We start from the raw sequence: 99,032 nt of genomic DNA on the forward strand, positions 1-99,032 counted from the left end.
GGTGGCAGCAGGTATGGGCTTCGGTGCGCATCCGCACCATAATATGGAGATTATTTCCATCCCCTTGCAGGGCGATCTAGAGCATAAAGACAGCATGGGCAACGTGGAGGTGATTCGCCATGGCGATGTGCAGGTGATGAGCGCCGGATCGGGGATTACCCATAGTGAATACAATAAAAACAAAGATCAAGAGGTTCGTTTTTTGCAAATTTGGATCATACCGAACGCAACAAATGTGGAACCTCGATATGATCAGCTGACCTTGGATGCCAAGGACAGGCATAATACCATACAGCAGGTCATCTCGCCTTCGCCTGATGACGAAGGTCTTTGGTTGCATCAGGAAGCGTGGTTCAGCTTGGCACATTTCGATGTGGGGCAGGAGCAGGTTTACAGCTTCAAAGGAAAAGGCACTGGTTTATACGTGTTTACCTTAAGTGGAACGATAGAAGTGGATGGACGGATATTGGCAGACAGAGATGGACTCGGCATTACGGATGCGCAACAGATAAGCATCAGGGCCACGGCCGATGCGGAGTTCCTGTTGATGGAAGTGCCCTTGATCTAACGCTATCCTATCCCAAAGAAAAAGCGTAGCAGATGGTCTTAACTGCTACGCTTTTTTTAACCGGTTTTTTCTTCACCTAAGCCAATACGAACTGCACATCGGCATGGAAGCGTACTTCTTCACTGACCATCACGCCTCCAGTTTCCAGCGCCGCATTCCAAGTCAATCCAAAATCTTGGCGATTTATTTTTCCAGAGACGGTGTATCCGGCTTTCTTATTGCCCCATGGATCTTTCGCCAGACCACCAAACTCAGCAGTGAACACCGCAGGTTTAGTAACGCCTTTAATTGTCAAATCACCCTGCAGAGTAAATTCATCATCGTCAACCTTTGTGATCTCTGTGGAAGTGAAGGTGATATCGGGGTATGTCGAGGAATTGAAAAACTCGTCACTTTTCAAATGTTGGTCACGCGGCTCATTTTTAGTTGTAATTGAATTGGTCTTTATTTCAACCGTAACTTGTGCGCCGGTCAGGTCGGCCGACTGCGTGTCAACCGTGACATTGAAGTCTTGAAACTGTCCTTTGACATTGGATATCATCATGTGTTTGACTTTGAATTCAAGCTCACTGTGCGCTTTATCTAAATTCCATGTTGCCATAATCTTATTGTGTTTTCTGTTTTTAATGATGAATCAAATTTCATGCATAAAATTTACGAGTGCATTGATGTAGGATAAGAAAATTGCATACCGTACTAGTTCTTCACCTGCATTTGTTTGACTAAGATACTGTTATGTAGATTAACTAAGTGATAGAGATAACGACTTTTTTACAAAAGGAGTGACATGCACTAAGATGATTAATTCCTGTTCGTTATGTCCAGTGTTTGATTCATCCATCGGAAGGCTGTCAATGCTTGATCCAACTGTTGCCGCGTATGGGTGGCCATCATCGACATCCGGATACGGGCGTCTTTTTTTGCTACGGCGGGATACATAATACAATTGGCATATATTCCGTGCTGAAATAGTATGTTGGTGGCTTTTGCCGTTAATGCAGGATCACCAATTTTCACAGGGATAACGGCAGACTCCGTTTTGCCGATATCAAAACCCATCGCAAGTAGCCCATTTTTGTAGTAGGCAATGTTATGCCAGAGTTTTTCCATCCAAATCGGCTCTTCATCCAAGAGTTCGATCGCGCGGAGGGCAGAATACGCGAGCGATGGTGGCATCGTTACGGAAAAAAGGTGTTGCCGCGACTGGAATTTAAGCAAACGTATGATCTCAGGCGTTGCCACAACGTAACCGCCTAGACTGGCAAAAGCTTTACTAAATACGCCAGTAATAATGATGTCGTCTTCTGCCAGCAGGCCTTCTTTCTCCAATACCCCACGTCCGGTTTTGCCGTGCACCCCGACGCCATGGGCGTCGTCAATAAGGAGGTATGCCCCATAACGCCTAACGAGTGTCAAGATATCTTTAATACGTGCCAAGTCGCCATCCTGCGAATAAACCCCGTCGATAATCACAAATTTATTTCGATAGATGTTTTGATAACGCTTCAAAATGTCTTCCAGATGTTCGATATTGTTGTGTTGAAAAGTCTTTATGTTGGTGTTTAGGCAACCCTCGTAAATGCTTGCGTGTACGCCCATATCCAAAATGGCAATGTCCTCCTTTTTTAATAAAGCCTGTATTGTAGCGCTGTTTGCGGTGTAACCCGTTGTGTAGAGCATTGCTGTTTTGCGTCCGAAAAAGCCTGCGATTTTTTCTTCTAGTTCTTGATGATAGCTATAGTGTCCTCCGATAGCGGGTGATGCACCTGCCCCCGTCCCGAACTTTAGAATGCCAGCTATAGCGGCTTCTCTGATTTTGGCGTGCTGTGTGAAACCTAAATAATCGTTTGATACAAAGTTGACATAACCGCCCTCTTTAACCATGGCGTTACCTTTTAGATACAATGCGTTTGCACATCCTGTTTTGTTTTCCAGCCGGTAGTTAAGCCTGCCGTTCGCGTCGAGGTAATTTAGGAAGTCGTCAAAAGCTTCTGCCCGTTGCGTTATCGACGCACCAGCAATATTTTCGAAGTCCTTGAAGGTTAATTTTGGATAGTCGGTTTTTTTGATCATGATTCGTGAGTTCTCAATGTTGCCTGGGAAATCTTACAACAAATTACAGCTTTTTATTGAAATTATAGGGCTGGAATCATAAATTGAGAACAGTTTTTTTATTAGCAGCCAATTGACAATCGCTATTTAACCTTAGCAAACGTATGCGAGGGAGCGCTCGGCATTTCAATCCATTTTTTTAAAAAAATACTAGCGAAAATTTATCAAAAATTTTGACGATATTACGTTTAATGCATATACTTGTCTAAGCTTTATTACAAATTATGAAACCTATTTTTTTGTTGACCATCACGTTCGTTCTATTTATCACGACATGGAACGTAAACACGGACAGTATGCCCGAGCTAGCAGCATTGACTGCTGTTTTTTTTCTGTTTTTTATTTACGTTATGCGCTTGCTGCGACGCATGCAGGCTGCTGAAAAAGGACGATGATCATGCGATCAAATCGATATCAGTAGATATAGTAGCACCGCAAGTAACGATCCTATAATTGGGCCTACCACCGGTACCCAAGCATAGGCTATGTCAAAATTCGATTTGTTCTTAATTGGCAGTAAGGTATGTACAATTCGTGGCCCTAGATCGCGTGCTGGATTGATTGCATAACCCGTTGTGCCTCCCAAAGAAAGACCGATGACCCAAACGAGAAACGCGACGGGAATAGCGCCAATGGAGCCTAAGCCTATTGGCGTCTTGTCGCTCATCATCGGTTCCGTAAAATGGAGGATAGTAAAAATGAGCACGAACGTGCCGATAATCTCGCTGATCAGGTTGATCGGAAGATTTCGGATGGCTGGCGCCGTGCAGAAAACCGCCTGCTTTGTAGCTGCGTCTTCCGTGCGCCCAAAATGATCCTTATATACCAGCCAAACGAGCGCCGCGCCGAGCATGGCTCCGATAAATTGGGCGGCAATATACATCATCGATGTTTGGACGTCGAGTTTACCCAGCACGAGGTTGGCCAGGGTTACCGCACAATTAAGATGCGCACCACTGTACGGGCCTGCAATGGTGACACCAACAAAAACGGCCATTGCCCAAGCGGTACTGATTACCATCCAACCTGCGTTGTGGCCCTTGGTATCTTTGAGCACCACATTGGCCACCACGCCGCCGCCTAACAAAATCATGGCACCGGTACCGATAAGCTCTGCAAAAAATGGGGTCATAATGTATAATTTATCGTGTGTATACTAAGCGTTATAATTCGCCCAAAATTTAACGGTCTCTGTGGCTCGTTTCCACTCGTGAAGCTGGGATTCATGATTTTTCTTGGGATCGAAACGGAACGTTTTGTCTTCTTTCCAAAGACGCTTCAGCTGTCCGATATCTTCCCAAAAGCCAACCGCCAATCCGGCTAAATAAGCCGCACCAAGAGCGGTAGTTTCTGTAATAGCTGGCCGCACAACATTGGTTTTTAGAATATCTGCTTGGAATTGCATCAAGAAGTCGTTTTGAGTCGCTCCTCCATCGACACGTAGTTCTTTTATAGTAGATGGAGCGTCTTTCTCCATGGCTTGGAGGATATCATAGGTTTGATACGCTATGCTTTCCAACGCCGCGCGCGCGATATGACTGTCATTGGAACCACGGGATAGGCCCACCACGATACCCCGAGCCTCTGCGTTCCAATGTGGCGCTCCTAATCCCGAAAATGCAGGGATCAGATATACGCCTTCTGTATCGGAAACTTTCGATGCTAAGTCCTCGATGTCCCTCGCATGACGGATAATGCCGAGCTCATCTCTTAGCCATTGTACCACCGCACCGCCAATAAAAATACTTCCTTCTAGTGCATATTGCACCTGCTCGCCGATTTTCCAAGCTACAGTTGTCACCAGCTTATGGGTTGAGATTACGGGCTTGTCTCCGATATTCATCAATATGAAGCAGCCCGTGCCGTAAGTATTCTTTACCATGCCCTCTTGCGTGCACAATTGTCCAAAAAGTGCGGCCTGTTGATCGCCTGCGATCCCGGCAATCGGAATAGAGCGGCTGCCCAGTTCGGTGCTCGTTTCGCCGTATACCTCGGAGCTACTTCGAACTTCGGGAAGCATAGATACCGGAATGTCAAATATATCGAGCAGTTCTTTGTCCCATTCTAAGCTGTGGATGTTGAAGAGTAGTGTACGCGACGCATTGGTGACGTCGGTGATATGTTTTTTTCCATCGGTAAGATTATAAACAAGCCAAGTATCGATCGTGCCAAAGGCAAGATCTCCTCGCTCCGCCAGACTTCGCGCGCCTTCCACATGGTTCAGTATCCAATTTATTTTTGAAGCAGAAAAATACGAGTCGATCAGCAAACCTGTCTTTTCCTGTATAAGCTTGTCTAAACCTTTTGCAGCGATAGATTGGCAGTATTCGGCCGTACGGCGATCTTGCCACACAATGGCATTGTAAATTGGTTCGCCGGTCTTTTTGTTCCATACAACCGTCGTTTCCCGTTGATTGGTGATGCCGATCGCTTTTATTTCATCCAGCTTTATTTTAGATTGCGCGATGACCTCGGTTAATACGGCCAGCTGCGTGGACCAGATTTCTTTCGCATTATGCTCCACCCAACCCGATCTGGGAAAGATCTGTGTAAATTCCTTTTGTGCAATATTTTCAATCTGTCCCTCTTTATCAAATAGGATAGCTCGTGAACTGGTGGTGCCTTGGTCCAATGCTAAAATAAACTCTTTTTTCATGCTTTGCGGGTTATAGAATACTTATTATCTCATTTAAATGCTGTATTTGTCGACGAGCTCTCTGTAGGTGCTGAGTTCCTTTTCGATCCAAGCTTGGTCATGACCTAGCTGCGCAGCCATCGTGCTGGCAACTACTGGCGCGGCCTCCCACGAAGCTTCTGCATCCAACAGCAATAACCGGATGCGCCTGGCTAAAAAATCTTCGACTTTACAAGCCATCTCGTTCTGCACGGCCCAGACCACTTCTGCCAAACGGAAATCGTATTTTGGATGGATTTTCTGCGCAAGATCCTCGTTGCTGCTCATCAGCTCCTTTATTGCAGCAAAATCTGATCCATATACCTGCCAATGTCCTGGCAGCTTTTCCAAACTATAGCCGTGCAGGTGCAGTTTATGTGTTTTGCAGGCCTCAGGTGGCAAATGGTGCTTTTTGGCAACAAGATCAACCGTTTCTTCACCCATCTTGCGATAGGTAGTCCATTTCCCGCCCGTGATAGTGATAAGCCCAGATGAGCTTTCTATCAACTTGTGATCTCGCGAAATTTCCTTTGTACTGTTGCCCTCACCACTTTTAGGTGCCGCTAAAGGTCTGAGACCGGCGAATATGCTTTTGATATCCGCTCTGGTCGGGGGGGATACGAGGTAATCTTTCGCCGTGTCCAATATAAAGTCCAGCTCTTCTTCTAAGGGGCGAGGCTCAATTTGGTGGGCATTCAGCGGTGTATCTGTGGTTCCTAGTAACACTTTATCATGCCAAGGTACACCAAAAAGCACACGGCCGTCGCTCGTTTCAGGAATCATCAATGCGTCATGATCGCCTAAAAAGCTTTTGTCGATAACGATATGGGAGCCTTGACTGGGACGTACCAAATTCTGGTGGTGTATGCTGTCCATCTTTAAGATATCGTCGACAAATACGCCCGTAGCATTCACGACTGCTTTTGTATGTACCTGATAGGTTTTTCCACCGATATTGTCGACAAACTGTAGGCCACTGACATAGCCCTGTGCATTCTTAATTATGCTCGTTACTTGGCTGTAATTTAATACGGTTGCACCTTGCTCTTGAGCTGTCTGCGCCAAATTGATAGCCAGTCGCGCATCGTCAAATTGTCCGTCATAATAACGTATGCCTCCCTGTAAACCTGCTGTCTTAATTTTCGGCAAACTATCGACCACTTGTGTCTTATTCAGTAAGGTAGATTTTCCAATACGCAGTTTGCCAGCCATCCAATCGTATATCTTTAAGCCGATCAGATATTTCATTTTGCTGAAAAATGAATAGGAAGGGATGACGAAGCTTTGCACGACAGATACGTGTGGTGCGTTTTTAAAAATTAGTCCACGCTCCTTTAATGCAGAAAAAACTAGCTTTAAATCCCCATTAGCCAAATACCGAACACCGCCATGAACAAGCTTGGTGCTTTTACTGGAGGTTCCCTTTGCGAAATCATACTGCTCGAGCAATAGGGTTTTGTAACCTCTCGACGCAGCATCAACAGCTATCCCCAAACCTGTTGCCCCACCCCCGATGACAACAATATCCCATAATTTGTCCGCTGAAAGGCTTTTTATGGCTTCGTTTCTCGTCATATTCATGCTGATATATTTCGTTAATTTTTCTTTATGTGTAAATTTAACAAAAAACGTAAACAAACGAAGCTTTTTGAAATATTTAATCAGCGATTGACGTCTTATGCTGGAAATACGTATCTTGTCGCTATGAACAATGTAGAACGGCACCAATATATCATCCGCCGGATTGCCGAAGAAGGCCATGTTGCGGTAGTAGATTTGTGTAAAGCGTTGAAGGTCTCGTCTGTCACCATCCGTAAAGACCTGCAGTTTTTGGAGGATGAGATGTTGCTATCCCGCACACATGGAGGAGCTACCGGCGTAAATCCTTATCAAAAAGATCGAACCATTAATGAGAAGGTGCAGTTGCATGCCGACGCAAAAAAGCGTATAGGGATGGAGGCGGCAAAGCTGGTTGAGCCTAACGACTCTATTATTATTGCGTCCGGAACGACAATGCAGTTTTTTGCGAGAGAGATTGTGCCGCAAGGTGGGCTTACCGTTATTACTTCGGCAATCAATGTAACGATGGAACTGATTAAGCATGAGGAGGTCGAGGTCATTCAATTGGGTGGGGCAGTGCGCAAGACTTCATCCTCTGTCATGGGAAGTTATGCGGAGGAATTATTGGCCGATTTTTTTTGTTCAAAATTATTTTTGGGTGTCGATGGTATCGATGCTGATTTTGGAATTACAACAACCAATGCGCAAGAAGCACTATTAAACCGTAAGATGATGGAGGCGGCCCATCAAGTCATCGTGCTGGCCGACTCTTCCAAATTTGATCGAAAAAGCCTTGGAAAAATCGCTGCTTTAGCTAAAATAGACATGTTGATCAGCGACGCTATCCCGGTAAAATATCAACAATTTTGTGACAATTTTGGTATTGATTATAGATTTTGTTAACTTTAAAGTATAATCTTATACTAGCTACTAGAAAATGAAAGAAAACAACACTTCAAGACGTGATTTCTTAAAAAAGACGTTGATTGGAGCTGCGGCGTTCAGCATTGTGCCTAGGCACGTTTTGGGCGGTAACGGTTTTTTGGCTCCCAGCGACCATTTAACTAAAGGTGTAATCGGTGTAGGCTCGATGGGTCGTGGGCACTTTGCGTATGCCGGAACCAAGACGGTGGCCATATGTGACGTGGATACTCGTCATTTAGCCATAGCCCAAAAGGACCTAGGCGGTGGAATTAAGGAGCATCATGACTACCGCGAGCTTATTCAAAACCCAGCCGTGGATATTGTGCACATTGCCACGCCTCCCCACTGGCACGGCATCATGGCTGTGGAAGCTGCACGATCAGGTAAAGATATATGGTGCGAAAAGCCGATGACGCGCACAATAGGGGAAGGAAAGAAAGTAAAGGAGGCCATTGCCCAACACGGCAATATCTTCCGCTTGAATACTTGGTTTCGTTTTGATGCCAACTTCTATGGCATGAACGTGCCGGTAAAAAAAATTAAGAAATTGGTGGATACCGGCATGATGGGCTGGCCACTAAAAGTGACAATCAGCAAGCATACAGGTTTTGACTGGAAGTTTTACTGGGTAGGAAAAGAGAACCTTCCTGTGGAACAGGCTCCAAAGGAATTGGACTACGATATGTGGCTGGGACCAGCGCCTTATAAACCCTACAGTACACATCGCGTCCACACGACATTCAGGGGATATTGGGATTATGATGGCGGTGGTCTTGGCGATATGGGTCAGCATTACTTGGATCCCGTGCAGTATTTTTTGGGTAAGGATCAGGAAAGTCCGGTGAAGATTGAGGTCGATGCTCCCCAGCAGCATTTTGATGCGGTGGGTACTTGGCGCAAGATTACCTACACCTATGCTGATGGTTGCCAGATAATCTTGGATGGTGCCGGCACCGAAGAAGGTCAGGCCTATATCGATGGCCCGAAAGGAAAGCTGTACAAAGGTTTCGTTTCGGATATACCTGATTTGGAGCGCAAGCTTTCGCAATACCCTGAACCTGCTGCGCAGGTCACCGACTTTGTGGAAGCTTGTCGGACGCGGCAGAAGTTTGCCTTGAATGAACAGAACGGCTATTACTCGGCCACGTTGGTCAACTTAGGTCTCGCTGCTTTACGTTTGAACCGTACGTTACACTTTGATTCCGACAAACAAGAATTCGTGAACGACGAAGGAGCCAATAGACTGATCAATCAACCGATGCGTGGACCGTGGACTATCTAACCAACAGAGAAAATGAAAAAAGTATTTAATACGTTGTCCGTTTTGCTTATCCTGCAAGGAGCAGCTTACGCACAGCAGCCATCCAATAGAACATCAGTCACTAAGATTGCCGATGTGTTGGCACAACAACCTGCCGAAGAACAGGTGAAGTTTATTGCAGCAATGGATGAGTTGGAGGCGTTTACTTCCGATGATATCACGAACTTGTTGATGGGCCTGAAGGGCAATAGTGCAGAAAATATTCCGATTACCTATGCTGCGAATTCCTATGGCTTCTATGTGATGCAGCCGCGTAAAGAAACGGCTCGTCTCCAGTTTTCGCAGGGTCTGATTCAGGCGCTTGATCGCTTGCAGGACAAGCAGCACAAGGCTTTTGTATTGCAATTGCTGAAGCAGGCTGCAAAAAACGAAGCGATCGCCGCCATCGTGCCCTACCTTAGCGACAGCGACCTGGTAGACAAGGCAGCACTCGCCTTAAATGGCATTCGTACAGCAGAATCTGCGAAAGCGCTGTCTGATGCCCTGCAAAAAGCCGATTCGGAAAAGACAACGACCGCATTGATAGCCGCCTTGGGTGATTTGCGCTCGAAAAGTGACGAGGATGCGATCATTGCCAGCTTAGGCCGCTATGATAGCGAAAATTTTCAGCGCACAGTATACACCGCGCTGAGCAAGATCGGTGGTGCTAAATCCGCGCCTGTGCTGTTGAGCAAGTTAAAGGCGGTGAACTACAGCTTTGACAAAACAAATATTGGCGGACTGACGCTTGACTATGCGCAGCAGCTGTTGCGCGAAGGTAACGATCGCTTGGCGCTATCGGTGGCCAACGCCGTTATGAAGGGAGCCACTGGCGCACAAGCGACGACGCTGCAGGTGGGTGCCCTCAGTCTGTTGATGGATGCGAATCCGCAAAAAGCAAAGAAACAGCTGATGAAAGCGGCGACCTCGGACAATGCGTTGTATCGCAACAGTGCTTTGTCATTATTGAGGGAGCAAGCGACACCTGCAGACAACAAGAAGCTCATTGCGATGCTAAAAACGGCTTCGCCAGAGGTGCAGGAAAGCATATTCAACTATTTGGCAAAAACAGGGGATGCAACAGATTTGGCAGCCCTACAGGCAAGCTTGCCTCAAATGAAGGATACGCAAGCCAAAATTGCGGGCTTAACGGCTTTATCGTCGCTCGGTAAGGAATCTAATGCAGCCTTTCTTATCCAATCCGTAAAAGGAGCGGATGAGCCTACTGCACAGGCGATTTCGGGCCTGTTACTCTCCAGTCGGGATCCGCAAACGGTGGCTCTGATCGATGCTGCATTGTCATCCGCCGATGCGAAAACGCAATTGCTGTTGTTGGATATCCTGTCGAAACGGACGGATGCAGCCTCTTCCAAAGTGGTTTTGCCTTTGGTTGCTTCGACAGATCCGCAGGTAAAGCAAGCGGCTTTGAAGGCTTTACCGACAGTGGTACAAGCGGATGACTTTGACACCGTGGTGCAACTGCTTGCGGCAGCGCCGGCAACGGATGCGCCGGCATTGCAAAAGGCCTTGACTTCGGTATTGCAGTCCAGCACAGATCGGGATGCCAAGGTACAGCGATTGGCGGCAAATATTTCCCGTTCGGCAGCACCTTCGGCCGCCAATTACTTTCCGGTTTTTGCGGGCATAGGCGGTGCAGATGCACTGCAGGCAGTGAAGAATTACCTGCCCAATGCGAGCTTGAGAAGGCAAGCGCAGGAGGCTTTGGCCACTTGGTCCAATCCGGAAGTATTGCCTACGTTGATTACCCTCTCTCGGGAAGAAAAAGGAGATGCTTTTGATGCAATTTTCGCCGGTTTGGTTAAACAGGTGAATGCAAGTACCCATACCGCTGAGCAGAAGACCCTATATTTGAAAGATGCTTTTGCATTAGCCCGCAATGTAGCGCAGAAAAAACTGGTGCTGGCTAGCCTACAACAGACGGAAACTTACCAAGCTATGATTTTCGCCGCCCAGTTTCTTGATGATGCTGAACTGAAGGGTGTCGCCACGAACACCGCGATGAGTATCGCGATGGACAATGCGGATTTTACAGGGGCCACTGTACGCTCTATATTGGAAAAAGCGATGGCTAACCTGTCGGGAAGCGAAAGCTCGTACCTGCGGGAAGCTATCGTGCGGCACTTGGCCGAAATGCCGAAATCGGAGGGCTACGTTGCTTTGTTCAACGGGAAGGATCTTTCGGGATGGAAAGGACTAGTGGAAAACCCTATCAAACGGTCTGCAATGTCGGCCAGCGAATTGGCGGCAAAACAGCAAATTGCCGATGAACAGATGCGCCAAAGTTGGAAAGCGGAGAACGGTAGCCTAGTATTCAGTGGACACGGCGACAATATCGCAACAGTCAAGCAATACGGTGATTTTGATCTTTTGGTGGATTGGAAATTGGATCCGAACGGAAAGGAACCTGATGCGGGTATTTACCTACGTGGCACGCCGCAGGTGCAAATATGGGATATATCGCGCACAAATGTAGGGGCTCAGGTAGGATCGGGGGGCTTGTACAACAATCAGAAAAACCCGAAAGATCCGTTGAAAGTGGCCGACAACGCGCTGGGCGAATGGAATACCTTCAAGGTGCGCATGCGCGGCGAAAAGGTATGGGTATGGCTCAATGGCGAACTCGTGGTGGATAGTGTGACCTTGGAGAATTATTGGGACCGTAACCAGACGATCTTCCCAACGGAACAGTTGGAGCTGCAGGCGCACGGATCGCAGGTTTGGTACCGTGATATCTACTTGAAGGAACTTCCTAGAAAAGAGGTCTACAGCTTGTCGGAAGCCGAAAAGAAGGAGGGATTCGACCTGTTGTTTGATGGCACAAACTTGGATAAATGGACAGAGACTTCTGCTTACGAGATTACACCCGAGGGTTTTGTACGCGCAAATCCGGATGCAAAGTTTGGTAAAAACCTATATACCAAAGAGCAGTATGGCGACTTTGTGTATCGCTTTGATTTCAAATTGACGCCGGGAGCAAACAATGGTGTCGGTATCCGCACACCATTAGACGGTGATGCTGCTTATGTGGGCACGGAGATCCAAATTTTGGATAACGATGCGGATATCTATAAAAATCTGAAGGAATATCAATATCATGGCTCGGCCTATGGCATTATCCCGGCGAAGCGTACGGGCATGAAGCCCATAGGGGAATGGAACAGTCAGGAAATACGCCTGAAAGGCGACAAAATTCGGGTAACACTCAATGGCGTCGTGATATTGGATGGTGACTTGGCGCAGGCATCAAAAAATGGTACATTGGACGGTAAAGACCATCCAGGATTGAAAAATGCCCAAGGCCATATCGGATTTCTTGGTCATGGCTCGGAAGTCTTTTTACGTAATATCCGAATAAAAAGATTATAAGGGGCATTAAAATCCTACCAGGAAAAACGTCTCCATGCATGAGCTTGCGCCCATGCATGGAGGCGTTTTCTTTTTGATGGTAAGAATCGTTGCTTAGTAATTTACCGCTAAGCCTACGCCAAAGCCCATGTCGCTATCATAGTGCGTGCGGATACCCATATTTTTGTGGAAGATATAACGCAGGCCGACCATGTACTCGCGGTCGGTATTCCACATAAAACCAGCACGCAATCTTCTAGAAATCGGAATGTCTTCCCGCATAAGCGCTAAGCGTACGATACCATCATGGTAAACCTCGGCCTGCACGTTGATCAGGAACGGTAGGGTATACATGGCCCCGACGCTGACCGCTTGCCGACTGTCTTTCTTATTGGTCTGCCCGAAGATATTGGTCTCGTGCTGGTCCATGCCCAGCTTGCGGTACCGCCAATCGAAGCCGACAAAAGGCATCAACCATTGCATCTTGCCGATATAGCGCCCTACATGGGTCTCGACTTCGTAACCGTGCATGTTGTTGTAGCCCAGTCGCCATTCTGTTCCTATACTCCAACGCGCATTCTGCAGCATGGCCGATCCATCATTGCCGTTACTGGCAAAGTCGTTGTCGGCCATGAAGTGCCACATGTTGCTTTCCTTTTGCAAAGTGGTGTATGCCTTTGCTCTGTTGGCCAGCAACGGGTTTTGGTAGTCGCCCACAGCAAATACGCGGTTCATGCCGGCCATCATATGGTAAAGGATGTGGCAATGGAAAAACCAATCGCCGTCTCGGTTAGCAGTGAATTCAATGGTGTCTGTTTCCATCGGCATAATGTCCAAGACATTTTTCAGTGGTGCGTAGTCGCCATTTTTATTCAGCACCCGGAAGTCAAAACCATGCAGGTGCATGGGGTGCCGCATCATGGAGTTGTTGTACAGTACAATGCGTAGAACTTCACCTTTTTTGATCGGTATCTTGTCTGTTTCGGAGAGCACGCGGTTGTCCATGCTCCATACATAGCGGTTCATATTGCCGGTAAGCTCGAAGCGTAGATTTTTTACGGTTGCGCTGCTATCTAGCGCAGTGGGGCTCGTGGCGCGTAGCATCCCGTAGTTTAGCGTCACCTTGTCTTTTCGTTGGGGCGCGTGTTGTGCATGGGCCTCATGCTTTTCATGGGGGCTTGATGCTGCGGCATGATGCGCATCACTTGCGGATGTGGAGGGCTTGTCTTTTAATTCGGGATACATCACGGCATTCATGTCCATCTGCTGCAGGCTCATTTGCATGCCCATATCGTGCATGTCGCCGTTCATCTTCATCATATCGTTCATCATCTTCATGCCCTCGAAATACTGCAGCCGGGGCAGGCGTGCCGTCAGTTGCCGCCTACCAGATCCGAAAAAAAAGGAGGCCGAGCCGGTACGGTCTTCGGCCGTGGCCAACAGCTCGTAGGCTGTGTTTTGCGCCGGAATATCGAGCACGATATCGTATGTTTCGGAAACGCCAATCAGTAGGCGGTCTACCTCCACTGGCTCCACATCATTGCCATCGTTGGCCACAACGCTGATCTTCCCGCCGGCATAGGTAAGCCAAAAGTAGCTGGATGCGCCGGCATTGGCTATGCGTAGGCGGACTTTATCGCCCGCTTTGAACGAGGCTAGCTGCTGCTCGGCAAGGCCATTGATCAAAAACTTTTCGTAATATACGTCGCTGACGTCCATGGCTTCCATACGCTTCCACTCGTTACGGATTTTGGTTTTGAAGTGTTTGGCTTGGATGGCCTCGGCATAGCTTTGTACCGTATTTTTTTTGATGCTGAACCAATCGTTGCCGGTATGCAGCATGCGATCTACGGTATGCGGACGAAGGTTGGTCCATTCACTTAGCAGCAAGGATAAGCTGGGGATATCATCGATGCCCTTTCTGAAGCTGGGGTCGTCCTCGCGCTTATGAAAAACCATGGAGCCATACATACCAATTTGCTCCTGTAATCCCGAATGGCTATGGTACCAGTAGCTGCCATTTTGGATGATGGGGAAGCGGTAGGTATGCGTTTCGCCGGCAGCAATGGGCTGCTGCGTGAGATGGGGTACACCGTCTTCCTTGTTGGGCAGCCACACGCCATGCCAATGCAGGGAGGTGCTTTCCCGCAGCTGGTTGTGCACAACGATTTCTGCGGTATCGCCTTCCGTGAACGTTAAGGTGGGCATGGGCAATTGTCCGTTGACTGCTATGGCACGCTTTTCTTTTCCCGCAAAGTGAACCAAGGTATCGCGGACGTAAAGTTCATACCGAACCGTCTGCTGCCCCCGCACAGAAAATCCGAGCGCGAGCAGCAACAGCGCAAGAAAACTTGCGCGATAAATACGTAATAACATGGAGATACGTTTAGAGGGTTTCTACCGTTTTTCCACAGCTCAGCATCTGCGCTCCATAGTAGGGGTTTTTGATCCCTGTATCACGGCTTATCCAATAGGCGCCTTTGCCGTCCTGATACATCGGGCAATGCTGATAGTATAGCTTTTCAGATGGACCGGAAGCTTTGAGTACGGTGTAAAGTGAACGGGACAGCTTGTCGAATGCCTGACGCTGTGCGTCAATGGATTTTCCTGCTGTGATGCCTGCAGTTGCTTGCTGCAGTTTCTTTTGTTCACTAGTCCATACCGCTTTTTCTTCCTTGCTGAAGTTCGCTGCCTGCAGTGCGGTCAGGGCTTGGTCGAATTTCTTTGTGGCTTCATTGGCGGCCTTGCTATCGCCTGCAATCAGGGCATCTTTTAGGCGTAAATAGGGAGTTAGAAAGCTGCTCATCGAACTGCTCGCTGTCGCTTCGTGGGCGGTATGCTGCTCACCGCTATCTGCTTGGCTTTGGTTCTCGGCTGGCTTGCTGCCTGTTTCTTCGGCCTGTAGTGTGCGATCATATTGGCAGCAGCTGTGTAGGGCGGCGTAGGTTTCCTCAGGTGCCAAGTAGCGTTCATTGTCGTATCCGGCAAGTGCAATGCGTTTTAAGATGGCCTCTTCAGATGTTTTGTCGCTATCGTAGGTGAGGGTCGCCTCGCCGGTTTTACTATTCCATACGACTAAGGATTCATTGGCTACATCGCCTGCTTTCTCGATAGTAGATTTGCACATGCCGCAGTTTCCGCTGATTTGCACGGTAACCAATTTGCTGTTTTTAATTTGCGCCATAGCGCCGTTAACGGATATTGAAAGGGCTAATAGACCTAATAATGTATATGATTTCATGGTTTTTTGCTTAAAATAATATTGGATAAAATAACATGTCGATCTCTGGTGTTCGCTAATTTAGCACACAACAGAACGCACCTATGGCTAGGCGATATTAATTTTAAGCTATTTTAGGCGGCAACCAAATATGGGTAAATCCCGATTGTGGAATATGTACAGGACGAGAGGCATCGTGATTTAATGAAGGAACTTCCACGTCAAGATCTCGCACGGAAAAAGCAACGATATGCATCGGCATCTTCATGACGGGGCAATGGCAGGATGCATCTTGTTCGCAATCGTTGGGATGGCTATTCTTTTTTGTTTTTGCGCAGCAATCTTTCTCGTTATCTGCATCGGTATGTTGCCCTGCGCAGCAGGCCATGGATGCTTCGTGCGCTGCTTCTTGGCAAGCGGCAGCGTCTAAGGGATAAAAGGATATCCCTAGCAGCACAATCCATATGTAAACCAAGCGTTGTAGCATCTTTGTTAAACAAAGGTAGTTATTTTTAGTAATATGCTGTATAGTGAGCTAGTGCGACTGGGAAAATCTGACATCGGCGTTAAATTTGATAGCGCAGACTATTGTGTTTTCAGTCCTTTCTTTTGAATCCACTTTCCTAGGGTAATGAGCAAGGCTAGCATCACGATAGTACCAAAGGAAATCAAGGCAACATTGATTAAGGTTGTGCCGAAACCGATTTCTTCGATATTCAGAAAAGGATAAGGGTAGAAACCGGAGAAATAACCACGGGTAAGCGCAAATAGTAGGTATAGAATAGGGTAGCATAGCCAGCGGTACACGCGGCTGGGCTCTATTTTACCACTGCGGATAATAAGTAGCCAATACCCCAACATAAAAAGAGGGATAATGCCGTGCAACAGCTGATCGACTATAAAATGTATGCCCTGTGGTTGCCAAAGGTTTTTGAGGACGGTTTGGTAGACGATGCCCACGGTAAGGATGAACGTGCAGATTGCTGTCGCAGCGCTGTCGTTTGAAACAAAATTGAGGGCTCGCATTGGTTTGGCCCAACCGATTGCCGTGAAATGTAGCGCGACCAAGATGTTGGTAAGGATCGTGAAATAGGAGAAAAAGCGAACCAGCGACTCCACCAACAAAACCTCCCGATGAAGCAGCATAATAACAAACTGAGCAAGGAGCGCAAACCATGTTATGCACGCTCCTAAGCGAGCAATTTTTTTTGAGAAAGCCATTTAACGACAAATAGAATAATAGCTAAATGTACGGTTAATTCCAATAAGTTGTATATATACTGGCTGTCGGAAACGTTGTCGACAGCCAGCATATGTTGCTAGTTTTTACACCTTTTTGAGCAGTTTCATGCCGAAGCCCGGGCCACTTGCTGGAATCAATTTTCCTTTTTGCAAACTGTAGCCCGATAAGTCAACGTCGTCAGAGGTGCTGCTCACGCCCTCAATGGTGACCGTATTTCCCAGTCCACCAGCCAAATGAGCGGTATAATAGGTTTTGAGTAGGGATCCCCAAGCATGGGGTGATGCCTGTACGCCAAGCTGTTTCAATTCAGGCATCAGCTTGCGCCAATTGGTAAAGCCCAGTCCCTCGATGTCCGTCAAGTGTACATCCAAGAGCTTTTTCTCGAAGAGCTGCAGCAGCTGCTCCTGGTTCGGGTCGGCCTCCCCGTCGGCCAACAGCGTTGTTATCCCTTCGCTTCCTAGCCATTGGCGCAGTTTGCGGTAGTCGGCTTCCGTTTCGTGAAACGGCTCCTCGATCCAAAAAAGCTTGACACCGGAAATTCCTTTTAAATATTGGATAAAGCGATCCACAGTAAAACCATTATTACCATCCACGAGTATCTCGCAATCGGGAAAGGCTTTGGCTACCGCCTTCGTCACATCGATGTCGCGCTGCAAGCCGGCGTCGGCGGGCATCCATTTATGTCCACGTCCTATCTTCAGCTTAAATTGACGATAGCCCATGGCGTAATCCTCACGACATTCTTCCAGCACCTTGTCTATGCCCGCCGGCTTATCGCGCGGTTCGAGGTCGTCAAAATAGAGCATACCACTGTAGCAGTCGTTGATGATGGGTTGCGCCTGCCCCAGCAAGGCATACACGGGCTTCTGCAGGATAACGCCTGCGAGGTCGTGCAAAGCGATATCGAACGGTATATACCGGGCATCTGTAATACCGATTTGCCGTTGGAATAGTTCGCCGATTTTTTTACCGATCATGGTCTTGGCAATAGGTTCGGCCTCTCTGCGAGATCCGCGCAGCGATGCCCAGCCCATAGCACCCCGATCGGTGTACAGTACACAGATGTCTACCTGTGGCCCATGTCCATGCAAGTCCAACCGCGCATTTTTGCCGACGAGTCTCGGATAATTTAACTGTACCGTAGAAAAACGAATATCTTTTATTCGATGGTAGTCGAGCTCTTTATCAGGAGCTGCGGATAAGTCCAAATCAAAGGGCATGCCCATCAGTTTGGTGTGCGCTAAAGCGGTCGATGCAATGCCTAGATTTAAGGCCTGTAGGAATGTTCTTCTCCTCATAATGGGTTTATATTTGTGATCCGGTTGACGATAGATCACAAGATTAGCACTAAAACGTTTAACTGTCCCTGCTAATATAACATTTTTGGATGAAAAACCGGTTCTGCAGCAATATTTAAACAAAAAATATACCTCAGCTGTTCGTACCAGTCAATGATTGGTTTTGGGCTGCGTGATGGTCATTTCTGTAGGTTTTCGGACTGACGTGGAAATTCCGAATAAAATTTCGTACGAAATGGGACGAAGTACTGAAACCGACCATAGTGGATATCTCATATATTTTAAACTGTGTTTGTCGCAAAAGTTCGGCAGCCTTGTTCAGTCTGGTCATGTTGATGAGCTCATTGGGTGACAGGTTGGACAGCAGTCTGATTTTACGATACAGCGTTGGTCTGCTCATATTCATATAGGCGGCCAATTCGTCAACGCATAATGAGCGAACGGCGATATTTTCTAAGATAAAGAGATTCAATTTAATCAAGAATCCCTTCTCATTTCTGTTGGTTTGTGCAGTTGCGGACGAACGCTGCGGTGATCGGTTATAATGTACGCGGATATTTTGACGATTACGCAGTAGGCTGTTGATCTGCGCAACAAGAAGGTCGGGCAGAAAGGGCTTTTCGAGATATACATCCGCACCATGCTCCAGTCCTTGAATTTTCGATCCCAACGTGTTTTTAGCCGTTAGCATGATAAAGGGTATATGCTGCAATAGCACGTTGCCTTTCACATGCCGGCACAGTTCGAAGCCATCGACAAGTGGCATCATTACATCGCTAACAATAAGGTCAATAGCCGTGCGCTCGATAAGATCAATAGCTGCAGCTCCATCCAAGGCCGTGACGATGTTGTGCCTCTCAGAAAGTACATCTTCCAAGAACTCAACCATGTCTGGATTGTCGTCGACAACCAGTAGCGTGTATTTTACAGGTTTACTTGTTTGCATAGGTTCAGATGAAAGGCGCTTCGACATGTACAGTATAAAGTTGGAGCACAGGTGAACGCCATTAACGCGATCTTGCCAGGTGGCATCCCCGAGCTACTATCTTTTTTTGATAGCTCGAGGATACACCATCTGTTTCGACAGTAGGCAACGCGGCGTGCCTGCATCGGCTCCTTTTCAAGGAGCCTGATAGCGGAACGTTCCCGCCTCGGCAAGTCCGGGTTGCGGCTGATTGTCATGTCCACTTTTGGGGATGAGCCTGAAGTAGCGGAATGCTATTTGGCTAGGAAGCGGGAGGTACTGTGTTTTCCCTTCGATATTTTGCAGCTCAAACTCACCTAAACTTAGCCAAGACTGATCATCGCTGCTAACCTCAATATCCAACTTTTTGATTTTGCGATCACCATTTTTTTGCGCAATGGCAAAGCCATCCACATGCAGTGTTTTGTGCATATCAATCGTAATCCAGTGATCCGGATAGTTTGTTGGATTGGTAGAGTAGCGTGTTATCCAATAAGAGGATAGGTCGTTGTCAATCAAACGGTCGGCAAGTCTAGTATTAACCAGCTCTTCCGAGCTATAGCCAGACACCGACCAATTATCCTTTTTGTAGATTTCACGTAGGCGCTCGCCAGCCGGACGTTTACGTGCTTGGCCAATTTTTGCAGGGACACCAAAATCTGGCGTGCCATCTGCAAACCAATTGAAAGCTTGTATACGTGCATTGCGACCATTATTGCTCCCCCCGTTTGGAAGGCTGCGTGCGTGGTAAATGATCCAATCTTCGGATCCATCGGGTGATTGGAAAAAGCCGTTATGCCCTGGACCATAGGCCCCACTTTCAGCCAACATCGAGAAGACCGGTTCCGATTTTTTTGTCCAATCGCCAGGGTTCATGGGGTCGCCACCTGTTGTTAAACGCAGAAGCCCCAAGCAATAATTGTCTACCCAATATCCGCTGCCGGAGTAGACCACCAAAACTTCTCCCGACGGGTTATGCAGTATCTGCGGCCCCTCATTGATAGGGTTACCGAATTTTTCCCAAGGATATGTAGGAGTTGCGATGCTTACCTTATCGCCCACGATGGTCCAAGGGTTACTCATCTTGGCAATATAGATGTTCTGCGGTGGAGCACCGGCATTGCCGCCAGACCACAGCATGTACATTTGACCGTTATGGTGTAAAATAGTTCCGTCAATAGCCCATTGATTGCTACTGTCGCCCACCTTTCCTTTAAAAACCCATTCTCCTTCCATCGGATTTGCCGAATCGTTTTCCACCACATACATTCTATGGTTAGCGTTACTGCCGTTGTCAGCCGAAAAGTAGATATACCATTTTCCATTGATCTCGTGCAGCTCGGGTGCCCACAGGTTTTTTGAGTATGCCGTTCCTGTCGGAGGAATCCAAGCATCATGACTTTTTGCTAAAGCTAGTTCAGCGATGCGGTCGGTTTCGTAGAGTACCAATTTGCTTCCTTGCGTATAAGTAAAATAATATGTGCCGTTTTTTTGCGTGACCCAAGGATCGGCGCCCCGGGTAAGGATTGGATTGACAAAACTGTCCTCAAGCGTCACCTGCGCCTGCGGATTCAGCCCGTTAAAGTCGCCGATCTTCTCGCAGGAGACGGCGGATAGGAGGGCAAGTACCCCAGCTAGTTTAATCATGGTCTTCTTCATCTATTAAAAAATCTACGGCAATAAAACATGCGTAAGCATTTTTTTAATTGCCAATGGTGTATGTTCCAATTTCTGCCAGGCCAGGCTGCCTTTGGCTGTCATGACCGCTGAGCGGTACAACTTTGAAATACCGAAGAGATTTTCTGGCAGGCAGATCAATATACTGGTAGGTACGATCAATGGCAGCGAGCCCATACCGACCAACACTTTCGAAAGTTTCGTTGTCTTGACTAATGAATATTTCCAGTTCGCGAACTTTTCTATCGCCGTTTTTTTGTGCAAAGAAGAATCCATCCACTTGCAGCTCTTCCTTCATGTCAATGGTAATCCAATGGTTAGGGTAGTCCGTGGGTTGTGTTGAATAACGCGTAATCCAGAAAGTAGCCACATCATCATCGATAACCCTATTCGCCAGCCGGTTATTGGCAGGTTCTTCCGAACTAAAGCCGGCGATGGCCCAGTTGGTGCGCGGATGAAGGCTGCGTTCGGTAGGCAAATAGCTTACAGGATCGATGTTTTGCGTCGGCGCATAAAACATATCAATAGCCAAGGAGGTAGGCTTAAACAGCGTACGATAGTTGATGCGGGTATCGGGTTTGTAATTAGGCAGACGGGTTTGATGTATCGCTGCTTCGCTAAACACGGTAGCGGAGTCGCCTGTTAAAGTGAGGTAGGAGATTTCGATTCCGCGTAGCGTGCTATCACCCGATTCGGGGATCCAATTGACGATAAGATCTTGGTTTTCCTTTCTGATTTGTTCGATAATCCGATTGTTTAAGTTGGCGGAGTAGTTGGGGCCGTATACGCGTCCGAAAACCTCTGCGCGCATCGATTGATTTCCTTCGCTATCGTAGGTGCGGATATCGAAAGTGTAAATGCCTTCTTCGATAGTTGGTATCAGAATATCCTTGTATGTGGCAATATCTTCGGCAAGAATGGGGGTTTCAAATATGCCGTTCGCCCCCCAAGATATGCGCATCTTTACGACGCGAGCGTCCGTGCTGATAAGCGATTGTATGGCTGCTCGATTGTATCCCGGCTTGAACGATATCGAATCTACCCGACCTGGGTACACCCGTTCTGCATTTTCCAGATAATCGCTATAGTAATAGTCTATCGGCGTACATCTGCAAAGCAGAATAATACCAAAAATGAAGTAGCTGAAGTGGCTGTTTAATACGTTCTTTATCATGATTTCAGTAAAAAATGCTGTTTTGCTTGTTATGTTATTTGTTTTTACTCTGCTCTGCCGTAAAAAGTCAACTCTCCTAGGGCAACATCGGAGTTCCCTCCCCAAGTGTCTAAAGTTCGGAAGCGCCAATAACGATAGGGCTGCTGTTGCAGCTCCACATCAAACTCTTCGCCGGCACGGGCATAGGCAATGTCGTCGGCTGTTTGCTCGCCCAGTGGTAGGCCCGATGGTTTGATGGAGGTGAACGTTCCTACCTGCGTCCACGATTCCCAGCTTCCATCCGGATTTGGCGCGTTAGAGCCCCATAGTTCGAAAACTTTTGGATGATTGAAACGGTATTCATTGCTTAAACGGGAATACATTACGAATCGGCTAAGCATGGCGCTGACACCCATATCAAAAGAGAAGTGTTGCGGAATACCGGTTCCAGGTTTGGTATGAAGAATTGTCGTCGCCACCCGATCAGCACCGTCCCATAAGACATCGGTCGAACGAAAGCCTGTATGCGCTGCGTACGTATCGCTAGGCAAGTTATACGTTTTGAAGAGCGACTTGTCCATCATAACCTCAAATATGGGAACGAAGGTTCGTACTAAAGTGTCTGAGTGATTATTCCAACGGTCGGTAATATATATCCCGAATTCGCGCTCTTCGGCCGCATATCCGCGAACATTAAACATCCCGGCGTTTCGTTTTGTGTAGTGATCGGTAGCGCGTTCCCATTGTCCGTTTTGATTTTTTGTCAACACATGGATCACCAGCGGAGCCTCTACCGTATTTTCATAGTTTAGTCGAATGCCACCAAAAGTCGGAAGAAGATTTCCGTCCTTGGCAATGGTCTCTAAAGTTTGAAGATAGGGCGGGGTCAGGGTGGTGACCGTGATGGAAGTTGGTTCCGATTCAACTTCGCCCACTGCGACAGCAATAAGGTTAACCTGATAATCACCAGCTTGTGCGAAGCCATCGACCACTATACTGTTTTTGTAAATGGATGCTTTGTTTTCCCGTACACTGCCATCGCCAAGCGTATATACCGCTTTGACATAACGCAGATCTTTATTGCTGGGCAGGGCATAGTTGATGATGGCACCGCCAGCGATGCTTTTTATGTCGTAAGAGCGAATGGCATCTGGCTTTTCACCGGTTCGCGATGGTCCGGGTTCCTGCTTGTCTTCGCAGGAGATCATTATGAAGGCCATCCATGCACCAAATGTGCTTACTATAATCTTTTTGAAGCTGTTCATGATAGTGATCTTAATTCGTTGAAGGAATATTAATTTACTGCCAAAGGGGCGTTTGCAAGAGTTTTGGATTGCGCCGAATCTCGGCTATACTAATCGGCCAGAAATAGTCTCGTTGTGTAAAGGTACGGTTGTACATGACTACTCGACGATAATAGGTTTGTGGCGTTATCTGCCGGATATCCCAGCCGTAGATCGGTGTATTGAGTTCGTCCTGCGCGGTTTTCCACCGTCTAAGATCCCAAAAACGTTGGGATTCAAAAGCTAACTCAATGGTGCGCTCACGATGGATGATCTCCCGTAATCCCTCCTGTGTGTTGGGTTTGCTTGGATTGATAGAGAAGTCTGCCCAAGATTCGACAACCCCCCGCAGTCCACTACGTTCGCGAATGGCATCAAGATAAGTAAAGGCTTCTTCGGAAGGCCCATCGATTTCGTTTATGGCCTCGGCGTAAAGCAGATATAGGTTGCCTAACCGCATCATCGTAAACGGGTAGCCATAGGTAGTAAAGTTGTTATTTTCGCCGATGGTATTCATATAGCTGACCAATTTTTTTGGCGTATAACCGGTTCCCGAGTATTGCGTAGGAGAGTTTGTTGCGGCTATATTCCCGCCTGGACGGGCATTTGTAGCATAAGCTAGTGAATCGTTGTTGTTATTGTTCATAAAATAACGTCCCCCATCAAACGACAGTGATCCGTAAAATCGATTCTCCCGATCAAAATGTAATCCTACAGTAGTATAGCCGGAAATCAGATCATAGGAGTAGGGCGACTCGCCTACAGGAACATTGCGCAGATCAAAACGTTTGGCATAGTCCCAAGTGAAATCTTCCTCAATAGGCACGCCGTTTTTACTATAAAACTTCAAGGCCATATTTAAGGTTGGTGCCAAATACCCACCCATTGACTGATTGGTGATACGTGCTGGGTCTATACTGCGGGGCATGAACGCTTTCGCTTGGTGGTCGGCGTTTGCCGTACTGCGGTTATTTATCCAAATGGCTTCTGCATTATTCTGTCTTTCGGTCACCGCTTGGCGTAAATTCATTTGGTAGATGGTGCTTTGTTGAGGAGCTTTTGCCATGGTCGGTGCGGGAATCCACTTTTGCAGCGATCTCCCTGCCGCATGGGCTGCATCAATAGCTTCTTTGCAGGCGACGGCCGCTATACGCCATTTTTCTGGCCGATAGTCTCCGTTAAACAAGGGCTGCCCTTGGGCGTTGTTATAGGCTGGGTAGTCGGTATTGCCATTGAACAAGGGGCTGGCTGCTGTCACCAATATTTCGGCCTTCATCGCTTTGGCCACAAGTTGTGTCACCCGGCCATTTTCTTGAGCCGGAAGTAACAGATCGGGCATCAAGGCAGGCATAACGCTATCAATTTTAGCTACGATATACGCAAACACGTCATCTGTTGGCTGCCGTTCGAAACTGATATTGGCAGGATCCTCAAAAGTGGGTGTATTGATGTCGACAATTGGGATTGGTCCATACATCCTTAGCAAGTAATAGTGGTAATATGCTTTCAAGAACTGCACCTCCGCAGCCCAACGATCTTTCTCCGTCGGATCCATATCGGGTACGCCTTGTATGTTTTCCAAAAAGATATTGCAATCCCGAATACCGCGCCAAAGCGATATTTGTTCGTCACCTGAACTACCTTGGTTATTGCCATCCCAAAAATTCAGTAAGGGACTATTGGTGTTTTGCCCACCCATAGCAACATACCAGGCCGGCCAGTTGCCTTGAGAAAAATTACTGGTGGAGTTTAACCAAAACTCATCGCCCGAGAGTAGCGCAGCATTTGAACTGAGGTAGTATCCACGTGGGATCCAGCTGTAACAGGTAAAAAGATAGCGCTCAGCCATTGTCCGCATGCTAAACGCCTGCTCGAGCTGGGCCACATTGTCGGGTACGATATCCATAAATTTATTGCAGCTGCCTAGCAGCAACAGCCCGAAAAGAAGGCATTTTTTTAGGCTATTTTTCATCATATTCGCTATGTTGTTTTTATCCGTCATCATTATAAAGTCATTAATACGCCTAAGTTAAATACACGCTGTATCGGATACCTGAGACCTGCACCGCCCATTTCGGGATCCCAAAGATCAAAAGCGCTGAGGCTAAAAAGATTTGTGCCGCTGGCATATATCCGAAAGCGGTCGATTTTATAGCGTCGCGTAAAGTCCGAGTTAAGCGTATACGATAGTTCAACTTGTTTCAGGCGTAGGAATGCGCCGTTGCGCATCCAGTGCGTACTTGTTTGTGTGTTGTTTTCCAATGGGTTTTGGCTAAGTCGAGGCCACAAAGCATAGATGTCCCGATTGTCTTCCGACCAGTGACTGTCTGCCCAAGCCTGTAATACCGCGTTAGGTGCTGTAAGGCTGCCAAACGGTGCCGAGCCGCTGTTGTTCACGTTGTTTGGATCCCAAGAAAGCGGATTGATGAACAGCGATGTCCGCGACATACCACTAAAGAAAAACGAAAAATCCATATTTTTGTAACCAGTCGTTAGGCCAAACCCGAAGTTTACCTGCGGCGTTGTCGGGAAACCAATAGGCACCACATCGTTAGAGTTCACGACACCATCACCATTGATGTCTAAGTACTTGATATCGCCTCCCATGACCATCTGCCCAAACAATTGTTGCGGACTATTGCGCACTTCCTCGTCATCAATAAACAACCGCTCGGCGATGTAGCCGCGGCGTTGATTGGCGTCGGTCCCGATACGGCTTAGGTATGGATATTCAAAATTTGGCTCCTCATAATATAGGTACTCGCCTTTGGCAAACGTGAAGGTACCGCGTCCTTGAAACCATAAGTTTTGATTGACGCTTTGCATATAGGTGAGCTCTGCGTCAAACCCTTGACTTTTGTACTTGCCTAAGTTTGCCAAGACACTGGCCGCCAGTCCCATAGTGGAAGGTAGTGCAGCGCGGTCTTGAACGATGTCGCGACGGATTTGTCTAAACAGATCACCGGTGAACGTAAATTTGCCGTTGAACAACCCAAGATCAATCCCTAAGTTGGTTTGCTGTGATACTTCCCATTTGACAAAAGGATTCGCATAGCGCTGGATGCTTACCCCATTTCGAGCATAGTTCTCGTCTCCCGTGCTCACGCCAAAGTTGTGCCGACGGGTACTATTGTTCAGGTCGATCTGCGAGAGGTAGAAGAATCGGGTGTTATGTATATTATCGTTTCCGACCAACCCATGCGTCATCCGTAAACGTGCCGTACTCACTATATCGCTTATCGGTTCCATAAATTTCTCGTTATGGATGGTCCAGGCTATACCAGCTGAGGGAAAAAAGCCCCATCGGTGGTTCTCTGCGAAAACCTCTGACCCGTTGTAGCCGAAAGTAAATTGTGCATGGTATCGATTGTCGAATACATAGGTGAAGTTTCCGGAGAAGCTGGCATTGCGGTAAGGCAACGTATTGATGACGTTGCCAGCTACATCGCGCGGTAGCGTTATACGGTTGCGGATCGTAGAAATGAGCATACCCGTTACGCTGTGTTTGTCTTGAAATGTTCTGGCGTAATTGATAGCGTTCTCCATATAGAAAAGGGATTCCTGACCTCGGCCATTGTCGCTATAATCCAAATATTCCGTTCCATTCAACGGATTTAAGTTCAAGTAGCTGTATTGCCCTGTATTTGGGTCTATGGATGTGGGTGTGTAATAGAAAGGATTGTACTGTCTTCTGTATTCCATGTAGGCTCCGCGAGATGCATTGGCCAATCCACGGTAGCTTAAACCTTCGACCCATTGTGAAAGGTCTTGCTTCAACTCAATCTGCACCTGCATGTTGCTCTCCGACCATTCTGAATAGCCACGAACAATATTGGCGTAAGGGTTAAGGTACATGTTGCCACTACCGTCCTCGAAGTTTCCAAAGAGGGGATGACGAATATAAGATTGTTGAGGCCCTACTTGGTATACCGGATGAAATAGGGCCGGATTGGCGCGCAGGGCATTGCGAAATGAGGAGCTGCCTCCTTCCGGCGGACCGCTGTAATTGCGGTAGTTGGCTATAGCACGAACCATCAGCTGCGTAGATTTGGTAACGTTGATGTTGATGTTGCTGCGCAGGTTGTATACTTTGAAGTCTACGTTATTGTTAAAGTTGTTGATCGGATTGACCCGGATCAATCCGTCATCTTGCGTGAGGTTGCCGCTAACAAGGTAGCTAGCAACTTGACCACCACCGGAGATACTCAGATTGTAATTTTGCGTGCGGGTGTTTGGTTTAGTGACCTCGCTGAGCCAATCCACCGCAGGATAGCGGATAGGATCCGCACCGGCAGCCGTCATCGCTATTTTTTCATCCGAATAGAGGGTCAATGCTAGCGGATCTCGGGTAAGCACGGCTTCATTATGCATTCTCATAAACGTGACAGGATCTGCAATCTTTGGCATATCGGTGGGCGTTGATAACCGTTGTTCTGCACGTAACGTTATTTTTGGCTTTCCCTCTTTACCGAGCTTGGTGGTAACGAGTATGACACCATTGGCACCGCGCGATCCATAAACGGCCGAAGCCGTCGCATCCCGCAAGATGGAAAAACTGGCGATATCGTCGACCGGGATACGCGCCAAATCATCGGTAGACACTTCCATGTTGTCGATCAGGATCAACGGACGCTGGTTAACCCCGAAAGTACCTACACCGCGGATAAAAAAATCAGCATTATCCAGACCCGGCTCTCCACTGCGTTGGAAAGATATTACCCCGGCCACTCGGCCTTGCAGCGCTCCTGTGAGGTTGCTGCTCGGGATACGCAGCTCTTCAGGGTTTATCGAAGATACTGAACCGATCAGATCATTTTTACGTTGGCGCTGTCCAAATGCGGTGACCACGGTTTCTTCGATCATATTTTCCGCTTCCGTTAGTATCACATCGATAACCTCACGGTTTGCGCTGCTTATTTCTTGGCTAGTATAGCCGATGAGCGTAAATACAAGCACGGCATCCGTCGGTACTTTCAATACGTAGCGGCCGTTAAGATCAGTGGTTGTTCCCACACTGGGTTTGTTTTTCACTGTGACGGAAACGCCGGGTAGGAGGTTGCCTTTGTCGTCCTTTATCAAACCTCTTATATCTTTATCCTGTTTCGATGTCGAAAAGACGGCGACTGCTCGATCGGATGTTGCGTGCACGGGATTGTCGTTTGCGTAGGCTACGCCTTCCACAACATACAAAGCATTCAACAGGCAAATAATTTTAGCCAATCTGTTGACCTTTATAAGGCTGTGGTTTCTAAATTTACATTTCAAATCGGTTTTAAACATGGGTTGTACTGTTAGATTTATAATCGTCGAAGGATGCTTGCATCGAGCACAAAACTTTCGTTAGCCAAGGGCCGTGTGCCGTATCCAGATTTTGCTTAGGTGTTGTTTTGATTAAATGGTTATCCTCTTTTTTGTATTGATCATGGTTGGTTATCGTTTGTTTTTTGGCATAGGTAGTCCATGTCGGCCGTTTTTTGCAAACGCCGAAAATAAAGGCACGTACTGATCCGGTTAGGTTACAGCGGTATTATTTTATGACTGTTAATCGTGACATTATACACATAGGTTTATACGTTTCGCCATGCTATTCTTCGGCTTTTGATTCGTCAGTTGTTTATAATTTTGGTAGCTTGTTTACTAATACCAAATATCTAAAATCCGTTGCAGAATAAATTTCCCCAGCGTATCAATTGTTGGTTAATTTGTCTCAAAATCACGTATTTCCACTGTGAAATAATTCATACAAAATCAATCACGTGTAAAAGGCGCATTACGGGGTTGCCGCAATGCGCCTAGGAGGGCTCAAGGTACTTGCGTAAACGACTTTCTTATTCGCTTATATTTTCGTCCGCAACGGCCTCCTCCCATGTCTCCCATTTCGGTGTTGCGGGGTTGTAGCCATTGTAACCGAAGTTTTGGCTGAGCTGACCGCGTTTATTGCCGGTGATGGCAGCTTCTGGAATAGGCCAATACATATTCTTTTTATCCATGGTGTAATTCGGATTACTGTTGCCGGTGGAATTTATTTCTATGGGCCCCTTGTTATACAGGCTATAGTGCACAATCCGCTGGTACCAGTAACTTCCACCTTGGTCGTCGGTACCTGTTTGTTTGTCGAATGTCTCCATCTCATACGTGTTTCCCCATTCGTCTGGCCGGCCGCTACGGGCAAGACACAAGGAGACACGTTTTAACTCAACGTTGCGCCATTCTTCCCAGTACAATTCTCTTGCCCGCTCATTCATAATGTCGCCAATGGTGACAGCACCCTGATAGAGCTGTGTACATTTTGCCCGTTCACGGATAATATTTAGGTCATCTTTTATCGTAGCATCGCCCGGATTGAGGTAATATTTCGCTTCAGCACGCAGCAGATAGGCTTCCGGCAACCGATAAAGATACCAATCGGCAACAGACCCGTTTGTAGCTCCTCGATGCCCATCAGACCCCACGATATTGGCCTCACTAACGGGGTCGTCCAAATAGAAAATATAATGGGGAACATCAAACCAACGACGGATTGTATCGCTGCACAGAAGACGTCCGTTATCAGGATTGAAGAGCGTTAAGGGTTTTCCAAATTCGCTGGACTCCCGGTTGTTTACTTTGTAATCTTCCATACGCACCCAGTTTCCGCTTGTTGAACTGTGGCGGAGATCGGTCTCATCCATCAAGCCATTCACGCGCCAAAGCGTTTTGGTTTGAAAGGCGGTAGGACGGAACGTAGCAATTCCACGTCCCATAGCACGCATATAATCATAATTGACATCGTAATTTGCCGTATTGCGTCGGATGTTTAGCAATGCCTGTTTTCCATCCTTGGTCTGTACCCTATTATCAAATAAAAAGGGGTAGAGGATGCGCATAGTGAGCATTTTAACAAACGATTCCGCTTCGGCTCCACGGTTGGGCATCCCCATAATGACCTCTCGGTTACTCGCAATAAGTTTGTTTTCAGGTCGGTGTAAGTCCCATATTACATTTCGGGTAATTGGCCAGGTCTGTGGTTCGCCGCCTTCATTAAATGTACCAAAGTTATCTTCCATGAGGGCATAGCCAGATTCATTGATCAAGATGTCTGTTTGTTCCTTTGCTTTCGCATATTCGCCTATCGCTAGGTAGCACTTCGTCAACAGCATGCGGCAGGCACCTTTGTTAACCATGCCAATTAAGCCTGTTTCATTTTGATTCGGCACCCATTCTACGGCGAGCTCCATATCTCGGGTTATCATCTGTAAGATCGCGTCGCGTTTTGTACTTCGGTAGTTTTGTTTTGGTGTTTCCAGCAGTTTGCTTACAAGGGGGATGTCGCCAAATTGGAAAACAAGAGCCATATATCGAAATGCCCGATGGAAATAGGCACGTCCTTTATACGTATTTTTTGTGGCCTCGTCGAGTTCTTGCACGCCATCGACATAGTGGATAATCGTATTGGCATACATAATACCCTTGTATGTCTCTTCCCATAGGTACCAAATACTGTTTGTACGGTCGATGTTTTGGTAGGACGTTTCGCTGGTAGGGGTTAGCATATTGGCTACATCACAAAGCATATTGCGTTTGTCAGTAGCGGCAGCCACCATCAGTTCTGAGAAGATGTATTCGGTGCCCAAGGTAAGCATCTCATTATGGTCAGTAGTCCAATATAGTTTGAGGTGTCGATCAGAAATGGCCATGGCCGACATCAATCCCGCTTCGGTGGTAAATGTAGCATTGGGTTCATAAAAGGATAGCGGTTTTGGCGTTAAAAAGTCTTTGCTACATCCGCTAGCGATCAGCATGCCGCCTATTAGAAGTGCCAAAGATAGGCGGTTTATTTTTTTTAGTTTCATCATCTAATCATTTAAATACATGGTATCCCAAGAAGGATTAAAAAACAAGGTTAAGACCCAGATTGTACAGGCGTGTCGACAGGCCTCCACCTTCATCAAATGCCGGATTAGCTTCCGGATCGCCATATTCCCAATCTTTGGCCCAGGTAGCAACATTCCTGATGGTGCCAAATAGCTTAACACGGTTCAATTGCCAGCGGTTTGTCCATGCCTGTGGTAATGTATAGCCAACCGATATGTTCTCCAAACGGATAAAAGACCGGTCGTACAATTTTCCAGCCGAGGCTGCACCGACGGGGCCTGCGGCTTCTATTCGTCCATATTCATTGGTGGGGTTTTCTGGTGTCCAGTATTCTTTCGCAGGCAAATTGGCCATCCCATACTGCATGCGCCCCCCGTTATCATCGTTATTGAGGTAGTCTCCGAACAAGCTTTTGTGCCCCATGTAGGAATAGATATTGAAAGAGAGATTGAGGTTTTTCCATAGGACAAATTCGTTGCGCAATGACCAATGGTAGGGCGCGATGCTTTGTCCCAGAAACTCCTTGTCGAAATTATTGTAGACGTGGGTCACCGAGCCGTTGGCATTCATCACATCGTCTTCCGTGTAATTGTTGGCCACTTTCGGATCGCCCGGTTTTTGGTTGTAACGTGCCGCTTCCTCCACTTCGTCGGCCTGCCATATTCCGGTCACGCGATAGTTCCAGATTACACCGATGGGTTGCCCGATAAACCAGTTGTTTTGGATATCGTCGGCTTCTTTTTGGCCAATGATGTTACCTTGCTCATCTAACACATCCTGGTAATCGTAGTAGAGATTCTTGATAGTGTTTTTATTGTAGGAAAAGCCAAGCGTTGTGGACCATTGGAAGTTATCTTTGCGAATATTAACCGTATTCAGCGCCAACTCGATTCCGCTGTTATCTACCCGTCCAAGATTGGTGGCAATGCCTTGAAATCCTGTAAAACTTGGAAGACGTTCATTCATGATCATGTCTTCCGTAATGGTTTTGTAGTACTCCAAGGTACCGGAGATACGATCGTTGAATAAACCAAAATCCAATCCGACATTCCAAGAATCGGTTTTCTCCCAACGCAGATTTGGATTAGCCAAGCGATCCATCATCAGGTAACGGTAGAGCGCCAAATCGCCCGAACTGTTGATATATCCGTGCATCTTACCACCGCCAGCGGATAGATTGGCGAGTGCAAAGTAAGGATTTCCGAGCGCCCGGTTACCGTTTTCGCCATAGGAGAGCCGCAGTTTACCCGAATTGACAATATCCGTCCATTTGAAAAAATGCTCATTGGTAAATACCCAAGCGCCGGATATGGATCGAAATGTGGCGTAGGGGTTCGATGTGCCGAAAGCTGATGAACCATCTCGCCGTATTGATGCCGTTATCAAATAGCGATCGTCATAGGAATAGAACAAGCGAGCAAGCAAGGCATCTGCGGTTTCCTGCGTGTCTTCATTGAAAAAGTTGCTGTCCTGTTTGGAGCCATATCCGACATTATGAAAGCCCAATGCATCAGATGGTAATATGTTGCGTGCTTCAATGCGATCGCGCCAAAGCCGCAGCTCCTCGGCCTCCTGCACCAGCGTCACGGTAAAGCGATGTTTATCGGCAAACGTACGATCCCAGCTAATCGTGTTGTTTAGCGACCAATCAAAGCGTTTGGCTTGTTCGCGATTTGCACCACGGCTCGCAGGGTTAGATCCTGGAAGCTCTGAGGACATGAAATATCGGTCATAAAAGAACTGATAACGTGGCGATGCGTTGAAAGAATAATTGATGTCGAAAGGTAGTTTTATTTTCGCATATAGAATGCTGTTCAACACGGTATATCCTTTGTCTAGCTCCAGATACTGTCGCTGGAAATCATAGTTGTAGCCACGCTGGCTGTATTCCGGGCTTAGCGGAAACTGCGTAGGATTACCCATTTCATCGGCATAATCTGCAAAGGGACTGTTACGCATGGACTGGTCTAGATCAATTTCTACGTTGCCATCCGAACGGTCTTGGAAATTGATGTTCGCGCCCACGTTGAACCAACTTGTGACTTTGGTATCCACTTTCATATTGGCGCGAATGGCACGGAAAGCATCACTCACTTCTGCCCCTTGGTTTTTTAAGTAGCCCATCGATAAGTAGTAATTGCTGCGTTCACTGGCACCGCTAACACTGATATTGTAATCTTGGTCAAAGCCATTACGGTAGGTTTTATCACGCCAATCGACAGTCTTTCCGTCGAGGAAATTCTGTAGGACGTTGCCGGTGAAACCTAGTCGTCTGCCCCAGATACTCAGGTCGGATTGGTCGCCTACATTTTGATCATATGATCGCCAATCTGCCAGCGCAATGGAGGAAGGCAATTGATCTGGGCGCATAAAATATCCCGGTTTGTCTGCATAGCTGCCAGACTGATAGGCTTCATATGCGCCTGTTTCGGGATTTACGCCATAGGTATTTTTGGTCAACCAGTCTTCCCGATGCTGTAGATAGCCCGCGGTAGTGAAACGTTCTCGAATGTTGGCTACCGTTGTCGTACCAATATTGCTGGTCATGTTGATGACGGGTTTTCCCTGTTTGCCCTTTTTCGTGCTGATGATGATGACACCACTGGCTGATTTAGACCCATAGATAGCTGCAGCCGAAGCATCTTTCAGTACATCGATTTGTTCGATGTCATCGGGATTGATCTCCGAAAGTTCACCGTAGAAAGGCATGCCATCCAGGATCAGTAGCGGGCTGTTTCGGTTGCCCGCATCGAATACAGAGCGTTGGCCCCGGACATTGATGCCGCCCCCGCCTTTAGCCGATGCGTTGTAACCAACCCGAATGCCCGGTGTGCCACGAAGGATGTCCTGCACGGTTTTGGGGTTCTCATTCGCTATTTTGTCGGGACGCACTTGAATAATGGATCCGGTAAGATCTTTTTTCTGCATGGATCCATAACCAATTACCACCACCTCGTCCAAGGATTCATTGGCCGGAGCAAGTGAAATTTGAATCGATGCCCTGTTTTCTGATGGGATGGTCTGTGAGGTATAGCCTACCGAGGAAATGATCAATATCGCATTTCTCGGTGCCTGAATACTAAATTTTCCGTTTAGATCGGTGCTCGTTGCCAATGCAGTTTGTTGCACTTTGACAACAGCACCTGCGACCGAATGGCCGGTTGTTGCATCGGTCACGGTGCCGGAAATGGTCATCTCTTGTGCGTTTGCACGGCACGGTATAAAAAAGCAGCATAGCAATAAAATTAGGATTTTAAACCACACTTGATTATTGATGTGCCAAAGCATGTACTTGTTTATCATAGGTTTATGTTTTGATGTTTTAGTTAGGATCGTTGATGGCCGTTTTTGTGACTACAGCCGTACAATTTGCTGTTTACATAAATTCCCTCCGGTTGATTTTTGAATGATGCACTTACAGGCTTTTTGACTTCGTGTAGGCAGTTCGTACACGATTGCTTCAGGTAATCTTTTGAAAAGCAGCATGCTACCTGATCAATGCGAAAAGCTGTTTCGGCATTGTTTATAAATTCGTTAACTGTATTTCAAAGTAAAGCAATGAAAATTGTAAAAACGGATCATCTTTTTGTCGTTCCGTCTCAAATTCATCAAGCAGCGATCTCCAATACTTGGGCGCAGGGCTATTAAACGATTTAGTGGAGGGAGATCATGCTTCGTGTCGCTTGGTTTTACAGGGTGAAAGCGCTTAACTCTCCTACGAATTTTTACCGCTATTTGCATATATTTGACCATTATAAACTATGCGAATCCTATTTTTGATCATTTCAACTGCTTTATGCTTGCTTTTTGCAACATCGCTTTGTTGCGGGCAGCAACCCTACTACTTCAAGCATTACCAGACGGAGGACGGTCTAGCCCATAATTCGGTGAGCGCGGTCATGCAAGATCGAAAAGGTATGATGTGGGTGGCCACACGGGGAGGCTTGAATCGATTCGATGGATATACGTTTAAAAGTTTCCATAATAACAGCAATCGATTTGGTTATCTGGGAAATAATGTCATTACCGCGCTAGCGGAAGATCGGGATGGTGTTTTGTGGGTGGCTACGGGCAGAGGAATTTACAGATACGATCCGTTCCAAGAAGTTTTTACCGTTCTAGATGCCGCACCACGCACCTACATCAGCCATTTACAGATTGATAAGGAGAATAATTTATGGTTTTCACTAAATGCTGAACTTCATAAATATGATATTGGTATGGACCGGCTCGAAAACTTGAAAATACCAGCTTCCTGTATAACGATAGCCGAAGAGGAGGGGAAATTGTGGGTCGGTAACCATTCCGGTTATATTACAGTGTATGATATTGCAACAGGAAGCCACGTGCGCCTTTCTGTATTAGACTCCAACATCCCGCCTAATTTACGATCGATCAGTAAAATAGTATTCGCGAATGATAAACAGGTATTGATAGGCTGTTTTAAACAAGGATTGAAGTGTTACGATCGGTCGACAGGAATAATCGAATCGTTGCAGCTGCGCGAGCAGGACAACAGTGCGATTTACGTACGCGACATCGGCTTGTCCACAAAGGACGAGTGCTGGGTGGCAACAGAATCTGGAATTTATATCTATAATCTAAAAACGGGTGAGCATTTAAATTTGCGGAAACATACCGATGACCCTTATGCATTGGCGGATAATGCAGTATACAGCGTGTATAGAGATCGGCAAGGCGGTATGTGGGCGGGAACTTTTTTCGGAGGTTTGCATTATTACTCGCCCGATAATGCTCGTTTTAAAAAATATTATCCCGTTGCAGGTGTCAATTCCCTTTCTGGAAGCGCCGTTCGGGAACTCAGTCCCGACAAGGAGGGCAATTTATGGATCGGGACAGAGGATGGTGGCTTAAATAAGTTGAATCTTACGCGATGCGAATTTACCAATTACCTATCTTCCAGCAACCCTTCCGTTATTCCGTATCCCAATATCCATGGTTTGTTGGCGTATGGCGGCCAGTTGCTATTTGGTCCTTACTACAATGGTTTGGAAATCATGGATATTCGGCGCGGGGTGGTAACAGACCGGTTTAAGTTGGTCGGTGAGAAAGGAGGGCCCACCAGTGATTTTGTGCTTTCCATCTACAGAACTCGTGACAACCAGATTTTGGTAGGTACGGGATATGGTGGATCAGGATTATTTGTGTTTGATCCGAAAAACAAGACCATGAAGCGTGTTCCGCAGATACCGACGGATAGCTATGTTTTCGATATTTGCGAAGACACAGATGGCAATATTTGGACTGGCAGTGTCAATAGGGGAGCCTACTTTTATCATCCCAAAACAGGTAAAAGTGGTAATATACGCTTTGCTGACCAGATCGATGGTTCGTATACAAATGAGTTTGCCGTGCACGGGATTTATGAAGATAGCGACCGCTTTCTGTGGTTTACCACTGGCGGCGGAGGCTTAATGAAAGTTGATCGAAGCGGAAAGATCGTCCGGAGGTTTACCGTGGAGAACGGGCTGCCTACCAACCTCCTATTTCGCACCTTGGAAGATGATAAAGGACGGCTATGGGTAAGTTCATTGAAAGGTCTGATCTGTTTGGACCGAAAGACCGAGAAAATAAAGGTATATACCAAAGCCAACGGCTTGATTACTGACCAGTTCAATTTCAGTTCGGCGTATAGGGATCAGGAAGGAAGGATGTATTTTGGTTCTGTAAAAGGAATGATTGTGTTCAATCCGAAAGATTTCGAAAAAACGGGTGAAGGTCCGGCGACTTACATAACGGGTTTTCAGATCAACAATAAAGAAGTGGTACCAGGCGTGGACAAGAGCCCCTTGCAGCGCTCCGTTCTTTATACCGACACCATTGAACTGAATTACTTGCAAAACAATTTTAGCATTGAGTTTGCCGCATTGAATTATGCTTCTCCAGAAGTGACCCGTTACGAATACTTTATGGAAGGCGTGGATCGCAAGGGGACGTATCTGAGCCGTAACAGGAAAGCCTATTTTACCGATCTTTCTCCAGGGGAATACACCTTTAGTGTGCAGGCAAAGTGCAACGTCGGAAGCTGGATCGGTAAGGAGCGACGATTGCATATCAAGATTCTGCCACCTTATTGGCAAACGACCTATGCTTATGCCACGTATATGCTTGTGGCGATTCTCACATTGTTTTTTATCGTTCGCTATTACCACCTTTACCTGCAAAGAAAACACAGACAGAAGATCAGGCTTTTTGAGCATGAGCGAGAGAAGGATATCTATCGGGCGAAAATCGAGTTTTTTACGAATATAGCACATGAGATCCAAACGCCCATTACCTTGATTCTTGGGCCTATAGAACTTATGGTCCATCGTGTAAAGGATGAGGCAATGAAGAAAAGCCTAACGATGGTACAGCGCAATGCGAAGCGTTTGGTCGAGCTAACAGGGCAGCTTTTGGATTTTCGGAAGACTGAAATCCACCAATTTGGTTTGAACTTCGTGCATACCAATGTCAGTGCATTGTTGCAAGAGCAAGTCGCAAATTTCAGGGCGGAAGCGGATCAAAAAGGCATTGATCTAGCTACCCATATGCCGCAAGATCCTCTCGAAGCCTTTGCCGATAAAGAGGCGTTGGTGAAAATCTTCAGTAACTTACTTTCCAATGCGGTAAAATATGCATCTGCTAAAGTGGATGTCGAAATCTTCGTGTCCAAAGAAACAGAAGAGACATTTACAATATTGGTGAGCAATGATGGTAAAGGAATTCCAATTGGGATGCGCGAACGGGTGTTTGAACCGTTTTTCAGATTACGTGGTAACAACCAGCCAGGAACAGGCATAGGTCTATCCTTGGCAAAGTCCTTAACCGAACTACATAACGGAACATTAAGGCTCTTGCCGGCTAAAGGACAAATTGTCGTTTTTGAGTTGGTTTTACCCATGCGTCAGAAGTTTGAATTTAAATTAAGTAACTGGAAAAAGATTTAAAAATATGAAGCACAAGATTCTGATCGTTGACGACAACGAAGAGATCCTAGAATTTTTATCGCAGGTGCTTGAAGATAGGTATTGCTTGTATACCGCGAAAGATGGGGAAGAAGCTCGGCAGGTACTGGATATGCAGGTGGTAGACCTTGTCGTTTCGGATATCATGATGCCTGGCATCGATGGTTTTGAACTTTGTGAGCTGATCAAATCTAATGTAGATTATTGCCACATACCGGTGGTGCTGTTGACAGCCAAGAACACGTACGACGCCCATATTGCGGGTCTTGAAGTGGGAGCAGACTTATACATACAGAAGCCCTTTTCGCCAGAATTGCTACAGCTACAGCTTGCTAATTTGCTGGGTAACCGCTTGAAGATAAAAATGCATTTCGCGAGCTCGCCATTTGAGGATGTACGGGTGATGGCACACTCCAAAACCGATGAAGCATTTTTAAAAAAGCTGGATACCTTTATTCGGATGAATTTGGATGATACCGCCCTTCATATCGATCAATTAGCCGACCATATGAACATGAGCAGGCCTACCTTTTATCGAAAAATTAAATCGATCTCTGATCTCACGCCGAAAGAACTTATTGATCTGACCCGTTTGAAAAAGGCGACGAAACTAATCGCGCAAAATGCGTACACCATGTCGGAAATTTCCAAAATGGTTGGTTATAGCAGTCAAAGTTTATTTAATAAGAATTTTCAACGATATTTCCAGGTATCTCCTCAGGGGTATATGAACTCGCTCGATAAAGAGTCTTGATCTCTAGTTGGTTACAGCCTGCCCCTGATGTACGTCGTCGGTCATTTTCAATACCCGATAAAAATCTTTATTTTCGTGTTTTTACGGTATGGATTATTTTGACGGACTTTCCAGTTTGTTGCTTGAAGAGCAAAACTATGACCGAAGTATGCATGAGATCTTATTAAAAAGAAGTCATGTACAAGAAAGGAAAGCACAAGGGGTAACTTGGTTTCCCGTTGCCATGGTTCATAGCGAGCTGGGAAGAGGCGATTACCTGAACATCACTGTGCAAAAAAGCAACAACTTGGGCGAAGCACACCGTTTTCGTTTCGGTATGCCCGTGGCACTATTTTCAAACTTTAGTCCAGATGATGATCGCGTTTATGGAACAATATCCTACATAGGCGCGGATAGGATGCAAATTGCCTTACGTGTCGACGAGGCACCGGACTGGATCCGTCGCGGTAAAATTGGCGTCGATTTGTTATTCGATGAAAATGCATACCGTGAGATGCACCAAGCGCTAAGACGTGCCAAAGAACTTCGCGGTGATCTCACACAAGGCAAACTGATCCGGCAGATCTTAGGTGAAGAAGTGGTAAGTGCTAACGCAAGCGAGGCTGTGCTAGCGGATAACCCTACCTTAAATATCAGCCAAAACCGGGCCATTGCGCATATTTTGGGTGAGAGCCCAATCAGTATTTTGCACGGGCCTCCCGGAACCGGTAAAACCACCACATTAATCCATGCCGTTCACGCTTTATGGAAGCAAACGAAAAAGCAAATTTTATTAGTTGCGCCGAGTAATACCGCGGTGGATCTCCTTACCGAACGTTTGGACAATGTGGGCATGTCTGTTGTGCGTATCGGTAACCCCGTGCGCGTTTCTCCACACTTACAGCAGCTTAGTTTGGATGCTCAGGTTAGCAGCCATGCAGCACAGAAGGAATTGAAAAGCTTGGTGAAGCAAGCGAATGCCTATCTTGATATGGCGCACAAATACAAGCGTAACTTTGGACATGCGGAGCGCGAGCAACGCAAAGCTTTATTTACTGAAGCCCGCAAATTACGAACGGAGATAGATCGCCTACAGGACTTTATGAGCAACGATATTCTTGATAAGGCCCACGTCATTACGGCTACATTAGTTGGGGCTAACCATTATGCTGTTCGCGATCGAAAATATGCTGCCACATTCATTGACGAAGCAGCACAGGCGCTGGAGCCAGCTTGTTGGATTGCGCTGTTAAAGGCAGAAAAAATCGTCTTGGCTGGAGACCATTGCCAATTGCCCCCAACCGTCAAGTCCAGTAAAAAAAGCCATGAAGGACTATATGTAACGCTATTTGAAAAGCTTATGGCAATTTATCCAAAGCAGGTTTCGCTACTCGACGTGCAGTATCGCATGAACACCGCCATCATGACATATCCATCATCCGTATTATACGGCAACAAGCTGCAAGCATCTCCTCAAGTTGCTGACAGGAGGTTGCGCAGCGACGATGCTCCCGTAGTTTTTATCGACACCGCTGGTGCAGGCTTCGAAGAAACGGAAGATGATGGCGCTATCGCAAACGTTGAAGAAGCTATGTTTGTGCACAAACATCTGTTGGAAACTGCGATGAATCTGAACGCGTCGTATGGCACAGATTCCTTTCCGAGTATTGGCGTTATTGCACCCTATAGAAAGCAAACCCACTTGTTAAAGGAACTTATACAGAACGATGCAGCGATACAGCCTTTTATCCATGCCATTCAGATCAATACCATTGACAGCTTTCAGGGACAGGAAAAAGATATTATATACATCAGCTTAACACGCACAAATGAAAGACAACAAATCGGATTCCTGCAGGATGTACGTCGAATGAACGTTGCAATGACACGCGCAAAGAAAAAACTCATTGTAATAGGTGACAGTGTTACCATTGGCCAGCACCCTTTCTACAAGGGGTTTATCGATTACGTCGAATCGATCCACCAATACCGCACGGTGTGGGAGTGGGGCATGGGTATAGGCTAGCTTTATGTATCCTTGAATGATTCGACTTCATATCATGCTCGAAAAAAAATAATTTTTTTATTTTGATCTGCTTTTCTTGCTGTTTGCGGGATTCTTTTCTTAGTTTTGTTTCAATTTTTTCAACAATAAACAGGTCTTGAAAGTTTTTTGTACATATTTTTTGCTGATCGCACTGACATTGCAATCTTTTTATCGCAGTATGCTAACTGTCGATTATCAGATGAATTTGCCGGCATACTTGGCCAAATGTATCAATAAGGATAGACCAGAGCTGCATTGCAATGGACAATGTGTCTTAATGAAAAAGCTCAAAGAACAAGAGAAAAAGGATGCCAAAAAGAACATGCTCGTGTACGAAACGAGTGCGTTGTATGTACACAAAGAACGCTTCACGTTTTCCATCCAATCAACGGTTGCAGACATTTCCCCGATCTCTTTCTTCTTTTATGCAGAAAATTACAGCTTTGACCACAACCAATCCGTATTTCGTCCTCCCGTATCTTCTTCCCGTATAGAAAACGTTTAATTCGATTATCATATTCCTTTCTGAACAACATACATGGTTGTTGGACTGTTTATGGTATACTGATTTAGCGGTTCAAGGGGCGTTTCTAAACTACGTAGTGTAAATCTTTATTGGGGTATTTATCATCTGATAGATATATTTAATTTCATATTAAAGGCTAGCCTAAGCGGCTTTAACATGCCCACTACAGCATACGCTACGAGTTGATTTCCTATAGTAGACAAGCGTTTCATTCATGAAATTATTGATGATGACCAGCGCCATCTTATGCATGGCCATTTCGTCCTGTACCAAGGACAAGACAGATTACAAAGCAGAAATAGATACCGCTGTTACGGAGCACCTGCAGTTCAAAGAGGCAGCTCGCTTTGTTAAAGACGGCTATACTATTCGCATTAATACGTTAAACGGCACCTTTTACAAAGGCTATAACGAAGTGCGCGTCACGCTGGAACAAGGAAGTTCTGCCGTCCAACCCGAAGAGGTTTATTGTCTACCAATATTTACTGACGCGCAGGCGCAGCAGACAACGGGGCCGCATGGCTATAAGCTGCAACAGCAGGTGGATAGTGGATATTTCTCGAGTTACATCGTGTTTACCGAGGAAAGCCAAGTGGGGGGCGAATGGCAGTTGTATATGCGTTTTAGCATCGGTGGAACGACGTACCGGTTGAACGAACCTGTCCAAGTGGTGCAGCAAGCGAATAAAAACTTGAACATGACGCGCTTTACCGGTAGCGATGGAGAGCTTTACGTCATAGCGTTGATTTCGCCCCAAAAACCTCGTATAGCTGAAAACCAGCTTGTTGCAGGTATTTATAGGTTTAACCGAGCCATCGGCACGCCCGCCCCTGCGGAATTTCCCGATCCAGAACAGTTTTCTTACGAAGTTGTGCAAGGCTATACCCTAAAACTTGACCCCCGTATGCCGGAGCCGTCGATGGGCAACCATAGCTCACCAAACAATGAAGATCTAAACCAGCGAGACGATGGACGCTATTATGGCGTGGTGAACTATACGATGACTGGTAATTGGACCTTAAACTTCATTTTGTTGAACCAGCTAGGTGAAGCCGTAAAAGGCACGGTTGTGCCCAATGACTTTACTCCAGGTGTCAACGGTGTGAAAAGTGAATTGTATTTGGATATTTTATTTTGATGAAGATGAATGCTGTTGCGATCGTTCCCTTGCTGTTTGTTTCTCTTGTACCGCTTTGCCTTCGCGGACAAGCTGTCGAGAAAGACAGCACGAGATATATTGAAGAAGTTCGTGTACAAGGAAAGGGGAAAAGGAAAATGGAAACCCCGTTGAAGATGACCATTTCTGTCGATGAATTTTTGGCATCATCGCAGCATATAAGTTTTATCAAACGTGGTGCCTACGCTTGGGAGCCATTGCTGAACAACATGGGATCGGAGCGGTCTAATTTGACAATCGACGGCATGCATATTTTCGGCGCCTGCACCGATAAGATGGATCCGATCACCTCTTACGTGGAAAGCAACAATTTGGCCACGATAGAAATCAACTTGGGTCAAGCGGGTAGCATGCATGGCGCAACGGTGGCCGGCGGTATCGATCTAAAACGTAGAAATACAGCGTTCGCTGCGGCCAAAACCTGGTCTGGCGCTTATCAAACGGGTATGGAAGCAAACAATAAGCAATTTTTTAACTTGGGTAACGTGGCCTATGCAGATCAACGATTTGTCGCAGAGGGAAGTTTCTCTGTGCGAAAAGCGGGAAACTACAGCGACGGAAATGGTGCCACCGTTAGACATTCGCAATATAATAAATTCAATAGTTCGGTAGGATTGGCCTATAAAACGAGCGAACAATCCTCCTTACGTCTGGATGCAATCTTCGATAGGGCGAAGGATGTCGGCTTTCCCGCACTGCCCATGGATCTTTGGCTCTCGCGGGCAATCATTACCTCGGCAACCTACAAGCAATTATTTGAAGCAGGTTTGGTGAAAGCTTGGGAATCCAAGGTCTATTACAATGCTATTGAGCATTATATGGATGATACGACGCGTCCCGAAAATTTAGTGCATATGGATATGCCGGGATGGAGCACGACCTATGGCTTGCTCAGTAAGCTAACCTTGCAACGTGAACGCTACGCTTCCGATATACAGATCAATGCGTTTGAAAATGTTTCCATTGCGGAGATGCGGATGTATCCACAAGATCGCAGTCGCCAGACCATGTTTGCCTACAGCTGGCCGTGGGTCACTACGCGCTACGGAGGCCTTTCGATGAACAATAGCTGGGCATTTTCCGAGATCAGCCAGATTCATTTTGGGGGATCATTGGGCCTGCATGAGAACTATTCCAAGTACATCGAGTTCAACCGGATCTTTCATCCCGGGGCGTCGCAAAATAAAACACGGGTACTCCCCAGTTTACACACGCGTTATGAGCTCCAAGTAAAGGATTTCCTTCTCGAAGCGGGATTGGGGTATGGGCATCGGGCACCGTCTGTATCGGAAGGCTATGGCTACTACATTTACAACAGCTTTGATCGCTACGATTATATTGGTAACCCGGATTTAAGAAATGAAGTTTCTTACGAAGGTAACGCACGCATAAGCTATAGAAAGGAAAAGTTTAATGTGGATGCGCAAGCCAATTACTTCCATATAAGGCATTACATCATCGGACGGATATTGGGCCTTGGAAGCCCGATGAATTACCAGTCTGTGGGCGTAAAAGGTTATACCTCTCTTCGGTATGCCCGCCTTTTCAATGTGTCAGTTAAAGGCGATTACACGATCTCAAAGCATCTGCATTGGAATGGCATATTGACCTATGCGCGTGCACAGGACGATAATGGTGGAAACCTGCCCTTTATCCGGCCATTGAGTTATCAAACGGCACTCCATTATGGGCACGGACCGTTTGGACTGCAGACGGCTGTAAATGGCGACTTTCTGCATCGAAACTACAGTCCAGAATTTGGTGAGGATCAAACACCAGCCTACACCATCTGGAATATATCCGCAGATTACAGTTTCGCACTAATGAAATGGAAAGGAAACCTGCAAGTGGGGGCTGAAAATATTTTTGATGCCTATTACAGTACATATGCCGACTGGGGAAATATTCCTCGTATGGGAAGGAATGTCTTTGCTTCCCTGCGGATCAGCTTTTAGTTGCGCCGTCAAACCGTTCCCATATGGATACAAAAACAAAATCAATAAAAATTAAAATCAATAACAATGAAAAAATCAAAGAACTATTCGGTCTTGGGACTAAGTCTACTACTGCTTATTTCGTGCAGCAAAAGCGATGAACCTGTAGCCAACAGCATGACGTTGCATTTCAACAACACTTTCAAAGATAATACCATCATCCTCGGATCGGCCGCTTCTGCTGAAGCTAGTGTTAACACATCCGCGTCTGGCCAGCGGCATCACTTTTCGGAATTACGATATGTCATCAGCAATATACGTCTAGTGAAAGTAGACGGTTCCGAAATGCCCTATCATATCGCCGATTTGGACAAAGGAGCTGCGGTAATCGACCAGTCAAAGCCAGCGACACTAGATTTCGAATTAACAAATATACCATCAGGAACGTATAAGCAGATCAAATTTGGATTAGGAGTTCAGTCTGCGTTAAATACATTGGATCAAGTACGTTTCCCCACATTTTATGCCATTGCCGGCGCCAACGATACCAAAATGATGTGGGAATGGGGGACAGGATACCGGTTTACAAAAATTGAAGGTTTCTACGGTACAGACAATCAGACGCTGTCCATTCATACAGGCAGCACCGTAGAAGGAACAGAAAGTGATCCGTCTAGTTACGTGCAAGGGGTCGACGCTTATAGAGATATCGTTTTGGATCTATCCACCCATGCCATCGTGGGACAAAACGCTCCTCGTATCACTATTAAAGCAGATTTTGATAACTTGTTGAGTGGAAAGACCAATACCATTTCGTTAGGGGATGGAAATGCCACACCCAATGTGCACACCGCTAGAAACATGACTTTATATGTAGATAATTTGGGTGGAGATGGCACTACCGATCTTACCGGAATGTTCTCCATTTCTGCTGTGGCCAATTAAATTATGGGGATGGCCTATGGTAGAACTCGTTCAGTAGGCCATCCATTATATCTATATCATGCTTTTAGCGATGCGAGTTTTTACTATTATTATAGGATTTGTGCTGCTACTGTCGTGCAGCAAGGAGATGCCCGAAGATCCTTTTGTTTTTGAGAATCCGTTATTGGATTTGTCTATTCCTACAGGATTTCCGGAATTTAATCCCGCTGTGTACGGTAATCGGCCGACAACCTATGGCGTAGAACTTGGCCAACGCCTTTTCCACGAGCCAAGGCTAAGCGGCAACAATACGGTCTCCTGTGCGAGTTGCCATAACAGCGGCCACGCCTTTGCAGATAATAAGGCACAAGCCGTAGGGGTGGAGGGGCGGATTGGACTCCGGAATACGCCTCCTATACAGAATATGGCATTCATGAAATTTTATAATTGGGATGGCCATATGTTACAGTTGGAAAAACAAGTGTTGGTGCCTATTATAACCCACGAGGAAATGAATTCTTCGATTTTAGAAGTTATCGGCAAGTTGAGTGCAGATACAGCATACCGCCATCTTTTCAAAAAGGCATTTGGCGACGAATTGATTACTGCAGAACGTATCTTTAAAAGTATTGCGCAGTATGAGTATACCTTAATTTCTGCAAACAGCAAGTATGATAGCGTTATGCGTATGGAAGGAGCAGCTTTTACCGAGGAGGAAGAGCGAGGGCATCATATTTTCAAAGAAAAATGCGCAAGCTGCCATAGTACAGCGCTCTTCACAGATCAGTCTTTTCGAAATGTAGGTTTTCCCCTTAATCCCAGTACGCAAGAGGCCGGCCGGGCGCGAGTCACCGGAGCAGCAGCGGATTATATGAAATTTCGTGTGCCGTCACTGCGTAATATTGCTTACACAGCACCCTACGGAAGTTTTGGTCAGTTTATAGACTTAAGAGCTTTGCTTGATTACTTTGATAAAGGCGTTTTGCCAGCGGATAATTTGGACCCTATTTTAAAAAGTAATGGGAATCGTATACCCCTAAGCGAGCAGGAAAAGACGGATATCATTGCTTTTTTAGGTACGCTGAGCGATCCAGCATTTATCCATCAGTAAACGAGCTAGCGTCTCCTTCCGGTATGGAGATACCGGAAACGAAACATGTAAAGGCATACGATGCAGCTATCGCCATTTTTATCGTTATTTTAAAAAAATATCGTTAATATTATGTTTTAATTTTAGTTTCCCGTAATCGCGTTAAAAGTATGTTCGCTTTGCGAGGTTGTGGAAAGGCGATGTACGAACCGATACAGTATAGTAACCGTAAAAGATTACGAGGCGAAATTTAAAGGCGGTGGCATGAAAGAAAAATCTAAAAACGCACTATTTACATGGCGTTTAGTTATTGCTAGCATATTTTTAGCGAGCAGTGTTGCAGCGCAGCAGCAACCCAATATCATCTTGATCTTAGCGGATGATTTGGGCTATGGCGACATTGGCGTGAACGGACAGCAGTTGATCCGCACGCCCAATATCGATCGTTTAGCAGCAGAAGGGTTGCTTTTTGAGCAATTCTATACAGGAACATCCGTGTGCGCTCCGTCGCGCTCTGCGCTAATATCCGGGCAGCATACGGGTCATACGTTTATCCGTGGAAATCTCAGTGTATCACCTGAAGGACAATACCCCATTGCAGATTCTGTCCTGACTATTGCTGAAGTCTTGAAAAAGGCGGGATATGCTACGGGTGCATTTGGAAAATGGGGGCTCGGGCCCGTGCTGTCCGATGGCGATCCGAACAAGCAGGGCTTTGACCACTTCTTCGGTTATAATTGCCAGTCACTAGCTCATCGTTACTATCCGACACATCTGTGGCGTAATGAGCAGCGGATAGTCTTGGAAAAAAATGGCGAATTGGAAAGACGTGAACAGTATGCGCCAGATATGATCCAAGCAGAAGCATTAGCGTTTATCGAAGAACACAAAGCTAAGCCTTTCTTTTTGTTCTTGCCCCATACCTTACCGCATGCCGAACTCGTCGTGCCAGATGACAGTATCTTCCAGTCGTATGTAGGTAAATTTCCAGAGGAACCTTACGTCGGGTCTGACTATGGGCCAAACGCAAAATCCGGTGGCTATGCTTCCCAAAATTACCCTCGGGCAACATTCGCAAGTATGGTTGCCCGACTGGATCGATACGTGGGCGAAGTAGTCGACAAGCTTAAAGCGTTGGGGCTCGATAAAAATACCATGATCGTATTCACGAGTGATAATGGCCCCCATCAGGAGGGCGGGGCGGATCCAATTTTTTTTAATAGTGCTGGCGGGTTGCGTGGTCTAAAGCGTGATCTTTATGAGGGAGGCATTCGAGTACCGTTTATTGTGCGATGGCCAGAAACGGTGAAGGGAGGTGGTAGAACGCAGCACGTGGCGGCATTTTGGGATCTCTTCCCGACTTTTGCCCAAGTTGCAGGCGTTAAATCGGAAGTGAGTGGCGACGGTATTTCTTTTCTTCCAGCGCTTAAAGGCTCTCCCTTGCAGCAGGAACATCCGTATCTCTACTGGGAGTTTCACGAACAGGGTGGGAAACAGGCTCTTCGTCATGGTCAATGGAAAGGTATTCGTCTTCAGGCCGCAACGAAAACACCGCGAGTTTTGGAATTGTATGACCTCGTATCCGATCCGCAAGAAAAACACAATGTAGCCGAGAATCAGCCAGCTATCGTCCGACAGATAGAATCTTGGATGTCGGAGGCACACGTCGAAAGCAGCGTCTTTCCTTTTAGAAAAGCTGACACCGATTAAAAACCGAAATTAAGCACGAGGGGCATAGGTAGGACAAAGGTGCCCACGAAGGGATAAATTTCGGTGTGCCATGGCACGGCTCGGTTTACATTGACGTCATTTTTATCTTTTATGGCAGGAATAAAAGTGGTAAATTTCGCCGCGAAATAAAAAGTGCACATAATAATCATTGTCGATAAATGAACAACTACAATTTTGGAATTGTCGGGCTAGGTGTGATGGGGCGTAATTTGCTACTGAACATGGCCGACCACGGCTTTGCTGTAGCAGGCTTAGATCTTGATGCTGAAAAAGCACAGTCCTTGGCAGCTGAAGCGCGTGAAGAACATCGGATAAAGGTAACAACCCAAGCGCAAGAATTCATAGATAGTCTGCAACAGCCGCGCGCCGTTATGTTGCTGGTACCAGCGGGAAAACCTGTTGATTTGGCGATAGCCAGTCTTATTCCTTTTTTAGATAAAGGCGATATTATCATCGACGGGGGGAACACTTATTTTCCGGATACCGACAGGAGATTTAAGGAGCTCTCGGCGCAAGGTATACATTTCTTCGGTATGGGAATATCGGGCGGTGAAAGTGGCGCCCGTCGAGGACCTAGTTTAATGCCCGGCGGAGACAGACAAGCCTACGAAAGATTGCGGCCTATTTTTGAAGCGGTCGCAGCCAAAGTGAACGGCGAGCCATGTGTCGAATTTTTGGGTAATGGCTCGGCAGGAAATTATGTCAAGATGGTGCATAACGGAATCGAGTATGGTATCATGCAATTGATTGCCGAAACCTATGACCTGATGAAGCGACTGTACGGATTTGATAATGCAACTATACAGCAAACATTTGAGCGGTGGAACGGTGAGGAACTCCATTCTTTTTTAATTGAAATTACAGCACAAATCCTCAAGAAAAAAGAAGGCGACGAATATTTGGTGAACCTTATTTCCGATTGGGCAAAATCAAAAGGCACGGGAAAATGGACCTCACAAAATGCGATGGACCTACAGGTTCCCGTGCCCGTTATCGATGCCGCCGTGAATATGCGTGATATATCCAAATACAAACCCGAGCGTATAGCGGCATCGAGCATGCTCCATTGGGATGTTCAGCCGGTAAGCACTCCGCAGGATGTGGTGATCAATAGCTTAAAATACGCCTTTTATTTTGCCATGATTACGACCTATGCGCAAGGTTTTGCGCAACTTACCGTAGCCTCAGAAACCTATGGGTATGAATTGGACTTGGAGGTCGTAACCAAAGTGTGGCGTGGCGGCTGTATCATCCGTGCAGCTTTATTGGAAGACTTTAGAAACGCCTACGCAGCGAATAAGGCGTTACGTAATATACTCTTGGATAGATCCATTGCACAGAAATTGATGGATGCGCAGGGCCATGTTCGCACGGTGCTGAAAGATGCTATCGGAGGCGGAATTCCCGTATCCGCTTACGCGAATGCACTTTCTTATTTTGATGCTTATCGTTCGGAAAATTTGCCAACAAATATTATCCAAGCGCAACGCGACTACTTCGGCGCACATACGTATGAGCGTATTGACCAAGAAGGTATTTTTCATACGTTGTGGGATTAAAGGAAACAGACATGACGCACGATATACAAATCAAACCCACCTCTATTGTTGTCTTTGGAGGTACCGGCGACCTTGCGAAAAGGAAGCTGTTTCCTGCATTTTTTAACCTCTATATGGATGGTCGTATGCCCTCCCAATTCCAAATTATTGCTTTAGGAAGACAACCATACGAACAGGAATCTTTTCGGGACTACGTCCATGAAAATATATTGGCTTTCTCAAGAAATACCAATTTTTCCCAAGAGCAATGGCAAGCATTTCAGGATCATATCACCTTCCATAAGGCACATATCGATGACGATAGTTCCTATGATGACCTAAATATGCTTTTCAATAAAAACGATGCCCTTTGGGGCGAGCGTGGCAATCGCCTGTTTTATTTGTCTATTGCGCCTAGTTTTATTGAGCAAGTTTCGTCTGGGCTGAAAAGGTTTCAGTTGGCAGATGATGTGACGGGTGATCGGATTATATTCGAGAAGCCTTTTGGCTATGATAAATCCTCTGCAATCCGGCTAAATAAGCTGTTGGCAAACACTTTTCATGAGCAACAGATCTACCGTATAGACCATTATCTCGGTAAGGAAACCGTTCAGAACATTTTAGCGTTTCGGTTCGGCAACTCGATTTTTGAACCGCTATGGAACAATAGGCATATCGATTCGGTACAGATTACTGTTGCAGAGCAGGTGGGCGTAGAAAATAGAGGGGGCTATTATGACCATTCAGGTGCATTGCGTGATATGATTCAAAATCATCTGCTTCAAATTCTTTGCATGGTCGCCATGGAAGCTCCAGAAGAATTTGAGTCGGAGCAGATACGCGACAGAAAAGCAGATCTGTTAAAATCTGTGCGACGGATCAAGCGTGAAGATATAAACCATTATACCGTACGGGCGCAATATGATGCAGGTCAAATCAACGGATTGCCCAAAAAGGCATATCGTGACGAACCGGGCGTCAACCCGCTGTCCACAACAGAGACCTTTGTCGCGATGAAATTTTATATCGATAATGAGCGCTGGCTCGGTGTTCCGTTTTATATGCGAACGGGGAAGAGTTTGCAACAGAAACATTCGGCCGTCGTGATCAACTTTAAAGATAGCACCAAGACAAAGTTTCCGGCCAATAAAAATAGTATTGAAAATAACCAATTGACGATCAATATCCAGCCAGAGATGGATATTCGTTTATCGTTCATGAGCAAACAACCTGGCTTGGATATGGAGATGACACCTGCGCAGATGGTGTTCGATTATTTCCAGTGCGCATCGAATGGTCCTGAGGCTTACGAAACGCTTCTTTTAGACGCTTTGGACGGTGACTCTACTTTGTTTATGCGCTCTGACCAAGTTGAGGAAGCTTGGGACATTATCGAAGCAATACAGGAAGAATGGGAACACGGTGATTTATCACCCATTTACAGCTATCCAGCTGGTAGCTGGGGCCCTGAGGCCGCTGATGAGTTGTTGAAGAGACAGGGACACCGTTGGCTATCCAGCTTTCCACCATTTACACAACCAGCAATACAAAAACATGGTACAACAGTTTAGAACAAAGAAAGAAATATTTGAAGCCGCGGCCGCGGCATTTATTCAGTCAGCTGATGAAGCCGTAAAAGAAAAAGGCTATTTCGCCGTTGCTTTAACGGGAGGTTCTTCACCCATTGGCCTCTATGAACTATTGGCATCCGAAGCTTACAAAGATCTTGTTGATTGGAGTAAGGTACTCGTTTTTTGGGGCGACGAGCGTTGGGTTCCCTTAAACGATAAGCTGAGCAATGCAAAGATGGCGTACGAAACGTTGCTTAATCACGTGCCGGTGCTTCCCGCCCATGTTTTTCCTATGTATGCAGATGGCATAGCGCCAGGGGAATATGCCCGGCAGTATGAGGAAACTTTGGTGGAAAAGCTGGGGAATGATGGCATGCTGGATTTCATTTTGTTGGGTATGGGCGATGATGGACATACCGCATCTTTATTTCCAGAAACGGACGTCTTACAGGAACAGAAGAAATGGGTTGCGGCTTACTACCTGACGGCGCAGCAGATGTATCGTATTACCTTAACTGCTCCTTTCATCAACAGCGCGAAGAAAATTGTCGTCATGGCCTACGGTAAGAAAAAAGCCCATGCGCTCCAACAGGTGTTACAGGGGCCTAAAAACCCAAGCCTGTACCCCAGTCAGCTGTTAGACGCCGCTAGGGCAGAGTTAATTTATATGGTGGATGAGGAAGCGGCAGCAAATTTGACATAAACGCATGTGCAGACATGTTCGCTTGTTCGTACAAGTGAATCTACTCCACAAATCCATAGCAGTGATCATTAAAAAACTTTTTAATCCGGCGCAATTATTTATCGGGAGTTTCATCATACTGATTCTTTTTGGTACGGTTTTGATACGTCTTCCGATCTCCCTTAAGACGGCTATTACGGGGGTTGATGCGCTATTTATAGCGACAAGTGCAGTATGTGTGACGGGTTTGGCATCTGTTGATATTCCCAGTACCTTTTCGGTTTGGGGGCAGTTTTTTATCCTGCTATTGATTCAGGCGGGGGGCATCGGTATTCTGTCATTTGCCGGGCTCTTTGCTTATTTCTTGAAGGGTGGCTCCAGCTATAGTAACCAGTTGGCTATCGGCAGCTTTTCAAACGTGGATCGGCTCGGTGAAGTGTTTACCATTCTCAAACGAACAATAATCATCACGTTTAGCATCGAGGCCATAGGGGCGGCCGCTATCTACTGGAGCTTCTTACAGAATCCCGCAGGAGTACCCGTTGAAAATCCTTTATTTACAGCAATTTTCCACGCCGTTTCCTCGTTTTGCAACGCCGGTTTTTCTACGTTTACAGGCGGATTAATGGCTGATGCGGTACAGTACAATTATGGGTTCCAAACCGTTGTCGCCTTCATCTACATCTTTGGCGGTCTCGGATTCCCAATCGTCATCAATGTATTGAAGTATCTAAAACATCTATCCAATCGATTACTGAAAAAGTGGACGTTAAAGCAAAATTATTACAGACCATGGGTTATGACCATCAACAGCAAGATCAATCTTATCACTACCGGAATTATATCCTTCCTGGCGATCGTGTTCATTTATTGGCTGGAATATGACAACGTTCTCCAAGAACATGCTGGTGTAGGGAAATGGGTGATCGCGATGGCCACCGCCACCACGCCCCGAACCGCTGGATTTAACAGCATTGATTTTTCCCAGCTGCACAATCCATCTATCATCCTCATTATGTTTCTGATGTGGATTGGTGCCTCTCCCAGTTCCACGGGCGGCGGTATCAAAACAGGGACCTTTGCGGTAGCGATCTTGAACGTGGTTAGTCTCGCACGTGGGAAGAGTAAGACGGAGGTCTTTCGCCGTGAAATTGCGTCTATATCTATTCAGCGCGCTTTTGCCACCATGTTTCTGTCCCTCGTTGCGATCGGTACGGCTATGGTAGCTATCACATACTGCGACGAACGATTCAGCACCTTAGAAATAGCTTTTGAATGTTTCTCGGCATATAGTACCGTGGGACTATCGCTGTCCGTCACGCCAGAGCTTTCCACCGCTAGTAAGCTGGTACTTATCTGCCTGATGTTTGTTGGTCGGGTAACGATGCTGTCGGTATTGATTGCTTTTGTAAAAAAAGTACGCTTCACGCATTATAAGTATGCTCCGGAGGAGCTCACAATATATTAAGATATGAAATTTTTGATTATAGGCTTAGGCAACTTCGGCGCTTCCCTTGCAGAGAAACTCACGATGCAGGGTAATGAGGTCATCGGCGTAGACAAACGGTTGGATAAGATAACGGCGTTGAAAGAGAAAATAACCCATGTTGTCTGTTTGGATGCCACCGATGAGACAGCCTTTAAGACACTACCGTTACGAAATACCGACATCGTTATTGTAGCAATAGGTGAGGATGAGGGGGCAAACATCATGGTGACGGCCTTATGTAAAGAGGCGGAGGTCAAGCGGCTTATAAGCAGAGCGGTAAACCGTCTTCATGAAAAAGTACTGGGCGCGCTTGGTGTATCGGAAATAGCACATCCGGAGGAGGAGTCTGCCGAGCGCTGGTCCAAGAAGCTATCCATGACCGGACTGGTGGATTCGTTCGAATTAAATAGCAATTACGCTATTGTCGAAGTCATTGTACCAGAAAAATATGTGAATAAAACACTCCAGGAGATAAACATTCGCCAAAAGTATGAGCTATTGGTGCTAACGATTCTTAAAAATACCGAAAAACAAACCTCTTTTGGTAAAAGTGTAATCACCACCGTGCTCCACGGGATACCAAAACCGGATACCATACTTCAAACGGGGGACATTTTGGTAATCTACGGATTCAATGAACATATAAAATCATTTCTGTAGCAGGGATTATGTATGGCTGCTGATGTGCTGTGCATAACATGCCGAAGCTTGTGTGCATGTCATGAATCTATCTATGATATGGCAGCTAATTGGCGATAACACAGCATGATTGGATGCATCCATTTTAGCGACAGTACGTAAGCGTCCTATGTTATACGTCTGGTTGGTTTTTGGCTTGCAACAGCATGCCGCAGTTTGCACAGAATCGGGCATTTGGTTTATCTATTTTATCCTGACAACGCCGGCATCGAGGTTTTTCATTCTCCGATGCTTTTGCCATTTCTACTGAAACTATCCCTGTCGGAACCGCGATGATTCCATATCCAATGATCATCAAGATGCTCGCGAACAACTGTCCGATGCTGGTCTGTGGGGAAAGGTCTCCATAACCGACCGTAGTGATCGTGACGATCGCCCAGTATATGGATGTGGGGATATTGTTAAAGCCGTTTTGCTCGCCTTCCACCACATACATGATGGTACCTACAATCGTAACCAATGTAATGACGGATGCCAAAAATACGGTAATTTTATGGAAGCTTGCCCGTAAGGCCGTGCGTAATATATTGCCTTCAGATAGGTAACGAGTCAGTTTGAGGACCCTAAATACACGAAGAAGCCTCAATGCGCGGATAACAACCAAATACTGCGTGCCAGCAATGATAACGCTCGTGTATGTCGGCAAAATAGATAGCAGGTCGATTACCCCATAGAAACTTTTGATGTAACGCATTGGCTTTCGTACACAATATATACGTAGCGCATATTCTATAGTAAAGCAAATCGTTAAGCCCCATTCCAAAACCTGTATATATGGCATGTACCTCGCTCTAATTTCTGATATGCTTTCCATGAATACCGAAACAATACTAACGACAATCAGTACAAGTAATGCAATGTCAAAATATTTGCCAAGTGGCGTGTCCGAGCGGAAAATTATACGGTATAATTTTCTTTTGAAGACATCACTTTTTTTCTTTTTCATCATGCAACTGATAATCTTACGGAAAGTGGCTATTTAACCGGTAATCGCCGACCTTTTTTTCGGTCGGCGATCTATGCCACTCAGCAAGCAGGGAGACATCTTGGCGCCATACGCGAGTGATGGTCTGCAGACCATCACTCGCGTATGGCGCCGGTTGATTATTAATAGCGCGTTTTGAGGGCTATTTTACCCAAAGACCCTAAGCTGTTTTCCTGTGCAAAAACAACCCGACCATTTTGCGACAGCACCTGCCAGGCAATTACACTGACAATATCATCAATTGCACCCGCTGCCGTAGCATCCTCAACGAGCGAAAAGGATCGATCATCCGCCATGACCACGCTTTGGGAAAAGTCGCTTTCAACTACCAATAAATCAGCTCGACCATCCATGGACGCTTGGAATATCTCTTGCAAATCGGTAAAAAGCAACCCGGCACCCGTAGCAGCATGTAGCTCCTCGACAGCTTGCTGTTCCCGCTCGCGGCGGATATCCAACATGAACTTCCAAGCCTGTGAAGCGATTTGATGTTTCGATAGGTTGTTGTAATCGATTTGCGTATAGCCCATGTAACGTGCGGGATGGTCGGCAACTTGCATAAGTTTGCTGTAATTATCTTCCGTACAGATCACAACGCAAGACAGCCCATTGTCATTCGCCATCTTACCCAGCGCTTTGTCCACCTTGTTGAAGTATTCCTTAACCATATTATCCACGCGTTTACCATCACTGGCTTGCTCGGCGTTGGTTAGATAATGTGGATTTTCGGACAACGGGAAATCATCGTTGATCACCTCGCTTTCAATATGGTCGTTCTGCGCTAGATATAGATTTACTCCACCTTGTGTAAGGGTCATGATCATATAGTCTTGCTCTTGTACGTACATCTTTATCAAAGGTCGCAGGGCAAAATGCTCACTGATCTGTACGCCTTCTAGACGTGTTGTCCAAATAGACTGCACGATCTCCATGGTATCATTAGAAACAAAAACATGTAGGCTGTCTAGGTTGTAATCGCGATGGACTTGCCCGCTTACCTGATCCAACTTATCCAATAGATCCGCTGTTGTTTTTTTGCCGAATTCCGCTACCACCCGTTCTTTGGCTTCCTTCACAAAATTTTTCAGCGTTATTTCGTCCTTAAGATTTTCGGGATGTGAGCGATGGGTATTGAGGGAAATGGTCACGCATGGTGCACCTTTTGCCTCGGCTAACCGCTTTAATTCGTTTTTACTGATCATAATAGTGGTATTAAATTTTCAAATAAGTTTACAACTATTAACCATGCAAAAATTGGGCAAATATTGAATTAATCAACAACTATTTCTTTTTTTTCTAATTTCCGAAAGATATTTTCCTTTGATCTTGCTTTTCTACCGTCTGATCACCAGTACACTATCTCCGGGGAAGTGATTGGATAGCCATAGCCTCAGTTTCCGTGCATCCGAATTGACTAAGGAATCGGTTGCCGCATATATAAATCCGATGTTATTAACGATGCTGTCCCGGTCCGCGTAATATTGTTGACGTCCAATGCTATAGGAGGTGATCTGTGGGAAGAGTACCCCGATATCACGGTCTAACTCGGGCGTGGCCAACTCGTATTGCGCAATCTTGTTGCTCAAGGCGCGTATTGTCACATCCTTTTCGTTCATAGCGACGGATCGACGATCTATTTCACTCATAATGCTGCTTTGTAGATCTACGGTGTCCTGACGGATCAATAACTCTGTATTGTTTATACCAAATCCTGCCATAGCATCCTCCAAATGCTGTATTTCTTTGTCTGATAATTTTTTGGAAAGAAAGGCGAGCTCCAATTTTCTTGGTCGACTGTTGAATTGCAATTTTTGGTATACCACGGTATAGCCCTTGTCCGATAATTCACTTTGAACGAATTGCCTAACTTGATTATTGTATTTACGCTCCTGGTGTAGGTTGTATGCAAAATATATACTGGGTACAATTAGTGCAATGGTGATAAAAGTGATACTTTGGCTAATTCTTTTCTCCTTCTTCTTGTCGAGGTAATGTACTTTTGGATAACGGAGATATTTAACAATAGTGAATGTGGCCAAGCATATGAACACGCAATTGATTAGGTACAGAAAAATAGCACCCGCAAAATACGTTAAATTACCTATCGCCAGTCCGTATCCCGCCGTACACAGCGGTGGCATCAGTGCTGTCGCGATAGCTACCCCTGGAATGGGATTGCCTTTATTGACACGCGTGATCGCAATTACACCCACTGTACCTCCGAAAAAGGCTATGATAACATCGTAGATGTTCGGCGATGTTCGGGCCAGTAGCTCAGATTGTGCCTCTTTGAAGGGGCTTAACAGAAAGTAGAAGAAAGAAACAACCAAGCTGATTACCGTAGCGATAAGTAGGTTTTTGAGCGATTTTTTTAATAAAGGAAAATCAAAAGTCCCCAACGCGAATCCTGCGCCCAGTATTGGCCCCATTAGAGGCGAAATAAGCATGGCGCCGATAATGACAGCCGTCGAGTTTACGTTTAGCCCCACCGATGCTACCACGATCGCGCAGGCCAATATCCAAGCATTGGAGCCGCGAAAGGAGATGTTCTCAATCACATTTTGCAGTACGCTCTCTTTCTTCTCCTCACCCTGGTGAAGGTCAAAAAATCCAAGTAGTTTATTCATATTCTATGTTCGGTTTTTTTTATTTCTTTCGGATCGCGCAAGTCTGAAGTCCAATGTGGGAAATCCAAAAATATCACCGTGCCTAGCTATTCTATTCTTGTCGCTTTGTTTACTCCTTAACAAGCCCAACTACCGTGGCTACTTATCGAAGTTGTTTGCTCTTCGTAAGCATACGATAGCCCGTGTAGCAAAGTCTGTATGTTTTTTGCAGTGGTGCATAAATCGAGCCATACCCTGTGATAAAGATAATAAATTTAACTTTTGTCGGATGGTTATGACGCGGCCCCATAGAGCGACTGATGATAGAGCCAAGCTTTCGCTGGTCAGCTATACAGGAATCGATACATTAAAATCGCATTAATTTTTTTGATTAAAACCTTATTTAACGTCTGCTAACCACAAAAATGCCCTTGTCGCTCCAAAACTTAAAAACAGTTCTTTTCCTGACTTGTTATATAATTTAACAACAAATCGGTTACTGACTATGGGAAAAGATCTGAAGTCCACTAGAAAACAGCTACTTGCTTGGGTAAGGAAAATGTTTCATAAGTTTATCAATTGGCTTAAGCCCGATCCTGCTGATAGCTTAGGCCAACAAATCTTCAAAAGCTTGCTGAAAATCCCCGTCATTTTATTTGCGATCGCTGTATCGCCTGTAGCGATTATCATCTTTGGCCTTATTTTTTTCCTTGTGCTTTGAGGAGTTACTGGACATCCATTCTTCGTCCTTGGTTTCTCGTAGCTGGCGCTCTTTTCCTTACGCACCAGCTGATGGATAAATTTTTTGATGTACACATTTGGCTGCTCGACCATTATCTTGATCCGCTGCTGCTGATGCCTATTTTTTTGCACGTTTACCTTTGGGAGCGAAGGCTGTTGTTCGGGAAGCCATTGCACGATGTCCTGACTTGGCGCACCATCGTGGTACTTTGTCTACTCGTTTCGTTTATCGCCGAATGGTGCTTTCCTGTGTTGAACGACCGCTTTACGAGCGATTGGTTGGATGTAGCATGCTACATGGTAGGGGCGTTGGTATTTTTCTTGTTTTTCAACCGACCTGCGCAACAACGCCTGTCGATTAAGCAGTCTGATGTTTAGCGAGGAAATGCTGGTATCAGGCGGACGGCTGACCGTCTTTCGAAGCATAGCTCATACCGACGAGCCTCGCTATGACCACGGCAGGGAACAGAATACCCACCGTGGACATAAATACCGACAACATCTTGGCCGTGACCGATACCGGGTGTATATCGCCATACCCCACCGTCGTCAGCGATACAATACTGAAGTAAATGAAATGTATGTAGTCTTGATCCTGTCCGGTGAGTTCGATATCACCCGCGATAGAAACGCCCGTTAACGCATTGATGATTTCTAGTGAAAATGCTCCCACCAAAGCGAATAATAGATATACGTTAATCGCGCCAATGATCCGGTAGATGTTCACACTGTCATTTCTAAACAAAAGATTTAGATTGATGATAATAAATACGATTGCATTTAATACGGCGACGATATTCTCTTCTGCATAGAACGAGTAGGGATTGTCGGTATAACGCACCAATCTTAAAACGCAGTGTACGACAAACAGGGTACTGGAAGCAAAAATCAGCTTTTTGTTTGGTGTGGAAAATATTCCCGAAAAGAATAAGCTGAGCAGGATCATATTGAACAACAAGATACCGTGTTCGCTATTTTCCATCACGATCGGGATAATGAAAACAATCAGAAACAGCATGATCAATAGCACCACAAAGCTAAGGTCTTCTAACCAGAACGTTCGAAATCTACTGAAATATTTACGCACTTTCATTTCATTATACTGTTAAAATCGCACTGCGTTTTGGTAGGCGGCCACCATACAACGTTATTTTTTTGCGATCAAATAGCCATATGGCTCCAGCTGTGGGACATGGTCAAAGATGACCTTTGCTATACCAAGCAAAGGAACAAATAGCACCATACCGGCAATGCCCCAGATCAAGTTGCCAAAAAGCACAATCAATATGGTGAAGAGCGGGCTTAGCTTGATCTTTCCGCCCGTGATATTTGGCGTCAGCACGTAGCTCTCGACCTGCTGTATCAGCAAAAAATATCCGCCCACGATAATGGCGTATGAAAAAGCATCTTTTGTAAGCAGGACATAGATTACGGGTATTAAACTACCGACTAAAGAACCTAAGTAGGGTATGATATTCAATAGACCAGCCAATATGCCGAACAATACGGCATGTTCTACACCAATGGCATATAACGCGACTGTATTGCACACGGAAAGTATAGCTACTACATAGAACACGCCCGCCACATACGCATTGGATACATTGGCCACCTCATGCACCACTTTGCGGGTATGATCCGACTGCCCCTGTCCGGTATGTTTTTCCACCAGCTTCAATACAAAATTTTTGATGCGGCCGCGGTAGACTAATAACAGCAATGTGTAGGTTATGATGATGACGAGATGCACCAAAAATGATCCGAATTGCGCGACAAAAAATGCGGCGTAGGAACCGACTACTTCGGCTACTTTGTCCATCTGGTCTGCGAGATACGCTTTTTGTTCGTCTTTTGCGATACCAAACGTTTCTTCCACTTGGTCTTGTACCGACGAAGCAAAACCGTAGAAATGCTCGTGTAAGTTGGACAGATCGTTGTTCAAGGAGACAATCTGTTGCGTTAACAACGTCAATACACCGATCAATACGAGCACCAAGGAAAACACACAGGCCGCGGCCGCCGCAAACCTTGAAAACTTACGCCGCTCTAGCCAGCGGCAGGCCGGTATTAACAGCATGGCAAATAAGCAGCCAATGGCCAAGGGGATCAAAAAAGATCGCCCCAAGTACATGATGCCGAACAATGCAATTAAGAAATATAGAAATTGGTTAAATCCTACTAAGGATGCTTTTTTTGTCATTGCTATGGATGTTAAACGTTAATACGCATGTGGAAGGGTACTCGCTATTCGGAGTCGTAAAGTAATAAAATGTAACAGATATGTCGGATTGCACACGCTTTTCATTTCGTAAATTAACAAATTACCTAGCCAAATGTTTTTATTTTTTTCTTTTCAAGTCTTATATTTTCGTTAAAAAGTTGCATAAAGGATGCGGAAGGGATTATGCCTATCTATCATTTGCGGGCATATGCGATCTCCAATGTGCTTTTCGGTATGAACTTTGCAATGTAGTCGTTTAAATTAAAAATCGTCAAACATACGGTCTACTTTGTTGTTCATAGGGAGAGATGTGGCATGGCAAGCTTGCCGGATAAGATCACCCGACTATAGATAAGAATCGATGTAAATAATTTAAGTATATAAAAATATGATTAGCGAAAAAATGTTCCGCGGCCATGTGGCCATTGTTACCGGCGCGGGCGAGGGCATAGGTTTTGAAATAGCGCGTTTACTGGTTGAGCATGGCGCGAAGGTGGTGGTGAATAGTCTTCATGATGAGTCTAATGAGAAAGCCGTCAAAAAATTAAATACAATAATCGAAGGAAGCTGCGTAGGTGTACCGGGAGATTCATCCGATTTAACGCTTATTCAAAAATTGGTTGAAACGGCAAAATCAGCATTTGGCAAAGTGACATTGGCTGTTGCCAATACAGGAATTACGACACCTGGAGATTTCTTTAGCTATCCTTTGGAAGATTTTCAGCGTACGTTGGACGTAAACCTAAAAGGCACCTATTTCTTTGTTCAGGCCGTTGCAAAGCAAATGCGTGCAGATAAATGCGCCGGCAGTATTGTGCTGATGTCTTCGGTCAATGGCGAGCAAGCGAACCGCAATTTGAGTACCTATGCAATGACAAAGGCGGCGATAACGATGTTGGCAAAAAATTTGGTTATCGAGCTCTCGCCCTATGCCATACGGATAAACAGCGTGTCCCCGGGTGCTACCTCGACCGAGCGGACAACGGAGGATAGCGAATATGAGGAAGCGTGGTCTGAGGTTACGCCATTGGGGCAAACCGCGGATCCGAGGGATATTGCACATGCCACGGCTTTTTTGCTTTCTAAAAATGCACGCCATATTACTGGACAAAATCTGATTGTGGACGGTGGTTGGACAGCAACAAGCCCAGCTCCGGAAGGCGATACTTTTTAATGGAACTTCAGGATAACGAAAGAAATGTTGACCGCAAAACTGATGCGTAAGAAACAGGATTGACCGAGGATGGAAAAGAGAAAGATTTTTATTTGTGAAGATGACCTGGCAATTGCTGATGTGCTAAAAACTGTGCTGGAGGACGAAGGTTTTGAGGTATTGGTGGAAACCAAAAGTGTTTTGGCATTTGGGAAATTGTCTTTATATAAACCCCACGCTATTATCACCGATCTGCAAATGCCCATCGTTTCCGGAGACATGCTCATCCAAGCCATCCGACGCGACCGCCAGTTGAAGAATACCTTCATATTATGCCTCACGGCAAATGATCGCGGAAGAGAGATTGCGCTCGATTCTGGAGCGAATATGGTTATGCACAAACCATTCGAAATGGAGCAGTTGGCCGCCATATTGGATTCCGTGCTGTTCGCGAAAAATGATGTCAAAAGGTAGTGCATTGTTTTTAAGGGCACTCTAGGTTATACATTGTTATCTAGCCGGTTAAGAAAAACGAGCCACATGGATAGATCGTGTTGGACGCAAGATTGTAGCGAAGTCAACAAGATGTTGAAGCAACCAGACACAGCGTTAACTGCTTATAGCCGTTGCTTGCGCGAAGTGAGCAAAACCTGCCACTTAACGGGCTGATAAAGAACACCGGAAAAACCGATTGTGAGTTGGATCTTTGGTTGGCAGCGCTATAGCGGAATCTGAGGTAAAGCTCTGAGCGGTCGATACTTGCTTATCGATCGCTTTTTTAGTGGACTGATTAGGATGCATTTAATACAGGTGAAGGTATTTTTGCTGTTGGCGTTCTCGATTTGTTTGGCATAACATTAAACCTGTTCAGCTGCAATGCGTCCATACCATACAAATCGCCATGCAAAACAGCGGTCTTTAGGATATTTTATTTAAGGATAGATGAAAAGGAAGAAGATTTTTATATGTGATGATGACCGCGGTATAACGGATATGCTGCAGATGATTTTTCAGCTTTCGGATGTTGATGTCGTGGTCGAGAATAATAGTGTATTGGCCTACGATGCGATTGTGAGGCTAATGCCCGATGTCGTGATCGTTGACCTGTGGATGCCTGTAGTTTCTGGCGATCTATTGATAAAAAACATTAAGGGCAACCCTCTATTGAGGGACGTATATGTGATATGCATTTCGGCTAGCAGAGACGGTAAAGCCGTGGCCACAGAAGCGGGTGCAGACAGGTTTATTGCCAAACCTTTTGATCTGGATGATGTGTTGCATGCTATTGATGAAGGTCCCGGAATAAAAATTATTTAGCATGGTTTCCCGGCTAGTCGAGGGTGCGATGAAGAAGGCTAGGGCAATAATCCGAAAAAAGACATATTTTTTAATGCTTATGTAACAAAAGTTGCCGTATATTAAAAATAAGTTCCGGAAATTTGCTGGTAACAGGAAGAAATAGCAATTAAAAAACAAGAGAATATGTTTTTTCAACATGTATTTGATAAGACGCTCGCTCAAAGCAGCTACGTCATTGGCTGTCAGAAAAGCGGCGAGGCACTAGTGATTGATGCGCAGCGTGATATCGATGTATACCTACACATCGCAAAGCAAAACAATTTACGTATAACCCACATTGCAGAAACGCACATTCATGCCGATTTTCTCTGCGGCTCGAGAGAGCTGGCTGCGGCGACTGGCGCTGCACTTTACCTCTCCGATGAAGGTGGCCCAGACTGGCAATACCAATTCCCACATAAAAGCTTGAAAGATGGAGATACCATTCAAATCGGAAATCTCAGTCTACAGGTCTTGCATACACCGGGCCATACACCCGAAAGCATCAGCTTTCTACTGACCGACCACCCCGCGACGGATAAGCCGGTAATGGTTTTTACGGGAGACTTTGTTTTTGTAGGGGACGTGGGGCGTCCGGATCTATTGGAGGAAGCCGCAGGCATAGCAGGAACCAAGCTCATCGGGGCAGAGCAGATGTACCAGTCCCTAAGAAAGTTCACCTCACTACCTGAATACGTGCAAGTGTGGTCTGGGCACGGTGCCGGTTCGGCATGTGGAAAGGCGTTGGGTGCTGTGGCAAGCTCTACAGTAGGCTATGAAAAAATTCGCAATTGGGCCTTTCAATATGCCGGCGACGAACAGGGCTTCATCGCGTATTTACTGGCCGATCAACCCGAGCCACCGAAGTATTTTGCAACGATGAAGCATCTTAATAGGGTAGAACGTCCACTGTTGGTCGACGTTCCTGAACATCCGAAGCTGGACAAAGAAGCTTTTCTTTCTGCTTACAAGGATGGTATCGCTGTTATAGATACCCGAAATAAAGTGGATTTTGCGAAAGCCTTTATTCCTGGCAGCATCAATATCCAGGGCAACAATTCTTTTGCAACTTGGTGTGGTTGGTTGCTCAATTACGAAGAGCCCTTTATTTTGATAGCTGATGAAGGTCAAATGGACGATCTAACCCGAAAACTTATGCGTGTCGGCCTAGACGATGTATATGGCTATATTGCTCATGTAAACGATTTGGGGCTAGATCTACAACAAGTCGATACCGTGTCCTTGGAGGAGTTTTACGCCTATATCGGACGGAAGGATGCGCAGATTGTCGATGTGCGCAGCGCGTCGGAATATGAGAAAGGGCACATCCCCGGTGCGCAGCATGTATTTCTCGGTACGCTTACCGAAAATCTCGACAAGATAAGCAGAGAGCAACAAGTCGTTATTCACTGTCAGTCTGGTGACCGTGCATCCATAGCCTATTCTATTTTGATAAAAAATGGATTTGAACAGGTCAAAAATTTTTCCGGTGGGATGCAGGCTTGGATTGCAGCAGGAGGGAAGATTGCTGCAGGCAAAGGCAGCGAGTAAGGCACGCAGGTGATGCGGTACGCCGCCAAGCGACCTCAAGGCGCGGCCTATTGCGCTACAACAAACACCAGGAAAGACAAAGGCTAATAGAAAAAAGAAATTGCTATGATCGCATTACTAAAAGAACCGTGGCCGTGGTACATCGCCGGCCCTTTGATAGGACTTACCGTGCCAATACTTTTGCTGATTGGCAACAAATCGTTTGGTATCAGTTCATCGCTCCGACATATTTGTGCATCGTGTATCCCCGCTGATATACCATTCTTTAAATACGATTGGAAAAAGGAGGTGTGGAACTTGTTTTTCGTGTTAGGAATATTTTTGGGGGGCGCTATCGCAGTACGCTTATTTCCGAACGAAGCGCCCGTAACCGTCAATCCTAAACTAATGCAGGAGTTAGCAGGCTATGGCATCAACGATTATAGTAATCTAGTGCCCATGGACTTGATGAACTGGTCCTCCTTATTTACCGTAAAAGGTGTTATTCTTATGGTAGTCGGTGGTTTTTTTGTAGGCTTTGGTACACGCTACGCAGGTGGCTGCACCAGTGGTCACGCCATTATGGGTTTGTCCAATTTACAATGGCCCTCGCTCATTGCAACCATTTCTTTTATGATCGGTGGCTTCGCTATGGCTAACCTTATCCTTCCATTCATCCTTTCCTTATAAACCAAAAAGTATGCAAAGAGCAGCAAATGTACGAGATAACTTGCAGGCACGCGAGGGCGGTACAATCGAAAAAGGTAGTAAAGCGTGGTATCCATATAGTAAATACCTTATTGTTGGCATAATGTTCGGTATTGTTTTCGTGAAAGCAGAAGTAATCAGCTGGTTTCGGATCCAGGAAATGTTTCGTCTGCAATCCTTTCATATGTATGGCATTATCGGGAGTGCTATCATGACCGCCATGATCTCGGTGTTTTTGATCAAGAAGTTTCAGATAAAAACGCTTGATGGCGAACCGATAAAGATTTCGCCAAAGAAATTTAACAAAGGACAGATTTATGGCGGCCTGATTTTTGGTTTAGGGTGGGCGATGACCGGTGCATGCCCGGGGCCACTTTTCGCACAGATAGGGACGGGCGCTACGGTGATTGTTGTTACACTATGCAGTGCTATAGCTGGCACATGGGTTTACGGCCGGCTACGGGAAAAATTGCCTCACTAGTATCGATCCTCATGCACTGAAAACTTTGACCATGGTAATGGGCACTTACTTAAGGTATACGATCTGAAGCTTCATATTGGCCTCCTTGCAATCGGAATAAGTTTTGCTGAAAAAATAGATGAATCATAATGGTTTCATCTATTTTATACACGGTTGTCTTTCATCTTTTTTCCATTAACCGTTTGGCTTTTCAACCGCTTTACCTACATTTGCTATCGAAGATAGGGGTGCACGAACGTGCTGAGAACATACCCATTCTCGTATCACCATACGAGAGGAACCTGATCCAGGTAATGCTGGCGTAGGGATACCTACCTTTCTTGCTGCTTGCTGTGCGCACCACATTTTCCATATATGTAAGATATAAGGCTGTTTACAAATGACAGAATTTACAGAGCAGGTTAGCGCCGCTTTAGCGGCAACATCTTGGACCGAGCGTTTTGCTGTCGGCTTCAGCGTGGTGCAGGTGATATTGTCCAGTAGAAATAAGATATCGAATTACTTTTTCGGGATCGTATCCATTATTTTAACCATTTCCGTGTTGTTTCAGGCACGTCTTTACGCAGAGATCTTATTGCATGTTTACTACTTCGTGATGAGTGTGTATGGATTATGGTATTGGAAATATCGCTTCCAGCATGCAGAGGTAGCCATTACGCGTTGTTCCACAAGCGAGTGGCGTGTCGTTTGGGCAATTGTAGGGCTGGGTTATATTGCTCTTTTTCTTTTTCTCCGGTATTTGACGGATTCTGATGTGCCCGTGTTCGATGCTATTGTTTCCAGTACGGCGTGGGCCGGCATGTGGCTCTTGGCAAAACGCAAGATCGAAAATTGGATACTATTGAATATCAGTAATTTTATTGCGATTCCGCTTTTGTTCTACAAGGAGCTATATCTCTTTGCCTGTCTAACAATTTTTCTCTTTATTGTTGCCATTGTGGGTTACCTAAACTGGCGTGCCATGATGAAAAAACAATCCAATCGTCCCGCGTATGTTGCGTAAAGAATTTGCCGATCTCATCCAAGATGATGTTGCGCTATCCATTGCGGATAGGAAGCTGACAAATAGTATGTTAAACCTAGTGTACGACAACAAATGGTTTAATCTTTGGGTTCCCAAAGATTATGGAGGTTTGGGAGCGGGGCTTGCCGAAGGTTGCGCCCTTTTGGAAGAGCTAGCTTATGTGGATGGGGGCTTTGGGTGGACCGTTACGTTGTGTGCCGGAGCAAACATGTTTGCTGGTTTCTTGGATCCGAAACTGGCAGAAAGCATTTTTAGCCGCCGCACTGTTTGCTGGGGTGGTAGCGGCAAGCCGTCGGGCCGTGCTGATGTGCTGGCAGATGGCTATTTGCTAAGCGGATCTTGGATGTATGCGACAGGGGCGCCACACTTAAGCCATTTTACGGTTAATGCCTGGATATATGAAGAGGGAAAGCAAGTTTGCGACGCCGCTGGAAATCCTGTATATCGTTCTTTTTTTATCGATCGTGATGACGTGCTAATCCACTACGACTGGAATACCTTTGGCTTGGCCTGTACGGCAAGCCATAGCTTTTCCGTAGCGAAAGTGTTCTTGCCTGAAAATAGGGCATTTGATCTCATCCCGGAGAGCCGACAGCACGAAGCGCCACTGTATTATTATCCTTTCATGACTTTCGCAGCATGTACCTTGGCGGTAAATTACAGCGGAATGTTTCGCCGCTTTCTTGATGTGCTCGAGCGCTGTCTGTTCGTTAAAGCTGCGGAGCCGTCTTGGGATGCATCAATGGGAAAAGAGAAGTTTAAAAAAGTAGATCGATCGCGTTCTAATCAGGCGGATTTGTCCAGCCAATTGTATGGGTTGATTGACGCGACTTGGGGCCAACCCCATCCCGACGAGCGACTTCTAGACGAGATCTCGTTGTGCTCTCGACAAATGGTTCAGCAAATCAAACAAGATACGGCAGCGCTATTCTCCTATGCCGGCATAACAGGCGCCCAACAGGATAGTGAGTTGAACATCGTTTTCAGGCATCTATTTACTGCCGCGCAACATAGCCTGTTGAACAGCGAGATTTAAAAAAGCCCGGTCGTAGCGGGCGTTAGCAGTCGAACTGGCGAGTCGCCTCGTAAACTTTTAGACCATTTTCCGTCATATGGCGCGAAGGAATCCACAGCACGCGCTCTTCCTCATAACCGCGAGGCACGGAGATCAGAAAATCTGGACGATCATCCCCGTCCAGATCACCGACGAAAAGAATTTTAATAAACGTATCTTGGAAGGACTCTTCCGATACCAACGTAAATGTTCGACCTGTTGGATCCGTCATCGTCAGGCTGTAATCAGACACCACATGAAATAGCTCCTCTTTTCCATCCTCCCCACTGACGGTGTAGGACTCGTTTATATTACCGCTGCCAGCCATGCTATAGGTTTGTCCAGCAAAGGTAAATTCCCGCTTCTCATTCGGCCAAAATGTGTGTTCGGCAGCTTCTACAGCAGGATAGCTCCCGGTTTTTATGTCGCCAAGTTTTAACAAGATCAAGCTCTTATGCTGTGTAGCGACAGCTTTCGTTTTTACCCCGGCACATTCGTCAAATCCTTCAGTCACCTTATATTGAAGCGGTACGATGCGTATCGTATTGCCCTCCTTAAAAACATCAAGCCATTCTCCTTCGAGTAAGATTTCTGGATCATCGCTAGACTCCCATAATCGGTGGGCTCCTACCAAACAGCTGTTTCCCACGATAAAGGTAGCACGACTGGTTTGCTTTGTTTTTCCGGCATCAGCTGTGGCCATTCCCGCAGCATCTTCGTCATGCGTAATCGCCAATGAATCAGTCGACAAGGTTCCATGTTGCTGCCTAGACGTTGAACCGATTTGTTGGCAAGACATCAGCAGCAGAAAGCTAACAAGAAGTAGATAAATAATATTCATGCACAAAGATCTAAGAAAATACTCCCTTGCTTAACGAATAGCGAGCTACATTGTTTGTAGAAATACCAACAGCTACGCTATATAGCCGGATAGGCTACCTACCGTTCGGTTACGCCCCTAACAAGGCATCGCGAATGATGCGAAAAGAATCGAGTCGTTTTGCACTGTCAAAGATATAGTTTGTGGTCATGATTTCATCGACTTGGTATGTTTTTGCAAATGCAGATACCTCATCTGCAACCCGCTGAGCATCGCCGATAAAGGTGCACGCGGTCATGTTGTATACCGCTTTCTCGATTTCAGGAATACCGTCATAAATTACCTTTTCGGTAGGGGGCGACAAGGGGCGACGATGATTGGTTAAAATCCCCGCGAACATATTGAATAAGCTGGTCGACAAGAATGTTGCCTCTGGGGTGGTATCTGCGGCGATGATATTCACGCAGGCGATAAAATAAGGATGTTGCAAATGGCGTGATGGCTTGAACTCGCGGCGATATATGGCTGCCGCCTGCTCAAACATAGCGGGTGCAAAATGCGCCGCAAAAGCATAGGGCAATCCCAGTTCTGCTGCCAGATGTGCTGAATCTGTGCTCGATCCTAAAATGTATAAAGGAATAGCTAAGCCCTCGCCGGGAAAAGCACGTACCTTCTCCGTCGGGTCATCGTTCTCGAAATACTGTTGCAATGCACGGATATCATCCTTGAAATAGAAGGCCGTATTGATGTTGTTGCGGCGCAGCGCCATGGCAGTAACCTGATCGGTGCCGGGAGCCCGGCCGAGGCCAAGGTCGATTCTGCCTGGATATAGGCTCTCCAGCGTGCCAAACTGCTCGGCTACAACCAACGGGGCATGGTTGGGCAACATAATGCCGCCAGACCCTATGCGGATAGTATTCGTTTTTGAAGCCACGTGGCCAATCAACACGGCCGTAGCCGAGCTTGCGATATGCTCCATGTTATGGTGCTCTGCAAACCAAATACGCTCATAGCCTAATTTCTCTATATATTGTGCGCCTGCGACGCTACGGTCAATGGCCTGCTTTACAGTATCGCCTTTGGATACGGTAGCCAGATCAAGCGCAGAGAGTTTAAAGTTGTTCATAGCCTAAAAGTACAAGCTTCCCCGCAACAATGTGTAATCCCATTGTAATTCCAGCTCGTACCGTAAGAACCTTGACAATTCACCGACTTTTTAACTACAGACTCGGTTTTCTGGGCTAGCTAAGGAAACATGGCAAGCGAGGTTCCGCTTGCGCGGGATGAACATTGCGCTATTATTCTTCTGGCAGGCGCTGGGCGTGTATGGCGGCATGCTCCCCGTTGTGCAAGGTGCAGAAGAAGAGAAAATCTTCGCCGCCATCGGCGATTTTGAATTTCTTGCGGATATCTTCTACCCGTAGCGGGAAATTTTTGGTGATAACATTCGCCTTGCGGATACAGATTCCTTTTTTTAGGGAGCGCAGGGGATGTACTGCCATAACCTGAAAGCGGCGTCCCGGAAAGTCGGCCTGAAGCCTTGCGCTCGTATACAGGTGGGTGTGCGGATGCAGCTTGGTCAGCCCGAATCTATTGCCTAAGCTTTTGAAAGCGCCCGCTTTCGTAAGCGCTACATCGGGGTCGTAAAGATATGCGCCTAACGGTCCTAAGGACGATTCTGCTGCCTGCTCTTCCGCGTAGTTGAAGCTAAAGATCTGTCGGCGTTGTGGCAGTATGCGAACAGCATGCACCTGCACGTCGCCTTCATAACCCTGCTCTTGCAAGAAAAGTAGCTCCTTGCAGTCGTTCTGCACGCTAAGCACATATACAGCCTTGACATATTGCAACGTTTGCAAGGCCAAGGAAATATCCAGCAGGGGCGCCAGCTTGCTGAGGATGCAACGCGCTTTCGAAAAGAAAAGTGTCTGATGCTCCACGATGTTCGGTTCGCAATCCTGTAGCCGGAAAACCTTTTGCTGCTGCACACGGCGTGAGGGGTCTATATAAATATAATCAAAGTGCTCGTTGCTCGCCTTTAGCAAGGATAGCCCATCCCCCGGGTGGCAACCGATGTTTTCCAGACCCAATGTTTGGAAATTGTGCGCCACAATTTCTGCTAAATCATTATTGCGTTCGCAATACGACACCTCGGCGGCGGTAGAGGCAAAGTAAAAGCTATCTACCCCAAAGCCTCCCGTGAGATCGATGAGCTTGGTGCCACGCCTGATTAATGATGCCTTGAAATGACCCGTCTCTTCCGATGAACATTGTTCAAGGCTAAGCTTCTCCGGATAGTATATTCCTGCCACCAACGTCCAGGGTGCTATCTTTCTTGCTGCCCGTTGTCGCCCATCAATCTGTTGCGCCAAAGCACTGGATGGTACATCAGAAAACGGACTCTTGCGCAAGGCGATATCCGATGGGCTGGCGTCCCGGTATTGGTGCAGGAAATCTTGTACAGGCTGAAGAAGAATTGCTTTGTTCACGTTAGGCAGTTTTATAACGCAGCAACTGCTGGCAATTTCTTGACCAGCAACTGACAGGTGTAGCTATCTTTTAACTCCCTAACAATTTGCTTATTGATCAATACACGTTCAATGGTTTCTTGATTAAAATAGCGGATAGTAATCAATTCTAATCCTCGTTCTACCGAAATCTTGTAACGTTTTTCCAACGCTTCCATCAAGGTATCAATATTTGCTCCGGTATCGTCTACACTTACACAAAAACTAATAGCACTGTTGTGCATCATATTGATTTTGATACGATTATGGTGGAAGAGATTGAATATATGGCTCAGGTTGTCTTCCACGATAAAGGAAAAATCGCGAGGCTGAATATTGATGAATACCTGATTGACCTTAAAGATAAAGGAGGGTATAGGCAAGCCTTGGTTCGTGCTACGGATATAGGTTCCAGGTTCTGCCGGATTCAAGAACGAACGCACATTTAAGGCGATCTTTTTGTTTTGCAGCGGTTTTATGGTTTTGGGGTGGATAACCGTTGCACCATAGTAGGTCAATTCAATAGCGTCCGTATAGGAAAGCTCGGGTATCAGCTCGGTATGGTCAAACCATTTGGGATCTGCGTTCAAGACGCCCGGGACATCTTTCCAGATGGTGATATCATCGGCGTTTAGGCAAGACGCAAAAATAGCAGCCGAATAATCTGATCCTTCACGTCCCAATGTGGTGGTGAAGTTTTCTGATGTAGAGCCAATGAACCCTTGCGTGATGATGACATGCTCGTCTAAAATCGTCGGAAGATCACGACGGATCTTTTCTTCAGTTTTCTCCCAATCTACAGCGGCTTCGCGGTGGGTATTATCCGTGAAAATGTAGTCGCGAGCATCGAGCCATTTTGCGGCGATACCGCTGTGCAAGGCATAAGCTGCAAGAATTTTTGACGAGGCAAGTTCGCCGGTAGATACGATCTGATCGAAGAGGTAATCGTAGGTATCCTGCGGTTCTTCTTCCAATATCCATTCCACTTCCACAAAACAGTTGGCGATCTCGTCGAAAATAGGATGATTAGGATTGTCGAAAAGGTTGGCCAGTATGTGATGGTGCCAGTCTTTGACGGCATCCAATCGGGCAAAGGCTTCGCCGGTTTGGTCAACGTAGTGCTGTGTAACTTCCATCAGACGATCGGTGGTTTTTCCCATAGCCGAAACGACGACCAACAACTCATCTTTTTTATAGTTTGCAACGATGTGCGCCACATTTTTTATACTCTCCGCATCTTTTACCGATGCGCCTCCAAATTTAAATACTTGCATTTAATGAATGATAAGGTTAGGTTTTATCCGATAGTCCATCAAACAACTTGCGTCCTTTTTCCGTCAAGACGTCCAACAGTGCCGAATAGGGTATGACCAGCGTTGTCGGGCCCTCCGCGTACGATTTTATTTCATACGGATTGTAGTGGAACAGTAAACCATCTTTGGTCAATCCGAAGTTTTCTGGAAGCACAAAGTTTTCATTGTCAAAAAAATAGGAGCTTCCATATGAAGCTGTATCGGACAAGTTCTCCATTTTTTTGAAACGGCGTTCCGCGATCTGCAATAACTGTGTTGTATCGGCAACCAAATCTGTTAAAGCGAGCCGTTTTTTCGCAGGCACATCAAAAGAAAACCACAGTTCAATTTCCATACCGTGTGCTCCCCCTGTATAGTCGTTGATAGCAGTCTGCAGTGTCAAGATACCTCCTTCATTTAGGATAACTTTGGAATCTTGGTGTTTGAACCAAGTGTGGAATGCTTCATTTCCGGCATCGATTTGCTCTTCGGCATACTCGTTAAATCCGCCAAGGAAGCTATCGGATACTTGTTCCACCTTACTTTCTCCATCGATAAAGATTGCCTGTTGGACTAGATCATTGATTTCTGCTTCGAATACCGGGTAGCGCGCGGTAAATATGGTGGAATCAACCTCCATCTCCGTTCCCGAAAGGTAGGGGCTAAAGGCTTTAAATTGCTTTATCTCATAATGTAACGTATCTGCTGGCGCTCGCTCGGTTGTTACATGCGACGCCGATTCCGATTTTCGATCAGAAAAACATCCACTAACCATCAAGATGGCCAGCGCGAGCAAGAGCAGACGACTCTTGCCTTCTGTTAAAAATTTAAGGACACATTTACCCATTCACTATCAAAATCTGCTTGGTATTTCTTATAAAATGCGATGGCCGGTGCATTCCAATCCAGCACCTGCCACATGATACCGCTGTAACCCTGTTGTTGTGCGAAGGCTATAGTTCTATCCAAGAGTAATTTTCCGATACCTGCACCGCGCTCATCCGCCGTGACGATCAGATCTTCCAGATACAAACGTCGACCCTTCCACGTTGAATATCGGATATAATACAAGGCCAAACCAACGATTCGGCTGTTGCGCTCGGCTACAAAAGCTCCCCAAACGGGGTGATCACCGAAACCACTATCGACAAATTCTTCCATGGAAACCGTTACGGCATGAGGTTGTCGTTCATATTCCGCTAATTCTCGAATTAATTCCAGCATCGCGGGACAATCGTCCATCTGTGCCGCTCTAATTATCACCATCTTTTAGTTTAAAATGTTTGACCACACGTTTGCCAAAAATAGTACTTCCCAAACGCACCATGGTGCTGCCGTTCTCTATGGCCAATTTGTAGTCGGAAGACATCCCCATCGAGAGGGTGTCGAAAGACGGTGCATCCCGGTAAAAACTGGTTTTTATGCCGTCAAAAAGCATCTTTAATTCATAGAATTCCTCTTTGATCACTTTTTGGTTTTCCGTGTTTGTGGCAATACCCATCAGTCCACGGATGCGCACATGTTGCAATGCCGCAAACTCTTCGTCGCGCAACAGCTCGATAAGCTCGGCATGGTCCAGTCCGAATTTGCTGTCTTCATCAGCAATGTAAACCTGCAAAAGGCAGTCGATAACCCGATGATGTTTAGCAGCGTGTTTGTTGATCTCCTTCAACAGTTTAAAGGAATCTACCGATTCAATCATAGCAACAAAAGGGGCGATATACTTGACTTTATTGGTCTGCAAATGTCCGATTAGATGCCAAGAAATATCTTTCGGTAGGGCTTCCTGTTTTTCGAGCAACTCCTGTACCATATTTTCACCAAAAACACGTTGGCCGGCTTCGTAGGCTTCCATAATATCCGCATTGGGTTTTGTTTTGGAGACAGCCACCAGGGTGACGCCCATCGTGTTTAGCTCTTTTTGTAGGGTCTCAATATGTACAGCAATACTCATTTCCGTCAAATTTATACGTTCAAAACTTTAAAAGTGGTTATTCAGATGCGTTTTTGTAAATTTGTACAAACTTACGAAATGCAACGCTTATTACTTATCATATTGTCTTCGTTTTTTTTGTTGATCTCCTGCAAAAAATCAATGCCAGATGGAATTTTATCAGAAAAGAAGATGGCCAATTTAATGGCAGACGTGCATTTGTTGGATGGATATTTGAATACGCTGCCCGTAGACAGTTCGCGAAAGGTGATCGACGGTCTGTATGAAGAGATTTTTCGTCGGTATGGCATTGATTCAACAGCATTTACAAAAAATTTGAGCTACTATTTTGAGGATCCATCTGCATCCAAGCAGCTATATGTTGACGTCAATAAGAAATTAACGGATTTGGATCGCGATTATCGGGTGGAAGATTCGTTGGAAAACGCGCGGGTAAGCGATAGTATACGCCAAGTACAGTATTATACGCGTTTGCGCGATGAGGCTTACCAGCTCATTCAGCACGTATACCTGGATAGCATTCCGCTAAGCTACCGCACCTACAGAAACGATTTTATGCGCCGCGCGGGCCTAAACTTGAATATTTTCCAGAACGAGGAGGTGCCCGTAACAGAACCGGTGCCTTTACCAAGCAGCGACCTGCAACGCCCTGCACCGATATCGGGTGCCGATGCCGTGCCGAAGGCGTTGCCCACGGTGCCCAAATCGGGTTCGACAGAACGACTTCTCCCTGTGCCTCAACACAAAGTGGCGCCCAAGTAAATAAAAAAAGAATATGATTTTCCCTAAAAATGCCCTAGATAAATTGGGTTTTATAGAAATTAAAAGCCTGATCAAAGAAAAGTGTCTGAGCGAGCCAGGACGGGAGATGGTAGAAAAAATACAACCGCAAACCAAACTGGATCAAATCGATCGCTTTTTACGCCAAACGCAAGAATTCAAAGATTTGTTGGAGCATGATGCACCCTTGCCGGTGGATCATCTCTACCCAATAAAGCCCTTGGCAGAAAAGGCCAGGCTCGAAGGCGCCTTTCTCGCCGAAGAGGAATTTTACCGCATATTGCAGTCGCTCAGGACGGTATACGCTGTTATCCGTTACTTCAATGAACGCGAGGGGCAGTATACTAATTTGGCCTTGCTCTTCGAGCATCTGCCCATCGAAACAAAAATTGTACGGCAGATTGAAACGGTAATCGATGACCGCGGTAAGATGAAGGATAATGCCTCGCGTTTGCTGCTGGATATTACCCAACAGATCTTGAAAAGCGAGCAGGAAGCTCGCAAACGCATCGATCAGGTGTTCAAGCAGGCACAAAATAACGGGTGGACCGCCGATGGGAACCTGACCGTGCGCGACGGTAGGCTATGTATTCCGATTCTAGCGGAGAACAAACGTAAGCTGAAAGGCTTGATCCACGACGAGTCGGCAACAGGTCAAACGGCTTATATTGAGCCGGAAGAGGTGTTTCACCTCAATAATAAGGTACGCGATTTGGAGTTTGAGCGCCGCCGCGAGGTGATCCGTATCTTAACCGAGCTGACGACTGAGTTGCGCCCTCATGTGCCCCTGCTATTGGCCTATCACGGCCTGTTGAGCAAATTGGATTTTGTACGTGCCAAGGCATTGTTTGCGATCGATATTGAGGCGCATATGCCTGAACTGTCCAAAGATGCGGAGCTCAATCTGGTGAATGCACGGCATCCATTATTGTTGATCGGCGCTAAAAAAGAGCAACATGTCGTTGTTCCCCTGCATATTAAGATTGATCAGCAGGACCGCATAATTCTGGTTTCCGGACCCAATGCCGGGGGAAAGTCGGTTTGCATGAAGACGGTAGGGCTATTGCAATTGATGGTACAGGCAGGTCTTCTTATCCCAGCGGAAAGCACATCTAAAGTCGGTATCTTTCGGCAGATCTTTGCTGATATCGGTGATGACCAGTCGATAGAAAGCGATTTGAGTACATACAGCGCGCACTTATCGAAGATGAAGCATTTTACCGAATTTGCCGATGCGCGTACCTTGGTGCTCATCGACGAGTTTGGTACGGGCACGGATCCCCTTTTTGGTGGCCCGATGGCAGAGGCGGTGCTCGAAGCGCTCAACAAAAAGAATATTCGCGGCGTGGTGACTACGCACTACTCCAACTTGAAGGTTTTTGCAGCCAATACGGTTGGTTTGGAAAATGCATCCATGCTTTTTGACAACGTGGCCATGCGGCCATTGTATATTCTGCAAGTGGGCAAGCCCGGTAGCTCTTATGCCTTTGAGATTGCACAGAAGATCGGCCTTCGGCCTGAGATCTTGGAAGCCGCCAAGCAGAAGATTGGCACGCAGCAAAAGAAGGTCGATACGTTATTGGTTGATCTCGAGCGCGATAAAAAGCTGGTGCACGATACCAAGATTGCCATCGGCAAGCGCGAGAAGGAACTGGAAACCCTCAAAGCGGAGTATGAATCGTTGCAAGGGCATCTGGAAGAGAACAAACGACAGCTGCTTCGTGATGCCAAGGAGGAAGCTCGGCAAATTTTGAAAGATGCCAATAAGCTTGTCGAACACACCATCGCTGAAATTAAATCCGCGCAAGCCGATAAGGAGCGCACCCGCGAACTGCGACGTGACCTGCATGCGGCGGTGGACAAGAATACGCAGAAGAAGCCGAGCCCTAAGCCGGCGGAAAGTGCCAACAACGGGTCGGAGGAGCCGATCGAAGTAGGCGATTGGGTGAAACTGCTTGACGCGGATACGGAAGCGCAAGTGATGGAAGTGGCCAAAGGCAACAATTTGATATTAGCGCTGGGCGACCTGCGCACCGTGGTCAAGAAAAATAAGGTCATCAAGTTGCGCGGTAAGGAAAAGGCCAAGGTGGTCAAGCGACACCGTGCTATGTCCAGCGACTCGGTAGCCGATTTCCAACCTGAGGTTGATGTGCGCGGCATGCGTACCGAAGATGCCCTACGGCAGCTAGAGACTGTATTGGATCGGGCGGTCATGATCGGTTACCCTACCTTAAAGATCTTACACGGAAAGGGGGATGGTATCCTCCGTAAATTCGTGCGTGACTACCTCCGTAAATATAGCCATGTATCGCATTTCGAAGACGAACATGCTGATCGTGGGGGAGATGGCATTACATACGCCTATATAAACTAAAGTTTAAAAGCCTGCTGGAAATCTCAAATTCTAGCAGGCTTTTTGTAGCAGGATAAGGGATAAATACGTTTTCAACCTGTGTAACATTAAAACCTATGCGTAATATAATGATCCTTTCCACTCTGGCCCTTTGTGTGTTAAGCGCTTGCTCAACCAGCAAACAGACTAAGTCGTTGATCCAAGATTGTCCCGAAGAGAAAATCGTAAACAAAATGCCCATGGTACAAACAGAGGGCAAGTCCGATAAACCTAATAGCTATTTTATCTATAAAGGCGAGCGTCGCGAAATTGCAGAGTTTGACGAGCAATGGTTAAAGGAAAACTGTGATATCAAGGAAACCGAGGTGCATTAGTATCTTAAGGAGTTTTTGGGAAGAGCTTTTTCTTAAACGGTTTTCCAAAAAAAAGCCAATCCTTATCCCTTCCGTCCTCAGCCCGGACAGGGCCTTCTTTTTTTCTAAAAAAGAAGCAAAAAATCGTCGATGGATTTTTGTTGCATCCTTGTGCGGTTGTGGATAGGCAAATGACTACAGTCGCAACAAAAATGAGGCGACATTTTCGGTTAAAAAAAGGGGAGAAGCAATAGTATTATGGGGCAACCTTTCTGCCGCATGCCGCGTCTAGGCATTGCGCACCATTAAAAAAATCCCAACCCTTATCCCTTCCGTCCTCAGCCCGGACAGGGCCTTCTTTTTTTCTAAAAAAGAAGCAAAAAATCGTCGATGGATTTTTGTTGCATCCTTGTGGGGTAGTGCAGAGGCAAATGACTACAATTGCAACAAAAATGAGGCGACATGTTCGCTCAACATAGGGGGCAGAGGCAATAGTATGATACGACGAACGCTTTCGGCATCACATATTATTAAAGGCATACACATAGTCTAACGATATGATAGCCTCGCTGGCGCGCCGAATGTTTTTGCGGTTTCCGGTCACTTCGTACACCACGGTAAGGTGCTGTCCTTTCTTTTCTAGACCTTTGCGCTGTAGGCGAACTTTATGTTCAGACATGAAATGCTCGAATTCGCCCAGATGAGATACCGCAATATCCTGAAACGTTACATGGATTGTACGGACAAAATAAATATCCGCCAATAGCCGCTCAATCTTTTGAAAAAGGGAAAGGACAATAGCCATTATCGCTGTTAATAGCAGTCCTAAACTGTATTCTTCAAAGCCTATCATCATGCCGATGGCAGCCATAGACCAAATGACGGCGGCTGTAGTCAAACCCTGTACCGAGAATTTGCCTTGGTAGATCACACCGGCACCCAAGAAACCTATGCCGGTAACGATATTAGCGGCAATACGATCGTCAGAGACATTGCCCATGCGCGACAGCAGGGTGAAGACGGTCGATCCGAAACAGATGAGGATCACGGTGCGAAAGCCCGCGGATTTATTTTTGTATTCCCGCTCAAAACCGACAATCGCGCCACATAAGATGGACATGGCAATGCTTTGTACTCGGGTATCTTCAAACCATTCAAACATATTGATCTATTATTACGCTGTAAATATACAGGTTTTAGAGAGCACTACGGTCAGGAAAAGGGTCACACCTTGCCTTATTTCGGTGTGATTAAGATCGAAGACACGATGTGTCCCTTATAGAAAATATTGGGCAACCAACTTTGACCCCCGCGAGCCTTTTTTTGCTACTGTCCGTATTGGATAAGCAGATGTCTATTATAAACAAATTACCCTCCTGATAGCTCAAGTTTGTTAACATGAAGCGCAGCATACTACAAAGAAGTTTTCCACACTTGCTAAATTGTTAAAATTTGTTAAAATGATAGTAAATGCATCATTCCATTGAAATTCTCAAAATCAAAATAGCTTAAATTATTCCACCCTTGTAAATTTATAAATAGACAAGATTAAATTTTGGAATGAGCCAGCCTAATTCTTTGTACTTCTGTGTATTAAGTTTATGTTAAGTTTCCCAATTATCACCATTGATTTCTAACTTTGCAGTACTAATTTTGAAACAACAAAAATTAAGTATGAAAAAATCTCTACTTTTCTTTGCTCTAGTTCTCGCTAGCTACGGAACTATTCAGGCACAGGTAACCACGAGTAGTATGTCTGGTGTAGTGACGGAATCCACAGGACACGCAACGGCTGGTGCCACCATTAAAGCGACCCACGTACCTTCAGGAACCAACTACTCCGGTTCAGCGAATGTAGCGGGTCGTTTCAATTTAGCAAACATGCGCGTAGGCGGTCCGTACCGTGTGGAAGTTACTTACGTCGGACAAACGCCTGTCGTTTACGAAGATATCTATTTAGAATTAGGGCAGCCTTTCATTCTAAATACTGTTTTCGGAGGCAATTCTATCTTGATAGACGAAGTCGGTATTAATGGCAGAAAAGACCCGTTATTGAACAGTGACCGCACAGGTGCTACGACTACTGTTTCAAGAGGCCAAATTGATAAGCTACCCTCCATCACAAGAAGTGTAAACGATTTGACGCGTTTAACGCCGCAAGCGAATGGGACTTCTATCGGTGGAGGAAATTTCCGTTCAAATAATTTCACGTTGGATGGAGCAAACTTCAACAACCAATTTGGTATAGGACAAAATATTCCGGCAAACGGATCACCTATTTCACTTGATGCGATTGAGCAAATTAGCGTGAATGTTACTCCTTACGATGTACGTCAGTCTGGTTTTACGGGTGCGGCCATAAACGCGGTTACAAGATCTGGACGTAATGAGTTTTTTGGCTCAGTTTTTTATAGCGGCAGAACGCAGAATCAACAAGGTTCCCGTGTGAAGGATGCGACAGCGAACATTGTAGATTTTGAGGATAAGTACTACGGAATAAGTGTTGGAGGACCCATTATCAAAGACAAGCTATTCTTCTTTCTTAACACGGAATTTAACAAAACCGTTCGACCAGGTCCAGATAAGGTAGCTTCTATACCGGGCGTTAGAGAGTTCGGGTCATCGTCATTTGTAGCACGACCATCCGAAGAGTTCTTGAATGAGGTAAGTTCATATCTTAGAAATACATACGGCTATGAGACGGGGCCTTACCAAGGATACTCAAATGACGAGAATAACGACAAGATTTTTGCTCGTATTGACTGGAATATTGCCGATAATCACAAGTTGAACTTCCGCTACTCGCAGGTTCAGGCTAAGAGTCCTGTGGCTATAAGTTCTTCTGTTAGTGGTGCAAATATACCTTCAGGTATAGTATCTGGCAACAGAACAGGTATAAATGCATTACATTTCCAAAATTCTAACTATTTTCAGGAAAATAATCTCTACTCCGGAACATTAGAATATATCGGCAAAATTGGTAATTTAAACCATAGTTTTAGAGCTTCTTTGGTTAATCAAAATGAACCGAGGAGTTCTGGTGGTGGATTGTTCCCATTGGTGGATATTATGGAAGGTAACCAGATAATCACCACTTTCGGTTACGAACCGTTTACCTACGGCAATTTACGTGATGTTAGAACCTATACCTTCAATTATGACGCGAATTATGTTCTAGGTAACCACAACTTTACAGGTGGCTTACAATTTGAATCTAGCAATGTCAAAAATGGCTTTCAAAGATTTGGAACGGGATACTACCTGTTTAGATCATGGGATGATTTTGTCAACAATGAGCGACCATTGAACTATGCCTTAACCTACCCTTTAACGGCTGACGGATCTCAAGCGTTTCCTGGTTTCAAATTCAACCAATATTCGTTCTTTTTACAGGATGAGTTCACTGTAAACTCTCGACTTAAGTTAACAGGTGGTGTTCGTTTAGAGTTACCGACCTATCCGAATGTACGTGAAATTCAAACACATCCCTTAGTCGCTGAACTAACGTTTGCTAATGGGGAGCAAATTAATACTGGAAATTTGCCTAATGCAAGTTTAATGGTATCTCCTAGATTCGGATTTAATTACGATGTATTAGGTGATAGATCGCTACAACTTAGAGGTGGATCTGGTATATTTACTGGACGTATTCCTTTTGTATGGATCGTTGCTCAATCCGGTGATGCGGGAATGCTACAGTCAACGGTTACAAGTAGTGGTGCAAACACGCCGTTTTTCAACCCCGATATCAGAGCGAATTATCCTTCAGTTTTGCCAGCAGCAGGAACTAGTATTCCTCAAAACATCTCGGCAATGGCGAATGATCTGAAATTTCCACAGACTTGGAAATCAAGCTTGGCGGTTGATTACAAGCTGCCTTATGGACTCGTAGCAACTGTAGAAGGTATTTATAATAAGGATCTGTATGCTATAGTAGCTAGAAACCCAAATTTTGTTGATCCACAAGCACTTAATATCGAAGGATATCCTGACAATCGTATGGTTTATCCTTCAGGTGCAAATCGTTTTATTCACAAATTGAATAGAGATGGACTTGTGCAAGAAGGTGCAACAGGACAATTCAATCCAACGGTTTTAGATAACGCAAAAGGAGGACACTATTGGTCTGTTATGTTTCAGTTGACCAAGCAATTTTCTGACGGCTTTTCTGGATCATTGGCTTATGTTAGAAGTGATGCGCGCAGCTTCAATGATGGTGCCGGAAGTCAGATTGCTAACGTTTTCACAATCCCTGAACAGTCCTCTGGTAATCCAAATATGCACTCCCTATCTTACACGGACAATGTTATCCCGAATCGTTTAGTGGGTAGCGTTTCTTACACTGGTTCTTGGATCGGTAAAATGAACACGGGTATAACCTTGTTCTACAGCGGCGGTGAACAAGGACGTTACTCATACATGTATGCAAATGATTTTAATGGCGACAATTCGCAAAACGATTTAATTTATATACCTAGGGATGCTTCGGAGATCAACTTTGCACCAATTGCTGCGAACAATAATCATGGCGGTTTCTCAGCAGATGAGCAGCGCGATCGTTTTTTCCAAATTGTTGAGGGAGACTCATATTTAAGGTCACGTAAAGGGCGGTATGCTGAACGTGCAGGAGCAGTTCTTCCTTGGAGAAATCAATTCGATTTACGTATCTCTCAAGAAATTCTTAAGAATTTAGGTGGTCTCAATAATAAATTGGAAGTTTATTGGGACGTATTTAATGTTGGTAACTTGATCAGTCCAAATTGGGGTACCCGCGATATAGCTCGTAATCAGTTGCTTGAGGTTGTTCAGACTCCTAACCCGACAACAACAGAAGCACCTCAGTTTAGAATGGTATTGGATGGAAACGCATTACCAGAAAGTACGATTCGTAAGAATGAAACGGTGTCTTCTACTTACTTCATGCAATTTGGTGTTAGATTGAGTTTCAACTAGATCTTTATTTATATAACAGAATAAAAGTCGCCTCTTTTTCGGGGCGACTTTTTTATTTTCTACATTTTCTTCCCCGATAGGAACGGTTTCGTTAGATATACCGCAAGCAGCTACGTATGGTGAAACTGATCGAAATTGATCGAAATTGATCGAATTTGATCGGATTTGATCAAAATCGCTACAAAAAGAGGGGCATCTGCACACATCAGGTTCGTTTTGACGGACATCAGGTTCACGTCGTCATGTGAATGTATTAATAAAGCACCCATCATGTTGAACCAATCACATGCATGCATGAAACATGCACACCTCAATGTTAAGGCTTCACATGAATAAAGCAGACAATCAGCCCTCACGTTGATATCATCACCTGAATAAACTAGCTCAGCATCCATCAAGTTGGAGTCTTCACATGACTACATTGACCAAGTACCCATCAGGTAGACTTTGTCAAGTGAAGGCGAACATCAAGCAAGCATCACGTCGCCTTTGACGCCTGAAGACATGAACTAATCGTGCTACAGGTCAATGATGTACTATGAGGACGTGACGCAATCATCCCGCAAACTTTCGTTGATGGCGGCCGACGCGTGTTCATATATGGTCAATGCGGTGCAATAGAATGGTCTGGAAAGTATTGCAAGGGTAGGAGAGTTTGGGATTATGCAGATAGAAGTTTATTTAATCGTATATGCAGACCTGACTATAGCGTTAACCTATGGTTTAAGGAAGGCATACTTTGTAACACGTTTATCTGGTTTGATTACCTGTGCGAAACTTAAGCAAACGATTGATTAGCCTCCTATTACCCAATCTTGAAAAGCTTGTTAAAATAATTTTTGTACTTTTCATATTAAAAATATAGCTTTATAGCATAGGTATATTGTGTTTATCAATAAATTTACTAACCAAATTGATTAAATTATTGAATACAACCATTTATGTCGAAAAATATCTGTTTCATTTATGTAAGTTTTTCTTGCCTGTTTATAGGATTGCTAACCTGCTGTACACGGAAAACCGCCATGCTGACAACATTTGCTGGAAACAAAAAGCAACGGATGGCCGCGAGTTTTTTGGCAGATCAAGTGGACCAGTATTACGGTGTATCGGTCAGCTATACAAACGAGGATGGAAATAATCTAAACAGCACCATCAACAATTACTTAGGAGATAACGACATTGTAGATAGCCTTAATGCTTATGCCGTAAGGGATACTTTTTGGGATAGCAAAGACTTAAAGACAGGCTACTTGATTAATAATATCGCGCTTGCCTTTTCGCATTACAAGGAAAATCCGTTAAGCATTTCGGTTCCTGACTCTATATTTTACGAGTATATCCTGCCCTATCGTGTTGGATATGAGATATTAAGTGATTGGAGAAGCTATTTTAACGCCATATATATGAATTATTTAAGCACATTTGACACAGAAAAAATAGATGAAAAGTTTATTGTCGATATGGTGCATCATATACAGCAGCTTTCCTATCATGTGCTCGACAGGACAGGATTGGCGAAATATCCTTTTCCTGCTGACCATTCATTGCAAGACATCAGGGAAGTTGGTCGTCCTTACAGTTGCGAGGATTATGCCCTGTTTAAGCTGTACAGTTTTAGGTCCATCGGTCTTGCAGCGGCTTATGAGACCGTGCCGTTGTACGGAAAATTTAATTTCGGGCATTCAGAGACGGCACTGTGGCATCGGGACGGAAAGTTCCATTGTACCGAGGGGAAGACCCAGATGCCATATAAGTACTACATTGCGAAAATGTACAGAAGGCGGTTCAGTCCTCGAACAAGCCCCTTTCAACAGATTGTTAAGGCAGGCGAAAACGCAGATAACATTCCTTCGTATTTCGATATGCCATACTATGATGATATCACCGACGAACGAACTTTGGTTAGCGATATTAACATCAATCCGCAAAATGATTTTGATAGGAAGAATCTAAGCGGTTCGGGTGTAGCATACCTGTGCGTATACAATGATGGAGAATGGAAGCCGGTTGAATGGGCTAGGAGGGATCGTTACCGTATCTGGAAATTCCGGAATATGGGAAGAAAAATAATATACCATCTGGCCATATATAATGAAGGTCTACAGGAACTCGTTGGCGCCCCGCTGATTCTGGATACTGTTGGCAATGTCATTCAGTTGCAAAGTGTTCTGAAAGATGGGCTGAGCGATGTGAGAATAGAAAAATTTGACAGGAATAGCAGGATGAACGACGGTCTATACGAACTCTTTTACTGGGAGGAGGGTTTAAAAAAATGGATAAGTAAAGAGCAATTTAATGCTACAGAAAAAGGTGTGATTTTAAGTCTCGCCAAAAATACTCTTTATAAAATAGAACCTATGTATGCACATAGTAGTCCCAGACCTTTTAGTATTGAGAATAATGAACAGATTTGGTGGTAAAATAATTCGACAACTCTTTTTTACAAGTTTGTTGATTTTGACTTCGTGTGAAAGTGGCGATACAAAGCGCGTTGATTTTACCTATCTTCTGGAGATGACCCCCATAAATAAGGAAGAAATAAGAAAAATAATAGCTTCTTACGAAGCAACGATCCGCAAAGAGAAAATTATGGCCTATCGGTATATTTTGAGCGCCTTACCGGATCAATACCGAATTGACTATAAGCTTATCAAAGAAGATCGTGTGATTGAGATCGACAGCAGGGTTACGATAGACTCTATACTTGCTTTACAAAATGAGGGCTTTGTCATCAACCTTAGGGATACCGTAAACGATATTAATATGATCAAAAGCGATGATCTGATCAGACATATCGACAATTTTATTTCAAACTGGGACGCCAAAAGATTCACCTCAGATCTTTCATTTGAGTCCTATATGGCGGTGGCCCTGCCTTATCGGGTTAACAATGAACCATTATCCGCCTGCTTCAGTAAATTGAGTATACGCTATCCAGTGGACAAACTGATACGTCAAAAAGCGTATAACGATACTTTGGAAGCTTTTGGCAAAAAGGTATCGAATATTGTGGACTGTTATGCTAAGAACCTTTATGGAGTTAATCAATTAAATAACATGGACGCGGACAAGGTCTTGTCGCATGATGAAAAGATTACAGACTATGAAGATTATCATATACACCGTATCCAAATGCTAAGACACCTAGGGATCCCCGCATTCGTTCAATTTACCCCGCATATGCAGAATTCATCTGTACGACCTTATACGGTTAAGTTGGTGAAGGAAGGCCTCAATATAGATAGTTTGCATTATGCAGGTGCCTCGAAGGTATTTATTTCTTGTTTTGAGAAGGTAAGCTGGAGAAATCCCTATGATGAATTGGTGCGGCTTGGTATAGATCTAAAGAATATTCCGCTTTCGCTATACATCCCAAAGATGGCAGATGTGACAAGTCGGGTCGCGAAAACGGGACAATTACATATGAATATCGATGAGACACTTTTGCATATGACAGCAGATTCCGTTGTGTATTTGTGCGCCTATACGTTGGGACGGTGGTTGCCTGTAGACTTTGGAATTGTTTATCAGGGAGACCTAAAATTTCAGGATATCGGAGCGGACGTCTTGTACATAATGGCATCCTTTTCAGAAGGGAAATTGATCATATCTTCATATCCTTTCACTTTTGAAAACTCAGGAGCAATCAGATTTTTACGGGGCAATAATCAAAACAAGGAACCTGTTTCGGTATCCATGGAATCCAGAGGTGGTGAGTTGCAGTCGGAAGTTGAATATACGCTATACCAATGGAACATTGATGGGTGGTACTCGGTAAAGAATATTAAAAAAGGAGAAAATGCCACCGAGCTATCTGAAGGAGCAGTTTATATGATCAGACGTGCAGCTGATAAAAATGGAAAAAATTGTAGGCCATTTACAATAGCGGACGGTAAACAGGTTTGGTGGTAATAAACCGATAATTATGAAAAGAATTGGAATACGAACAACAAAAGAACAAACATTACCCGTATGTACCAACAAAGGTTTAAAAATATGGAGCAGTATTCATGTAACATAGATTGCATAATGACCGATGAATGTAGTATTTGATATTCCACATAACCATTAAAAATCAAATTATATGAAAAAATTAAAACTCAACTTTGGGCATAGGCTGAAAGCAATTCGAACACTAAAAAACATTGAACCACTTGTTATGGCAGATAGATTATGTGTTTCGGAAAGCACCTACAGAAGATATGAGCGCAATGAAAGCGAGCCAACATTATCAATTCTTTATAAGATTGCCGATATATTCGAGATAAGTATTGCAGAACTGCTTAGGGATGAAATGGAAATTTCATTACCGGGTTTAAATGTTCGTGAGGATATAATCACAAAAATCACATAGTAGCATTTTTTTTTCTTGTCGATAAAGTGTTATACAGAAGAAATTTAAGGTTTATGTTAGAATTGAAAAAAAGACACCAAATTTGATTTTTCCTAAGTAGTTTAAAGTAATACTTTTGGTAGTATCATCATGCTGATGAATGAATTATCAATATACTAAAATTATTAAAGAAATGGAAAGAAAAACAATTTTAGGACTGACAGCTATATTGATGTCGTTCCTTGCCTTTAATGAGGTCTCAGCGGAGACCGAATCGTCTGGTGGTGGTGGTGGCGGAGAGTGCAAAGCCTCGCCCACTAATATCTGTTACAACATTTATCAAAATGGAAGGCTTATTTCTACTAAAAAAGGTGTTTTACATATCAATTGACAAAAATATGAAAAGTAAGTTATTATTATTATTTTCGGCAGCACTTATTGCTGTATTCTCTTTCTCTAAAGCCAAAGCAGACACTGAGTCACCTGGAGGTGGAAGAGACGGGGAATGCAAAGCACCTTATTCAAATACCTGTATGGTAGTCCACTTACCTCTCGGTATGAGCAAAGTTATCAAGGGAGTACTCACAATCAATGCTGAGTAAAAAAGATGTGGGGCTTGTCCCATATCTTTTTGGTAATTTATTACAATCTTTCAAGAGGCAAATCAAAAACGATTATAGGTGAAGGATTAAATAAATATGTGTGGTTTGGAGTTTTATTGTCACCTTTCTGTTATTAATAAAAAATGAGAAAAAAGGATATTAATATAACTTTAATTGGCATTATCGTAGCTGCATTAATATTGTTAGTTTTCTACTATAATTTTAATTCAAATAAAACTGACATAAAATATTTAGCGAATGGGGGATTTAAACGTACCCTGTTACCTGTTAATATGTCGCTGAAACAAGGGTATGAATTACCGAAGGGATTTTACAATATTATTGGTGTAGGTGACGATAAAACACTTATAAAGGAAGCCGAGACTGGTTCTTTGATTACGTTCAATACTGATCACACCAAAGAAATCATAAAAATGCCCAAAGAAATCAATCCTGAAAATGTTTTTTACACTTCAGTTCACCCATATGACAAACAACTTATATACCTAATATGTAACAATGATCGTTCAGTATTTCTTTTTAATATAGGTACACAAAAAATTGTATCGATCTTTAAATTTAGCAGTTACTTTGACAAGATAATCCGTGCGTCTGATAGTTCTTTCTACGTTTTTAACCAAACAGATAAAATGAATCAATTGGTATTGAATTTAGTTCAGTTTAATAAAGCTGGTAAGGATACGATAATTAAAACCAGCCAAATTTACAAGGAAGCTATGACTGACGATGGTATTTTTCAAAGCTCAGGTAAAAACTTAATTTATGTGAATCATTATAATAATAAAATTTCTATAATAGACACAGCATTAAGAAAAGAAACTTTCTATAAGACTATTGATACTGTAACAACGAGGCCTAAAACTATAACAATCAGAAACAATACTATTACAAAATTTGCTAAGGCACCCAGGCCTGTAAATCAATTGATGCAGGTCTCAGATAGTCTTTTATTTATAAATTCATACGTGAGATCCGAGGTTGACAACGAAAATGATCCAAAAAAAGAGAGTGATTTTTTCGACGTATATGATCTGAAAAACAATTGCAAATACAAAGGAACGATCTATATCAAACGATATAAAAAGGAACGTGCGCAAGACTTTATGGTAACAAGAAATAAATTCGTACTCCAATATCCAAATATGACATTGATCTATGACTTTAGCTTGTAAATATAGAAATTACTTTTTTAATTTTTTTCACTATATAATATTTGTACTTTTCATGTATGCAGCTTTTTCGAAGACATTAAAGTTTGACGTGTTTGTAAACAATTTAGGAAAATCTCCATTCTTTGAAAATATAAACATCTCTCTTATTGCAATCATTGTCATTGCACTGGAATATTCAGTTCCATTTTTGTTGTTTTTTGAGAAAACAGCTAAATTTGGTTACTTAACCTCTTTTGTACTTTTCTTATTATTCTCTGGCTATATAGTTATGCTATTACAAATAAGTCCTTACTTGCCTTGTAGCTGTGGCGGGTTTACAGAAGTTCTATCTTGGACACAACATATTTACTTCAATATATTTTTTTTGGTTGTCTCCGTTTTGCTTTTTTTATTCTCAGATAACATCCCGCTTCGGTAATGTTGGATATGATAGTTTTTCGAAACATTTGTGTTGACTACATTATAAAATCTGTCAGAGAATGGTTAATTGTGTTTTCCTTTATCACCTTATTTGTATATGTACTTACAATATTTCCTTTTGCATTCAATTTCGAATTGTATGAACATGGTCACTATTTAATTTCTTTAATAGTCAGTATATCATTTGTTGCATGGTCTTTTTTGATGATCATATATTCGAGAGAAAACCTTCGACGATCTGATTTTTTTATGATCTTGGTTGCGATAGGACAAATTTATTGGATAAATAATGGTAATGAGTACGCGAGCATCATAAGTTCTTTCTTCATTATTTTTTTTTTACTAAGAACACTTCCTTTGGAAAAGTTGAAATTGATTTTAATTTTAATTTTTCTTTTATATTCCGTTCAAATCATCTATACGTTTTTGCATATATTATTTTTTCATAACGATAATTATAGGGTAAGTCTACGCAATACAGGTGCATATGCTATTTATATTACTATTTTAATTCCTTTGTGGAATCACTTAAAAAAAGAACACATATGTAGATGGTATTTAAAACCTTTAATTACATTGTATATATGCATCGTGGTTTTTAGCGTCTTGATTTTGAAGTCTCGTACAGCTTTAATTGCGCTAACGCTTACATATTGTTTGCCATATGTCACGCGGTTTTTTACAATACAAACCTATATAAAAAAAGTCATTTTATTTACGGCTTTAATTTGTATTGGCTTTTTTATTTCTTACTATATTTTCAATTTAAAAGTTGGTTCTTCATTCGGAAGGCTACTAATGATCAAAATAGTATTATCAAATGCCACTGAGCATTTTTTTTGGGGAGTAGGATTAGGAAATTTTACCTGGTATTATCCGCAATGGCAATCAGATTTTTTCAGAGATACTATAATCAAAGATTCAGGTTTTTTTTTAAATGCGGGGGAAACGTATGTTCTTTTCAATGAAATATTGCAGCTATTTGTCACATTAGGCGTCATTCCCTTTGTCATTTTTATCATTTTATTGAACCACTACTTTACAAAGATTAAAAAAATAGACTCTGACATATTGAATGAAATCAAAAAATCCTTTTTTATGATTTTGATCTGTTCGCTCACTTATTACACGTTACACATCAACGCAGTATTATTAGTAATTGTGTACATGATCTCACTGTCAGATAGGATGATAATGAATCACCATGGTTCAAGAGCTGGTAAACGCTGCAGTAATTATCTCAAGATTTCTATTTTTTCTATATCTCTGTTCACTTTTTTTTCTATTTATCCAAAATATAATGCTATTAAACAATGGAGATCTATAAAAGAAGCTTCCTACTCACACATTGAGGGAATAAATATTGTTGATACAAATAAAGTATACACTAAACTAAAAAATGATGGAAAATTTTTAGCGGATTACGCTAACTACTTATATGAGATGCAGTCAGATCGAGGTAAGGCGATTGAGCTTATGGAAGATTCAAAAAAGAAGTTTATTTCTAAAGCGTCAATCGAAAATTTAGCATATCTATATTTAGAACAGGGAGACTACTCCAAGTCCATCCAATATTTCGAATGGTTAGTGGGATATATCCCTTCCCGATTTGGCTATCGATTAGAACTAATACGTTTATATGAAAAAGTTAGAAATATAGAGAAAGCTAAAGAAATAGCTGATTTTACTCTAAATATGCCTGTAAAGATTGAAAGTAGTGAAGTTTTTTCTATCAAACATGAAATTTCGGAAATAAGACAAAGATTAGGGAGTGTCAGGTAGTTTTGCTTACGTTTTCAAACATATTATACGTATTCGGATATTGAAAAACAACAACATGTCTACTTTTTAGAATAAATTGCAAATCAATTATGAATAATGCCATCCTTTCAATTATCATCCTGATAATATTTATCTGTCATACCGACCTACTTATAGGGCAAGAAAGTGTTGTTGAAAATTCCAATATACGTCAGCTACGCATTGATCCGGATATCGCCAATGGAGGCAGTATGGATCAAGTGTTTTCTGAAATAAATTATATTCCCTTGGAAACGACGAAAGAAAGTCTTTTTGGTGATATAACCCAACTTGAAGTGACAATAGATAACTATATTATATTTGACCAGGATACGCAATGTATTTTGATTTTTGATAAGAGTGGGAAATACAAATCTAAGATCGCATTGGGGAAATATGCTCAAGGGGGAAATCTCAATGAATCAAATTTTAACGTCTATGGATTTGTATTGAGGTCGATCAAGGATGATTATACAATAGAAGTAACTATTAATAATAATGTATATAAATTTGACAGTAGTTTAAAGCAAGTCGGCCAGCCAAAGCAGATTGAAATAAGACAGGCTCCATCTCGCGCTTATCGTTTTAGCGATTCTTTGAAAATTGTAAGTTATTTTAGATCATCAAAAGGTAAGGATCGCGGATTTTATCACTACGCCTATCTGAACAGCGATCAGGTGACAGCTAAATATTTTGAAATCGATACAGGTAAATACAGCAAGGTCGGGGATTTTGCCGTGGGTGGCCCAAGCTTTATCGAGACCGATGATTCTGAGATATTGCATGCGGTAAGGTATTACGATTATAATGTATATCAAATCAACAAGAATGGTATCGCCGTCGCTTATAAGCTCATCTTTCCAAGCAAATACAGCATACCCGTTGATTTTAACACAAATGCAGAATATTTGGGCAAAAAAATAGACTATTTTTTCAAAAATCCGGCGAAAATATTTGGTATTGGTTATACCTATCAAATTGGTAATTTTTTATATTTTAAATGCGGCTCATTGCATCCAAATATCAGAAATAACGGTTCATTCGTCTACGATCTGGCGCATGACTATCTGATTTCATTGAACAGGTTGGATCCGGATAAACTTTCGCACCATTTGCCCATAATTGGCAGTTGGGACAAAGATTTCCTAAAATATGACGGAACTTATCTCTATGCTACTTTGTCCTCCAAAGAAATGTTTTCATATTACGATCAAGTCAAACAAAATAATTTGACTTTTCCGCAACATATGAAAGATTACTTCAAAAAAGGTAGCAAAAAGGATAACCCCGTTCTTATACAGTTTACACCCAAAAAAGAACATTAGATGAAAATTGACAAATCGATTCTGTTTGTTATTTTTATTCTTTTCTCGACTCATGCAATAGCACAAAACAAAAATACAACAGTAAAGGGTATCGTAAAGGGCATCATTCGGGATAGCGTGTATAATCACGTAATGAAATCTACGACAGTATCCATATATGCCGACAGAGATTCGCTTCTGAGCTATCAGATGAGCAATAACTTAGGAGCATTTTATTTTAACGAATTGCCTGTCGGAAAAAACTTAAAACTCATTATAAGCAATGTGGGATATGATGAGATTAGCAAGTCCTTCATAATAGATAAAGACAGCAAGGCCATTGACTTTAAAGTCATTTATGTAAGTCAAAAGATGAACCAAATTGATGAGGTTTTGGTTACCGTCCCACCCATTCGGATGAATGGTGATACATTAGAATTTAATGCATCCGCTTTTCATTTGGATAGCAATGCTGTCGTGCAGGATCTCATGAAGAAGATCCCCAATATTACGCAATGGGGTGATGGAAAAATAACCGTAAATGGTCGAGAAATAAAAAGTCTTCTAGTTAACGGGCGGGAATTTATGGGAAGCGACTCAAGGATTGCTATTGAGAACATTCCAAAAAATGCTTTAGAGAAAATTCAGGTTTATAACGTAGCGGACAATCCGAAAAACCGGCAGGATTCTATTTTACATATGAACTTAAAATTGAAGAAAGGAAAAGACAACGGTTATTTTGGCAAGATGGGGGGGAGTTTGGGGACTGGTAGTCGATATGAGGGAGATCTAAGTTTTAATGTGTTTAGTCCCAAATTACAAATTTCCATTGTTGGCGCGAGCAATAACGTAAACAAAATCCCAAATGACATCAATACACTATTGCGAAACAGTACCTTCAAAGGGGTTGGTGTTCAACTCGACTATATGACTGATTTTAGAAAGGCAGGACTAACACAGCCAAATTCAGGGGGGTATGCGTTTACATATGATTTCAGAGATCTTACAGAGAAGAAACAGTATAGAAATGTACTGTCAAGTGAATATTTTCTCCTTAATAATCACATACTACAGGGCGAAGAAAGTCAAACCGAGACATCACTAAATAACCAGTCTGGTATCTTAGAACAAAATATACGTAACAGCCAAGCTGATGATATTGCACATCGCTTCAATAATTCCTATCAGTTCGCCAAAGACCGGTATAGTTTCAATTTTTCCCAAAGTCTGCATGTCAACAACAGCAGTTCAACACGTAGTAATTCGAGCCTATCCGCGAATGAGAATAATCAGATAGTGAGTCAAAGTAGCAACGTAAATAAGAACGACGAAAAGGGCAAATCTTTCGATTTCAAATCGGGCGCAAGTTTTTTTTCAAATATTTGGGATATCGACAGACGATTTACAAGTTTTGACCTTAACTATGCTTTACGAATTAATGACAAAAGAAATGATCGTGAAACCTATACCGATTTTATATCCCATGTAGACAGTAAGCAAAACAAGTCATTCAATCGTACGTACAACAACAATGCACAGCATATTGCACATAGTCTGAGCTTTAATATACCAAGTATGGTTAAGCTACTTTTTGGCGTGAGAAAATTTGGGTTATTCGAAGTTGATATTAAAAATAATCTTGACATAGTCAACAACAGGGAAAGAGATATGGTTTTTGATTATAATAGTCAGTTAACACGACTAACCGAAAACACCTATTTAACCAACAATTCGAGCTACAACACATTGACTTATGAACCAATACTGAGTCTCAACAGGACTATCACAAAAGCATTAACCAATCGCTTTTATAAAGCCCTGTCTTTTGCTGTGAATATTAAACAGCAATTTTTTAAACAACATAATACGTCAGCGAAAGAGATTCAAAATATCGATCGTTTGTATACAAATTTTATTCCGGCAGCCAGTATAAGCTTCTCCGATAGTCAATTTGGTGATTATCGAAAAACCATTTCCTTCCATTATGATAATAAAATTGGCGTACCCCAAATCTGGCAAATGGCTCCGCTTATAGATAGCGCAAATGTTTATTTTTTGCGTATGACCAATCTGGATTTGAAGGAAAAGCGGACCGAATCAATTTCATTCAATTTCAAACGAAGCAACGATAAAAAAGATGACTTCGAGTACTCGTTAGGATTGAGATATAGTACGGTGCATAATAATATCATTGACAGTATCTTAATTGATAATCAAAATGTTCGGACCATTTACATGATCAATAATAGTGACAATCGAACGATTAATGCCATAGGCGGTTTAAACAAAGCCATAAAATTAAAAAACAGCGAAGTACAATTGAGTTACAATTCTGAGTTTAATAACGTGCTAAGCCCTCATGTCATTAATAATTCCAGTGATATTTGGACAACTAACTATTTCAATAATAGCTTCGATATTAATTATACCTATAACTCGCAATTAGCCATAGAAGGAAAACAACAATTCAGAAACTCTTTTACCAAGCAAGTAAGCAAAACCGAAAATAGCTTTAAAAATAGCAATATATCTACGTCAATTAGTGTTAGTTGTAATGTAACCAAGAAGTTCAGAATAAACAGCAATATTGAATTTTCAACATTAAAATCTACAGGTTCAGCAAGTATTAATTATAATATTTGGAATGCCAGTGCCTTGTATCGACTATTAAAAGGAGATAATCTGGAACTGAAACTTTCAGCATTGGATATTTTACATCAAAACACAGCTATAATCAACCGTAACGCAGGTGGTGTGATCACATTTGGAACGCAGCAAGTTTTACAACAATACTTCACATTTGGGGTGTCCTACTATCCGCGGAAGTTTGGAAAAAGGAATCGTATATAAGGATTTCTGACAACACAGCGTCTCTGACGTGAGCTGAAAATGAAAGCTGACATACCGGAATTTCTTGCTGAGATATCGTGCTAATGGAAATCTTTTTCTTTTCGGTGTTTGGTATATCAGTTATTTTATAGGAGCGTATTGCAAGGAGAGGAGAGAGGAAAAAATAAAGGAGCTTCCGCATTGGAGGCTCCTTTATAGTATACGGTTATTGTAAAGCGCGTAATATTACTCGGCTACAACTTCGAAAGGAACTTGAACTTTCACTTCTTTGTGCAAGTTTAGGTTCGCTACATATTCACCTAGATGCTTAGGCTCTTCTTCGAACGTGATCCGACGGCGATCTACGTCAAAGCCTTGTGCTTTTAACGCTTCAGCCACCTGAATGCTGTTTACTTTACCGAAGATCTTGCCCGATTCACCTGCTTTAGCACCAATAGAAAGTTTTACGCTCTCTAATTTTTCTGCCAATGCGCTTGCATCTTTCTTAATCTTATCTTGTTTAAACTGCGCTTGTTTGATGTTTTCTGCTAACACTTTCTTCGCTGAAGGAGTAGCCATTGTAGCGAATCCTTGCGGAATTAAGTAGTTACGACCGTAACCAGGCTTTACCACGACAACATCGTCTTTTTCGCCTAGGTGTTTAATATCTTGTTTTAAAATGATTTCCATGTCGTCTCCTCCTTATTTTAATGAATCAGCTACGTAAGGCAATAAACCAACGATACGCGCACGCTTAACCGCTTGTGCTACCTTGCGTTGGAATTTCAATGATGTACCTGTAAGACGACGAGGTAAGATTTTACCTTGATCGTTCACAAATTTCATCAAGAAGTTTGCGTCTTTGTAATCGATATATTTAATACCGTTCTTTTTGAAACGACAGTACTTTTTACGGTTGTCCTCTACTTTAGGGGCAGTTACGTATTGGATATTTTCGTTTGCCATTAGTTTGCTACCTCCTCAGTTTTAGTTTCAGTCTTTTTGTTAAATGCACCGCTACGTTTTTTCTCATTGTAAGCCAATGCATGTTTGTCTAGAGCAATCGTTAAGAAACGCATAACACGCTCATCACGCTTGTATTCAAGCTCTAGTTTTTGAATTAATTCACCTGGAGCCTTGAATTCAGTTAAGTGATAAAATCCAGTGGTTTTTTTCTGGATTGGATACGCTAATTTTTTCAAACCCCAATTGTCTTCAGCGACAATTTCGGCTCCGCCTTCTGTAAGGACAGCTTTAAACTTTGCGATTGTTTCTTTCGCAGCCTCCTCAGAAAGCAACGGGGTAAGAATGATGACAGATTCGTACTGTTGCATTTTAATAGATTTGTTAATTAAATGATACTCTCCGCACTTACGGAAGTGCAAAGGTATGTATTTAATTTGGATTTTTTGTAAGTTGGTAAAAAAAATATTAGCATAAAGAACCATCCACATAGTACCACAGGCCGTGCAGTTTTCGAAAGTTAGATTTTTCGTGGTGTACAGCAACTTGAAATTGCGGGTCGAGGTAATGTGCGCGAAACTCGACGGTGGATAGGGTACTGTTTAAAATTTCCAACTGCATCCATTTATTGCTTTTAGCCCACTGTTCGATGTCCTTTTTTTGTTGAAAACGGCGTGTACTGGGATGAAAACTATCGTATAAAAAGTCGATAAGCTGCAGGGAGAAGGCGGTATATCGGGCACGCATGAGCTCTTCTGCTGTGCCGGCCAGCGCAAGATTTTCGTGTATTTTGCCGCAGCAATCGGGATAGGATAGGCTAGTGCCGCAATGACATGTCTGCATCATGACGCGTTTCTTTCCATTTTTCGCTTCAATGCTTGCTCGCTCTCGCGAAATGCTTTCTTCTGCTTGTAGCTAACCCAATCGCCTTTAAAAAGCTTGCGCATAATTTTATCGGTATAGCGGATAACGAAGACCTCGCGCAGCATCTTGAGCAACCGCTTTGGAGACGACGGAAAAGACCGCAGGGTGACGGAGAAGCCTGCTTCTAGATAGCGGTTGAAATGCCAATAGCCGCTGGGCATAAAGAGCGCATCGCCATGCTCCATAAAAATCTCGTAGCCCTGGGCATGTGCTAAGGCGGGAAATGACGTGTAATCTGGATTTTCATAGTCTATATGATATACGGTATGCACCGAAAGCGGCACCTTGTAAAGATAGGGCGCTTGATCGGGCGCAAAAAGCAGCACCCTTTTTTTGCCTTCAAACTGGAAGTGCAATAGATCACCTAGGTCGACATCATAGTGCATCAAGACGCGCGCCTCACTACCACCAAAGAATAGGGTAGGAATGCGTTTGAAATATTTGAATCCCAGATCCGGATAGGAGAAATTTTGTAGTAACGCAGGAAGTTTATCGGTGATAATATAAAAAAAGATCCGAAGATCGGACGGTTGCGACTGGATCAGCTTGATGTAGTCGCGCATCTTCATAAACTCCACAGGTTCGTCGGTAGCTTTGTTCGGGTCGGCCGGTTTATTATCATAGAGCCCCACCACCTGCTCTCCGGCCTGCTCAAAGATATAATCGAGGTTCCACTTGTCAAAAGCTTCCCAGCTTTTAGCCAAACCTTTAATCAACACTGGCCGTTGCGGCCGGAAATACTTGGCTAAAAACTCTTCTTTACTGATGTTTTCTACAGTGTCGACCTCCGATAAAAGCATAATGTGATTTTTTGATCTAAATGTAACAAAAATATTTCTGTCAAAATAACATCATACTGCTTTTTACAGAAACTATCGAAAGAAAAATAGCGTTATAGCATTAAACTAAACAATACACGATTTATGACATCACTTAAAAATGAATTATTAGGAACCTGGAAATTGCTCTCCTACATTGAGGTTCCCATCGGAGGTGATGATTCGCTATTTCCCATGGGTAAAAATCCTTACGGACTATTGATGTATTCTCCTGATGGCTTTATGTCCGTACAAATCAGCAGGGAAGAACGGTTGCCTTATGCAAGCAACGACAAATTGCAACCTAGCCAAGACGAGATGCTGTCGTCTTTGCAAGGCTATATCGCCTTTTGTGGGAAATTTAAAGTGGACAATAGCAGCGCAATTGTGAGTTACATGATCAAGAGTTCGCTTTTCCCAAACTGGAAGAATAAAGTGCAGCGTAGAAAAATTGATTTCGAAGGAGATATTCTTTATCTGAAATCGACAGAACCCATTCTGTCCAACGGGCAGTATGTCAATTCGTACATGACATGGCAAAAGACCGATCGCGTGCTGGACGATTTCCAGGAACGGATTCGCAAAGTATACCAGGTGCAGAGTTAGCACACAGCATCAACAAAAAGAGGCCGTCTCATAAGGATAGCCTCTTTTTTTATTTGGTTGAATTTTCGTACTTTAAAGTCAT

The 99,032-nt window shown here is 44.4% G+C and carries 79 protein-coding genes (1 of these 79 cut by a window edge); 43 read left to right on the forward strand and 36 right to left on the reverse strand.

Annotation, left to right across the window (positions count from 1 at the left end; translation table 11 throughout):
• Positions 1-568: the 3' portion of a pirin family protein gene (locus IE165_RS08350; protein WP_189626148.1), read on the forward strand. The gene continues 146 nt to the left of window position 1, outside the view; 568 of the gene's 714 nt are visible here — the last part of the coding sequence; its start codon lies beyond the left edge, outside the window; it ends in the stop codon at positions 566-568.
• A gap of 76 nt (positions 569-644) precedes the next feature.
• On the opposite strand, the gene IE165_RS08355 is transcribed toward IE165_RS08350, so the two are convergent.
• Together IE165_RS08355 and IE165_RS08360 are read right to left on the reverse strand one after the other, a co-directional pair.
• Positions 645-1,169 (reverse strand): YceI family protein, encoded by a 525-nt coding sequence (locus tag IE165_RS08355; RefSeq protein WP_189626149.1) that lies wholly within the window; start codon positions 1,167-1,169, stop codon positions 645-647.
• Positions 1,170-1,369: 200 nt separating this feature from the next.
• On the reverse strand, positions 1,370-2,641 hold the full coding sequence (locus IE165_RS08360; RefSeq protein WP_189626150.1) for an aminotransferase class I/II-fold pyridoxal phosphate-dependent enzyme: 1,272 nt from the start codon (positions 2,639-2,641) through the stop codon (positions 1,370-1,372).
• A gap of 263 nt (positions 2,642-2,904) precedes the next feature.
• Between IE165_RS08360 and IE165_RS08365 the strand changes: the two genes are divergently transcribed.
• Positions 2,905-3,075, forward strand: a complete 171-nt coding sequence (locus IE165_RS08365; protein WP_189626151.1) for a hypothetical protein — start codon at positions 2,905-2,907, stop codon at positions 3,073-3,075.
• Between the two features lie 8 nt (positions 3,076-3,083).
• Here the strand turns inward: IE165_RS08365 and IE165_RS08370 are convergent, their stop codons facing one another.
• From IE165_RS08370 to IE165_RS08380, 3 genes are read right to left on the reverse strand one after another with little or no spacing between them, the layout of a single operon-like run.
• Positions 3,084-3,812 (reverse strand): MIP/aquaporin family protein, encoded by a 729-nt coding sequence (locus tag IE165_RS08370; RefSeq protein ID WP_189626152.1) that lies wholly within the window; start codon positions 3,810-3,812, stop codon positions 3,084-3,086.
• 24 nt (positions 3,813-3,836) lie between these two features.
• Positions 3,837-5,336, reverse strand: a complete 1,500-nt coding sequence (gene glpK / locus IE165_RS08375) for a glycerol kinase GlpK (RefSeq protein ID WP_189626153.1) — start codon at positions 5,334-5,336, stop codon at positions 3,837-3,839.
• 33 nt (positions 5,337-5,369) lie between these two features.
• Complete coding sequence (locus tag IE165_RS08380; protein ID WP_189626154.1) at positions 5,370-6,929, reverse strand: glycerol-3-phosphate dehydrogenase/oxidase; 1,560 nt, start codon at positions 6,927-6,929, stop codon at positions 5,370-5,372.
• A 129-nt stretch (positions 6,930-7,058) separates the two neighbouring features.
• Here IE165_RS08380 and IE165_RS08385 point away from each other — a divergent pair, with 129 nt between their 5' ends.
• The 3 genes from IE165_RS08385 to IE165_RS08395 are packed head-to-tail and all read left to right on the forward strand — an operon-like array spanning position 7,059 to position 12,525.
• Positions 7,059-7,817 (forward strand): DeoR/GlpR family DNA-binding transcription regulator, encoded by a 759-nt coding sequence (locus tag IE165_RS08385; protein ID WP_189626155.1) that lies wholly within the window; start codon positions 7,059-7,061, stop codon positions 7,815-7,817.
• A gap of 34 nt (positions 7,818-7,851) precedes the next feature.
• Entirely contained in the window at positions 7,852-9,120 is a 1,269-nt protein-coding gene (locus IE165_RS08390) for a Gfo/Idh/MocA family oxidoreductase (protein WP_189626156.1), read from the forward strand.
• A 12-nt stretch (positions 9,121-9,132) separates the two neighbouring features.
• A complete protein-coding gene (locus tag IE165_RS08395; protein ID WP_189626157.1) occupies positions 9,133-12,525 on the forward strand; it encodes a 3-keto-alpha-glucoside-1,2-lyase-like domain-containing protein in 3,393 nt (1,130 codons plus the stop codon).
• A 93-nt stretch (positions 12,526-12,618) separates the two neighbouring features.
• On the opposite strand, the gene IE165_RS08400 is transcribed toward IE165_RS08395, so the two are convergent.
• From IE165_RS08400 to IE165_RS08460, 13 genes are all read right to left on the reverse strand, one after another.
• On the reverse strand, positions 12,619-14,880 hold the full coding sequence (locus tag IE165_RS08400) for a multicopper oxidase family protein (protein WP_189626158.1): 2,262 nt from the start codon (positions 14,878-14,880) through the stop codon (positions 12,619-12,621).
• Between the two features lie 10 nt (positions 14,881-14,890).
• Positions 14,891-15,745, reverse strand: a complete 855-nt coding sequence (locus IE165_RS08405) for a DUF3347 domain-containing protein (protein WP_189626159.1) — start codon at positions 15,743-15,745, stop codon at positions 14,891-14,893.
• Between the two features lie 103 nt (positions 15,746-15,848).
• Entirely contained in the window at positions 15,849-16,211 is a 363-nt protein-coding gene (locus IE165_RS08410) for a hypothetical protein (RefSeq protein WP_189626160.1), read from the reverse strand.
• A gap of 98 nt (positions 16,212-16,309) precedes the next feature.
• Positions 16,310-16,945, reverse strand: a complete 636-nt coding sequence (locus tag IE165_RS08415) for a Pr6Pr family membrane protein (RefSeq protein ID WP_189626161.1) — start codon at positions 16,943-16,945, stop codon at positions 16,310-16,312.
• A 105-nt stretch (positions 16,946-17,050) separates the two neighbouring features.
• On the reverse strand, positions 17,051-18,265 hold the full coding sequence (locus tag IE165_RS08420) for an enolase C-terminal domain-like protein (RefSeq protein ID WP_189626162.1): 1,215 nt from the start codon (positions 18,263-18,265) through the stop codon (positions 17,051-17,053).
• Positions 18,266-18,398: 133 nt separating this feature from the next.
• Positions 18,399-19,211, reverse strand: a complete 813-nt coding sequence (locus IE165_RS08425) for a response regulator transcription factor (protein ID WP_229826457.1) — start codon at positions 19,209-19,211, stop codon at positions 18,399-18,401.
• A 174-nt stretch (positions 19,212-19,385) separates the two neighbouring features.
• Positions 19,386-20,888 (reverse strand): family 43 glycosylhydrolase, encoded by a 1,503-nt coding sequence (locus tag IE165_RS08430; protein ID WP_189626164.1) that lies wholly within the window; start codon positions 20,886-20,888, stop codon positions 19,386-19,388.
• 43 nt (positions 20,889-20,931) lie between these two features.
• Complete coding sequence (locus IE165_RS08435; RefSeq protein ID WP_189626165.1) at positions 20,932-22,080, reverse strand: DUF4998 domain-containing protein; 1,149 nt, start codon at positions 22,078-22,080, stop codon at positions 20,932-20,934.
• Positions 22,081-22,124: 44 nt separating this feature from the next.
• Positions 22,125-23,324 (reverse strand): DUF5000 domain-containing lipoprotein, encoded by a 1,200-nt coding sequence (locus IE165_RS08440; RefSeq protein ID WP_189626166.1) that lies wholly within the window; start codon positions 23,322-23,324, stop codon positions 22,125-22,127.
• Between the two features lie 34 nt (positions 23,325-23,358).
• Positions 23,359-25,347: a RagB/SusD family nutrient uptake outer membrane protein gene (locus IE165_RS08445; RefSeq protein ID WP_229826458.1), complete on the reverse strand. Its 1,989-nt coding sequence runs from the start codon at positions 25,345-25,347 to the stop codon at positions 23,359-23,361.
• Positions 25,347-28,562 (reverse strand): SusC/RagA family TonB-linked outer membrane protein, encoded by a 3,216-nt coding sequence (locus IE165_RS08450; protein WP_229826460.1) that lies wholly within the window; start codon positions 28,560-28,562, stop codon positions 25,347-25,349. The genes IE165_RS08445 and IE165_RS08450 overlap by 1 nt, the downstream gene beginning before the upstream one ends.
• 608 nt (positions 28,563-29,170) lie before the next feature.
• Positions 29,171-31,177, reverse strand: coding sequence for a RagB/SusD family nutrient uptake outer membrane protein (locus tag IE165_RS08455; RefSeq protein ID WP_229826462.1), 2,007 nt, complete (start codon positions 31,175-31,177; stop codon positions 29,171-29,173).
• A gap of 34 nt (positions 31,178-31,211) precedes the next feature.
• Positions 31,212-34,499 (reverse strand): SusC/RagA family TonB-linked outer membrane protein, encoded by a 3,288-nt coding sequence (locus tag IE165_RS08460; protein ID WP_229826465.1) that lies wholly within the window; start codon positions 34,497-34,499, stop codon positions 31,212-31,214.
• A 458-nt stretch (positions 34,500-34,957) separates the two neighbouring features.
• Here IE165_RS08460 and IE165_RS08465 point away from each other — a divergent pair, with 458 nt between their 5' ends.
• The 14 genes from IE165_RS08465 (at position 34,958) to IE165_RS08530 (ending at position 54,266) form a co-directional block, all read left to right on the forward strand.
• Positions 34,958-38,146, forward strand: coding sequence for a ligand-binding sensor domain-containing protein (locus IE165_RS08465; RefSeq protein WP_189626168.1), 3,189 nt, complete (start codon positions 34,958-34,960; stop codon positions 38,144-38,146).
• 4 nt (positions 38,147-38,150) lie between these two features.
• The gene (locus IE165_RS08470; protein WP_189626169.1) at positions 38,151-38,918 is read left to right on the forward strand and encodes a response regulator transcription factor; all 768 of its coding nucleotides are present in this window, start codon (positions 38,151-38,153) and stop codon (positions 38,916-38,918) included.
• A gap of 88 nt (positions 38,919-39,006) precedes the next feature.
• Positions 39,007-40,923: an AAA domain-containing protein gene (locus IE165_RS08475; RefSeq protein ID WP_189626170.1), complete on the forward strand. Its 1,917-nt coding sequence runs from the start codon at positions 39,007-39,009 to the stop codon at positions 40,921-40,923.
• 220 nt (positions 40,924-41,143) lie between these two features.
• Positions 41,144-41,449, forward strand: coding sequence for a hypothetical protein (locus tag IE165_RS08480; protein ID WP_189626171.1), 306 nt, complete (start codon positions 41,144-41,146; stop codon positions 41,447-41,449).
• A gap of 235 nt (positions 41,450-41,684) precedes the next feature.
• Positions 41,685-42,608: a hypothetical protein gene (locus tag IE165_RS08485; protein WP_189626172.1), complete on the forward strand. Its 924-nt coding sequence runs from the start codon at positions 41,685-41,687 to the stop codon at positions 42,606-42,608.
• Positions 42,608-44,602, forward strand: a complete 1,995-nt coding sequence (locus IE165_RS08490) for a TonB-dependent receptor plug domain-containing protein (protein ID WP_229826475.1) — start codon at positions 42,608-42,610, stop codon at positions 44,600-44,602. The genes IE165_RS08485 and IE165_RS08490 overlap by 1 nt, the downstream gene beginning before the upstream one ends.
• 66 nt (positions 44,603-44,668) lie before the next feature.
• Positions 44,669-45,526, forward strand: a complete 858-nt coding sequence (locus IE165_RS08495) for an MbnP family protein (RefSeq protein ID WP_189626173.1) — start codon at positions 44,669-44,671, stop codon at positions 45,524-45,526.
• A gap of 70 nt (positions 45,527-45,596) precedes the next feature.
• Positions 45,597-46,616: a cytochrome-c peroxidase gene (locus IE165_RS08500; protein ID WP_229826467.1), complete on the forward strand. Its 1,020-nt coding sequence runs from the start codon at positions 45,597-45,599 to the stop codon at positions 46,614-46,616.
• A 243-nt stretch (positions 46,617-46,859) separates the two neighbouring features.
• The gene (locus tag IE165_RS08505) at positions 46,860-48,305 is read left to right on the forward strand and encodes an arylsulfatase (protein WP_189626175.1); all 1,446 of its coding nucleotides are present in this window, start codon (positions 46,860-46,862) and stop codon (positions 48,303-48,305) included.
• A 179-nt stretch (positions 48,306-48,484) separates the two neighbouring features.
• Positions 48,485-49,885 carry an NADP-dependent phosphogluconate dehydrogenase gene (gnd, locus tag IE165_RS08510; protein WP_189626176.1) on the forward strand — a complete coding sequence of 467 codons (1,401 nt, stop codon included), beginning with the start codon at positions 48,485-48,487 and terminating at the stop codon, positions 49,883-49,885.
• Between the two features lie 11 nt (positions 49,886-49,896).
• Positions 49,897-51,435 carry a glucose-6-phosphate dehydrogenase gene (gene zwf / locus IE165_RS08515; RefSeq protein WP_189626177.1) on the forward strand — a complete coding sequence of 513 codons (1,539 nt, stop codon included), beginning with the start codon at positions 49,897-49,899 and terminating at the stop codon, positions 51,433-51,435.
• Positions 51,419-52,138 (forward strand): 6-phosphogluconolactonase, encoded by a 720-nt coding sequence (gene pgl / locus IE165_RS08520; RefSeq protein WP_189626178.1) that lies wholly within the window; start codon positions 51,419-51,421, stop codon positions 52,136-52,138. The genes zwf and pgl overlap by 17 nt, the downstream gene beginning before the upstream one ends.
• Before the next feature lie 4 nt (positions 52,139-52,142).
• A complete protein-coding gene (locus IE165_RS08525; protein WP_229826472.1) occupies positions 52,143-53,585 on the forward strand; it encodes a TrkH family potassium uptake protein in 1,443 nt (480 codons plus the stop codon).
• 3 nt (positions 53,586-53,588) lie between these two features.
• Positions 53,589-54,266, forward strand: coding sequence for a potassium channel family protein (locus IE165_RS08530; protein WP_189626179.1), 678 nt, complete (start codon positions 53,589-53,591; stop codon positions 54,264-54,266).
• Positions 54,267-54,417: 151 nt separating this feature from the next.
• Here the strand turns inward: IE165_RS08530 and IE165_RS08535 are convergent, their stop codons facing one another.
• The 3 genes from IE165_RS08535 to IE165_RS08545 all read right to left on the reverse strand — a co-directional run bounded on the left by IE165_RS08535 (position 54,418) and on the right by IE165_RS08545 (position 57,917).
• Positions 54,418-55,254: an ion transporter gene (locus IE165_RS08535; protein WP_189626180.1), complete on the reverse strand. Its 837-nt coding sequence runs from the start codon at positions 55,252-55,254 to the stop codon at positions 54,418-54,420.
• A 158-nt stretch (positions 55,255-55,412) separates the two neighbouring features.
• Positions 55,413-56,492, reverse strand: coding sequence for a baeRF3 domain-containing protein (locus IE165_RS08540; RefSeq protein ID WP_189626181.1), 1,080 nt, complete (start codon positions 56,490-56,492; stop codon positions 55,413-55,415).
• A 132-nt stretch (positions 56,493-56,624) separates the two neighbouring features.
• The gene (locus IE165_RS08545; protein ID WP_189626182.1) at positions 56,625-57,917 is read right to left on the reverse strand and encodes a DUF389 domain-containing protein; all 1,293 of its coding nucleotides are present in this window, start codon (positions 57,915-57,917) and stop codon (positions 56,625-56,627) included.
• 771 nt (positions 57,918-58,688) lie between these two features.
• Here IE165_RS08545 and IE165_RS08550 point away from each other — a divergent pair.
• Entirely contained in the window at positions 58,689-59,015 is a 327-nt protein-coding gene (locus tag IE165_RS08550) for a hypothetical protein (RefSeq protein WP_189626183.1), read from the forward strand.
• 16 nt (positions 59,016-59,031) lie between these two features.
• On the opposite strand, the gene IE165_RS08555 is transcribed toward IE165_RS08550, so the two are convergent.
• Entirely contained in the window at positions 59,032-59,730 is a 699-nt protein-coding gene (locus tag IE165_RS08555; RefSeq protein WP_189626184.1) for an ion channel, read from the reverse strand.
• 54 nt (positions 59,731-59,784) lie between these two features.
• Positions 59,785-60,837 carry an AI-2E family transporter gene (locus IE165_RS08560; RefSeq protein WP_189626185.1) on the reverse strand — a complete coding sequence of 351 codons (1,053 nt, stop codon included), beginning with the start codon at positions 60,835-60,837 and terminating at the stop codon, positions 59,785-59,787.
• Positions 60,838-61,246: 409 nt separating this feature from the next.
• On the opposite strand from IE165_RS08560, the gene IE165_RS08565 reads away from it, so the two are divergent.
• The 8 genes from IE165_RS08565 (at position 61,247) to IE165_RS08600 (ending at position 68,128) form a co-directional block, all read left to right on the forward strand.
• The gene (locus IE165_RS08565) at positions 61,247-62,032 is read left to right on the forward strand and encodes an SDR family NAD(P)-dependent oxidoreductase (protein ID WP_189626186.1); all 786 of its coding nucleotides are present in this window, start codon (positions 61,247-61,249) and stop codon (positions 62,030-62,032) included.
• A gap of 69 nt (positions 62,033-62,101) precedes the next feature.
• On the forward strand, positions 62,102-62,485 hold the full coding sequence (locus IE165_RS08570; RefSeq protein ID WP_189626187.1) for a response regulator: 384 nt from the start codon (positions 62,102-62,104) through the stop codon (positions 62,483-62,485).
• Positions 62,486-62,953: 468 nt separating this feature from the next.
• On the forward strand, positions 62,954-63,328 hold the full coding sequence (locus tag IE165_RS08575; protein ID WP_189626188.1) for a response regulator: 375 nt from the start codon (positions 62,954-62,956) through the stop codon (positions 63,326-63,328).
• A 165-nt stretch (positions 63,329-63,493) separates the two neighbouring features.
• Entirely contained in the window at positions 63,494-64,900 is a 1,407-nt protein-coding gene (locus tag IE165_RS08580; protein WP_189626189.1) for an MBL fold metallo-hydrolase, read from the forward strand.
• A 105-nt stretch (positions 64,901-65,005) separates the two neighbouring features.
• Positions 65,006-65,569: a YeeE/YedE family protein gene (locus IE165_RS08585; protein ID WP_189626190.1), complete on the forward strand. Its 564-nt coding sequence runs from the start codon at positions 65,006-65,008 to the stop codon at positions 65,567-65,569.
• Positions 65,570-65,579: 10 nt separating this feature from the next.
• Positions 65,580-66,068, forward strand: coding sequence for a DUF6691 family protein (locus IE165_RS08590; protein ID WP_189626191.1), 489 nt, complete (start codon positions 65,580-65,582; stop codon positions 66,066-66,068).
• Positions 66,069-66,447: 379 nt separating this feature from the next.
• A complete protein-coding gene (pnuC, locus tag IE165_RS08595; RefSeq protein ID WP_189626192.1) occupies positions 66,448-67,071 on the forward strand; it encodes a nicotinamide riboside transporter PnuC in 624 nt (207 codons plus the stop codon).
• Complete coding sequence (locus IE165_RS08600; RefSeq protein ID WP_189626193.1) at positions 67,061-68,128, forward strand: acyl-CoA dehydrogenase family protein; 1,068 nt, start codon at positions 67,061-67,063, stop codon at positions 68,126-68,128. The genes pnuC and IE165_RS08600 overlap by 11 nt, the downstream gene beginning before the upstream one ends.
• A gap of 22 nt (positions 68,129-68,150) precedes the next feature.
• On the opposite strand, the gene IE165_RS08605 is transcribed toward IE165_RS08600, so the two are convergent.
• The 7 genes from IE165_RS08605 to IE165_RS08635 form a co-directional block, all read right to left on the reverse strand.
• A complete protein-coding gene (locus IE165_RS08605) occupies positions 68,151-68,987 on the reverse strand; it encodes a hypothetical protein (protein ID WP_189626194.1) in 837 nt (278 codons plus the stop codon).
• A gap of 109 nt (positions 68,988-69,096) precedes the next feature.
• Positions 69,097-70,092, reverse strand: coding sequence for an LLM class flavin-dependent oxidoreductase (locus IE165_RS08610; RefSeq protein ID WP_189626195.1), 996 nt, complete (start codon positions 70,090-70,092; stop codon positions 69,097-69,099).
• 172 nt (positions 70,093-70,264) lie between these two features.
• A complete protein-coding gene (locus IE165_RS08615) occupies positions 70,265-71,452 on the reverse strand; it encodes a class I SAM-dependent methyltransferase (RefSeq protein WP_189626196.1) in 1,188 nt (395 codons plus the stop codon).
• 11 nt (positions 71,453-71,463) lie between these two features.
• Positions 71,464-72,744, reverse strand: a complete 1,281-nt coding sequence (locus IE165_RS08620) for an aspartate kinase (RefSeq protein WP_189626197.1) — start codon at positions 72,742-72,744, stop codon at positions 71,464-71,466.
• Between the two features lie 16 nt (positions 72,745-72,760).
• Positions 72,761-73,609, reverse strand: a complete 849-nt coding sequence (locus IE165_RS08625; RefSeq protein WP_189626198.1) for a DUF3298 and DUF4163 domain-containing protein — start codon at positions 73,607-73,609, stop codon at positions 72,761-72,763.
• Positions 73,582-74,028, reverse strand: coding sequence for a GNAT family N-acetyltransferase (locus tag IE165_RS08630; RefSeq protein WP_189626199.1), 447 nt, complete (start codon positions 74,026-74,028; stop codon positions 73,582-73,584). Before IE165_RS08630 ends, IE165_RS08625 begins: the two co-directional genes overlap by 28 nt.
• A complete protein-coding gene (locus IE165_RS08635) occupies positions 74,015-74,716 on the reverse strand; it encodes a YggS family pyridoxal phosphate-dependent enzyme (RefSeq protein ID WP_189626200.1) in 702 nt (233 codons plus the stop codon). The genes IE165_RS08630 and IE165_RS08635 overlap by 14 nt, the downstream gene beginning before the upstream one ends.
• A gap of 141 nt (positions 74,717-74,857) precedes the next feature.
• On the opposite strand from IE165_RS08635, the gene IE165_RS08640 reads away from it, so the two are divergent.
• The 3 genes from IE165_RS08640 (at position 74,858) to IE165_RS08650 (ending at position 78,223) form a co-directional block, all read left to right on the forward strand.
• Positions 74,858-75,478 (forward strand): DUF4296 domain-containing protein, encoded by a 621-nt coding sequence (locus IE165_RS08640; RefSeq protein ID WP_189626201.1) that lies wholly within the window; start codon positions 74,858-74,860, stop codon positions 75,476-75,478.
• Between the two features lie 13 nt (positions 75,479-75,491).
• Positions 75,492-77,870: an endonuclease MutS2 gene (locus IE165_RS08645; protein WP_189626202.1), complete on the forward strand. Its 2,379-nt coding sequence runs from the start codon at positions 75,492-75,494 to the stop codon at positions 77,868-77,870.
• 95 nt (positions 77,871-77,965) lie between these two features.
• The gene (locus IE165_RS08650; RefSeq protein WP_189626203.1) at positions 77,966-78,223 is read left to right on the forward strand and encodes a hypothetical protein; all 258 of its coding nucleotides are present in this window, start codon (positions 77,966-77,968) and stop codon (positions 78,221-78,223) included.
• A 499-nt stretch (positions 78,224-78,722) separates the two neighbouring features.
• Here the strand turns inward: IE165_RS08650 and IE165_RS08655 are convergent, their stop codons facing one another.
• Entirely contained in the window at positions 78,723-79,364 is a 642-nt protein-coding gene (locus IE165_RS08655) for an MgtC/SapB family protein (protein ID WP_189626204.1), read from the reverse strand.
• Between the two features lie 512 nt (positions 79,365-79,876).
• On the opposite strand from IE165_RS08655, the gene IE165_RS08660 reads away from it, so the two are divergent.
• The 11 genes from IE165_RS08660 (at position 79,877) to IE165_RS08700 (ending at position 95,660) form a co-directional block, all read left to right on the forward strand.
• Complete coding sequence (locus IE165_RS08660; protein ID WP_189626205.1) at positions 79,877-83,155, forward strand: TonB-dependent receptor; 3,279 nt, start codon at positions 79,877-79,879, stop codon at positions 83,153-83,155.
• A 1,025-nt stretch (positions 83,156-84,180) separates the two neighbouring features.
• Positions 84,181-85,578: a hypothetical protein gene (locus IE165_RS08665; RefSeq protein WP_189626206.1), complete on the forward strand. Its 1,398-nt coding sequence runs from the start codon at positions 84,181-84,183 to the stop codon at positions 85,576-85,578.
• Positions 85,559-87,070: a hypothetical protein gene (locus tag IE165_RS08670; RefSeq protein WP_189626207.1), complete on the forward strand. Its 1,512-nt coding sequence runs from the start codon at positions 85,559-85,561 to the stop codon at positions 87,068-87,070. Before IE165_RS08665 ends, IE165_RS08670 begins: the two co-directional genes overlap by 20 nt.
• A gap of 172 nt (positions 87,071-87,242) precedes the next feature.
• Positions 87,243-87,512, forward strand: coding sequence for a helix-turn-helix domain-containing protein (locus tag IE165_RS08675; protein ID WP_189626208.1), 270 nt, complete (start codon positions 87,243-87,245; stop codon positions 87,510-87,512).
• Positions 87,513-87,684: 172 nt separating this feature from the next.
• Positions 87,685-87,882, forward strand: a complete 198-nt coding sequence (locus tag IE165_RS08680; RefSeq protein ID WP_189626209.1) for a hypothetical protein — start codon at positions 87,685-87,687, stop codon at positions 87,880-87,882.
• 7 nt (positions 87,883-87,889) lie between these two features.
• Positions 87,890-88,093, forward strand: a complete 204-nt coding sequence (locus IE165_RS18520; RefSeq protein WP_229826473.1) for a hypothetical protein — start codon at positions 87,890-87,892, stop codon at positions 88,091-88,093.
• Between the two features lie 143 nt (positions 88,094-88,236).
• Positions 88,237-89,286: a hypothetical protein gene (locus tag IE165_RS08685; RefSeq protein ID WP_189626210.1), complete on the forward strand. Its 1,050-nt coding sequence runs from the start codon at positions 88,237-88,239 to the stop codon at positions 89,284-89,286.
• Entirely contained in the window at positions 89,270-89,704 is a 435-nt protein-coding gene (locus IE165_RS18635) for a MauE/DoxX family redox-associated membrane protein (RefSeq protein WP_373297917.1), read from the forward strand. The genes IE165_RS08685 and IE165_RS18635 overlap by 17 nt, the downstream gene beginning before the upstream one ends.
• Positions 89,705-90,063: 359 nt before the next feature.
• A complete protein-coding gene (locus tag IE165_RS08690) occupies positions 90,064-91,488 on the forward strand; it encodes an O-antigen ligase family protein (protein ID WP_189626211.1) in 1,425 nt (474 codons plus the stop codon).
• A gap of 89 nt (positions 91,489-91,577) precedes the next feature.
• Complete coding sequence (locus tag IE165_RS08695) at positions 91,578-92,831, forward strand: DUF4934 domain-containing protein (protein ID WP_189626212.1); 1,254 nt, start codon at positions 91,578-91,580, stop codon at positions 92,829-92,831.
• Complete coding sequence (locus tag IE165_RS08700; protein WP_189626213.1) at positions 92,832-95,660, forward strand: porin family protein; 2,829 nt, start codon at positions 92,832-92,834, stop codon at positions 95,658-95,660.
• A 225-nt stretch (positions 95,661-95,885) separates the two neighbouring features.
• Here IE165_RS08700 and rplI read toward each other — a convergent pair whose 3' ends face one another.
• The 5 genes from rplI to IE165_RS08725 all read right to left on the reverse strand — a co-directional run bounded on the left by rplI (position 95,886) and on the right by IE165_RS08725 (position 98,326).
• Entirely contained in the window at positions 95,886-96,329 is a 444-nt protein-coding gene (gene rplI, locus IE165_RS08705; RefSeq protein ID WP_189626214.1) for a 50S ribosomal protein L9, read from the reverse strand.
• A 12-nt stretch (positions 96,330-96,341) separates the two neighbouring features.
• Positions 96,342-96,605 carry a 30S ribosomal protein S18 gene (gene rpsR, locus IE165_RS08710; protein WP_037502742.1) on the reverse strand — a complete coding sequence of 88 codons (264 nt, stop codon included), beginning with the start codon at positions 96,603-96,605 and terminating at the stop codon, positions 96,342-96,344.
• Complete coding sequence (rpsF, locus tag IE165_RS08715) at positions 96,605-96,973, reverse strand: 30S ribosomal protein S6 (protein WP_189626215.1); 369 nt, start codon at positions 96,971-96,973, stop codon at positions 96,605-96,607. The genes rpsR and rpsF overlap by 1 nt, the downstream gene beginning before the upstream one ends.
• Positions 96,974-97,070: 97 nt before the next feature.
• Entirely contained in the window at positions 97,071-97,448 is a 378-nt protein-coding gene (locus tag IE165_RS08720; protein WP_189626216.1) for a YchJ family protein, read from the reverse strand.
• Positions 97,445-98,326, reverse strand: coding sequence for a cupin-like domain-containing protein (locus tag IE165_RS08725; RefSeq protein ID WP_189626217.1), 882 nt, complete (start codon positions 98,324-98,326; stop codon positions 97,445-97,447). Before IE165_RS08725 ends, IE165_RS08720 begins: the two co-directional genes overlap by 4 nt.
• 123 nt (positions 98,327-98,449) lie before the next feature.
• Between IE165_RS08725 and IE165_RS08730 the strand changes: the two genes are divergently transcribed.
• The gene (locus IE165_RS08730) at positions 98,450-98,950 is read left to right on the forward strand and encodes a lipocalin-like domain-containing protein (protein WP_189626218.1); all 501 of its coding nucleotides are present in this window, start codon (positions 98,450-98,452) and stop codon (positions 98,948-98,950) included.
• Positions 98,951-99,032: the final 82 nt, after the last annotated feature.

Origin of the sequence: Sphingobacterium griseoflavum, assembly GCF_014653155.1 — a bacterium.
In the GTDB taxonomy this organism is placed as follows: domain Bacteria; phylum Bacteroidota; class Bacteroidia; order Sphingobacteriales; family Sphingobacteriaceae; genus Sphingobacterium; species Sphingobacterium griseoflavum.

What these genes read in the sequence shown, in the direction of transcription:
- IE165_RS08685 (WP_189626210.1), top strand. Translation starts at nt 88,237, where the DNA reads ATGAGAAAAAAGGATATTAATATAACTTTAATTGGCATTATCGTAGCT.
- IE165_RS08695 (WP_189626212.1), top strand. Translation starts at nt 91,578, where the DNA reads ATGAATAATGCCATCCTTTCAATTATCATCCTGATAATATTTATCTGT.
- IE165_RS08490 (WP_229826475.1), top strand. Translation starts at nt 42,608, where the DNA reads ATGAAGATGAATGCTGTTGCGATCGTTCCCTTGCTGTTTGTTTCTCTT.
- IE165_RS08625 (WP_189626198.1), bottom strand. Translation starts at nt 73,609, where the DNA reads ATGGGTAAATGTGTCCTTAAATTTTTAACAGAAGGCAAGAGTCGTCTG.
- IE165_RS08480 (WP_189626171.1), top strand. Translation starts at nt 41,144, where the DNA reads ATGAATTTGCCGGCATACTTGGCCAAATGTATCAATAAGGATAGACCA.
- IE165_RS08485 (WP_189626172.1), top strand. Translation starts at nt 41,685, where the DNA reads ATGAAATTATTGATGATGACCAGCGCCATCTTATGCATGGCCATTTCG.
- IE165_RS08675 (WP_189626208.1), top strand. Translation starts at nt 87,243, where the DNA reads ATGAAAAAATTAAAACTCAACTTTGGGCATAGGCTGAAAGCAATTCGA.
- IE165_RS08575 (WP_189626188.1), top strand. Translation starts at nt 62,954, where the DNA reads ATGAAAAGGAAGAAGATTTTTATATGTGATGATGACCGCGGTATAACG.
- IE165_RS08365 (WP_189626151.1), top strand. Translation starts at nt 2,905, where the DNA reads ATGAAACCTATTTTTTTGTTGACCATCACGTTCGTTCTATTTATCACG.
- IE165_RS08665 (WP_189626206.1), top strand. Translation starts at nt 84,181, where the DNA reads ATGCTGACAACATTTGCTGGAAACAAAAAGCAACGGATGGCCGCGAGT.
- IE165_RS08405 (WP_189626159.1), bottom strand. Translation starts at nt 15,745, where the DNA reads ATGAAATCATATACATTATTAGGTCTATTAGCCCTTTCAATATCCGTT.
- IE165_RS08635 (WP_189626200.1), bottom strand. Translation starts at nt 74,716, where the DNA reads ATGAGTATTGCTGTACATATTGAGACCCTACAAAAAGAGCTAAACACG.
- IE165_RS08670 (WP_189626207.1), top strand. Translation starts at nt 85,559, where the DNA reads ATGAACAGATTTGGTGGTAAAATAATTCGACAACTCTTTTTTACAAGT.
- IE165_RS08570 (WP_189626187.1), top strand. Translation starts at nt 62,102, where the DNA reads ATGGAAAAGAGAAAGATTTTTATTTGTGAAGATGACCTGGCAATTGCT.
- gnd (WP_189626176.1), top strand. Translation starts at nt 48,485, where the DNA reads ATGAACAACTACAATTTTGGAATTGTCGGGCTAGGTGTGATGGGGCGT.
- rplI (WP_189626214.1), bottom strand. Translation starts at nt 96,329, where the DNA reads ATGGAAATCATTTTAAAACAAGATATTAAACACCTAGGCGAAAAAGAC.
- IE165_RS08380 (WP_189626154.1), bottom strand. Translation starts at nt 6,929, where the DNA reads ATGACGAGAAACGAAGCCATAAAAAGCCTTTCAGCGGACAAATTATGG.
- IE165_RS08550 (WP_189626183.1), top strand. Translation starts at nt 58,689, where the DNA reads ATGGATAAATTTTTTGATGTACACATTTGGCTGCTCGACCATTATCTT.
- IE165_RS08415 (WP_189626161.1), bottom strand. Translation starts at nt 16,945, where the DNA reads ATGGCTTTCTCAAAAAAAATTGCTCGCTTAGGAGCGTGCATAACATGG.
- IE165_RS08525 (WP_229826472.1), top strand. Translation starts at nt 52,143, where the DNA reads ATGTGCAGACATGTTCGCTTGTTCGTACAAGTGAATCTACTCCACAAA.
- IE165_RS08425 (WP_229826457.1), bottom strand. Translation starts at nt 19,211, where the DNA reads ATGCAAACAAGTAAACCTGTAAAATACACGCTACTGGTTGTCGACGAC.
- IE165_RS08360 (WP_189626150.1), bottom strand. Translation starts at nt 2,641, where the DNA reads ATGATCAAAAAAACCGACTATCCAAAATTAACCTTCAAGGACTTCGAA.
- IE165_RS08585 (WP_189626190.1), top strand. Translation starts at nt 65,006, where the DNA reads ATGATCGCATTACTAAAAGAACCGTGGCCGTGGTACATCGCCGGCCCT.
- IE165_RS08495 (WP_189626173.1), top strand. Translation starts at nt 44,669, where the DNA reads ATGAAAAAATCAAAGAACTATTCGGTCTTGGGACTAAGTCTACTACTG.
- IE165_RS08500 (WP_229826467.1), top strand. Translation starts at nt 45,597, where the DNA reads ATGCGAGTTTTTACTATTATTATAGGATTTGTGCTGCTACTGTCGTGC.
- IE165_RS08370 (WP_189626152.1), bottom strand. Translation starts at nt 3,812, where the DNA reads ATGACCCCATTTTTTGCAGAGCTTATCGGTACCGGTGCCATGATTTTG.
- IE165_RS08725 (WP_189626217.1), bottom strand. Translation starts at nt 98,326, where the DNA reads ATGCTTTTATCGGAGGTCGACACTGTAGAAAACATCAGTAAAGAAGAG.
- rpsF (WP_189626215.1), bottom strand. Translation starts at nt 96,973, where the DNA reads ATGCAACAGTACGAATCTGTCATCATTCTTACCCCGTTGCTTTCTGAG.
- IE165_RS08700 (WP_189626213.1), top strand. Translation starts at nt 92,832, where the DNA reads ATGAAAATTGACAAATCGATTCTGTTTGTTATTTTTATTCTTTTCTCG.
- IE165_RS08430 (WP_189626164.1), bottom strand. Translation starts at nt 20,888, where the DNA reads ATGAAGAAGACCATGATTAAACTAGCTGGGGTACTTGCCCTCCTATCC.
- rpsR (WP_037502742.1), bottom strand. Translation starts at nt 96,605, where the DNA reads ATGGCAAACGAAAATATCCAATACGTAACTGCCCCTAAAGTAGAGGAC.
- IE165_RS08400 (WP_189626158.1), bottom strand. Translation starts at nt 14,880, where the DNA reads ATGTTATTACGTATTTATCGCGCAAGTTTTCTTGCGCTGTTGCTGCTC.
- IE165_RS08560 (WP_189626185.1), bottom strand. Translation starts at nt 60,837, where the DNA reads ATGACAAAAAAAGCATCCTTAGTAGGATTTAACCAATTTCTATATTTC.
- IE165_RS08540 (WP_189626181.1), bottom strand. Translation starts at nt 56,492, where the DNA reads ATGATCAGTAAAAACGAATTAAAGCGGTTAGCCGAGGCAAAAGGTGCA.
- IE165_RS08655 (WP_189626204.1), bottom strand. Translation starts at nt 79,364, where the DNA reads ATGTTTGAATGGTTTGAAGATACCCGAGTACAAAGCATTGCCATGTCC.
- IE165_RS08680 (WP_189626209.1), top strand. Translation starts at nt 87,685, where the DNA reads ATGGAAAGAAAAACAATTTTAGGACTGACAGCTATATTGATGTCGTTC.
- glpK (WP_189626153.1), bottom strand. Translation starts at nt 5,336, where the DNA reads ATGAAAAAAGAGTTTATTTTAGCATTGGACCAAGGCACCACCAGTTCA.
- IE165_RS08455 (WP_229826462.1), bottom strand. Translation starts at nt 31,177, where the DNA reads ATGATGAAACTAAAAAAAATAAACCGCCTATCTTTGGCACTTCTAATA.
- IE165_RS08465 (WP_189626168.1), top strand. Translation starts at nt 34,958, where the DNA reads ATGCGAATCCTATTTTTGATCATTTCAACTGCTTTATGCTTGCTTTTT.
- IE165_RS08420 (WP_189626162.1), bottom strand. Translation starts at nt 18,265, where the DNA reads ATGAGGAGAAGAACATTCCTACAGGCCTTAAATCTAGGCATTGCATCG.
- IE165_RS08545 (WP_189626182.1), bottom strand. Translation starts at nt 57,917, where the DNA reads ATGAATAAACTACTTGGATTTTTTGACCTTCACCAGGGTGAGGAGAAG.
- IE165_RS08640 (WP_189626201.1), top strand. Translation starts at nt 74,858, where the DNA reads ATGCCAGATGGAATTTTATCAGAAAAGAAGATGGCCAATTTAATGGCA.
- IE165_RS08445 (WP_229826458.1), bottom strand. Translation starts at nt 25,347, where the DNA reads ATGATGACGGATAAAAACAACATAGCGAATATGATGAAAAATAGCCTA.
- IE165_RS08565 (WP_189626186.1), top strand. Translation starts at nt 61,247, where the DNA reads ATGATTAGCGAAAAAATGTTCCGCGGCCATGTGGCCATTGTTACCGGC.
- IE165_RS08620 (WP_189626197.1), bottom strand. Translation starts at nt 72,744, where the DNA reads ATGCAAGTATTTAAATTTGGAGGCGCATCGGTAAAAGATGCGGAGAGT.
- IE165_RS08390 (WP_189626156.1), top strand. Translation starts at nt 7,852, where the DNA reads ATGAAAGAAAACAACACTTCAAGACGTGATTTCTTAAAAAAGACGTTG.
- IE165_RS08630 (WP_189626199.1), bottom strand. Translation starts at nt 74,028, where the DNA reads ATGGTGATAATTAGAGCGGCACAGATGGACGATTGTCCCGCGATGCTG.
- IE165_RS08435 (WP_189626165.1), bottom strand. Translation starts at nt 22,080, where the DNA reads ATGATAAAGAACGTATTAAACAGCCACTTCAGCTACTTCATTTTTGGT.
- IE165_RS08460 (WP_229826465.1), bottom strand. Translation starts at nt 34,499, where the DNA reads ATGATAAACAAGTACATGCTTTGGCACATCAATAATCAAGTGTGGTTT.
- IE165_RS08475 (WP_189626170.1), top strand. Translation starts at nt 39,007, where the DNA reads ATGGATTATTTTGACGGACTTTCCAGTTTGTTGCTTGAAGAGCAAAAC.
- IE165_RS08590 (WP_189626191.1), top strand. Translation starts at nt 65,580, where the DNA reads ATGCAAAGAGCAGCAAATGTACGAGATAACTTGCAGGCACGCGAGGGC.
- IE165_RS08555 (WP_189626184.1), bottom strand. Translation starts at nt 59,730, where the DNA reads ATGAAAGTGCGTAAATATTTCAGTAGATTTCGAACGTTCTGGTTAGAA.
- pgl (WP_189626178.1), top strand. Translation starts at nt 51,419, where the DNA reads ATGGTACAACAGTTTAGAACAAAGAAAGAAATATTTGAAGCCGCGGCC.
- IE165_RS08650 (WP_189626203.1), top strand. Translation starts at nt 77,966, where the DNA reads ATGCGTAATATAATGATCCTTTCCACTCTGGCCCTTTGTGTGTTAAGC.
- IE165_RS08730 (WP_189626218.1), top strand. Translation starts at nt 98,450, where the DNA reads ATGACATCACTTAAAAATGAATTATTAGGAACCTGGAAATTGCTCTCC.
- IE165_RS08580 (WP_189626189.1), top strand. Translation starts at nt 63,494, where the DNA reads ATGTTTTTTCAACATGTATTTGATAAGACGCTCGCTCAAAGCAGCTAC.
- IE165_RS08535 (WP_189626180.1), bottom strand. Translation starts at nt 55,254, where the DNA reads ATGATGAAAAAGAAAAAAAGTGATGTCTTCAAAAGAAAATTATACCGT.
- IE165_RS08660 (WP_189626205.1), top strand. Translation starts at nt 79,877, where the DNA reads ATGAAAAAATCTCTACTTTTCTTTGCTCTAGTTCTCGCTAGCTACGGA.
- IE165_RS08645 (WP_189626202.1), top strand. Translation starts at nt 75,492, where the DNA reads ATGATTTTCCCTAAAAATGCCCTAGATAAATTGGGTTTTATAGAAATT.
- IE165_RS08610 (WP_189626195.1), bottom strand. Translation starts at nt 70,092, where the DNA reads ATGAACAACTTTAAACTCTCTGCGCTTGATCTGGCTACCGTATCCAAA.
- IE165_RS08605 (WP_189626194.1), bottom strand. Translation starts at nt 68,987, where the DNA reads ATGAATATTATTTATCTACTTCTTGTTAGCTTTCTGCTGCTGATGTCT.
- zwf (WP_189626177.1), top strand. Translation starts at nt 49,897, where the DNA reads ATGACGCACGATATACAAATCAAACCCACCTCTATTGTTGTCTTTGGA.
- IE165_RS08410 (WP_189626160.1), bottom strand. Translation starts at nt 16,211, where the DNA reads ATGCTACAACGCTTGGTTTACATATGGATTGTGCTGCTAGGGATATCC.
- IE165_RS18520 (WP_229826473.1), top strand. Translation starts at nt 87,890, where the DNA reads ATGAAAAGTAAGTTATTATTATTATTTTCGGCAGCACTTATTGCTGTA.
- IE165_RS08600 (WP_189626193.1), top strand. Translation starts at nt 67,061, where the DNA reads ATGTTGCGTAAAGAATTTGCCGATCTCATCCAAGATGATGTTGCGCTA.
- IE165_RS18635 (WP_373297917.1), top strand. Translation starts at nt 89,270, where the DNA reads ATGACTTTAGCTTGTAAATATAGAAATTACTTTTTTAATTTTTTTCAC.
- pnuC (WP_189626192.1), top strand. Translation starts at nt 66,448, where the DNA reads ATGACAGAATTTACAGAGCAGGTTAGCGCCGCTTTAGCGGCAACATCT.
- IE165_RS08440 (WP_189626166.1), bottom strand. Translation starts at nt 23,324, where the DNA reads ATGAACAGCTTCAAAAAGATTATAGTAAGCACATTTGGTGCATGGATG.
- IE165_RS08395 (WP_189626157.1), top strand. Translation starts at nt 9,133, where the DNA reads ATGAAAAAAGTATTTAATACGTTGTCCGTTTTGCTTATCCTGCAAGGA.
- IE165_RS08470 (WP_189626169.1), top strand. Translation starts at nt 38,151, where the DNA reads ATGAAGCACAAGATTCTGATCGTTGACGACAACGAAGAGATCCTAGAA.
- IE165_RS08505 (WP_189626175.1), top strand. Translation starts at nt 46,860, where the DNA reads ATGAAAGAAAAATCTAAAAACGCACTATTTACATGGCGTTTAGTTATT.
- IE165_RS08530 (WP_189626179.1), top strand. Translation starts at nt 53,589, where the DNA reads ATGAAATTTTTGATTATAGGCTTAGGCAACTTCGGCGCTTCCCTTGCA.
- IE165_RS08385 (WP_189626155.1), top strand. Translation starts at nt 7,059, where the DNA reads ATGAACAATGTAGAACGGCACCAATATATCATCCGCCGGATTGCCGAA.
- IE165_RS08355 (WP_189626149.1), bottom strand. Translation starts at nt 1,169, where the DNA reads ATGGCAACATGGAATTTAGATAAAGCGCACAGTGAGCTTGAATTCAAA.
- IE165_RS08720 (WP_189626216.1), bottom strand. Translation starts at nt 97,448, where the DNA reads ATGATGCAGACATGTCATTGCGGCACTAGCCTATCCTATCCCGATTGC.